Genomic DNA, 80,767 nt, shown 5'->3' with positions numbered 1-80,767 from the left:
CGATCTGAAGCGCTCCCGCCTGGGGCGGCAGAGGGCCGTCGACCAGGTGGCCGAACAGGAGCGCACAGGCCTGCCCGACGTCGTTCTCGAAGGCTGTGAGGCCGAACGCCAGCAGCGCTCCGATCATGGACAGGCCACCCGAGAGGGCGATCGCCTGCCACAGGGCCAGTGCGGTGCCGGGCGCGCGGGCGGGCCAGGCGGCCTTCGACAGGGCGATCGGAACGGGCCACGCCAGTGCGAGGGCGAGGACCGCGAGCCCTACCCAGGCTCCGGTCATCGTCAGTTGCCGGTGCCGCGGGATGCGAGCAGTCGGCGAAGGGTTTCGGCCTCGGTGGGAGACACGCCACCCACGAATCGGGCGAGGGCATCGTCTCGATCGGGTGCCAGCTGAAGCACCTCGTGCATGAGTTCGGCCGTGTGCTCCGACCGCGAGTTGACCGCATGGTAGCGGTGCGGTCGTGTGGCGCGGCTGCGCGACACGAAGCCCTTGCTCTCGAGGCGGGAGAGCACGGTCAGCAGCGTGGTCGTCGCGAGCTCGCGTCGCTTGGCGGGGGCCTCTGCTCTGACCAGTCGTTCGCCGAGTTCGGGGGCGGAGAGGCCGTCGGGAGACTCCCACAGGGCGTTCATCACCGAACGCTCGAGTACGCCGAGAGTGATCATGCGTTCCAGACTACCTTTTCGTTAGCGAATGTTCTACGCTCTGTAGAAGAAGAATTTCTACGTCGTGTAGAAGTCTACTTCCGAAGGAGAATCCTCCATGAACGAGTGGCTCGATCCACTGCTTCTGTCACGGTGGCAGTTCGGCCTCACCACCGTCTACCACTTTCTCTTCGTACCCATCACGATCGGTATGGCGCTCACCGTGGCACTGTTCCAGACCGCGTGGGTGCGCACGAACAGAGACAAGTACCTGCAGCTCACGAAGTTCTTCGGAAAACTCTTTCTCATCAACTTCGCCATGGGAGTCGTCACGGGAATCGTGCAGGAGTTCCAGTTCGGCATGAACTGGTCAGACTATTCGCGGTTCGTCGGAGACGTGTTCGGCGCCCCCCTCGCCATGGAAGGCCTCCTCGCGTTCTTCTTCGAGGCCACGTTCATCGGCCTGTGGATCTTCGGCTGGGACAAGCTGCCCCGGGGCCTGCACCTGGCCACCATCTGGGCCACGGCGGTCGGCAGCATCCTCTCGGCCTATTTCATCATCGCGGCCAACGCGTTCATGCAGAACCCCGTCGGCTACGACATCAACGAGGCGAAGGGTCGAGCCGAGCTCACCGATATCTGGGCGCTGCTCACCAACAAGGTGGCGCTCGCGGCGTTCCCGCACACGATCTTCGCGTGCTTCATGGTTGCGGCCGGCCTCATCGTCACCGTGGCCGCGTGGCATCTTTCGCGCAACCAGCACCTCGACACCATGCGGCCCGCTCTGAAGTTCGGGCTGTGGATGATGATCGTCGCCGGGGTCCTGACGGTCTTCACCGGAGACTCGCTCGGCCTCGCCATGGTTCAGACCCAGCCGATGAAGATGGCCGCGGCCGAAGCGCTCTACACGACGGCGACGGGCGCCGACGCATCCTTCTCGGTCTTCACCCTCGGCACGCCCGACGGCGTCAGCGAGCTGTTCTCCATCCGCGTTCCGTACCTGCTGTCGTTCCTGTCGACGCACACGTTCGACGGCACGGTCGAGGGCATCAACGACCTGCAGGCGCAGTACGTGCAGCTCTACGGTCCGGGCGACTACACGCCGACGATCTGGATCACCTACTGGGCGTTCCGCTGGATGATCGGCCTCGGCCTGGTGCACATCCTCGTGGCCTTCGTGGGCCTCGTCATCACACGTCGCAAGAACGCGTGGGGTGCCCGGCTGCTCGCGGGCCGCTGGGGCCGCTGGATCTGGAAGGCCGCCATCTGGACCTTCCCCCTCTCGCTCGGCGCCATGATCATGGGCTGGGTGTTCACCGAGATGGGTCGGCAGCCCTGGCTCGTCTTCGGCCTGCTCAAGACGGCCGACGGGGTCTCGCCGAATGTCACCGGCGTCGAGGTGCTGATCTCACTGGTCGCCATCACCCTCATCTACGGCACGCTCGCCGTCGTCGAGTTCAGGCTCATCAAGAAGGCCGCCCAGAAGGGGCCGGAGGAGCTGCCCGATCCCCATCCCGAAACCGGCGTCCGGCGCCAGGAAACCACGGTGTACTGATCATGGACCTCACGATTCTCTGGTTCGGAATCATCGCCTTCCTCTTCATCGGCTACTTCGTGCTCGACGGCTTCGACTTCGGCGTGGGCATGTCGATCCCGTTCCTCGGCAGAGACGATGTCGACCGCCGCGTCATCATCAACACCATCGGCCCGATCTGGGATCTGAACGAGACCTGGCTGATCGTCGCCGGGGCCTCGCTGTTCGCGGCCTTCCCCGAGTGGTACGCGACGCTGTTCTCCGGTTTCTACCTGCCGCTGCTCATGATCCTGCTCTCGCTCATTCTGCGAGGCGTGTCATTCGAGTACCGGCACCAGCGCCCCGAGGCGACGTGGAAGCGCCGCTTCGACGGGATGATCGTGATCGGTTCGGCCGTTCCCGCCCTGCTGTGGGGCGTCGCGTTCGGCAACATCGTGCGCGGTGTGCCCCTCGACGACGGGTTCAACTACACGGGCACGTTCGTCGACCTGCTGAACCCCTACGCACTGCTCGCCGGGGCCACGACGCTGCTTCTCTTCTTCACCCACGGCACCGTGTTCGTCTCGCTGAAGACAGACGGGGCGTTGCGCGAGCGCGCCCGCAGGCTGGCGACGAGGTCGGGAATCCTGACGATCGTCGTCGCCGCGTCTTTTCTTCTGTGGACGAGCCTGGCCTACGGCACCTTCTGGTCGGCCATGCTGTCGGCCGTTGCCGCGCTCACGCTGATCGTTGCGGTGCTCGCCAATGCCCGAGGGCGCGAGGGCTGGGCTTTCGCATCGATGGCCGCGACAGTCGCGTTCGCCGTTCTCAGCCTGTTCCTGTCGCTGTACCCCGCCGTGATGCCCGCCTCGAACAACCCGGCCAACAGCCTCACGATCGCGAACGCGTCGTCATCGCCCTACACCCTCCAGGTGATGACCTGGGTGGCCCTCGTCTCGCTTCCGTTGATCCTCGCCTACCAGGGCTGGACCTATTGGGTGTTCCGCAAACGGGTCACCCGTGCCCACATCGAAAGCGCACGGGCGGAACACTGATCGACATGAAGCCCCTCGATCCTCGGCTGCTCGGCTACGCCCGGGCGGCCCGGGCGTTTCTGGCGGCCGGCGCTCTGATCGGCCTGGCCCAGACCGCGTGCGTTCTCGCGTTCGCGTGGTTTCTCAGTCGGGTGATCGTGCGGGCGATCGACGGACAGGGCCTCTCTCAACTGGCGCCGACGATCGCCTCGCTCGCCGCGGTCGTGGCCGCTCGGGCCCTGCTTTTCTGGATCGCCGAGGTCGCGAGCACCCGCGGCGCGGCTCGCGTGAAAAGCCAGCTGCGCTCCCGAGTGCTGCGGGCCGTAGTCGACCTCGGCCCGGGGTGGATGGCCCGGCGCAACGCGACCTCGGTGGCCACGATCACCGGCCCCGGCCTCGATGCCCTCGACACCTACTTCTCCCGCTATCTACCCCAGCTCATCCTCACGGCCATCGCCACGCCGGTCATCGTGCTGGTCATCTTTCTGCAGGACTGGCCCAGCGCCCTGGGGGTCGTCCTCACCCTGCCGATCATCCCCGTGTTCATGATCCTCATCGGCTGGGCGACCCGGGCGGTGCAGACGAAGCAGTGGCAGCTGCTCACCAGCCTGTCGACGAGTTTCCTCGACGTCGTGGGCGGTCTCGCCACGCTGACGCTGTTCGGTCGCGCCGAGCGCCAGGCCGGGCGCATCCGCCGTGTCACCGAGCAGTACCGGGTGCAGACCATGACGGTGCTTCGGGTCTCGTTCCTCAGTGGGTTCGTGCTCGAACTCGTGTCGAGCCTCGCGGTCGCCGTCGTCGCCGTGTCGGTGGGAATCCGGCTGATCGACGGTTCGTTGGGCCTCTCCGTCGGCCTGTTCGTGCTGCTGCTCGCGCCCGAGGCCTTCCTTCCGCTTCGACAGGTCGGCGCCCAGTTTCACGCGGCCGCAGACGGCATCGCAGCGGCAGACGACGTGTTCGACATCCTCGATGCCGCGCCGACCGGGCCTTCTCAGGCGCCTTCGACGGCACACGACGGGCCGGTCGCCGCGCACGCGATAGACCCCGGCCCGACACAGCCTCTCGTGCTCTCGGGGTTCGGCGTCGACTATGACGGCGGGCCGGTGATCGGCCCGATCGATGCGGAGTTCGCCGCGGGCACCGTGACCGCCATCACGGGCCCGTCGGGCGTGGGCAAATCGACGCTCGTAGACGCGCTGCTCGGATTCGTCGACCACTCGGGAGTCGCGGCGCTCGGCGGGCGGGTGATCGAGCCAGGTGAGACGGGGCTCGACTGGATCTCCTGGTGCGGCCAGCGCCCCGGCCTCCTCGCCGGTTCGGTGCTCGAGAACGTGACGCTCGGCAGCCGCGCGCCCGATCGCGCCCGCGCCGCACACGCGTTGGCTGTCGCGGCAGCAGATGAGATCGATCTCGACCGGATGCTCGGGGTCGCCGGGGCGGGTCTGTCGGGCGGGCAGGCGCAGCGCGTCTCGATCGCACGCGCGGTCTACCGCGCGGGAGAGCGGAGGTCTTCTGTGCTCGCGCTCGACGAACCGTCTTCGGCGCTCGACGACGAGACCGAGGCGCGGCTCGTCGAGGGCCTCCGCGGCCTCGTCGAGAGCACGGGCATCGCCATTCTCATCGTGACGCACCGCGAGGCGGTCGCCCGGGCCGCCGACGGCATCCTGTCGCTCGAACCGGCCGCGCTGGCGGCCTGATGCGCACGATCGAGATTTTGCGTCTGGCGCAGCCGAGCCCGAGGCGGTTCGCCCCGGGGGCGCTGCTCGGACTCGTCAGCGCCCTGTGCGCCGTGGGCCTGATCGCCACCTCAGCCTTTTTGATCACGCGCGCGGCCGAGATGCCGCCGATCCTCTATCTCAACATGGCGATCGTCGGCGTACGGGCCTTCGCGCTCGGCCGGGCCGGATTCCGCTACGCCGAGCGTCTCGCCAGCCACGACGCCGCGTTCCGTACACTCGCGACGCTTCGGGTCGGTGTCTACGAGCGTCTCGTTCCGATTGCGCCCGACGGCCTCACGGGGACGCGTCGCGGCGACCTGCTGACCCGCCTCACGGCCGATGTCGACGAGCTGCAGAACCTGCCCCTGCGCGTGGTGCAGCCCCTCGCGATCTCGGGAGCCGTGGCCGCGACGAGTGTCGTGACCGTCTGGATCCTCCTCCCGCAGGCCGGCATCGCCCTCCTCGTGTCGCTCGTGCTCGCCACGCTCGTCGGCACGGCGGCCACCAGCCTGATCGCGGCGCGGTCAGAGCGCTCGATCGCCCCACTCCGAGGCGCATTCGCCGACGAGGTGCTCGACACCGTCGTGAACCTCGACGTGCTGACCGCGTTCGACGCCATCGACTCCCGTCTCGCAGCAGTCCGTCGCGCCGATGACCGGCTCACGCGCGCCGTGCTCGCGAGCGCGGCCGGCGCCGGCGTCGCCACGGGCGTCTTCTCTCTTCTGGCCGGGGCCGCGAGCGTCGCTGCACTCCTGGCGGGCGTCCCCGCGCTCGGCACCCCCGGCTTCAACGGGCCCGTGCTCGCGGTCGTCGCGCTCGTGCCGATCGCCGTGTTCGAGGTGGTCGCGAGCGTGCCGCTTGCGCTCGCCGCCCTGCGCCAGGTGCGCTCGAGCGCGGAACGCATCGCCTCCGTGGTGCCCGAGGTCGTGCCGCCCGAGATTCCCCTCGACACGCCCGCCGTCGACAGGCCCGCGGTTGACAGGCCCGGAGTCGACGATCACGCGGCCGATGCCGCGAACGCGGTGATCGAACTCCGTGGTGTATCGGCGTCCTGGCCGCACGCCGCATCGCCCGCGATTCGAAACGTCGACCTGACGGTCTCGCCAGGAGACCGGATTCTGGTCACCGGGGCCAGCGGGTCGGGCAAGACGACACTCGCCCACGTGCTCGTGCGCTTCCTCGAGTTCGGAGGCTCGTACCGTCTCGGCGGCGTCGACGTGCGCCGCCTGCCGCTCGCCACGGTGCGCCGGGTCATCGGGCTCAGTGAGCAGACCCCGTACCTCTTCGACGAGTCGATTCGGCAGAACCTGCTCTTCGCGCAGGAGGGCGCGTCGGACGACGAGCTGGTCGCCGTGCTCGCGCGGGTCGGCCTGGCCGAGTGGCTCGACCAACGAGGCGGCCTGGATGCCCGGGTCGGGGAACGCGGATCGCTGGTCTCGGGAGGGCAGGCTCAGCGCATCGCCCTGGCTCGAGCGCTTCTGGCCGACTTTCCGGTGCTCGTGCTCGATGAACCGACGGCCAACGTCGACGCCGACCGGGCCGACGCGCTGCTGCGCGACCTGCTGGCCGCATCCGCAGACCCCGACGGCCGCCGGGCTGTGGTGGTCATCAGCCACCGGCCGGTGCCGGCCGAACTGATCACGGGTCGTCTGCACCTCGGCTGAGCGGCGGGTCTCGACCTAGGGAAGCGGACGCACGAGGGCATCGAGGCGGCGCTGCCAGGCGGCGGCCCTGCCCGGGGTGCGACCGAGCCGCGGGCCGTTCCTCCACGAGGTGACGAGGCGGACGCCGTGGAGGGCGTTCACCACCCAGACCTCGCAGCCTGCGAGGTCTGCCGGCGTGGCGAACTCCTCGCCCGATTCGGTGCCGGTGGCCGCGGCCACAAGCCGCAGGGACTTCGCCGTGACGCTGTCGACGCGACGCAGGGAGGCCGACGGAGCGAGCAACCGGTCACCTCGCCACCACAGCACGGCGCTCGTTGCGCCGTCGACGACGTGGCCCGCTGCCGAGACGATCACGGGCTCGTCGACATCGTTTTGCGCCGCGTCGCCTTTCAGCGTGCCGAGCCGCTCGAGATCGGGACCCTTGATCGCTGGGACCGTCCTCGGGTCACCGCCGTCAAGGGACGCGACGCGCACCGCTGCGCCGAGGGCCGGCGCGGATCGCACGCGCAGCATGAGAATGGTGTCGTCGCCGGTCTGCAGCGCATCGACACGGGGAAACCAGTCGCCGGTGCGGGGAAGCTCCGCGACCGCCGCCTGCCAGAACTGCTCGGCAGAGTCTCGATCGATCGCGGTCTGCGACGCGACGGCGCCGAGGAACCTGTCGCGGTGCAGCCGCAGGGCGCGCACGCCACCGTCGGCGACCCGCCAGCTGTCGGCCACCCGCACGCCGTCGTGAGGGGGAACATCCGGTGTCTCGACCAACGTCCGACCCGTCCAGGTGAAGAAACGGGGCGCGATCACACGGCCTACGCTATTACAGTGTCCCGCCGAGTCCTCACCAGAGCACTGCAGCACTGGGTCGATCCCGAGCGGGTGTTCACCGAGGTCTACGGCCGCGCGCCGAACGCCTTCTGGCTCGACTCCGGCCACAACGCCGCGACGGGAACGAGCTACCTCGGAGCCGGCGATCCGGTGGCGAGCCCGGCCGACCTCCCCGAACTGATCGAGCATCTCCGCCGTGGGAGGGTCGCCATCGACGCCGTCCGCGGCATCGACGGTCCGTCTGCGGGGTTCGCACTGGGCTGGGTGGGCTGGCTGTCCTACGAATTCGGAGCGGCACAACACCGGGTCGAGACGGCACCCACCGCACTACCCGGCGCCGCCCTGCTATGGGTCACCCGCGCGATCGCGTTCGACCACGCGGCGGGCATCGTCACGCTCCTCGCGCTCGATGGCGAACCGGATGCCGCGGGCTGGCTCGAGAACACCTCGCGGCGCCTCGACGCCATCCGTCTCGACACCATCCGTCTCGGTCGGCGCCGGGCGCTCGAACCGTTCCCGCTTCCGGGAACCTCCCGCATCCGCCCGGGCGATGCGGCGCCCCGGGCCCGCTGGCGGCATGACCCCGCCGCCTATGTGCGACTCGTGCGCGAGTGCCAGGAGTCGATCCGCCGAGGCGACGCCTACCAGCTGTGCCTGACCAACGAGATCAGGGCAGACGTGCGACCCGATCCGCTCACCCTCTATCTCAGGGTGCGTGCGTCGAACGAGAGCCATCACGGCGGCTACCTGCGCATAGGAGATGTGGCACTCGTCAGCGCCAGCCCCGAGCGGTTTCTCCACATCGATTCCGGCGGCGGCGTCGAGACCCGGCCGATCAAGGGCACACGGCCCCGGGGGGCGAGTATCGACGACGACGAACGCCTGAAGCGCGAGATGCTCGCCAGCGACAAGGAGCGCGCCGAGAATCTCATGATCGTCGACCTGATGCGCAACGACCTCTCCCGGGTCGCCCGGCTCGGCTCGGTCGAGGTGACCGGTCTTCTCCAGGTCGAGAGCTACAGCTCTGTGCACCAGCTCGTCAGCACGGTCACCGCGCAGCTCGGGCACGGCGCCGATTCGCTCGATGCCGTCGCGGCACTCTTTCCGGCGGGATCGATGACGGGGGCGCCGAAGATCAGCGCCATGCGCATCCTGAACCGTCTCGAGGGCGGGCCGCGCGGAATCTACGCCGGAGCGTTCGGCTACCTCGGGCTCGACGGGGCACTCGACCTCGCCATGGTCATCCGCAGCGTCGTACTCACGGCTGACGGCGCATCCATCGGCACGGGTGGGGGCATAACGGCACTGTCGATCCCCGACGAGGAGGTCGAGGAGACCCGGCTCAAGGCCGCGCCGCTGTTGGATGCGCTCGGCCTGTAGCCCGCAGCACGATCAGAGCGCGCCCGGTTCGCCCGCCGCCAGGTGGCATCCCGCAGAGTGATCGTTGACGAGGCCCGCGAACTGCATCAGCGCGTACACCGTCGTCGGGCCGACGAACCGGAAGCCGAGCTTCTTCAAGGCGGCGCTCGCCGACGTCGACCCGGGAGTCGAGGCCGGAATGCTGGCGTACGACCCGGGAGCGACCGTGCGGCGCGGGGGTGCGAAGCCCCAGAGAACGGCGTCCAGGGCTCCCGGGTCATTCTCGACGAGGCGCTGGGTGGCCCGGGCATTCGAGATCGCGGCGGTGATCTTCGCGCGGTTGCGCCCGATCCGCGCATCGGCCAGCAACCGCTCGACGTCTCGGTCGTCGAACCCGGCGACCCTGTCGATGTCGAACGCAGTGAATGCCTCGCGGAACGCGTCCCTCTTGCGCAGGATCGTGATCCACGACAGGCCGGCCTGAAACCCCTCGAGGCAGAGCTTCTCGAACAGCGGCTGGTCGCCGTGCAACGGCCTGCCCCACTCGTCATCGTGGTGCGGCAGCAGCTCGGGTGCCGAATGGGCCCAGCCGCAGCGGCGAATCCCGTCGGCGCTCGTGATGGTCGCATCCACGCGCTCAACGATACGCGTCGACAGGTTTAGTACGATGGATTGCTGTCGCGCCCCCTGTGCCACCGAAGATGTCGTGCATCCACGGGATGTCTATCGCGGCGATCGTGGCCCCCCGCAGCCGAACCCAAGCAAGAATTGAGAGTCGCGTGACCATCGAAACGACGAGCGCCGAACAGTACGACCCCCGCAACGATCCGGCGCGCACCTACGACTTCACCGCCATCCAAGACAAGTGGCTGCCTCGGTGGGACGAGCTTCAGCCCTTCAAGACCGACCTCGACGGCGACAAGCGCCCGCGCAAGTACGTGCTCGACATGTTCCCCTACCCGTCGGGAGACCTGCACATGGGCCACGCCGAGGCCTACGCGCTCGGAGACGTGATCGCACGCTACTGGCGCCAGCAGGGCTTCACCGTGCTGCACCCCATCGGCTGGGACTCGTTCGGACTGCCCGCCGAGAACGCAGCGATCAAGCGCGGCCTCGACCCTCGCCAGTGGACCTACGACAATATCGAGCAGCAGAAGCGCAGCATGCGCCGCTACGCCGCCTCGTTCGACTGGGACCGTGTGCTGCACACGAGCGATCCCGAGTACTACAAGTGGAACCAGTGGCTGTTCTTGCAGATGTACAAGAAGGGTCTCGCCTACCGTAAGGCCAGTTGGGTCAACTGGGACCCGGTAGACCAGACCGTGCTCGCCAACGAGCAGGTCCTGCCCGACGGCACGTCGGAGCGCAGTGGCGCCGTGGTCGTGAAGAAGAAGCTGACCCAGTGGTACTTCAAGATCACCGACTACGCCGACCGGCTGCTCGACGACCTGAACCAGCTCGAGGGCAGCTGGCCGTCGAAGGTGCTGAGCATGCAGCGCAACTGGATCGGCCGCTCGATCGGGGCCGACGTCGACTTCGCCGTCGACGGCCGCGACGAGCCCGTCACCGTGTTCACGACGCGCCCCGACACCCTGTTCGGCGCGACGTTCATGGTCGTAGCCCCCGACTCCGACCTCGCGATCGAGCTCGCGGGTGCGTCGACTCCCGAGGTGCAGGCCGCCTTCACGCAGTACCTGACCGACGTGCAGAAGAGCACCGAGACCGAGCGCCAGGCCACCGACCGGCCGAAGACGGGCGTCTTCCTCGAGCGCTTCGCCGTGAACCCGGTCAACGGCGAGCGCATGCCCATCTGGGCGGCCGACTACGTGCTGGCCGACTACGGAACCGGCGCGGTCATGGCCGTTCCCGCGCACGACCAGCGCGACCTCGACTTCGCGCGTGCCTTCGACCTGCCGATCCGCATGGTCGTCGACGTCACCGCTCCCGCGACCGGTGCCATCCCGATCATCACCGACGAGATGTTGGATGATCCGAACTTCGGCAGCTACGACCCCGCCGTCACCGGTGTCGCGCTCGCGGGCGACGGTCGGCTCATGAACTCGGGCCCGCTGAATGGGCTGTCCAAGGTCAATGCGATCAAGAAGGCCATCGAGATCCTTCAGAAGCAGGGTGCCGGGCGACCGGCCAAGAACTACCGGCTGCGCGACTGGCTGATCTCGCGCCAGCGCTACTGGGGCACGCCCATCCCGATCATCCACGGCGAGAACGGCGAAGAGATTCCCGTTCCGGAGGATCAGCTGCCCGTGCTGCTGCCGCCGAGCGCCGGCCTCGACCTCAAGCCGCGCGGCAGCTCGCCCCTCGGCGCCGCCGAAGACTGGGTCAACGTTCCGAATCCGGTCGACGGCACGCCGGCGCTCCGCGACGCCGACACGATGGACACGTTCGTCGACAGCTCCTGGTACTTCCTGCGCTTCCTCAACCCGCACGACAGCGAGAAGGCCTTCGACCCGAAAGACGTCGACAAGTGGGCGCCCGTCGACCAGTACGTGGGCGGCGTCACGCACGCCATCCTGCACCTGCTCTACGCGCGCTTCATCACGAAGGTGCTGTTCGACCTCGGCCTCGTCTCGTTCACCGAGCCCTTCAGTGCACTGCTGAACCAGGGCATGGTGCTGATGGACGGCTCGGCGATGTCGAAGTCGAAGGGCAACATCGTGCAGCTGAGCGACCAGCTCGATGAGCACGGTGTCGACGCTGTGCGTCTCACGATGGCGTTCGCCGGTCCTCCCGAAGACGACATCGACTGGGCCGACGTCTCGCCGGCCGGATCATCGAAATTCTTGGCCCGCGCGTGGCGACTCGCCGGCGACGTCACCAGTCGCCCCGAGGTCAACTGGCGCGACGGCGACATCGCCCTGCGCCGGGTCACGCACCGGTTCCTGGCCGAGGCGCCAGGCCTCATCGAGGCGTTCAAGTTCAACGTGGTCGTCGCGCGCATCATGGAGCTCGTCAACGTGACCCGCAAGGCCGTCGATTCGGGCCCGGGAGGCGCCGACCCCGCCGTGCGCGAGGCCGTCGAGACCGTTGCGCTCGGCCTCAGCCTCTTCGCGCCCTACACGGCCGAAGACATGTGGGAGCGTTTGGGGTATCCGGCCACGATCTCGGCCTACGGCTGGCGCGGGGCCGACCGGGCTCTGCTCACCGAGGAGTCGGTGACCGCCGTCGTGCAGGTCGACGGGAAAGTGCGCGAGCGCCTGGAGGTCGCGCCCACGATCGCCGGCGGCGACCTCGAGGCGCTGGCCCGGGCATCCGCCGCGGTTCAGCGGGCGATCGGCGATCGGCAGATAGTGAACGTCGTCGTGCGTGCCCCGCGTGTCGTGAGCATCGCGACGAGGCCGGCCGAATTACCGAACGTCTGACACCTCGGCAGCCCGGCAGGGCTCGTCGCTCAGTCGTTCAGTGGCCGTCCGCCGGAGCCCCAGCATCATCGTGCACGGATTGCGCGCACGACACTCAGCCCTTACGAGCGAGGGCCGCGTCATCGGCGACGCCTGACGACCAGCTCCGTGCCGCGCGGGCCACGATGTCGCCGGGGGAAGCGTCGCCGATGGCGTGTCCTAGGCCACCCCCGATCGACAGCGTCGCGACGCCGTGAGCGAGCGCCCAGAGCTCAGCGGCCCGACTCGACAGCTGCTCGCGCTCGAGATGCGGTGCGAGCGCGAGCTCGAGTAGAGATTGCACATCGACGGTCTGTTCGAGGAGTTCAGGTTGCGTGGCCTTCTCTAGCCCCGGCGCAAACATAACCTCGAATCGAGGCGGATTCTCGAGGGCGAAGTCGACGTACAGCACCGCTAACTGCGCTGCACACGCCCCGAAGGTCTGCTCTACACCGAGCGTCGCGGCGAGATCTCGCAAGCGTGTCTCGAGTTCGGCGAACCCCGATTGCGCTGCCGCAGCGAGCATCGCGTCACGGTCCGCGAAATGCCGGTAGGGCGCAGAGATCGAGACGCCGGCTCGCCGAGCCGCCTCCGACACGCTGAATCCTCTGGCCCCCCGCTCTCCCACCAGCTCCATGGTCGCTGCGAGGAGCGCGTTGCGCAGATCGCCGTGATGGTACGAACGCGCAGTCACATTATCTCCTTGTCGATGTTGTAGTCTCCCACATTAAAACCCTATGCTTATGTGTGAGCCTCTCACATGAGGTAGTACCGCGCGAGCGATCGCCGGTCGAAATCAGCAGAAGGAGACCTTATGCACTACCGCGGCACCACGGCCCTCATCACCGGAGCGAGTTCGGGGATCGGCGCCGAATTCGCGCGAGCGTTTGCGAACAGGGGAGCCGATGTCGTCCTCGTCGCCCGGGCAACCGACGCCCTCGACGCGATTGCCACCAACATCCGGACTCGAACGGGCGTGACAGTGCATGTCGTTTCTGTGGACCTGTCTTTAGACCACAGCGGACGACGGCTGCGAGAGAGTGTCGACGCGCTCGGCGTGCAGGTGGACACGCTCGTGAACTGCGCAGGGGCGGGGCTTACCAAGCCGTTTGCCGAGTCGACCGAGGAGGAAATTCTTCGACAACTCCGACTCAACGTGGACGCGGTCGTCGATATCTCCCGCGCCTTTCTTCCCAGCCTGATCCAGTCGGGTCGGGGCGCCCTGATCAACGTCGGGAGCCTCACCGGATACATGCCCGTGCCCGGCATGGCGGTATACGCTGCCGCGAAAGCGTTCACAGTTCGCTTCACGGAAGCCATCGCACATGAACTCCGGCAAACAAAGCTGACCGTGATGGCGATCTCGCCTGGGCCGACCAGAACCGGTTTTTACTCGACATCGGGCACCGACGTGGGGGGAGTGCGTTTTCAGACTCCAGAACAGGTGGTGGATACAGCACTTCGTGCCGTGGATCGAAGGAAGCCGCCGGTCAGTGTGATCTCTGGAGGCATGAATCGCTGGACGAGTCGCATCGTCGCCCTGCTCCCCAGGCGCGTCGCGCTTCGACTGACCGAGTCGAAACCCGCCGCGACGGACTGACGTACGAAACTCGACACCAGGCACGCACGGTCAGCGAGCGATTTCGATCAGGAGAACCCAGGCATTGTAGACACATCCGGAAACGGCGAGCAACGCTGCGACCGCGATGCCATAGATGCCGTTGGGATCGTCGACGAGCAGGAAGATTCCGCCCACGAGGCTGGGAATGCAGCATGACAAGGTCGAGATGCTGCGGGTGAGGAGCCAACTGCTCGGCGCGTCGCGGTAGTTGCGGTGATGCCGGATCTGGCTGCGGGTCGTAGCGAAGAGTAGCAGCGTCGTGAGGACGACGACTTCCACGCCCAGCGCGACGGCCGACTGGGGGAGCAGTGCCAGTGAACCCGTGATAATCGCCAGAACCAGGGTTCCGAGCGTTTCTGCGGCACGAGCGGGAATAACGCCAGGACCTTGGAGGACGCGTTCGAGATTGATAGACACGCCGACGAACATGAGTCCGGTCAGCACGGCTGCGGCGCCGACGACGGCGAGGAGGAATGCTTCCCACTGCGGTAGTTCCAGCACTAGTGCCTTTCTTTCTGGGGCGGGTCGCCCATGTCTGGAATCCAACGAGTGTGCATGAACCACGCTGCGCTGGGTCGTCAGTCTGCCAGGCCGAGGAATCCGATTGGTGCAGCGCCGATGAGCTCAGTAGCGATGTGTAGGACGGACGTCGTACTCATCATGATGATACTAGTACGACCGTACTAAAGAAACGGTCGAGTCGTCGAACGATGAGCACGGGCGGTCGTATCTCGCACACGACCTCCGTCGGTCGCCGATCACCTCTCCTCACCAATGGCACTGGTTTGCGTGCCGTGCACAGCGCGGGGTCCGGGGCGATGGTCGTCTCCGGGCGCGGGCCTACCGTAGCCGTATGGATGCCGAAACGCCCCCGGCGCGGGCGCGGCTCGGCATCGGGGTGGGGGCGGGCATCGTGCTGGTTCTGGTCGTTCTGGTCGTGGCTGTGCTCGTGTCTGCGTTGGCTCCGCGCGGCAGCAGCGAGGTTCTGGTGACGAATCCGAACGCCGGCACGAGCGAGTCGCCCCCCGACGTCGTCGAGCACAGTCCGGATGCCAATGGCTCGGCAGGCGCGCCGGTCATCTTCGTGCACGTGCTCGGCTCGGTGGCGAAACCCGGGCTCTACGAGTTGCGCGACGGCGCCCGGGTCGTCGACGCCGTCGCCGCGGCGGGGGGCTACACGGCCCAGGCCGACCAGGCCCAGCTCAACCTGGCACGCCTCGTGTCCGATGGAGAGCAGTTGTATGCACCCGCGGTCGGCGAAGTTCCTCCGGTGCCCGTCGACGGCGCGGTGGCGACTCCCGGCGATTCGTCGTCGAGCACCGTCGACCTGAACACTGCAGACTCCGCCGCGCTCGAGACCCTTCCCCGCATCGGCCCTGAGACCGCCAAGAAGATCATCGACTACCGCGACGAACACGGCCCGTTCACCTCGATCGACCAGCTGCTCGAGGTTCCGGGCATCGGGCAGAAGACCCTCGACGGTCTCCGTGAGTCGGCGGTCGTATGACCTCGCCGCGGCCGCGGGAACAACGCTCGACGGCCACGCGTGGTGTCGACCGTGGTCGTGCCGATCGCCGCCAGACTGATCGCGGCCTCTCCTACCATCGTCTCGCCGATCATCGTCTCTCCATTCCGGCGGGCGTCGCCTGGATCGCGGCATTCGTGCTCGTCGCACGTCCGCACGATGCGGCGATGGCCCTCGTGGTCGGGGCGGCCCTCCTCGCCGTCTCGCTCGGACTGTGGCGGGGAATGACTGCGGCTACCGTGAATACACGAGCGGGTCGCGTCATCCGTCGCATGGGCCGAGTTCTTCCGATGGTGATGGTGTGCGCCGCGCTCGGGGCGAGCGTTGCGGCCGCGGTGCTCGTCATCCAGCCCTCCCGGGAGCCTCCGCTGCTTCTCGACTCGTCGCAGAGGGTACTGACCGCGCGGTTCACGGTCTCGGGAACGCCGTCGGAAACGGCGCATTCCGGCTTCGGCGGTGAGGCCGTGACCGGGGTGCGGTTCGAGGCGTCCCTGGAGCGCGTCGAAGACACAGGCGGTCGCCGTGATATCACGTCTACGAGGGTGCTGCTCTTCGTCGACGACCTCGCCACGGCCGACGTTCCGGCCATCGGTTCGACAATTCGACTCCAGGGTCGATTCCGCGCCACCGACGATGGCTCCCAGACCTCGTGGCTCGTATTCGCCGCGGGTCACCCCGAGACGGTTCGGCAGCCCGGTTGGCACCTCGCCTGGGCGGCCGGGCTGCGTGCCGAATTCACCGATGCTGCACGCGGTCTTCCCGGTGACGGGGCAGACCTGGTTCCCGGGCTCGCGCTCGGCGACGATTCGCTCGTCGACGCCTCGCTCGATACGGCGATGAAAGACAGCGGCCTCAGCCACCTCACCGCCGTGTCCGGCGCCAACTGCGCCATCGTCATCGCCGGCGCCTTTCTGCTCGCTGGCTTCGCTGGTCTTCGCCGAGGAGCGAGGCTGTGCGCGGCGGGGGCCGTGCTGGTGCTCTTCGTCATCCTCGTGACACCTCAGCCGAGCGTCATCCGGGCGGCGGCCATGGCCGCGATCGTTCTCGTGTCGATCGGTGCGTCGCGTTCCGCTCGCGGAATGCCCGTGCTCTGTCTCGCGGTCGTCAGCCTCATCATCACCGACCCGTGGCTCTCCCACAGCTTCGGATTCGCCCTGTCGGCCCTCGCCACGGCAGGCCTGCTGCTCTTCACCCGCCCCCTGACGTCGGCGCTGTCCCGCTGGATGCCTCCGTGGCTCGCCGCGGTCATCGCGGTTCCCCTCGCCGCGCAGCTCGCCTGTCAACCCGTGCTGGCCCTCCTTACTCCCACCATCGCGCCGTACAGCATGCCGGCCAATCTCCTCGCCGGTCCCGCCGCTCCGGTCGCCACGGTCGTCGGTCTTCTGGCGTGCTTGGTGGGAGCCGCAGTTCCGCCGCTCGCCGTGCCCGCAGCCTGGCTCTGCTGGCTGCCGGCAGCCTGGATCGGCGCGGTCGCGCGTTTCTTCGCCGGTGCGCCAGGCGCGCGACTGCCCTGGCTGCCCGGCGTCGCAGGCGCCCTTCTCGTGCTCGGACTGACGGCGCTGGCGCTCTGGGTCGTGCTGGCCTCTCGCGCGCCGCGGCTTCGCCGCATCGCGGGCGTCCTGCTGGTCACCGCGATGGTCGGTGTCTACGGGGGCATTCTCATCGGCGGCACCATCGCCCTGCGACTGTCGGTTCCCGCGAACTGGCGCATCGCGGCCTGCGACATCGGGCAGGGTGACGCGGTACTCGTCAGAAGCGGCGACGCGATCGCCCTCATCGACACCGGGCCCGAGCCGGAAGCTCTCCGACTGTGCCTTGAGAGAATGCAGATCGATCACGTCGACCTGCTGGTGCTCACCCACTTCGACCTCGACCACATCGGTGGGCTCGACGCGGCGGTCGGCCTCTCCGACACGGTGCTCGTCGGTCCGACCGATGGTGGTGCCGACGAGGGGGTCGTGCGCCGCCTCGTAGCCTCGGGGGCCATGGTTCATGAGGCGTCTAGAGGCGACACGGGCGAACTCGGAGCGCTCTCGTGGACGGTGCTCTGGCCGCTGGAGGACACGACGCTCCGCGGAAACGGCGCGAGTGTCACGCTGCAGTTCTCAGGAGATCTCGACGCGCTGTTTCTCGGAGACCTCGGAGAAGAAGACCAGGCGCAGTTGATGGCCGAGGGCCCGCTGAGCCCGGTCGACTTGGTCAAGGTGGCGCACCACGGATCCGGCGACCAGAGCGCAGATCTCTACGAACGCGTCGAGGCGCGGGCTGGACTCATCTCGGTGGGCGCCGACAACGACTACGGGCACCCCAACGATCGCATCCTCAAAATTCTTGCCGATGCCGGCACGCGGGTCTTCCGTACCGACCAGCTGGGGTTGGTCGTCGTCTCGATCGAGGGCGGCGAGACGGTCGTCTGGAGCGAGAGAACCGCGTCTGCCCGTGCCGTGCCAGTCGCGTCGGCCCTGCCGAGTAGGCTCGATGACGACCATCGACGTAAGTGAGGACACGTGGCGACTGCACGGGGCGCAAAACCATCGGCGAAGGCCGCTATTCCGCAGCTCTCGTGGGAGCAGGTGCGTCCGGCTCCCGTGGTCCTCGTGTCCGGCACGGAGTCCTTCCTCGCCGAGCGAAGCATCCGTCAACTTCGAGAGCTGCTGAAGCTCGAAGACCCCAGCCTCGAGGTCTCCGACATCGACGCGTCATCGTATGCGCCCGGAGAATTACTCACCGTCGCGAGCCCGTCGCTGTTCGGTGAACCGCGCATGATCCGGGTGTCGTCCGTCGAGAAATGCACGGACGACTTTCTGCTCGAGGCCATGTCCTACCTCGAGAATCCCGCCGACGACACCTACCTCGTGCTTCGGCACGGGGGCGGTGTGCGAGGCAAGAGACTGCTCGACGCGGTCCGCTCGGGTTCGGGGGGCGGCATCGAGATCGTCTGCGCCGAACTCAAAAAAGACACGGAACGCTACGAGTTCGCCGCCTCGGAGTTTCGGGCGGCCGGTCGTCGAGTCTCACCGGGCGCACTCAGGGCGCTGGTGGCCGCCTTCTCCGACGACCTGGCCGAACTCTCCAGCGCGTGTCAGCAGCTCGTCGCCGACGCGTCGGCAGAGATCACCGAGACCACTGTCGATCGGTACTACGGGGGCCGAGTCGAAGCCAGTGCGTTCGCCGTCGCCGACATGGCAATCGCCGGCCGGCACGGCGAGGCGCTTGCCCTGGCCCGGCACGCCCTCGCATCCGGTGCCGATCCTGTGCCGATGGTCGCCGCGTTCGCCATGAAGCTCCGCACTATGGCCAAGGTGCTCGGCACCCGCGGCGGATCCGGCCAGCTCGCCGGTCAGCTCGGTCTCGCACCCTGGCAGATCGATCGCGCTCGTCGCGACTTGGCCGGCTGGTCGGGAGCGGGCCTGGGGCGCAGCATCCAGATGCTCGCCGAGACCGACGAGAACATCAAGGGCGGCAGCCGCGACGCGGTCTACTCGCTCGAACGCATGATCGGCGTCATCGCTGAGCGGGGCGAGCCGTCACGCTGATTCATAAAGCGCACGAAAGAAGCCCCGCGACTGCGGGGCTTCTTTCGTGCGCGAATCTCGTCGAACAGAAGTGTCTGTTAGAGCGAGGCGACGGTCTTCGCGAGGGCCGACTTGCGGTTCGCGGCCTGGTTCTTGTGAATGACGCCCTTGGAGGCGGCCTTGTCGAGCTTCTTGCCCGCTGCGGTGAGCGCGGCGAGGGCCTTGTCTTTGTCGCCCGTGAGGACAGCGGTCTTGGTGGCACGGATAGCGGTCTTCAGGCCACTCTTGACGGCCTTGTTGCGCTCCTGGGCCTTCTTGTTGGTGCCGATGCGCTTGATCTGCGACTTGATGTTTGCCACGAAATAACCTCTTGTATGTGTTCGGATGAATGCAATGCGGCCGAGAAGCGACCGCGAGTTCGCTCCGTACTGTAAGACGGGAGCGTAAGCCAACAGGCAACGTTACCAGACCGGCGTCATCTCGACAATATTGGGCGCGCTCCGAGTAGCGTTAATGGTCTCATGCCACAGCTTGCGCCCCACATCCATTCCGTTCCCGAATCGGGGATCCGCCGTATCTTCGAAATGGCGTACGCGCTCGACGATGTGCTGATGCTCGCCGTGGGGGAGCCCGATGTCGAGGTTGCTCCCGAGATCCTCCGTGCGGGCTCCGACGCCTGGCTCGCCGATGAGACCGACTACTCGCCGAACGGCGGACTGCTCGTCCTCCGTGAGGCGCTCGTGCGCAAACTCGCCCGAGAGAACGACGTCGTGGTCGATACCGAGCAGGTCTGGGTCACCTGCGGAGGCATGCAGGCTCTCTACCTCGCGATGAGCCTCACGCTCGCGCCCGGTGACGAGGTGCTGATTCCAGACCCCGGGTACTCGACGTTCGCCATGAACGCGGCCATGATCTCGGCGCTTTCCGTGCCGTATCCGTTGAGGCGCGACAACGACTTCCTTCCCGACCTCGACGAATTGCGACGACTCGTCACCCCGCGCACCCGCATGATCATCATCAACTCGCCGTCGAACCCGCTCGGCGCGATCTTTCCAGAACAGACCCTGCGCGCCCTCGTCGAATTCGCGAGGGAGAACGATCTGTGGATACTCAGCGACGAGGTCTACGAGGCCTTCAGCTACGAGGCTCCGCATGTTTCGGTCGCGAGCCTCGATGCAGACGACAGGGTCTTCTCCGTCTTCTCGCTGTCGAAGACCTACGCACTCACCGGCGTCCGCGTGGGTTACCTGGTAACCCCGCCCGGTCTCACCTCCACGATGCGCACGGCGCAGGAGGCGATGATCAGTTGTGTGAACACGCCGGCCCAATTGGCCGCCCTGGTCGCGGTCGAGGGCGACCACAAGCACGTGGAAGCGGCGGCAGTGCACTACCGGCAGAATCTCGACGCGGCGACCGCACTCCTCGACGCGCGCGGCATTGAGTACCTCCGGCCGTCGGGCGCGTTCTACCTGTGGGTCGACGTCGGCTACGCGACCGGCGGTGACGTCGCAGAGTGGGCCGAACGCTTCCTCCTCGACAAGCGTGTCGCCGTTGCACCCGGCAGTGCGTTCGGGCGCGAGGGAGAGGGCTGGATCCGCATCTGCGTCGCCGCCGGCCTCGACGACCTGCTCGAGGGCATCCGTCGGCTCCCCGAGCCCGCTCGCGAGGTCTCCGACGCGCCGACGGCGCAACGGGTGGGGGTCACCGTGCGCCTGGCTCACCCCGACGAGCACGACGAGCTCGGGCGGCAGCGACTCGAGGCCTATCGACTCGAGTTCACGATCGGCGACGACTACGCCATGCAGATCCTCGACGTGCCCCATCACGCGACGGTCGGCGAGGTCTGGGTCGCCGTCGACGACGAGAGCGGACGCATCCTGGGTTCTGTCACGACGCCGCGACCCGGCGAGCTGCTGACCCCCCTCGGCCGCCCGGGCGAGTTCGATTTTCGTCTCCTCGCCGTCGATCCGGAGTCGCGCGGGCGTCGGGTGGGCAGCATACTGACCGATTTCGTGATCGACCTGGCGCGTCGGCGCGGCGCCGAGCGCGTCGTGATGAACAGCGGAACCGACATGACGACGGCGCACGGGCTCTACGAGCGGAGGGGGTTCTCTCGCATGCCGGATCGCGAGAACCCTCCCGGCATCGAGCCGTCGCGGGCCTACGGCCTCGACCTCTGATCTGCCGACATACCCGCGCGATCGAGCTAGCTCCTCGACGCGTACGAGCCGGTGCGCAGTTCGTCGAGGATGCTCGGACCGTTCGGCTCCCAGCCCAGGTCGATGCGCGCCGAGGTTCCCCGCGACTGCTGGTCGAGCAGCAGCGCATCGGCGAACGCTTCACCGAGACGCGCGCGCGACGTGTCGATCGTCTCTTCCTCGACGCGGGAGCCGAGGCCTTGGCCGAACGCCACCGCTTCGCCGATCTCGCGTACGGTGGGATTCTCTCCGCTGGCACCGATGTAGGTGGAGCCGGCCTCACCGAGGTCGAAGGCCAGGATGTAGAGCTCGGCCACGTCGTCGACGTGCACACTCGTCCAGTGCTGCGAGCCGTCGCCCACGAGTCGAACAAATTCGTCGCCCGCCCGCACATCCGTGAAGAGGGCGGGGATGCCCGCGCCGCGGCCGAAGACGACGGCCGGAGCGACCAGGGTGGTCGAAACGCCTTGGGCCTCGAGCACCCGCTTCTCGATCTCCCACCGCCATTCCGTGAGGGGCGGCGGGTTTCGAGGCGAATCCTCCGTGATGTCTTGGTTGTCGCCCCACACCCAGATGCCGCCCGTGTGCACGTAGCGCTTGTTGCTGCCCTCGAGTCCTGCGAGCACGGCCGTCACCAACGCATCGTCGACGTCACGGCTGGATGCGTCACCCGGCGACGCGAGGTGGATCACGCCGTCGCTCGCGATGGCCTGCTCCGTCAGCAGTTCCGTATCGGCGATGTCACCGATCACGGCCGTGGCGCCGAGCGCCTCGATCTTCGCCGCCTTCTCGGACGACCGCACGAGGGCGGTCACGTCACGCCCCTGAAGGCGGAGCTGGCGGAGAACTGCGGACCCGATGAAACCGGTGGCACCGGTGAGAAATATGCTCATGCCGCCATTCAACCCTGCCGAGCGTCCGCCGTCTCATCCCGGTGACGAAAAGTGTCGGCATCGAACTCCGTGAGAGAATGAGCGTCTATCCGTTGTACGACACAAGAGGAACGTGTGAGCCCGCTAGCTAAGAAGGCCCTGGAGCCGGCATCCACCGACCCCGCGTTCATTCGCAATTTCTGCATCATCGCGCACATCGACCACGGAAAATCGACGCTGGCCGACCGCATGCTGCAGATCACGGGTGTGGTGAGTGACCGCGACATGCGGGCCCAGTACCTCGATCGCATGGATATCGAGCGCGAGCGCGGCATCACCATCAAGAGCCAGGCCGTGCGCATGCCCTGGTCGCTCGACGACCAGACCTACGCGCTCAACATGATCGACACCCCGGGCCACGTCGACTTCACCTACGAGGTGTCCCGGTCGTTGGCCGCTTGCGAGGGAGCTCTGCTGCTCGTCGACGCCGCCCAGGGCATCGAGGCCCAGACGTTGGCGAACCTCTATCTCGCCCTCGACAACGACCTCACGATCATCCCGGTCCTCAACAAGATCGACCTGCCCGCGGCCGACCCAGACAAATACGCTCAGGAACTCGCGAGCCTCATCGGCGGAAGGCCCGAAGACGTGCTGCGGGTCTCTGGCAAGACGGGCGTCGGCGTTCCCGAACTCCTCGACCGTCTCACGGCGCTCGTCCCCGCGCCTCAAGGCGATCCGGATGCCGCGGCGCGCGCAATGATCTTCGACTCGGTCTACGACTCCTACCGCGGTGTCGTCACCTACGTGCGCATGATCGACGGCCAGCTGTCGCCGCGCGAGAAGATCCAGATGATGTCGACCCGTGCCACGCACGAAATTCTCGAGATCGGCGTCTCGTCGCCCGAACCGACCCCCAGCAAGGGGCTCGGTGTCGGCGAGGTGGGCTATCTCATCACGGGCGTGAAAGACGTTCGCCAGTCGAAGGTCGGCGACACGGTCACCACGCACGCCAAGCCGGCCACAGACGCCCTTCCGGGCTACACCGAGCCGCTGCCGATGGTGTTCTCGGGCCTGTACCCGATCGACGGCACCGATTACCCGGCGCTGCGCGAAGCCCTCGACAAGCTCAAACTCAGTGACGCGTCACTGGTCTACGAACCCGAGACCTCCGTGGCCCTCGGCTTCGGTTTCCGCTGCGGTTTCCTCGGCCTCCTGCACCTCGAGATCATCAACGAGCGGCTCGAGCGCGAGTTCGGCCTCGACCTCATCGCGACGGCGCCGTCGGTCATCTACGAGGTGACCACCGAAGACAAGAAGGCCGTCACGGTCACGAACCCCAGCGAGTTTCCCTCGGGCAAGATCACGAGTGTGCACGAGCCTGTCGTGAAGGCGGCCATCCTGGCGCCCAAAGACTACGTCGGCGTCATCATGGAACTCTGCCAGAGCCGTCGAGGCACCCTCCTGGGCATGGAGTTCCTCGGTGAGGACCGCGTCGAGATCAGGTATACGATGCCGCTGGCCGAGATCGTGTTCGACTTCTTCGACAGCCTCAAGTCGAAGACCGCCGGCTACGCCTCGCTCGACTACGAGCCCGTCGGCGACCAGGAGGCCGACCTCGTGAAGGTCGACATCCTCCTGCAGGGCGAGCAGGTCGACGCGTTCAGCGCGATCGTGCACCGCGACAAGGCGCAGGCCTATGGCGCCCTGATGACCGAGCGCCTCCGCAAACTCATTCCGCGTCAGCAGTTCGAGGTGCCCATCCAGGCCGCCATCGGCGCGCGCATCATCGCCCGCGAGTCGATCCGTGCCATGCGCAAAGACGTTCTCGCCAAGTGCTACGGCGGTGACATCAGCCGCAAGCGCAAGCTCCTCGAGAAGCAGAAAGAGGGCAAGAAGCGCATGAAGATGGTCGGTCGCGTCGAGGTGCCGCAGGGCGCATTCATCGCCGCGCTCTCGGGCGACACGGAGACGAAGAAAGACAAGAAGTAATCCGATGCCGCAGCGATCCACCCACACGGGTCAATCCCTGACCTACGCCGCAGTCGGTGCCTCGCAGGCCGCCGACCTGATGTTCTATCCGCCCAAGGGCTACAGGCCGGCAGAAGACAGCATCCGCATCGGTTCCGGGCGCGACCGCTTCGATGCCGCCGCGGCGACACTGCTGGCCTGGGGCGTGCAGAAGAACAGCGGCATCGTCGTGTCGAACATCGAGCTGCCCACACCGAGCGACACCGACTATGCCGGTCTCGTCTACGACGCCGACGGCACACCGCTCGCGGCGCGCGACGTCAATCCCGAACTCACGTATTCCGAAGACGGAACGCCGCAGATCTCGGCGGGGGTCACGGCCGACCTGCGCATCCGGGCCTACGGCCGCCAGGTCACGGCGCCGGTGCGGGTCGTGCTCGTCATCGATGAGCCGAACGAGGCCGGCTTCGCCTACGGAACGCTACCCGGGCATCCGGAGGAGGGCGAAGAAAGCTTCGTCGTCACCCACGAGCCCGACGATTCGGTCTGGTTCACAGTGCGGGCGTTCTCGCGCGGCAGCACGTTGTTCTACCGCGCCGTCTCGCCGCTGCTCCGCCGCCAGCAGCGCCTCATGACCAAGCGCTACCTTCGGGCGCTCCTTCCCGGGCGTGCGGCGTGAGCATCGACCGCTCGTTCGCCCAGCACTGATGGGTGCCGCGCTTCCCCTCGGCGATCCCGCACCCCTCGACGGAATGCTGCCCGGCGGCTCCGCGCGAGACGCCGCAACCCGCAACTTCGGCGTCTACCTGCACGTGCCGTTCTGCCGGGTACGCTGCGGCTACTGCGATTTCAACACCTACACGTCGACCGAGCTGCGGGGAGCGAAGCAGTCCGACTACGCCGCCCAGGCGGTGCTCGAGGTCGACCTCGCGCGCCGCGTGCTCGAGCAGTCGGGCGTGCCGTCGCGAGAGGTGTCGACGGTCTTCTTCGGCGGCGGAACCCCCACTCTGCTTCCGGCCGAGAACCTCGTGCGCATGCTGGCGTCGGTTCGCGAGACGTGGGGGCTCGAAGAGGGTGCCGAGGTCACGACCGAGGCGAATCCCGACAGCGTCGACGCCGACTACCTCAAGACCCTCGCCGACGCCGGTTTCACCCGGGTCAGCTTCGGCATGCAGTCCGCCGTGCCGCACGTGCTGCACACCCTCGACCGCACCCACGATCCCGAGCGCGTGCCGCTCGTGGTGCAGTGGGCGCGCGACGCCGGGCTTCAGGTGAGCCTCGACCTCATCTACGGAACGCCGGGGGAGTCGCTGGAGAACTGGCGCACCTCGCTCGAGAGCGCGCTTGCCTCGGCCCCGGATCACCTGTCGGCCTACGCGCTGATCGTCGAGCAGGGCACGAAGCTGGCACGCCAGATCAAGTCGGGTGAGGTGGCCGAGCCCGACGACGATCTCGAGGCCGACATGTACGAACTCGCCGACTCCATGCTGAGCGCCGCCGGGTACTCCTGGTACGAGGTCAGCAACTGGGCGGCCGACGAGAACTTCGTGTCGCGCCACAACCTCGCCTACTGGCAGGGTCACGACTGGTGGGGCGTCGGCCCCGGAGCGCACAGCTACGTCGGCGACACCCGGTGGTGGAACGTCAAGCATCCCGCCGCGTACGCCGAACGCATCGGCGCGGGCCATTCGCCGGCCGCGGGCCGCGAGACACTGGATGCGACGACGCGCGAAACCGAGAGGGTGCTGCTTCTCACGCGCATCCGCGAGGGCCTGCGCATCGACTCGCTGGCGGCGGAGCCGAGGCGCGAGGTGGCCGGACTGATCGCCGACGGGCTCGTCGACGGGCGCGCGGCCATCGCCGGAACCGTCGTGCTGACGCTGCGCGGCAGGCTCCTCGCCGACGCGGTGGTGCGCCGGCTCACCGACTAGCGATCCGGCGACCGCCTACTTGACGAGGCGAAGGATCAGCGGGTAGCGGTAGAACTCGCCCGCGTTCGACTTGACGGCGGCGATGATCATGAACACGATCGCCGCGATTCCCAGGGGCAGGGCCAGAATCGTTCCGATGAAGAACGTGGGAATGCCGATGAGCACGACCGCCGCCATATAGATGGCCAGGGAGATCTGAAAGTTCAGCTCTTCGAGCGTGTGCTCTCTGATGAATTCGCCCCGGCCTTTCAGCACGAGGTAGCCCACGAGGGCCGGTAGAAACCCGAAGAGGATTCCCCCGAGGTGGATGAGCGTCGCCCAGAGGCGTTGGTCTTGCGGCGTCATCGGCGGCTGGGGCTGGTATGCGGTCTCGAACGGAGGCGGGGCTGCAGTCATGTCGACCATTAAAGCAAAAGAAGCGCCGGCCGACACGGGGTGTCGACCGGCGCTGTCGTGCAAAATGGGCTACTTGATGAGTCGGATGGCGAACGGATAGCGGTAGGTGCCGCCGCCGTTCACTTTCACGCCGCCGATGATCGGGAAGATGATCTGGGCCGCCCAGATGGCCAGCGTGATGATGAGCGCGAGAATGCCCCCGATGAAGGGGATGAACGCCAGGATGGCGCCGACGATGAAGCTGGCGACCCACGCGATGGCGATGGTGATCTGATAGTTGAGCGATTCCTTGCCCTCCTGGTTCACCAGAGGACCGCGATCCTTGAAGACCAGCCAGATGATCAGAGGGGGAATGAAGCTCAATACCCCACCGAAGTGCGCGAGTGATGCCCAGAGCTTGTCGTCCGACTGGCTGAGCGGTGCACCCGGGGTCGCGGCGGGCTGAGGGGTGTACCCGGGAGGAGGAGTCTGGCCCGCGGATGGGGCGCCGTACTGCGGAGGCACAGAGGCGCCGGCCGGCGTTCCGAAGTCGGGTGGCACCTGGCCCGCCGGCTGTGTGTACGGAGGGGGCGTCGGGTCGCCTGCGCCCGCGTTGTTCTGCGGCGCTGCATTGGGATCGGACATGAGTCGCGGCCTTTCGTCGCTGATATGGGCTTTCAGCACAAGATACTGCGCAATCGACTGTGCGGGCAATGATCCCGTGACGCCCACGGCAAGATATAATTGGCACTCAGGATCTCGGAGTGCCAGTTGTTCGTGAACCCGTGCAGACGAGAGAGAGGTGACGCGACATGGTTTCCGACCGCAGCCTCGAGGTGCTCCGCGTCATCGTTCAAGACTACGTCGCCTCTCGCGAACCCGTCGGTTCGAAATCGATCGTCGATCGGCATTCGTTCGGCGTCTCGGCCGCGACGATTCGAAACGACATGGCCCTCCTCGAAGAAGAAGAGCTGATCACGGCACCGCACACCTCGTCGGGTCGCATTCCGACCGACAAGGGATACCGGCTGTTCGTCGATCACCTCGCCGATCTGAAACCCTTGACCTCGGCTCAGCGCCAGGCCATTGAGACCTTCCTCGGCGAGCCCGCCGACCTCGACGACGTTCTCGCACGCACCGTGCGCCTGCTCTCCCAGCTCACCCGGCAGGTCGCGATGGTGCAGTACCCCTCGTTGCAGCAGGCCCGTTTCCGGCATCTCGAGGTCGTCGCCCTCGCCCCTCAGAAGCTCCTGCTCGTCGTGATCACAGACTCGGGGCACGTCGACCAGCGCGTCGTCGATGTGCCCAGCGAGGTCGACGTCGATTTCATCGGCGAGATCCGTGCCAAGCTCAACACCGCGCTCGCGGGCGTGGGCGTCGTCGAGGCGGCCTCCCGGCTCGGCGATCTGCCGGGCCTGTTCGCGGCATCCCGGATGCCGGTGGTGCGGGTGCTCGTGGCGGCCATCGCCGAGCACGTGGCGGCCACGCGCCACGACAAACTGGTCATCGCGGGGGCATCCAACCTCGTGCGCACCGAAGAGGATTTCCACGGCAGCATCCTTCCCGTGCTCGAAGCGGTCGAGGAGCAGGTCGTCCTCCTGCGTCTGTTCAGCGAACTCGAGGCCGACCAACGCGGCGTGTCTGTGAGCATCGGTCGAGAGAACGATCCGTTCGGATTGGGCGAGACCTCCATTCTCGCGAGCGGCTACAGCGCTCAGGGCGGCTCCCTCGCCCACCTCGGAGTCCTCGGCCCGACACGCATGGACTACTCGAGCAACATCGCGGCCGTGCGCGCCGTCGCCCGCTACCTCTCCCGCACCCTCGGAGAGAGTTGACTTCATCTTCCCGCGCGCTGTTCTGGCGCTGGCTCGATACGACAGAACGCTGCCCTCCCGCGGCCAGCGCATCCCGACTGAGAAGGAGACGCCCTCGTGGCTGACCATTACGACGTGCTCGGCGTAGCCAAAAGCGCCACCCCCGAAGAGATCAAGAAGGCGTATCGGCGGCTGGCTCGAGAACTGCACCCCGACGTGAACTCGGCGCCCGACGCCGAAGACAAGTTCAAAGCGGTGACCCACGCCTACGACGTGCTGAGCGATCCGGGGCAGCGTCGCGACTACGACAGGGGTCCCCAGATGGGTTCCGCAGGCGGCGCGGGCGGGTTCGGAGGATTCGGCGACATCTTCGAGACGTTCTTCGGAGCACAAGGCGGATCCCGAGGCCCGAAGTCGCGAGAAGAGCGTGGGCAGGACGCCCTCCTGCGGGTCGAGATCGACCTGGGCGAGGTCATTTTCGGCACCCATCGCGACCTGGAGGTCGACACCGCGGTGGTCTGCGAGACCTGCAACGGCTCATGCTGCCAGCCCGGCACATCCCCCGTCACCTGCGACATCTGCGGAGGCAGCGGTCAGATCCAGCGCGCCGTGCGCTCGCTCCTCGGCAACGTCATGACGAGTGCACCCTGTGGAACCTGCCGTGGTTATGGCACGGTCATCCCGGCGCCCTGCGTCACGTGCCAGGGGCAGGGGCGCGTGCGCGCGCGCCGGTCGATCCCCGTCGACATCCCGGCCGGCGTCGACTCGGGCCTGAGGCTGCAGCTCATCGGCCAGGGAGAAGTCGGCCCGGCAGGCGGGCCGAACGGCGATCTGTACCTCGCGATGAAGGTGCGCCACCACGACGTCTTCAGCCGCAACGGCGACGACATCCTGTGCACGCTCGAGGTCTTCATGTGGGATGCGGTGCTCGGCACGACCTCGAGCGTCACGGCGCTCGACGGCGACATCGATGTCGAGATCAGGCCCGGCACCCAGAGCGCCGAGATCCTCACGATCAAGGGTCGAGGCATCACGCATCTTCGCGGACAGGGCCGAGGCGACCTGAAGATCGGAGTGCAGGTCACGACGCCGACGAAGCTCGACCACAAGCAGAAAGAACTCATGAAGCAGCTGGCTCAGGCGCACAAGTACCCGGCTCCGAACCTGGGTCACTTCCAGCAGGGTCTGTTCGCGAAGCTCCGCGACCGCTTCCTCAACGTCTGAGAATGAGCTCCCTGTTCCTGCGCTCCGACCTCGCGCGTGCGCCGCACGCCGTCGGCGACGCTGTGGCCCTGGCCGGTCCCGAGGCGCGGCACGCGGTGACCGTCAATCGTCTCCGCGTGGGCGAGGTCATCTCCATCGGGGATGGTTCTGGGCTCTCGGTTCGGGGACCCATCGTGACCGTCGAGGCGGCGGCCCTGGAGATCCGGGTCGAGTCGACGTCGTTCGACGAGGCGCCGGCTCCCGAGGTGTGGCTGGCCCAGGCGCTCGCGAAGGGCGATCGCGACGAACTCGCCGTGCAGGCTGCGACCGAGCTCGGGGCCTCGGGTGTCATCCCTTGGGCCGCCGAGCGGTCGGTCTCGAAGTGGACGGGCGCGAAGGTCGCCAAGGGCACGGAGCGCTGGGGCGCGATCGTGCGCGAAGCGGCGAAGCAGTCGATCCGATCGTGGGTGCCGGCAGTCGAGCAGCACATGAACACCAAGCAGCTCGCGCGGCTCGCGGCCGAGGCCACGGTACTCGTCCTCGACCCCACGGCCGAGGCTCGGCTCTCTCACGTCGACCTGCCACCGGATGCGCGCATCCTGATTCTCGTCGTCGGTCCCGAGGGCGGCATCGCGCCCCACGAACTCGACCTCTTCGAGCGCGAGGGCGCCATCCGTGTGCGTCTCGGCGACGAGATCCTGCGCACGTCGACGGCCGGCCCATCCGCCTTGTCGGTGCTGAACGTGCGCCTGGATCGCTGGTGACGGCAGCCGGCGCACACTGTGCCGAGAGCGAACGCGCCCCCAGCCGGCCACGGTGTTGCGGCCCGACGCTCTTAAGATAGATGCATGTCAACATCAGGTGACGCCCCCTCGGTCTTCTCGCGCATCGTCGCGCGTGAAATTCCCGCCACGATCATCGTCGAGACAGACACAGTGATCGCGTTCGAGGACATAGAGCCCAAGGCCCCGGTGCACGTACTCGTCGTGCCGAAGACAGAGAAGTACCGCGACGTCGTCGAGCTCGCCGAGGGCGACCCGGCCCTGCTCGCCGACGTCGTCGCGGTCGCGTCCCGCATCGCCGACGAGCGAGCGGGCGGAGAGTTCCGTCTGGTCTTCAATACCGGCGAGGCAGCGGGGCAGACGGTCTTCCACGTGCACGCGCACGTTCTCGCCGGGGGTCTCGGAGAGGATTCCCTTGCCGAGGGCTGAGAATTCGACGCCTGGTGAGGCGCGAATCCTCATCGACGGCATCGCCATGGTTCGCCTGCTCGGGCCCCAGGACAGGCTGCTGTCGACCATTGAAAAGCAGTATCCGGGTGTAGACGTGCATGTGCGCGGCAACGAGGTCACCCTGACGGGCGACGATACCGACGAGGTCGAGGCGGCAGAGCGTCTCGTCACCGAACTTCTCCTGATGATCGAGAACGGACACGATTTGACGTCGACCGAGGTGACCTCCAGTGCAGCGATCCTCGACGCCGACAAGACCGCCAGTCCGGTCGACCTGCTCGGGCAGGCCATCCTCTCGACGCGGGGCAAGAGCATTCGACCCAAGACCGCGGGGCAGAAGGCCTACGTCGACGCGATCGATGAGAACACCATCGTGTTCGGTATCGGCCCGGCCGGAACCGGCAAGACGTACCTTGCCATGGCCAAGGCCGTTCAGGCGCTGCAGCGCAAAGAGGTCAATCGCATCATCCTCACCCGTCCCGCCGTCGAAGCGGGCGAGCGCCTGGGCTATCTGCCCGGCAGCCTCACAGACAAGATCGACCCGTATCTGCGCCCGCTCTACGACGCACTCAACGAGATGCTCGATCCCGAGGTTGTTCCGAAACTTCTCGCGGCCGGCACGATCGAGGTCGCGCCGCTCGCCTACATGCGCGGGCGAACGCTGAACGACTCGTTCATCGTGCTCGACGAGGCGCAGAACACCACGCCCGAACAGATGAAGATGTTTCTCACACGCCTCGGCTTCGGCTCTCGCATGGTGATCACGGGCGACATCACCCAGGTCGACCTGCCCGTCGGAACGAGTGGATTGCAGCTCGTGACGCGCGTGCTCGGCGACATCGACGACATCCACTTCGCCACCATGACGAGCGCCGACGTCGTTCGTCACACCCTCGTGGGGCAGATCGTCGATGCGTACACGAAGTACGACCAGATCCAGATGGCGAAGAAGGCCGGCGACACGATCGGCTCCGCCGAGCGAGACCGAAGGTACCCGAAGACCCGATGAGCATCGAGATCAACAACGAATCCGCGATTCCGGTCGACGAGACGGCCATGCTGAGGCTCGCCACCTACGCGCTCGATCAATTGCACGTGCACCCCGACGCAGAGCTGGCGATCGTTCTGGTCGACGAGGCCGCCATGGAGCAACTCCACGTGCAGTGGATGGACGAGCCGGGGCCGACCGACGTGCTGAGCTTTCCGATGGACGAGCTTCGGCCGGGTACCGAGGACTCGCCCACGCCGCCCGGCCTGCTCGGCGACATCGTCCTGTGTCCGCAGGTGGCCGAGGTGCAGGCGGCGGGGGCGGGCCACACGACGCTCGACGAGTTGCAGCTTCTGACGGCACACGGCGTTCTGCACCTTCTCGGCTTCGATCATGCCGAGCCCGACGAGGAGAAAGAGATGTTCGGCCTGCAGCGCGACATCCTCACCGGCTTCGCGGCCATAGAGCGCCGCCGCCGTACATGATCACAGCACTCTTCCTGGTCGCCGCGTTCCTGCTCGTGGCCCTGGGCGGGCTGTTCGCCGCCACGGATGCGGCCCTCGTCGTGCTGTCCCGTGCCGACATCGCCGAGCTCGCCGACAGATACCGGCCCAAGCGGTCTCTGCGCGCGATCGCCGCAGACCCCACGCCGCACATGAACGTGGTCAACTTCGCCCGGGTCGTCTCCGAGACGACCGCCGCCGTGCTGGTCACGATCGTCTTGTCTGTCTGGATCGACGGACCCTGGCTCGTATTGCTGTTCGCCGCACTCATCATGACGGTCGTGTCGTTCGTTCTCGTGGGGTCGAGTCCGCGCAGCGTCGGCCGGGCGCATCCCGAGGCTGTCGTCGGTCTCACAGCACTCATGGTGCACGCGCTCCGCGTCGTACTCGGCCCGGTCGCCGGGGCGCTCGTCGCGTTCGGCAACCGCGTCACCCCGGGCCGCCCCCGTTCCGCCGCCTTCACGTCGGAGCAGCAGCTTCTCAGCATGGTCGACGAGGCCACCGAGCTCGATGTGCTCGAAGAAGAAGACCGCGAGCTCATCCACTCGATCATCGATTTCAGCGACACGGTGGTGCGCGAGGTCATGATTCCCCGCACCGACATGGTGACCGTCGACGACACCGCCACGGTCGGCCAGGGCATGGGGCTCTTCCTCAGCACGGGCGTCTCGCGCATGCCGGTCGTGGCCGATGACGTCGACGAGATCGTCGGCATCCTGTATCTACGCGACGTCGCGCGTCTCAGCCACGAGAGACCGACCGCGGTAGACAGGCAGACGGTTCGCGAATTGGCTCGTCCCGCCTTATTCGTTCCTGAGTCCAAGAAAGTTGACGACACGCTGCGCCAGATGCAACTCGACTCCAATCACCTCGCCATGGTTGTGGATGAGTATGGCGGAATCGCCGGCCTTGTGACCCTCGAAGACCTGATCGAGGAGCTGGTCGGAGACATCTCCGACGAATACGACCGAGAAGTAGTAGAGGTGGAGAACGTGTCCGACGGTGTCTATCGTGTGAGCGCGAGGCTGCCCGTCGACGAGCTCGGCGAACTCTTCGACCTCGAGCTCGACGACGACGACGTCGATTCCGTGGGCGGGCTCCTGTCGAAAGAGCTCGGCCGTCTGCCCTCCAGCGGATCCCGGGTGACGACGTCGGGCCTCGTGCTCACGGCGGAACGCACCGAAGGCCGCCGAAAACGAATCAGCACCATCCTGGTGCAGCGAGACCAGTCGGCCACGCCGCTGCTCGCAGAGAGAGGATCCGAGTGACCGAGTCCGGCACCGAACCGACGACGAGCAATTTCCGGGCGGGATTCGTCTCGTTCGTCGGGCGCCCCAACGTCGGAAAGTCGACCCTGACGAATGCTCTCGTCGGTGAGAAAGTGGCGATCACCTCGTCGAAACCGCAGACCACACGGCGGGCCATCCGCGGCATCGTGCATCGTACAGACGGGCAACTGATCCTCGTCGACACGCCGGGCATGCACCGTCCGCGCACGCTTCTGGGGGAGCGCCTGAATGCCATCGTGCAGACGACGTTGGGTGACGTCGACGTGATCGGATTCTGCATTCCGGCCAATGAGAAGCTCGGACCGGGCGATCGGTTCATCAACGAACAGCTCGACAGCTTTCCGAAGGCCAAGAAGGTCGCGATCGTCACCAAGATCGATGCGGCATCCAGGCCTGCAGTCGCAGAGCAGCTTCTCGCCGTCTCCGAGCTCCGGGCGTGGGAGGCCGTCGTTCCCGTGTCGGCGCAGAGCCATATCCAGCTCGACACGCTGTCGGCCGAGCTCATCCGGCTGCTGCCCGTCTCGCCGCAGTTGTACCCCACGGAGCAGGTGACAGACGAGGGTCTCGAGGCACGCATCTCCGAGTTCATCCGGGAGGCCGCGCTCGAGGGTGTGCACGACGAACTGCCGCACTCGCTCGCGGTCACCATCGACGACATCATCGAGCGAGATGATCGCGAACTGGTCGAGATCTACGCGAACGTGTTCGTCGAGCGAGACAGTCAGAAGGCGATCATCATCGGGAAGGGCGGGTCCAGGCTGGGTGCCGTGGGGGCCACCGCCCGAGAGCAGATCGAGCCGTTGATCGGCAAGCAGGTCTTTCTGAGCCTGCGCGTCAAGGTGGCGAAAGACTGGCAGCGAGACCCCAAGCAGCTCGGAAGGCTGGGATTCTGACTCATGGGGGTCTGCAACCGCTCCGGTGCGACCGGTAGCCTGTAACCCGTGATTACGAAAGAGAACCCGTTCGGGCAGGTCATTGTCGCGCTCGTCACGCCGTTCACCGCCGACGGCGAAGTCGACTGGCCGAGTGTCGAGAGGCATGTCGACAATGTCATCAGCCACGGCGCAGACGGTATCGTCGTCACAGGAACGACGGGCGAGACATCCACCCTGACCGACGCGGAGAAGATCACCCTCGTCGAGGTGGCGAAATCAGTCTCCGCGGGCAGGGCGAAGGTCATCACGGGCGGCGGCTCGAACGAGACGGCGCACGCCATGCAGCTCGCGCGGCAGAGCGAGAAGGCCGGCGCCGATGGCAACCTCGTCGTCACGCCCTACTACAACAAGCCCACGCAGGCGGGGCTCCTCACGCACTTCCGCATGATCGCCGACTCCACCGACCTGCCCGTTATCCTCTACGACATTCCGGGCCGCACCGGTGTGCCCATCACGTACGAGACGATCCTGCGTCTCGCAAAGCACCCGAACATCCTCGCCATCAAAGACGCCAAGGGTGACTTCAGCGAGGTCAGCCGGGTCATCAACCAGACCGATCTCATGTACTTCTCCGGCGACGACGCGAACGTGCTTCCGCACCTGTCGATCGGTGCCACGGGCCTCATCGGCGTGACGAACAACATCGCCTCCGGCCCGTACCGCATCATGGTCGACGCGGTCAACGCGGGCGACCTCGCTACGGCCACCGCGGCGCATCAGGCCCTCGAACCACTCGTGCGCGCCGTCATGACGCACGTTCCGGGCACCGTCGCCGCCAAATACATCCTGCACGGCCTCGGCCGTATCGGCAGTCCACGAGTTCGGTTGCCGCTCGTCGGCCCCGAAGAGTGGGAGGCCGCCCAGATCGAGAACGAGATCGACCTCGTCAAGGGAATCTCCTCGATCGACTTCACCAACTTCCGCCCCGACCGCAACGCCGCCGCCGGCGGTGCGCTGCCCAAGGTCGCGGGGACCACGCGCTAGCCCGTCCACGGGCTGCCAACAGCTAGGAGGGCACATGCCCAACATCGCATACGAACCGAACGCCCTCGCCCCAGACACCCTCCGGATCATTCCGGTCGGCGGACTCGGCGAGATCGGCCGCAACATGACCGTCTTCGAGATCAACGGCAAACTCCTGATCGTCGACTGCGGCGTGCTCTTTCCCGAAGAGCACCAGCCGGGCGTCGACCTCATCCTGCCCGACTTCTCCATCGTTCGCGATCGACTCGACGACGTGCTCGGTATCGTGCTCACCCACGGCCACGAAGATCACATCGGCGCCGTGCCGTATCTGCTGCGTCTCAAACGCGACATTCCCTTGATCGGCTCCGGCCTCACACTCGCCCTCATCGAGGCGAAGCTCAAAGAGCACCGCATCAAGCCGTACACGCTGACCGTCGCCGAGGGCCAGGTCGAGCAGTTCGGTCCGTTCGAGCTCGAGTTCGTCGCCGTCAATCACTCCATTCCCGACGCGTTGGCTGTCGCGATCAAGACGGTCGCCGGCACCGTCCTGCACACGGGCGACTTCAAGATGGACCAGCTTCCGCTCGACAACCGCCTCACCGACCTGCGCGCGTTCGCCCGCCTCGGCGAAGAGGGAGTCGACCTCTTCCTGGTCGACTCCACCAACGCCGACGTTCCCGGATTCACGGCACTCGAGCGCTCGATCGGTCCAGTCCTCGACGACGTCATCCGGCGCGCGCCGCGCCGTGTGGTGGTGGCGAGCTTCTCTTCTCACGTGCACCGCGTGCAACAGGTTCTGGATGCCGCGCACAACAACGGCCGCAGGGTCGCGCTTCTGGGGCGCTCGATGGTGCGCAACATGCAGATCGCAGCAGAGCTCGGATACCTGCGGGTGCCCGAGAACGTGCTCATCGACTTCAAGAAGGCTGGGGACATCCCCGACGACAAGATCGTCTACATGTCGACGGGGTCGCAGGGCGAGCCCATGGCCGTGCTCAGCCGCATGGCCAACGGCGAGCACCAGGTCGAGATCGGCGAGAACGACACGGTCATCCTCGCGTCGAGCCTGATCCCCGGCAACGAGAACGCGGTCTACCGCATCATCAACGGCCTGATGAAGCTCGGCGCCAATGTGGTGCACAAGGGCAACGCGAAGGTGCACGTCTCGGGTCACGCCGCCGCGGGCGAACTGCTCTATTGCTACAACATCCTGAAGCCCAAGAACGTGTTGCCCGTGCACGGCGAGCAGCGCCACCTCGTGGCCAACGCCAAGCTCGCGCAGCAGACCGGCATCCTTGAAGAGAACACGATCATCGCCGAAGACGGCACGGTCATCGACCTGAAAGACGGCGTCGCGTCCGTCGTGGGCCAGTACGACCTCGGTTTCGTCTACGTCGACGGATCGAGTGTCGGCGAGATCACGGACGCCGACCTCAAGGATCGTCGCATCCTGGGCGAGGAGGGCTTCATCTCGATCATCGTGGTGATCGAGGCGCAGACGGGCAGGGTCGTCGTCGGACCGGAGATCCACGCCAAGGGGTTCGCCGAAGACGAGTCTGTGTTCGACGATGTGAAGCCGAAGATCGTCGCGGCCCTGGCCGAGGCATCCAAGAACGGGATGCACGACCAGCACGCCATGCAGCAGGTTGTGCGCAGAACGGTGGGTCGGTGGGTCAACACGTCCTATCGCCGACGTCCGATGATCGTTCCGCTCGTCATCGAGGCCTAGCCGACCGAGACATCGACGCTCGAGACGCTTACGCGAATTCAGGAGGGCCCGGCGACTGTCGCCGGGCCCTCCGACGTGTGAGACGTGACCTCGGTCCGGTGCGTCGACGTGGCCGCGACGGCGAGCAGCGCGAGTCCGAGGGCGACCAGAAGCATGGCCAATGTCCCGAGCCCGGGGTAGATGTGCCCGGGCTGCACGAGGGCCGCGCCGATGACCGACAGCAGCCCGCCGGGAACGGCCAGGAGCCGAGCGCGGATGAGCGTAGCGGCCGTTGCCGCGAGGCAGGCCACGACGAGCGACGCGACGCCGACGAGGCCCAGGATGCGGGCGACCTCGTAGACGGGGGCTTTCGCGTCCGTGATTCCCGCGAGCTGCAGGGTTCCGGCGGCCACGCCAGCGAGCAGATCGAGCGACGTGTAGAAGACGGCGAAGCCGTATCCGCCGACGGCAGCGACCCGGCCCAGTGCCCGGCTCGAGCGGCGCGCGATCAGCCAAGGTCCGATCCCGACGAGGGGAAAGACGGGAATGAGCACGATGTGCATGACCTGCCAGCGTGCGGCCGTCTCGTCGGTCAGGTGGTGCGGGTGCAGCAGGCCGATGAGTGCACACGCCAGAGCGGGCACCGACACGAGCAGGAGGAGACGGATGCGAGGCGACATGGCACGAGAGTACGCCGGAAATCAGACACCCGGCACGCGTAACCGGTGATCGTCGGTGTCCCCGGGTAGCGTGACACCATGGCTACGAGTACCAAGTCGACCTCTCGCGCACGCGGCGCATCATCAGGTCGCTCGGGCGCCGCCCCTGGCGCCCGAAAGACCCCTGCTCGTGCGGCGGCCACCCAGAAGACCGTGCGCCTGAATCCGGCGTCGAGCGACGAACGCGGCCCGGGCCTCGTGAGCCGTGCCTGGCTCGCACTGGCCCACGTCGTGGGCGGGGCTTTCCGTGCCTTTTCACCCGCCGAACTCGACAGAGCCGAGCGGCGGGACGGCCTTCCGTTCCTGCTCGTGCTGCTGGCCATCGCCGGCGCGGTCATCGAGTGGTTCCTGGTCTCCAATGCCGTCGCCGTCACCATCGAGGCCTTCACCTTCGGGCTGCTCTTCGGTCGTGTGGCCTACGCGCTTCCCGTCGTACTTCTCCTGCTCGCCGCGTGGCTCTTCCGGCATCCGAGTTCGGTACACAACAACGGTCGCATCGGCATCGGACTCGGGCTGATGCTCGTCACGGTCTCGTCGCTCTGCCACATCTACGGGGGGCAGCCCAACCCTGCCGGCGGGGCATTGGCGACCGGGGGCGGCATCTTCGGCTGGGTTCTCGCGGCGCCGTTGGTCGCACTCATCACACCGATCGGCGCCACGATAGTGGTGTCGGCGCTCCTGGTGCTGAGCGTGTTCATCCTCACCAAAACACCGCCGAACAGAGTCGGATCGCGACTTCGCGAGTTGTACTCATACCTGTTCGGTGCGGCCTTCCCCGACGAGGCCGAGCATCGTGAGTCGAAGAATGCCGCGAAGGCCGACGGGGCATCGAAGGCGCAGGCCGAGTCCGACGTGCTGTCGACCGAGCAGATCGATCTTGCGGCCCGAGAGGTCGTATCAGAGGGGCTGCCGTGGTGGAGGCGCAACTCGTCTCAGCGCGAAGAAGATCCGGAGTTCGATGCGCCCGTGATGGCACCGCGTGTTGAAGATCGCACCCCGGCCGCCGACGAGCCCTACGCCAGCGCCGCCAGCGTGGCCGGTCCCGACGACGATGCGGCCATCGCCCAGGTGGGGCTTCTCAACGACATGAAGGCGGCCGAACGCGCGGTTCGGCGCTTCACCGGCGAGATCCGACCCGGTGCGGCGCCCCAGACGAGCCTCCTCGACGATGCGGCGGCCGAGTCGTCCTCCGCATATCCGCAATCGACCGTGCGTGCGGTGCAACCTGAGCTCGACCTGGCCGACGAGGCGGTCGAGACGACGATCGAGATCGATGCCCCCGCAGCGAACTACCGACTGCCGTCGGCAGCCAGCCTCAAGGCGGGCGGGCCCTCGCTCGCTCGCTCTGCGGCCAACGACGAAATCGTCGCCGCGATCACCGAAGTGTTGACGCAGTTCCAGGTCGACGCGACCGTCACCGGATTCTCCCGGGGGCCGACTGTCACGCGCTACGAGATCGAATTGGGCCCAGGCGTCAAAGTCGAGCGCGTCACAGCACTGTCGAAGAACCTGTCGTACGCGGTCGCCAGCAATGAGGTGCGCATCCTGTCGCCCATCCCGGGCAAAAGCGCCATCGGTGTCGAGATTCCCAATACAGACAGGGAGATCGTCTCACTCGGCGATGTGCTGCGCTCGTCCAAGGCGGCGTCCGACAACCACCCTATGACCATCGGCGTCGGAAAAGACGTCGAGGGCAAGTTCGTCATGGCGAACCTCGCCAAGATGCCTCACCTTCTGGTGGCCGGCTCCACCGGTTCCGGCAAGTCGAGTTTCGTCAACTCGATGGTCACGTCGATCCTCATGCGCGCGAAACCCAGCGAGGTGCGCATGGTGCTCATCGACCCGAAAAGGGTCGAGCTCACCGCCTACCAGGGCGTGCCGCACCTGATCACGCCGATCATCACGAACCCCAAGAAGGCGGCCGAAGCGCTGGCCTGGGTCGTCAAAGAGATGGACATGAGATATGACGACCTCGAGAGCTTCGGCTTCCGACACATCGACGACTTCAACAAGGCGGTCGTCAACAACGAGATCATACTTCCGGTGGGCAGCCTGCGGCAGCTGAAGCCCTACCCCTACCTGCTGATCGTCGTCGACGAACTGGCCGACCTCATGATGGTGGCTCCGCGAGACGTCGAAGACTCGATCGTGCGCATCACACAGCTCGCGCGCGCATCCGGCATTCACCTGGTGCTCGCCACGCAACGGCCGAGCGTCGACGTCGTCACCGGCCTGATCAAGGCGAACGTGCCGAGCCGACTCGCGTTCGCCGTGACGAGTGTCACCGATTCCCGGGTCATCCTCGACCAGCCAGGCGCGGACAAGCTGATCGGCCAGGGCGACGGCCTCTTCCTGCCTATGGGGTCGTCGAAGGCCATCAGGGTTCAGGGGGCGTGGGTGAGCGAAGCGGAGATCGCTACGGTCGTGCAGCACGTCACGCAGCAGGCTCGTCCCGAGTATCGGCACGATGTGGCAGTCGAGACCGTCAAGAAGAACATCGATGCCGACATCGGCGACGACCTCGAGATCCTTCTCGCTGCTGCCGAACTCGTCGTCAACACGCAGTTCGGGTCTACGTCGATGCTGCAGCGCAAACTCAAGGTCGGATTCGCGAAGGCGGGTCGCCTGATGGATCTGATGGAGTCGCGGGAGATCGTCGGACCGTCCGAGGGCTCGAAGGCGCGCGACGTGCTCGTGACAGCCGAGCAGCTTCCCGAGATCTTGGCCATGCTGCGGGGCGTGCCTGCATCCACGGCATCCGCCGGCGTGCAGCCCGGCGTATCTCTGAACACCGATGCGGCTGGCGACGACCCCTATGCCGACGACCCGGTGGCCAGGGGCCTGGAGCGGTACCCTGAAGAAGAGGGCGATTCAGACGAAGATGCCTGGGGCCTGACCGGCAGAGAGTAGAGCACCGTGACCGAGGCCGCTGCACGCGTCAGCAACTGGAATCTTCCGAATGTCATCACCGTTGTCCGTATTCTGCTCGCGCCGCTCTTCTTCTGGATGCTTCTCGCCGATGGCGGTTCGGACTCGCCGTTGAGGTACGCGGCAGCCGCGTTGTTCATCGTGGCGATCGCGACCGATGGCGTCGACGGCCACATCGCCCGGTCCCGCAATCTGGTCACAGACCTGGGCAAGCTACTCGATCCCATCGCTGACAAGGTACTGACTGGCGCCGCACTCGTCGGACTGTCGATTCTGGGCGAACTGCCGTGGTGGGTGACGGCGATCATTCTGGTTCGCGAGGTGGGCATAACGGTGTTTCGCTTCGCTGTGCTCAGCGATCGTGTCATCCCCGCGTCGCGCGGGGGGAAGCTCAAGACACTGGCGCAGTCGATCGCGATCTCGCTCGCGCTCGTCCCGTTCCCTGCCCTTCTCGGCAGCTGGTTCGACTGGGTGAACATCATCACCATGTCGATCGCATTCGTTTTGACAGTCGTCACGGGCATCGACTATCTGGTGCAGGCGAGGCGTCTCAGCAGGGCGGGCAGAGCCGCGCCGTGACGACGCCGAGCCCGCACGATTCGACCCATGCGGTGATCGAGCTGATGGCCAGTCGTGGTCTGACTATCGCGGTGGCTGAATCGTTGACCGGCGGGCTGCTCGTCGCCGAACTGATTCGGATACCGGGGGCGTCCCGCGTTGTGCGGGGGGGAGTGGTTGCGTACGCGACCGATCTCAAGAACTCGCTGCTCGGCGTCGATGACGATCTGTTGGCGACACGTGGGCCCGTTGATTCTGACGTTGCCCGGCTCATGGCCGAGGGAGTCCGACAGCGGCTCGGTCTCGGCACGGAGGCCGCGTCGTGGGGTCTCTCGACCACCGGCGTGGCCGGGCCCGGCCCGCAGGACGGGCATCCCGCGGGCACGGTGTTCATCGGTCTTGCGGCCGACGGTCGCATGTCCTCTCACAGACTGCACCTGCGCGGCGACCGTGACAGCGTACGGAGCCAGACCGTCGCGGCGGCCGTCCAGCTGCTGCTCGAGGCCATTACGGGCGAAGGTGGTCGACGGTGACTGAGCGGGTGGCGTCAATCCAATCCGAGGTGTCGACAGCGTCGAATATCGGGTGAGAGCGAGCACTGGGCATTCGTCGAACTCGGGAATGAACGGCATTTCCATCTCGTTACAACTGATGTCATTCACAGAAAAGACGGTTCAGTGTCGTTTAGAGTTTCAGGCAGTACCGAACGGGCAGTACCCGAGCGGCCACATCGTTTCGACGCAAGACAATCAGCAAGGAGGGGTCCAGTGATTTTAGTTCGCCAAGAGATCGGCGACGTGCTGCGAGATTTTCGTCTCCAGAAGGGTCGCACCCTTCGACAGGTCGCCAGTAAGGCGAGCGTCGCCCTCGGCTACCTGAGCGAGGTCGAGCGCGGTCAGAAAGAAGCGTCGAGTGAGATCCTCGCGTCGGTGGCTGACGCCCTCGACACTCCGATCTCCGTCATCATGCGCGAGGTCGGAGACCGACTCGCCGTGATCGAGGGAATCGACACGATTCCCGACACTGTCCCCGACGAATTCGTCGCGGGCTACGATTCCAAGCTTCTCACCCGGTAGTCCGACTCGGGAACGAGTCGATCAGTTCGGGGCCTCGTCACAGGTGAAGTGACGAGGCCCTCACTGTGTTCGCCGAGATCGCGGCACGAAGGAGTGGCATGAGACAGAGCGAGTTCCGACAGGCCGTCTCAGACGAGTTCGGCGTCGCGTATGGACGCGTGGTGACGGGGGATCTCGTCATTGCTGAATTGGCGGACCGCACCGCCGAGGTTGCACTCCGGGAGGGCGTCCCGGCGCGGCAGGTCTGGCTCGCACTCTGCAGGGCAAGCGGGGTTCCCGAATCGCGATGGCACGGAGTCGGCCTGCCCGCACCGCGGTCCTGATTCTTGTCGGCCGTGACTTCGTGGCGCATATCCGACACGCGCCGAATCCGCTCGAATATATGTTCTAGGGCTGTGTAGTCTCCTTCACAGCAGAACTGTTTGTCGTGTTGTCCACTGGTCGACGCCATTCCGACCCGGTGTCGGTGGTCGTGTCTACAGTCGGACTACACGCACAACACGATGCGAACGCCTTGTCGATAGCCGGCTTGCCGGCACGACAGCCTATAGGCGAACAACTCACGCGACGGATTCCGCGCACGACAGAAAGAGACAGCAATGCCATCAGACGCCACACGAGAAAAGGCACTCGAAACCGCACTTGCCCAGATCGACCGACAGTTCGGCAAGGGGTCTGTCATGCGCCTCGGAAGCGATGATCGCGCCCCGGTCGAGGTCATCTCTACAGGTTCGATCGCCCTCGATGTCGCACTCGGGGTCGGAGGCCTTCCCCGGGGCCGCATCGTCGAGATCTACGGACCGGAGTCCTCCGGCAAGACGACTCTCACGCTTCACGCAATCGCCAATGCGCAGAAAGCCGGAGGAATCGCGGCCTTCATCGACGCAGAGCACGCGCTCGATCCGGCCTATGCCCAGAAACTCGGCGTCGACATCGACGCGCTGCTGGTCTCCCAGCCCGACACCGGTGAGCAGGCACTTGAGATAGCCGACATGCTGGTGCGAAGCGGCTCGATCGACCTCATCGTGATCGACTCGGTGGCGGCCCTCGTGCCGCGAGCAGAGATCGAGGGCGAGATGGGTGACTCGCACGTCGGACTGCAGGCCCGTCTGATGTCGCAGGCGCTGCGCAAGCTCACGGGTGGCCTCAGCACCACCAACACCACCATGATCTTCATCAATCAGCTTCGAGAGAAGATCGGCGTCTTCTTCGGCAGCCCCGAGACCACGGCGGGTGGCAAGGCGCTCAAGTTCTACGCATCCGTTCGCCTCGACATCCGACGCATCGAGACCCTGAAAGAAGGCACCGATGCCGTCGGTAACCGCACGCGGGTGAAGGTCGTCAAGAACAAGATGGCACCACCGTTCAAGCAGGCGGAGTTCGACATCCTCTACGGCATAGGCATCTCCCGCGAGGGCAGCCTGATCGACTTCGGAGTCGAGCACGAGATCGTGCGCAAGTCCGGTGCCTGGTACACCTACGAGGGTGAGCAGCTGGGCCAGGGCAAAGAGAACTCGCGGCGATTCCTCACCGAGAATCCCGAAATCGCCGCCGAGATCGAAACGAAGATCCTCACCAAACTCGGAATCGGAGCCGACAAGACCCCGGCTGGCTCTGCCGCGTCGGCTGCGCCGGTCGCCCTGGCCACGAAGGCGCCGGCCCGCAAGGGCGCCTAGGGTTCCGAAGCTCACCGAATCGACACGACAGAAAGGCCACGATCATGGTCAGATTTACAGAGTCGCCCGATGACACAGACAACAACTCGGCGGCCGGCGCTCTTGACGAGTCGGTGGCGCCCGTGACCTTTCTGTTCGGTGAGCCCGACGCGCAACCGCAGGTTGCTCGCTATTATGCCGGGCCGATAGCCGTCCCGACTCTCGACACCTCCGGACTCACTCCGCAGCAGGTAGAAGATCAAGAATTGCAACTCGCAGACCTCGAAAGCCTCGTGGTGCGGGCGCTGGCCAGAAAAGACCTGTCAGAGTGGCAGGTCACTGAGATCCTCGCGGCGAACGGTGTCAATTCGTCGGCCTTCGAGGGCTTCCTGACGATCTACCGATCGAAGGGGTATGTCGACGATTACGCCTTTGCCGAGCGCGAGATCGAGCGCTTGCACCGGCGCAAGGGATTCGGCCGCAGCCAGATCCAGCGAGAACTCGGTGCCAAGCGAGTCAGTCAAGAGATCGTCTCCGATCTCTTGACAGCACTAGACGACGATGACGAGCTTGCGCGCGCTCTAGAACTCGCCGAGAAGAAGGCCCCCAGTCTGCTTCGCCTCGATCGCGCAACGGCCGAGCGTCGACTCAGTAGTTTTCTTCAACGCAAAGGGTATCCGTCCCAGGTGGTCCGAGATGCCGTGTCGAAGACACTAGCGACAGCGCCGAGCTCGGTGAGATTCCGCTGACTCGGCTCGGGCGCAGAAGTCGGCGCGTGGCGCGTGAGCGGCCGCGGGTCGGGCGCAGCCCATGTCGAACGTAAACTGGCCCTATGAGCAGCGTGACCGCACCACCCCGCATCCGCACCTACGAGGTGCGCACCTTCGGATGCCAGATGAACGTCCACGACTCCGAGCGCCTTTCGGGTTCACTCGAGGCCGCCGGCTACGTCAGGGCCGAGCCCGGAACCGAGGCCGACACGGTCGTGATCAACACGTGCGCAGTGCGGGAGAATGCAGACAACAAGCTCTACGGCAACCTGGGCTACCTCGCGAGCGTCAAGCGACGGCATGACGGCATGCAGATCGCCGTGGGCGGATGCCTCGCCCAGAAAGACAAGAACACGATTCTCACGAAGGCCCCGTGGGTCGACGTGGTCTTCGGCACTCACAACATGGGATCCCTGCCCAGCCTGCTCGAGCGCGCCAGGCACAATGGCGAGGCCCAGATCGAGATCCTCGATTCTCTCGAGACCTTTCCGTCGACACTGCCGACCAAACGCGACTCGACCTACAGCGGGTGGGTCTCTATCTCTGTAGGGTGCAACAACACCTGCACGTTCTGCATCGTGCCAGCTCTGCGAGGCAAAGAGAAAGACCGGCGTCCCGGTGATGTGCTGGCCGAGATCCGAGCACTCGTCGACGATGGTGCGATCGAAGTGACTCTCCTCGGGCAGAACGTCAACTCTTACGGTGTGGAGTTCGGCGATCGGCTCGCGTTCTCGAAGCTGCTCAGGGCTGCCGGCGCCATTCCCGGTCTTGAGCGCATCCGATTCACCAGCCCGCATCCCGCCGCGTTCACAGACGACGTCATCGACGCCATGGCCGAGACACCGGCTGTCATGCCGCAGCTGCACATGCCGCTGCAATCAGGATCAGATCGAGTGCTCAGGGCGATGAGGCGCTCCTACCGCTCGGCCAAGTTTCTGGGCATTCTCGAGCGGGTCCGTCGGCAGATACCGAACGCGGCGATCAGTACCGACATCATCGTGGGGTTCCCCGGCGAGACCGAAGAAGATTTCGCCGAGACATTGAGAGTGGTCGAAGAAGCCCGCTTCGCTACGGCCTTCACCTTTCAGTACTCGATCCGAGCCGGAACGCCGGCCGCGACGATGCCCGATCAGGTTCCGAAGGCGGTGGTGCAGGAACGCTACGAGCGACTGGCGGCTCTCCAAGACCGCATCTCCTGGCAAGAGAACCAGCGCATCATCGGGCGCGAGGTCAACGTCCTCGTCGCGAACGGCGAGGGGCGAAAAGACGCCGACACCCATCGCCTCAGCGGCAGGGCCGAAGACTCGCGTCTCGTACACTTCGAGGTCACGCCCGATTCCCCCGTTCCGCGACCGGGTGACGTCGTCACAGTCGTGGTCACCGAGGCTGCACCGTTCCACCTGATCGCCGATTCCGACGGACGGCCTCTCCGAGTTCGGCGAACCAGAGCCGGCGATGCGTGGGATCGCGCGGCTGCGGAGTCGTGCGCAGTACCGTCGCAACAGAACAGCGCGCCCGCGGGCGGGCCTCGGCCTGTCTCGCTCGGCCTCCCCACGCTCCGCGTCGGCACGGTGCCCATCTACGATCTCGCCGACGGTGAGCGCTAGTCGGCCCAGTGGCGACGCCACCGTCAGAGACGTGATCGTCGTCGTCGGTGCCACGGGCACCGGCAAATCGGGGCTTTCATTAGAACTCGCCGAGCGCCTGTCCAGTCGTGGACGGGTCGCCGAGATCGTCAACGCCGACGCGATGCAGCTGTACCGCGGAATGAACATCGGCACGGCCAAACTTGCTCTGGAGAATCGCCGTGGAGTGCCGCATCATCTCCTCGACGTTCTTGACGTCACCCAGGAGAATTCGGTCGCAGACTTCCAAGCGTCTGCGCGTACGGAGATCGACGCGATCCTGAGTCGGGGAAGCGTTCCGATTCTCGTGGGCGGTTCCGGCCTCTACGTGTCCAGCGTCATCTTCGATTTTCAGTTCCCCGGCACCGACGCAGACATTCGGCGGCGCCTCGAGGCCGAGCTGGTCTCAGAAGGTGCCGGGTCGTTATACAGGCAGCTCAAACAACGTGACCCCGCGTCGGCGGAGGCGATCGGGTCGCAGAACGGCCGTCGGCTCGTGCGCGCCCTCGAAGTCTTCGAGATGACCGGCAGCGCGCTGTCAGGAACGCTGCCGGGAGCGCCCCTCGGCTGGCGCCCGTCGACCATAATCGGTCTCGAGATGCCCAGGGCGCAGCTGGTGGCGCGCCTTGACGAGCGCGTGAACGCAATGTGGCGAGACGGGATCGTCGACGAGGCGGCGGCCCTGAAAGAAGACGGCCTCGATCCTGCCACGACCGCGGGCAAGGCCATCGGGTATGCCCAGGCGCTTGCCCAATTGGCTGGCGAACTCGGCCAAGACGAGGCGATCGAGTCGACGCAGGCGCTCACGCGGCGATACGCCCGTCGGCAAGTCGGCTGGTTTCGCCGGTATGCCTCGGCGGTGATTCTGGATGCGCGGGATCCGGCCGCGCCGGCCCGTGCCCTCGCGCACACCCTAGGCTTGCAGAATGGCGACTGAACTTCATTTCACCAAGGGTCACGGAACCGGCAACGATTTCGTCCTCTACACCGATGCCGAAGGCACCAACGATGTCACCCCGGAGCAGGTTGCCGCCATCTGCGACCGGCATTTCGGTGTCGGTGCCGATGGGGTGATCCGTGCGGTGAGGTCAGCGAATCTGCCCGAGGGCGCGGCCTCTCTCGCCGAGGATTCGGCCGCTGAGTGGTTCATGGACTACCGCAACGCCGACGGGTCGATCGCCGAGATGTGCGGCAACGGCATCCGCGTGTACGCGCGCTATCTCATCGACAACGGACTTATCGAGCTGAGCCCCGGCGACACGCTGGCGGTCGGCACGAGGGTGGGAGTCCGCGACGTGCAGCGCAGCACGACCGGTTTCCAGGTCGACCTGGGTCGCTGGCGTCTCGAGCAGGGCGATCCCCTGGTTCGTGCGCGCAATCTCGCCGTGGCCCGCCCCGGCCAGGGAATAGACATGGGCAATCCTCACATCGTCGTCGCTCTTGCCGATGCAGAGGAGCTCGCCTCTGCAGACCTGGGCTACATTCCGCACGTCGACCCCGAGCCGAGCCGGGGCGCGAACATCGAGTTCGTCGTTCCCCACGAGCCGCTCGTCGCCGATGGTGTCGGACGAATCACGATGAGGGTGCATGAGCGCGGCAGTGGCGAGACGCTCTCGTGCGGAACCGGTGCCGCCGCGGCCGCCCTGGCTACGCGACACTGGGCGGGTCGAGGGGCCCCGAGTACCTGGAGGGTCGACGTGCCCGGCGGCACGGTCGGCGTTCGCATGTTCGCGGCCGAAGACGGCGAGCACGTCTCCCTGTCAGGCCCGGCAGAGCTCGTGTTCGAGGGTGACCTCTCGCTGGCCTGACGACGCAGTCCTCAGACGGTAGAGCGGGCACGAAGCACACGGTAGCCCTTGTTCGTGGCGGCTCGTGTGGTCTGCAGGTCGTCGCCGAACTCGGCCTGGATCCAGCGCTGCAGCGAGTCCGAGCCGAGGTTGCGCTGAACGACGAGCCATGCATCCGAGCCCGGTTCGAGTCGTGGCAGCCAGGTCTTCATCATCGCGTGCAGCTCGGCCTTGCCGACCCGGATCGGCGGATTCGACCAGATGGTCATGAACGAGACATCGGCAGGCACCTCGGACGCCAGAACGGGTGTGAGGTTGCTGAGGCCGAGGCGTTCGGCGTTCCGTCGAACGAGGTCGAGTGCGCGCTCGTTGACGTCGACCGCCCACACCTGGGCCCGGGGTGACAGCAGCGCGAGCGTCAAGGCGATCGGCCCCCATCCGCAGCCGAGATCCATCAGGTTGCCGCCCGGCGGGGGAGCGGGGGTGTTGGCGAGCAGAACCTGGGTGCCCGCGTCGATGCGATCAGGGCTGAACACCCCGCCCGCGGTCACGAGGGAATAGTCGGTATCGGCAAGGCGCACCGAGATCTCTCGAGGAATGAGCGGACTCGCCGGGGTGGCCGAGAAATAGTGCTCATTCGTCATAGAGGGACAGTAGCAAACCTGTGGGGATATCCTTGAGTTCAGATGACCGATAAAACTGACGCAACAACAGGGGCTTACGACAGCGACGACGTGGTCGCGAGAGTGCTGGCAAGAGTAGAGACCCGGGCAGCCGGATACTCGCTGTTCACGAATTCGGCAGCGCAGGCACTGCAGCGGCACACGACTGGACGCGAATCCGGATTCGACGGCGACCAGAGCGAACGAGAAGATCGTCAGGCGCTGCGCCGCGTGGCCGGTCTCTCCACCGAACTCGACGACGTGACCGAGGTCGAGTATCGGCAGTTGCGCATCGAGAATGTCATTCTCATCGGTGTGTACACGCAGGGCAGCCTGACAGACGCCGAGAATTCGATGCACGAACTTGCCGCGCTCGCCGAGACCGCCGGCGCAATCGTGCTCGAAGGACTTCTGCAGCGTCGACCCACACCCGACCCCAGCACGTACTTCGGTAAGGGCAAGGCTCAGGAGCTGCGCGATCTGGTGCAGTCCCTCGGTGCCGACACCGTCATCGCCGATAGCGAGTTGGCGCCCAGCCAACGACGTGCGCTCGAAGACGTCGTCAAGGTGAAGGTGATCGACCGCACCGCCGTGATCCTCGACATCTTCAGCCAGCATGCCAAAAGTCGCGAGGGCAAGGCCCAGGTCGAACTGGCGCAGCTCGAGTACCTCCTCCCGAGGCTCCGCGGCTGGGGCGACTCGATGTCGCGCCAGGCCGGTGGCCAGGTCGGCGGCGCAGGTGCCGGAATGGGGTCCCGCGGCCCCGGTGAGACGAAGATCGAACTCGACCGCCGTCGCATCCACACCCGGATGGCACGGCTGCGTAAGCAGATCGTCGAGATGAAGCCCGCGCGCGACGCGAAACGGGCCAACCGCAAACGCAATGCGGTTTTCTCGGTTGCCATAGCGGGTTACACGAACGCCGGAAAATCATCGTTGCTCAACAGGGTGACCCGAGCCGGGGTCCTGGTCGAGAACGCGCTGTTCGCGACCCTGGATTCGACGGTGCGAAAGACCACCGCGAAAGACGGGCGGCAGTACACCTTCGCCGACACCGTCGGATTCGTGCGCAATCTTCCCCACCAGCTCGTCGAGGCGTTCCGCTCGACCCTCGAGGAGGTGGCCGACGCCGATGTCATCATCCACGTTGTCGACGGCGCGCATCCAGACCCCGCGAGCCAGCTCGCCACGGTAAGAGACGTGATCGGCGAAGTCGGCGCGCGGGGCATTCCCGAGATCGTCGCGTTCAACAAGAGCGACCTGATCTCGGAGAGCGACCGCATCGTGCTGCGCGGGCTCGAGCCCAGATCGGTCTTCGTCTCCGCGCGAACCGGCGAGGGCATCACCGAGCTGCTCGAAATGGTCGAGCAGACCCTTCCCCAGCCCACGATCACGGTCGACGTCCTCCTTCCCTACGAACGGGGCGACCTGGTCGCGCTTCTGCACGACCACAACACAGTGCTGAGCACAGACTACGAAGAGGGCGGTACCCGGGTTCGCGCGCTGGTGAACCCCGAGTACGAACACGCCCTCGAGGAGTTCGCGGTCGCACGCTGAGTTGGCGGCCTTCGTCACATTCGGTCATCTGCACCACGGCGTGAGGAAGCCCGCGCTAGTGTCGGTCTCATCGTTGGCCCGGTCGCACAATTGCGGGGCTGCAGAGCGACAGCCGAGCCCGGCAACCGCCCGCGATGCGTGACCGGAGAGTTCTGGACTTCGAGAGCGGACCGCGGCGCCCGACGGCTGCCGTGTTCTCCTCGTACCCTCCCTCTCCTCGGTCAGCTACTGATCGAGAGGAGGCAGTATGTCGAACCCCGCACCACAGCTCGCCGGCGATCGTGCGCGCGCCGCATCCACCGCGACGCCCTTCTCGTTCGAGCTGTATCCGCCACGAACCCCCGAGGCCGGTCTCGCCCTGCCCGACGTTATCACCAGGCTCGCCGCATCCGGGCCCGACTTCATCTCGGTGACCTACGGCGCGAACGGCTCGTCGCGCAGCTCGTCGCTGGCGCTTCTTCGACACATCAAAACGCACACGAACGTCGATCCGATGGCGCATCTGACGTGTGTCGGATCGTCGCACGCAGAAGCGAACCGGTTGATCCGGGAGTTTCTCGATGCCGGCATCACGAGCTTCCTCGCTCTGCGCGGCGACCCACCCGCGGGCGTCGATGAGCAGCAGGTCGCGCTCGGAGACCTCGCCAGCGCGGGTGAGCTGGTTCAACTCATCCATCGCGTGCAGGCGGAACGCGTTCCCTACACCGAGGTGGAGCTGCCCGGGCGACCGTGGGCGACGGCTGTCAAGAAGGGCCGTAACAAGGTCCGCGTGTCCGTAGCCGCGTTTCCCGGCGGTCACCCGCGCTCGAGGTCGTTCACGCAAGACGTCGATGCCCTCCTCGCCAAGGAGGCGGCCGGGGCCGACCTCGCAATAACCCAGCTCTTCTTCCGCGCTGACGACTACCTGTCGTTCGTGGACCGCGCCAGAACGGCCGGCGTCACGATGCCGATCCTCCCGGGGATCATGCCGGTGACGACCCCGTCGAGGCTTCACCGCACCATCGAGCTCTCGGGCGAACGGCTGCCCCTCGACCTGCTCGCTGCTCTCGAGACGGCCGACTCCCCGGCGCAGCGATTCGCGCGCGGCGTCGAGCATGCGAGCCGCCTCGCGGCCGCTGTCATCGACGGCGGCGCACCCGGCCTGCACCTCTACACCTTCAACAGATACGACGCAGTGCTTGCCGTCCTCGACGGCTGCGGACTGCTCACTTCACGTCCATCCCACCACCCCATCAAGGAGTCAGCATGACGACATCGACCCCCTTCCCCACAGGCACGATCCTCGGCTATCCGCGTATCGGCCGCCGTCGCGAACTCAAGCGTGCGGTCGAGGCCTTCTGGTCCGGCACCATCGGCGCCGACGAGCTCGAGCAGACGGCGGCGTCGCTGCGCGCTGCCACGCGCGATCGCCTGGTCGGCCTCGGTCTCGGTCGAGGCGATTCGTCGATACCCGAGAGTTTCTCGTACTACGACCAGGTTCTGGATGCCGCGGTCGCGGTCGGTGCCATCCCGACGCGTTTCGAGCGGCTCGTCGATACGAACGGGTTCCTCGACCTGGCGGGATACTTCACGATCGCTCGCGGCGAGGGCGACGACGCTCCGCTCGAGATGACCAAGTGGTTCGACTCGAACTACCACTATCTCGTTCCCGAGATCGGTGTCGATACTGCCTTCCGTCTCGCCAGTGACCGAATCGTACGCGAGTTCGTCGAGGCGAAGAACGCGGGCTACCTCACCCGCCCCGTCATTGTCGGCCCGGTCACCTTCCTTCTGCTCTCCAAGCCGGCGGAGGGGTCGGAGCAGAACTTCATCCCGTTCGATCGCCTCGATGACCTGCTGCCGGTCTACGCCGAACTGCTGTCCCGCCTCGCCGAGGCGGGGGCGGAGTGGGTGCAGCTCGACGAGTCGGGGCTGGTCTCTGAGAGTATCGAGGTGCCGCGCGATCGCGTTCTGCAGGGAGTCGCCGACGCCTATGCGCGACTCGCAGATGGACCGCGTCCGCAGCTGTTCGTCTCGGCCGCGTACAACAGCCTCGACGATGCACTGCCCGTGCTGGCCGCGAGCCCGGTCGAGGCCATCGGTCTCGACCTCGTTCGGGGAGCATTGCCGCACGCTGTGCCCGGACTCACCGACAAGATTCTCGTGGGCGGCGTGATCGACGGACACAACATCTGGCGGGGAGACCTCGAGGCCGCGTTCGACAAGCTGGAGGCACTGCGTCCGCTCGGGTTCTCCGTGTCTGTGTCGAGCTCGACATCGCTGTTCCACACGCCCCACGATGTTCACGACGAGACGAAGCTCAGCCCGTCGCTCGTGTCGTGGTTGGCGTTCGCCGACCAGAAGGTCGAACAGATCTCGGTACTCGCTCGCGGCCTGGTCGAGGGACGGGAGACGATCCGCCTAGAACTGGACGAGGCATCCGCGGCCCTTGCCGACCGGCTCGCCGCACCCGGAGTACGGGACGGCGCCGTGCGTGCGCGAGAGTCCGCACTGAAGCCCGCCGACTTCCGCCGCGAAAGCTACGCGAAACGTCAGGCCGCTCAGGAAGCCGCCCTCGGCCTCCCGTTTTTGCCCACGACCACGATCGGGTCCTTTCCACAGACCGGCGACATCCGACGTGCGCGCGCCCAGTTCACATCCGGCCGCCTCGGAGCCGACGAATACACAGAGGCCATGCGCTCGGAAATCCGTCGAGTCGTCGAGTTGCAGGAGTCGATCGGGCTCGACGTGCTTGTGCATGGCGAGCCCGAACGCAACGACATGGTGCAGTACTTCGCCGAGAACCTCGACGGCTTCGACGTCACGGAGAACGGGTGGGTGCAGTCGTATGGCAGCCGGTGCACGCGTCCGTCGATCCTGTGGGGCGATGTCGCGCGGCCCGCTCCGATCACTGTCGACTGGTCGACGTACACGCAGTCCCTGACCGAGAAGCCGGTGAAGGGCATGCTGACCGGACCGGTCACGATCCTGGCCTGGTCTTTCGTGCGGGACGACCAGCCCTTGGGCGAGACGGCGCGACAGGTGGCCCTGGCCCTGCGGGATGAGATCGTCGACCTCGAGGCCGCAGGCATCAAGATCGTGCAGGTCGACGAGCCCGCGCTGCGCGAACTGCTGCCCCTGAAGAAGGCGGATCACCCGGACTATCTCGACTGGTCGGTGGGATCCTTCACCCTGGCCACCGCGGGAGTGGCGATCGAGACGCAGATCCACACCCACCTCTGTTATTCGGAGTTCGGTGTGGTGATCGATGCGATCCGCAACCTCGATGCCGATGTGACCAGCATCGAAGCCGCTCGGTCGAAGATGGAGGTCGTGGAGGACATCGCGACGAGCGGATTCGACCACGGAGTCGGACCGGGGGTCTACGACATCCATTCGCCTCGGGTTCCCAGTGTCGCCGAAGTGACTGAGCTCATCGAGCTCGCCCTCGACGGCATTCCGGAGCGCCAGGTGTGGATCAACCCGGACTGCGGCCTCAAGACGCGCGGATACGACGAGACCGTCGCGTCGCTCGAGAACATCCTCGAAGCGACACGTGCTGTGCGGGCGCGGGTGGGCGCGTCCGCCTGATGTGAAACGCACGAGAAGGGCCCCGGAAGTAGGTCTTCCGGGGCCCTTCTGCTGTACCCTCAGCTCAGCGAACCGAGCGCAACACAGACACGACCTTGCCGAGCACCTGAGCGTGGTCCCCGACGATCGGTTCGAAGTTCGAGTTGCGAGGGAGGAGCCATGTGTGCCCGTCTCGCTGCCGGAACACCTTCACCGTCGCCTCGCCGTCGAGCATGGCCGCCACGATATCGCCGTTCTCGGCGGTCTGCTGAGACCGCACCACCACGAAGTCGCCGTCGCAGATCGCTGCGTCGATCATGGATTCTCCGACGACCTTCAGCATGAAGAGGTCGCCACCGCCGACGAGTTGGCGGGGAAGGGGGAAGACTTCTTCGACCTGCTGCTCGGCAGTGATCGGAATTCCCGCCGCGATTCGACCGACCAGAGGAACGAGGGCCGCGTCGCCCATGGGTGCCGACGTCTCCGACGTCTCGGTCGCCTCCGCCGATCCCTCGGGCGTCGGGATGTCGATTAAAATCTCCATGGCTCGGGGACGATTCGGGTCACGCCTCAGATAGCCGCTCAGCTCGAGCTGATTGAGCTGATGAGTGACGCTCGAAAGCGATGCCAGACCGACCGCGTCTCCGATCTCGCGCATGCTCGGCGGATAGCCGCGCTGACTCACAGACCTTTGGACGACCCCGAGGATGGCCAACTGCTTCTCCGAGAGACTCTTGCGTCGTCTCGTTCCACGTTCCGTGGTCATGTCTCCTGCTTTCCGGCTTCTGATTTTCGGCGATGGTCTCGAGCCGACGACGATCCGTTGTGGGTGGCTTGTAACGCACTGTCGGTGGCTGGTGATGCACTGTCGGTGGCTCGTGATGCACTTCATCCGACACTCGAAACTGTATCCAACTCACGATGCAAACAAAACACATGTTCGAGTGTGTCGCGACTTTTTGTCATACGTGAACTTGATCAATCGAAAATTCGAAGCTATATTCGGAACACAGCTTCGTATCCGGTGCTCCCGGCCGAGCGCCGGATACGAATTTCTCCTGGAGGTTGGCATGACCGCTCTACCCGCTCCCGCATCACACGCCGTCCGTTTGCGCATCACGCACCGCGGTCGTGTCGTCTTGGCATCCCTGGTGTCGCTTCCTCTGGTCGCGGGCGTGGTGGCGCTCGCCTTGTTCGGTGCAAACAGCGCGGTCGCGGGCGGTTCCGGGGCCTCCGCGGCTGTCGAGACGTTCGACTACGTCACGGTTCAGGCGGGCGAGACACTGTGGGGGTTGGCCGAAGAGATCGCTCCCTCAGCCGACCCGCGCGACGTCATCGCCGACATCGTCAACCTGAACCAGCTGCCCTCCGCCGATGTGCAGCCAGGCCAGAGGCTTGCCGTTCCCGGCCGATACTGACCCGCCTCCGGAGCTACGGGCTCACGCACTAAAATCGTCATGTGACTTCTCTCGACGACCTTCCCATCCGCGACGATCTCCGGGGCAAGTCTCCGTATGGCGCCCCGCAGAAGCATGTTCGCATCGAATTGAACGTCAACGAGAACACGCACGCGATTCCCGAGCCGGTTGCTCGCGACATCATCGAGTCGCTTGCGCGTGCGATCCTCACGATCAACCGCTACCCCGATCGTGAGTTCTCGACGCTCCGAGACAGCCTCGCGGGGTACCTCGGCCACGGATTGACCCGAGACAACCTGTGGGCAGCCAACGGATCGAACGAGATCCTGCAGCAGATCATGCAGGCGTTCGGCGGGCCCGGCCGGTCGATTCTCGGCTTTCCGCCGACCTACTCCATGCACTCCATCATCGCCTCAGGCACCGGCACCACCTGGGTCGCTGCGGAGCGTGACGCCGACTTCGAGATTTCGCCGCGCACAGCTGTCGAGGCGATTCGAGCACACGATCCCGATATCGTGATCTTCTGCTCGCCGAACAATCCGACCGGCACGCCATTGTCACTCGAGACCATCCAGGCCGCCTACGACGCCACCGACAAGATAGTGATCGTCGACGAGGCGTATGCCGAGTTCGCGCCGGCGGGCGCTTTATCGGCCCTCACTCTCCTTCCCGGGCGTTCACGCTTGATCGTCTCGCGAACGATGAGCAAGGCGTTCGCCTTCGCAGGAGCCCGGCTCGGCTACCTGGCCGCAGATCCATCCGTTGCCGATGCGCTTCGGCTCGTCCGGCTTCCGTATCACCTGTCGTCGCTCACGCAGGCCGCGGCCGTGGCGGCACTCGAACACTCCACGGCGATGCTCTCCATGGTCGATGACATCGCACAGCAGCGTGATCGCATCGTCGACCGGCTCACCGAGCTCGGCTATCACCCGTGGCCCACCTGGTCGAACTTCGTTCTCTTCGGCGGAGTCGACGATCCGGCGGCGGTGTTCGAAACGCTCCTCGAGCAGGGAATCATCATCCGCGACCTCGGCATACCCGGTCACCTGCGGGTGAGCGCGGGCACCCGGGCCGAGACCTCCGCGTTCCTCGACGCGATGTCCGCACTGACCTGACCCCGGGGTGTTCCACGGCCCAGACGCCGCACCCGTTGCCTCGGCATCGGTAAACTGGAGTCATGGACACCCCTTCCCGCACAGCCAGTCTTCAGCGTGCGACCAGCGAATCCAGCATCGACCTCACCCTCGACCTCGATGGCACGGGCGAGAGTTCCATCTCGACAGGGGTGCCGTTCTTCGATCACATGCTCACGGCCTTCTCCAAGCACTCGCTGACCGACCTGACTGTCACGGCGACCGGTGACGTCGAGATCGATGTGCATCACACCGTCGAAGACATCGGCATTGTTCTGGGCACGGCAATCAAGCAGGCACTCGGCGACAAGTCCGGCATCTCCCGGTTCGGCGACGCGCTGGTTCCACTCGACGAGGCGCTCGTCCAGGCTGTCGTCGACGTCTCCGGACGCCCGTTCCTGGTTCACGGGGGAGAGCCCGACGGCTTCGCGTTCCACCTCATCGGTGGGCACTTCACCGGCTCTCTGGTACGACACGTTTTTGAGGCGATCACGTTTCACTCGGGAATGACGGTGCACGTCACGGTGCTGGCGGGTCGCGACCCGCACCACATAGCCGAGGCGGAGTTCAAGGCGTTCGCCCGAGCATTCCGCCAGGCGAAGGCGATCGATCCTCTTGTTTCGGGCATTCCTTCGACCAAGGGTGCTCTGTGACGGCCAAATCGGTTGTCGTCCTCGACTACGGCAGTGGCAACATCCACTCGGCCGCCAAGGCGCTTGAGCGCGCCGGCGCCCGGGTCGAGCTGACGCGAGACCGAGCGCGGGTCATGGAAGCGGACGGGCTGTTTGTGCCCGGCGTCGGCGCGTTCTCTGCCGTGATGCAACAGCTTCGACGCGTGCGGGGTGACGAGTTGATCGACCGTCGATTGGCGGGCGGTCGCCCTGTTCTCGGCATCTGCGTCGGCATGCAGGTCATGTTCGACCGCGGCGTCGAGAGAGGCATCGACACCGAGGGCCTCGGCGAGTGGCCGGGCGCTGTGGAGCAGCTGCCGGCCGACATCCTTCCGCACATGGGATGGAATGTCGTCGACGCGCCCGACGAATCGGTGCTTTTCGACGGAGTTCGGGACGAGCGCTTCTACTTCGTGCACTCCAACGCCGCGCAGCAGTGGCTGCTGCCGCCCCAGTCGCCTCTGCCCGCGCCTCGGGTCACGTGGTCAGATCATGACGGCCCATTCATTGCCGCCGTCGAGAACGGCCCGCTGTCGGCAACGCAGTTTCACCCGGAGAAGTCGGGAGAGGCAGGCCTGCGCCTGCTTCGCAACTGGATCGCGTCGCTCTGACCCGACGACGATTTCGTCGGGCCGAGCACAATCGTTAAGATCGCACGGGGTGTCCGCACGTGCGCCCGACAGAATCCAGAAGGACGCCATGAGCGAGTTCAGTATCAAGACCCCCGCCCTCACGCTGCTGCCGGCTGTCGACGTCGCATCCGGCATGGCCGTCAGGCTCACACAGGGCAAGGAGGGAACCGAGACGAATCACGGCGACCCGGTCGATGCCGCGAACGACTGGATCAGCCAGGGCGCCGAGTGGATCCACCTCGTCGATCTCGACGCGGCCTTCGGTCGTGGCGACAACCTCCACGTCATCAAGCGTGTCATCCACGCCGCGCAGGGCGTCAACGTCGAGCTCTCCGGAGGCATTCGCGACGACCGCAGCCTCGAGACGGCCCTCTCCACCGGCGCGAAGCGCATCAATCTCGGCACGGCCGCGCTGGAGAACCCCGAATGGGCTGCCAGCGTCATCGCGAGCTACGGCGAGGCCATCGCTGTCGGACTCGACGTGCGAGGCACCACTCTCGCGGCCCGGGGATGGACCGAAGACGGCGGAGACCTCTGGGAGGTTCTCGCCCGGCTCGAGGATGCGGGCTGCGCGCGCTACGTCGTGACCGATGTCACGAAGGACGGCACCCTCAAGGGGCCGAATGTCGAACTGTTGAAGCAGGTCATGCAGCGAACCGAGCGCCCCGTCGTCGCATCCGGAGGCATCTCGAGCCTCGACGACATCGCAGAACTCCGTACCCTCGTTTCGCTGGGACTCGAGGGGGCCATCGTGGGTCGCGCTCTGTATGCAGGGGCGTTCACGCTCTCCGAGGCACTGGACGTGGCGTCTGACTGAGCATCCCGGCGGCCATTCGCAGCACGATCCTCGTGCGGCCGACTCTGCTGGCCGGCCGTGGGCGGATCGATCGTTCGACGCGAATATCTTCGCCGGTGACTCGGGTGAGGCCCCGGCGCGGCTCCTCGAAGCACTGCGCCGGTTCCGCGCCGCCGAGCTCGCGCAGGAGGACGTGCTCGATGCCGTGCGCGATGCGCGTCTGCTCGTGCCTCTCGTCGCGCACGCGGGTGAGACCGCGGTGGATGATCATGGTCGCCGATTCGACAAGACGCAGGAGCTGTCTCTGGTCACCGTGAGCGCGCCCGACGGGCGACGGGTGCTCCCGGTCTTCACCTCGACCGAGGCCATGGCGGCGTGGAATCCCGTGGCACGGCCGATACCGGCATCCGCTCGCCGTGCTGCTCTCGCCGCTGCGGGCGAGGACACCCCGCTCATGGTGCTCGATGCCACGAGCCTCACCGAGTTCGTGTTCCGTCGGCCGATGATCCGGGCGATCGCCGAGGGAGCGGGTTGGACCCATCCGTCGGCCGACCCCGAGATCGTCGCCGAATTCGATCGCTCGATCGCGCAACAGCGCACGATACGTGCGCTGCGGCTTGCCGACGGCGATCCGGATGCTCGGCTGTCGGGCCCACAGGTCGTCGTCGAGCTGGAACTCGTGCCCGACCTGACGCGCGTCGAACTCGACGATCTGCTCGCCGCACTACAACGGCGTTGGCAGCAGAACGAGGTCATCGCCGTCGGTGTCGACTCGCTGGCCGTGCGGCTGACCGAGGCCCACTGAGTCGACCGGGTCAGTTGACCGGGCCGGTGAGCTTCTCTCCGGGGCCCTGGCCGACGGCATCCGGAATCGACGACGCCTCGCGGAACGCGAGCTGCAAGGAACGCAGTCCGTCGCGAAGGCTGCGGGCGTGCTGGTCGCCGATCTCGGGCGAGGCGCTCGTGACCAGGCCGGCCAACGCGATGATGAGCTTGCGTGCCTCGTCGAGGTCGATCTGGTTCTCCGGATCGTCCGCCAGTCCGGTCTTGATCGCGGCTGCGCTCATCAGGTGCACAGCGGTCGTGGTGATCAGTTCGACCGCGGGCACCTCTGAGATGTCGCGTGTGGCAGAAGATGCCGAGTCGTCGTATGCAAAGCTCATGTGGCGAGTCTAAGTCGCGCGTGCCTCTCGACTATGCCGAAGCCCGAACCTCTGCTAGTATCTTCACGGCTCTGGGGACATGTCTGCCCCCAGTACGAAAAGTGGAGAATCTCCCACCCGCACACCGCTTCACCAGGTCACCGGGTAGATTGCACTCCGCTCCGAATCAGAACACCGATTCAGAGTAGGCAGGGTGTGGTGCGCAGAAACGGCTTCCGCCGAAGATCGCGCGCAGATTACTCATGGTTCGTGGCTGCGTGCTCACCTATGATCGCGCTGCCGAGCCCGGTGCCCAGACGTTCTGTCGTCTGTGAGCGCCGCACCAGCGATTGAAGGAGTAACGCATCAGCGATCCCCGTACCAACGACCGTATCCGGGTTCCCGAGGTCCGCCTCGTCGGACCGGCCGGTGAGCAGGTCGGCGTCGTCAGCATCGACGTCGCACTCAAGCTTGCCCAGGAGGCAGACCTCGATCTGGTTGAGGTGGCCCCGAACAGCAAGCCGCCCGTTGCCAAGATCATGGATTACGGCAAGTTCAAGTACGAAGCTGCGCAGAAGGCCAAGGAAGCCCGTCGCAACCAGGCGAACACGATTCTCAAAGAGGTTCGATTCCGCCTGAAGATCGACGTGCACGACTACGAGACCAAGCGCAAGCGCGCCGAAGGATTCCTGAAGGCGGGCGACAAGGTGAAGGCGATGATCCTGTTCCGTGGCCGTGAGCAGTCACGCCCCGATCAGGGTGTTCGACTCCTCCAGCGCTTCGCCGAAGACGTGTCCGAGTTCGGCACGGTCGAGTCGACCCCCACGATCGACGGCCGCAATATGGTCATGGTCATCGGGCCGCTGAAGAACAAGTCCGAGGCGAAGGCCGAAGCGAATGCCCAGCGGGCCGCATCGAAGTCCCGTCACGCTACGGGCGACGAGGCTCCCGAGGTTTCGTCGCCGGCGACACCCGACACCGTCACGGCAGACGCTGCCGAGACGAAGTAGCACCCCCACATACCGAGCACGTCCCAAGGAGATATCAATGCCCAAGATGAAGACCCATTCCGGGTCGAAGAAGCGTTTCAAGGTCACCGGCACCGGCAAGCTCATGAAGCAGCAGGCCGGAATGCGCCACAACCTCGAGGTCAAGTCGGCCAAGCGCAAGGCTCGCCTGAACCAGGACCAGGTGTTGGCTCCCGCCGACTCGAAGGTCATCAAGAAGCTTCTCGGCCTGTAGTCGCCGACTCCACACGGAATAAGGAATTTAGGAAATGGCAAGAGTAAAGAGGGCCGTCAACGCCCACAAGAAGCGTCGGGTCATCCTCGAGCGCGCCAGCGGCTACCGCGGACAGCGTTCGCGCCTCTACCGCAAGGCCAAAGAGCAGGTCACCCACTCGCTCGTCTACTCGTACCGCGACCGTCGTGCCCGCAAGGGTGACTTCCGTCGCCTGTGGATCCAGCGAATCAACGCCGCATCGCGCTCGAACGGCCTCACGTACAACCGTCTGATCCAAGGCCTGGGCCTTGCGGGCATCGAGGTCGATCGCCGCATCCTGGCAGACCTCGCCGTTCACGAGCCCGCCACCTTCGCGGCGCTCGTCGAGAGTGCTCGTGCCGCCCTCCCCGCCGACACGTCGGCACCGAGGACCGCAGCCTAATAAGCTGTCGGGAGCATCCACGTTCCCTGACCCGAAAGGGGTCGCATGTCCCTCCTGGACAACCCGCGGTCGCCGCGGGTTCGGGCAGTGGCAAAACTCGCCAAGAAAGGAGCCCGGTCTGAGACCGGGCTCTTTCTCTTGGAGGGGCCACAAGCCGTTTCCGAGGCGCTGACCTTCGCGCCCGACCTCGTCGTCGACCTGTTCGCGACGCCGTTCGCCCTCGATCGCTACGCAGATATCGCCGACGCCGCCGAACGGGCCGAAATCGAGGTCGAGTTCGTTACAGAGACGGTGCTTCAGGCCATGGCCGACACGGTCACCCCGCAGGGCTTCGTCGCCGTCTGTCGCCAGTTCCCCACGGCGTTGAAAGACATCTTCGGCTCATCGCCGCGGCTCATCGCCATCCTCGAGGAGGTGCGCGACCCGGGCAACGCGGGAACCATCATCCGCGCCGCAGATTCGGCCGGGGCCGATGCCGTGATCCTCACGGGTCGCAGCGTCGACCTGTACAACCCCAAGGTCGTGCGTTCGACCACCGGCTCCCTGTTCCACCTTCCCGTGGCCGTCGAAGCGAGCCTCGCCGACGTGCGCGCCCGCGCCACGGAAGCGGGCGTCCAGATTCTGGCGGCCGACATCAAGGGCGACGACATGCTGACCGCCCGCAACTCGGGGGTGCTCAACGCCCCGACGGCGTGGCTCTTCGGCAACGAGGCCCGGGGTCTGGCCGACGAAGACCTGGCCCTCGCCGACCACGCCATCTCGGTTCCCATCTACGGCCAGGCTGAGTCGATGAACCTTGCGACCGCCGCCTCGGTATGTCTCTACGAAAGCGCGTTCGCACAGCGCAGCGAGTGAATTCGACGCGCGAGTAGGCGGTCCCGACGCGATCACGGTTGGGTAACCGTCGGCCGTCCGACACACGCAGGTAACATGTTGTCCCCTACGGTGGGGGTCATGGACTCAACCAACACCGATGCCCCTGTCAACGACGCGGTGGCCGGTCCGGCGACGTCGAACATCTCGGTTCGCCGCGGCGAGCCCCTCGTTGTTCTCACCGATGTGAACAAGCACTATGGCGACCTGCACGTGCTCAACAACATCAACACGACCGTTAACCGCGGCGAAGTCGTCGTGGTCATCGGGCCGAGTGGATCGGGAAAATCCACCTTCTGCCGGGCGATCAACAGGCTCGAGACGGTCGACTCGGGAAGCATCACGATCGACGGCAAGGTCTTGCCCGAGGAGGGCAAGGCCCTGGCCGACCTCCGTGCCGACGTGGGCATGGTCTTCCAGTCCTTCAATCTCTTCGCCCACAAGACGATCCTCGAGAACGTCACGCTCGCGCCCATCAAAGTGCGCAAGCTGTCGAAGAAGGCGGCCGAGGCGCGTGGCATGGAGATGCTCGACCGCGTCGGCATCGCGAACCAGGCCAACAAGATGCCAGCCCAGCTCTCGGGCGGACAGCAGCAGCGCGTGGCCATCGCACGGTCTCTCACGATGCAGCCGAAGCTGATCCTCATGGACGAGCCGACGAGTGCGCTCGACCCCGAAATGATCAACGAGGTGCTCGACGTCATGGTCGGACTCGCCAAAGACGGAATGACCATGGTCGTCGTCACTCACGAGATGGGCTTCGCGCGCAAGGCGGCCGACCGGGTGCTGTTCATGGCGTCGGGAAAGATCGAAGAAGAGGCGACACCAGAGACTTTCTTCACGAATCCGCAGACCGAGCGGGCCAAAGACTTCCTGTCGAAGATCCTCGATCACTGAGTTCACAGAACCGGTAAGACGGGCTTCCGTCCCAGATCTCCATCACGGTCCACCAACCCTGGGCCAGTTCCACCGCAGTACCAATCAGCACAGTAGAGAGGCATCCACCCCTATGAAGCGCAAAACCCTATCCCTCGTGGCCCTTGCCGCGGCATCCATGATCGCCCTCGCCGGTTGCGCCGGTTCGAGCGACAGCGCCGACGCGGGCTCCACGCCCGAACCGGCCCCCACCTTCGCGGCGGGCTCGACCATGGAGAAGCTCGCCGAGGCCGGCACGATCACCATCGGCACGAAGTTCGACCAGCCGCTGTTCGGCCTTGTCGGCCCCGACGGATCGCCCGTCGGATTCGACGTCGAGATCGCGAAGATCATTGCGGCGAAGCTCGGAATCTCTGAAGACAAGATCGTCTGGAAAGAATCCGTTTCCGCCAACCGCGAGCCGTTCATCCAGAACGGCGAGGTCGATATCGTCGTCGCGACGTACACGATCAATGACAAGCGCAAAGAGGTAATTTCTTTCGCGGGCCCGTACTACATGGCCGGACAGTCCATCCTCGTGACGGCCGACAACGACGACATCAAATCCGAGGACGACCTCGTGGGCCAGCCGGTTTGCTCCGTGACGGGTTCGACGCCGGCGGCCAAGCTGGCGGAGCTCGGCGCTGAGCCCCTGCTGACTGACACGTACACGAATTGCCTCGAGCCGCTCAAGAGCGGCGCGGTTGTCGCCGTAAGCACAGACAATGTGATTCTCGCGGGCCTTGCCGCCCAGAATGAGGGCCAGTTCAAGGTTGTGGGCAAGCCGTTCACTGAGGAACCCTACGGAATTGGGCTCGCTCTCGACGACACGGAATTCCGCGACTGGATTAACGACGTGCTCGAGGAGTCCTACGAAGACGGTAGCTACGAGAAGGCTTGGGACGACACGGCCGGAACCGTGCTCGAGTTCGTCGAGCCGCCCGCCGTCGACCGCTACTAGGTCTTTTCAGAACCGCTTGACGGGCCTGGATGGCCCAGCTGGACGATCGGCTGAACCATCCAGGCCCGAAGGACGACCTCCACCAACACCAGTACCAAAACACAAGAAATGAGGTGAGCGATTTCGTGGATGCTGTGATCGACAACCTGCCCGCCTACTTCGGCGGGTTCGGGCTGACCCTGTCCCTTTTGCTGATCTCGGGAACCGCGGCGCTCATCATAGGAACGATCGTCGCCGCCATGCGCATCGCTCCGATACCCGCGCTCAACGGATTCGCCGCGTTCTACACCGAGATGCTGCGGAACACGCCACTCACTCTCGTGCTGTTCTTCTGCGCGATCATCCTCCCGTACCTCGGATCAACCCTTCCTTACTTCGTGGCCGCGTGCATCGGCCTCACCCTCTACACGTCGCCTTTCATCGCGGAGGCGCTCCGATCCGGAATCAACGGTGTTCCGGTCGGCCAGGCGGAGGCCGCCCGAAGCCTCGGCATGGGGTTCGGGCAGTCCGTCACGCTGGTGATCTTCCCGCAGGCATTCCGAATGGTGATCCCGCCATTGGTCAATGTGTTCGTGGCATTGAGCAAGAACACCTCCGTGGCCGGCGGATTCTTTGTCGCAGAACTCTTCACGGTGGGCAAGGGTCTCGCCAACGCAAATGGCAACGCCGTGATCGCGGTGCTTCTGGGCGTTGCGTTCTTCTACCTCGTCATCACGATTCCCCTCGGTATCCTTTCGGGACGCCTCGAAAAGAAGTGGGTGGTGGCTCGATGAGTGCATCTGTGCTGTTCGACACTCCTGGCCCGAAGACCCGTCGTCGGTCGCTCATCCTGTCGATAGTCGCTCTCGTGATTATCGCGGCCGGCCTCGCGTGGGTCGTCCTCACTCTTGCCGCACCGCGCCAGTCGTCGGGCCTCACTCTGCCCGGCTTCTTCGATCCGTCACGCTGGGACATCTTCATGGACGCCGATGTCTGGCAGTTCATCGGCAAGGGCGTTCTGGGTACCCTCCAGGCCGCAGCTGTCGCCGCCGTTCTTGCGGTGGCGATCGGAATCGTGTTCGCAACGCTCCGCACGTCGAACTCCGCATGGGTGCGGGTGCCGACTACCGTGGTGCTCGAATTCTTCCGGGGCATGCCCGTTCTGCTCCTGATGCTGTTCATCTTGCTCGCCTCCTCGTCCGGAACATATTGGGCCGTCGTGCTCGGTCTGGGTGTCTACAACGGCGCCATCATCGGAGAGGCGCTTCGAGCCGGACTGGCATCGCTTCCTCGGGGGCAGAAGGAAGCCGGGCTGAGCCTGGGAATGACTCTTCTACAGACGAAAACCTACATCGAGTTCCCTCAGGCGTTCCGTCAGATGCTTCCGGTCATCGTCGCTCAACTCGTCGTGCTTCTCAAGGACACCAGCCTTGGCTATATCGTCGGTTACAACGAGCTCATCAGAACGACGATGAACAATCTCGCCGCTTTCTATGGCAGCAAGTACCTCTTCTCGTTGTTCCTCGTCACGTTGGTGATCTACCTGGCGATCAACCTCTCGCTCAGCGCGTTGGCCCGACGACTTGCCCGCAGGCGCAGCCCGGGTACGCTCCTGCCGAAGGACCAGATCACCCCGACGGCGTCCATCGCAGTGTCGGCAACGCTGAACACCAACCCCGAGAACCGCACGACCGAGTAGCGCCGTCACGGGTCGCTAAACTTGTGACTCGTGTCTGACCCCATAGTGATATCCGACGAATCCGTCGCCGCAGCCGTCGAGGTCGCCCTGGCCGCCATCGCAGCTGCCGACGATTCGACCGCCCTGAAGGCCGCGCGCAGCGCGCACGTGGGGGAGGCGTCGGCCCTGTCGCGCCTGAACGCCACGCTCCGCGACGTGCCCAAAGAAGCCAAGGCCGCGGCCGGCAAGTTGATGGGGCAGGCCCGTGGCCGAGTCGCGCAGGCCCTCTCCGAGCGCGAGACGCAGATCGTGGCGCGAGAAGAAGAGGCCCGACTCGAGAGCGAATTCGTCGACGTGACGGCCCTGCCGACGCGCGCCCGTGTGGGCGCCCGGCATCCGCTTTCTCTTCTGCAGGAAAGCGTCGCCGACATCTTCGTGGGAATGGGATGGGAGGTCGCCGAGGGCCCCGAGCTCGAAAGCGAGTGGTTCAACTTCGACGCCCTCAACTTCGCCCCGGATCACCCCGCCCGCGCCATGCAGGACACCTTCTTCATCGAGCCCGTCGAGTCCCACCTGCTTCTGCGCACGCACACGTCACCGGTGCAGGTTCGATCGCTCCTGTCACGCGAGCTGCCCGTCTACGTCATCGCTCCGGGCCGGGTCTATCGCACCGACGAACTCGACGCCACGCACACGCCCGTCTTCATGCAGGTCGAGGGCATCGCGATCGACACGGGCCTGACGATGGCGCACCTGCGCGGAACCCTGGAGCACTTCGCGCGGGCGATGTTCGGCGAGGAAGCCAAGATCCGCCTTCGCCCCAATTACTTTCCGTTCACCGAGCCGAGCGCCGAGATGGATGTGTGGCAGCCCAACGCCAAGGGCGGAGCGCGGTGGGTCGAGTGGGGCGGATGCGGAATGGTCAACCCGAACGTGCTCCTGTCGGCCGGCATCGATCCCGAAAAGTACCAGGGCTTCGCCTTCGGCATGGGTATCGAGCGCACGCTTCAGTTCCGCAACGACCTCAATGACATGCGCGACATGGTCGAGGGCGATATCCGCTTCAGCCAGCAATTCGGAATGGTGGTCTAACCGATGCGAATCCCACTCGGATGGTTGGCGGAATTCGTCGACGTCACGCCCGGATCCACGGTCGCAGATGTGCACGCGGCCCTCGTCAAGGTCGGCCTCGAAGAAGAGGGGTCGCATGGTTTCGACCTCACCGGCCCCATCGTCGTCGGCGAAGTGCTCGAGTTCGTCGAAGAGCCGCATTCGAACGGCAAGACGATCCGCTGGTGCAGCGTGCGCGTTGCCCCCGAGGGCGAGACGGCACTGGATGGCGGGGCCGCCGTGCGCGGAATCGTCTGCGGTGCCCACAACTTCGTTCCGGGAGACAAGGTCGTCGTGACTCTTCCCGGCGCGGTGCTTCCCGGAAATTTCGCGATCGCCGCCCGCACAACCTACGGGCACGTCTCCGACGGCATGATCGCGTCATCACGAGAGCTGGGCCTGAACGACGAGCACGACGGCATTCTCCGCCTGGCGACCCTCGGACTCGATCCCATCGTCGGCACCGACGCTCTCTCGCTTCTCGGCCTCGACGACCAGGCCGTTGAAGTCAATGTCACACCCGATCGTGGTTACGCATTCTCGATTCGTGGCATCGCGCGCGAATACGCGCACGCCACGGGGGCTGCGTTCCGTGATCCGGCCCTGTCGACGGCCGCGGTCGAGGCCGAGGGCTTCGATGTCACGGTCGACGACGCCGCACCCATTCGCGGACGCATCGGCGCGACTGTCTTCGTCACCCGCCTGGTGCGCGACGTCGATCCGTCGAAGCCGACCCCGCCGTGGATGGCGACCAGGCTGAACCTTGCCGGCATCCGATCGATCTCGCTCATCGTCGACGTCACGAACTACGTGATGCTCGAACTCGGTCAGCCCGTGCACGGCTACGATTTCGACAAGCTGACCGGCGGCATCCGCATTCGCCGCGCCCGCTCGGGCGAGAAGCTCGTCACCCTCGACGGCCAGACGCGTCAGCTCGATGCTGAAGACCTGGTGATCGCCGACACATCGGGCGCGATCGGCCTTGCAGGAGTGATGGGCGGCGCGTCGACCGAGATCAGCGATTCATCGCGCAATGTCCTCGTCGAGGCCGCCAACTTCGATCCGGTGTCGATTGCGCGCTCTGCCCGCAGGCACAAGCTGCCGAGCGAGGCGTCGCGCCGATTCGAGCGGGGCGTCGATCCCGCGGTCGCGTCGGTCGCCGCGGCACGGGTCGTGCAACTGCTCGTCGACCTGGCCGGGGGCACGGCGGATGAGCTGGGCTCGTCGTACTCGCAGCACGACGCCCCGCCGGCCGTCGAGCTGCCCGACCGGTACATCGCGGGCCTCATCGGGGTCGAGTTCTCGCCCGAGGAGATTCGATCGTCGCTCGCCGAAATCGGCGGAGACATCGCGGAAATCGAGGGCGGCCTGGTGGTGACGCCGCCGACGTGGCGGCCCGACATCACGCACAAGTCCGCACTCGCCGAAGAGGTCGCCCGAATCGTGGGCTACGACCGCATCCCGAGTGTGCTGCCCGTCGCGCCCCCCGGGCGCGGGCTCACGAGGGAGCAACTCCTGCGGCGACAGGTCTCGCAGACACTCGCGTCGAGTGGACTGGTCGAGGTTCTGGCCTACCCGTTCCTCTCAGACGCCGCCACCCAGCTGTTCGGTTCGCCGCGGGGCGATACGGTCACGGCGGTTCGCGTGGCCAATCCGCTCGATGCCGAGGCGCCTTACCTCCGCACGACCTTGATTCCGGGACTGCTCGACATCGCACGGCGCAACCTGTCGCGGGGACTGCTCGATCTCGCGCTGTTCGAGACGGGTCTCGTCTTTCTGCCGGAGCCCGGCGTCGACTACGGCCAGACCGAACTCCCGCCTGGCGGTGCCCGTCCCAGCGATGAGGTGCTCGCCGGTCTCGACACGGCTCTGCCCGCGCAGCCGCGGCACGCGGCGCTCGTTTTCGTGGGCAACGCCTGGGAGAAGCAGCCGGGGCTCGACGCACGGCCGATCGGCCTGGCGGACGCCCTCGACTCGGTGCGCCAGCTCGGTATCGCGCTGGGGCTGGACATTCGTGCCCGTCAGGGCTCGCATACGGCCATGCATCCCGGTCGCACGGCGTCGCTCGTCGTCACCACGGCGGAGGGCGACACGATCGTCGGCGTGGCGGGCGAGTTGCTTCCTCGCATTGCTGAAGTGGCTCATCTGCCGCGCGTGGTCGCGGTGGCGGAGCTCGATCTCGACGCACTGATCGAGCTGTCCCCGACCGAGATCGCCGTTCGACCGATCTTCGCGTATCCGGCTGCGACCCAGGATTTGTCTGTCGTCGTCCGGCGAGAGATCCCCGCAGGCGATGTCTCCGACGCGGTATCCCGAGGCGCCGGCGCGCTGCTCGAAGACATCCGCCTCGTCGACGACTACCGGGGAACCGGCGTCGATGACGACACGAAGTCGCTCACGTTCGCACTCCGCTTTCGTGCCCCCGACCGCACGCTCACGGCGAGTGAGGCGTCCGATGCGAAGCTCGCGGGCCTCGCGCTGGCCGCAACCGAGTTCGGGGCCACCCTCCGCGAGTGAAATCACGTTCCCCGGGCTCTTCCTACGCGGTCGCGACGGATGAGCCCGGGGACGCGTAGATTTCGGCGGAGCGGCGTGCTACTTCTTGCCGCCGCCCAGCAGGCCACCGAGGATATCGCCGATGCCCCCGCCCGCGCCGGGTCCGCCGGAACCGCCGCCCAGGAGGCCACCGAGCAGGCCGCCGAGACCGCCCGAGGCCGTCGAGTGCGAACCACCGGATCCGCCTCCGAGGAGTCCGCCGAGCACATCGCCGATTCCTCCGCCGGAGGAGTTCCTGGATTCGGCGGAGTCTGCGCTCTCGGGCTTGGGGAAGAACTTCGACGCGAGCCACGCCAGAACGATCGGGGCGACGATCGGCAGAATCTTCTGGATGACGGACTGGGTGGTCGACGTCTCGGTCGACGCCAGCCGCGACACGACCTGGTCTCTGTTGCCGCCGAAGATGTTCGAGACGATCTTCTCGCCGTCATGCGTATCGACATCGTCGACGTTCACTCCGCCCTCGAGCAGAGACGTGCGGGAATGCTTCTGCAGTGCTTTTTCGAGCGACTTCTCGCCCTGGGGGCTCGCGCTGTTCGCGGCGAGCCCCGAAATCAGAGCGGGAAGCGCCTCGTCGACGGCATCCTTCGCCTCGGCCTCGCTGACGCCGAGCTTTTTCGCGATCTCGCCGATGGGAAGCTGCCTGGCCAGTTCGTCGAGTCCGTCCATGATGGAACCTTCTTTCAATTCACGCGGGCGCGTCGCGCCCGGGTCGTGCCTCCACAGTAGCGACGCGGCACCGTGCGGCGGCGGTGGATCGGGGTGGCCCGGCCGAAGCGACTACATTTAAGGCATGACTTTTTCCGTGGCTGTTGCCGGCGCGAGCGGATACGCGGGCGGCGAGGTGCTCCGACTGCTCGCCGACCATCCCGACTTCGAGGTGACGACCGTCACGGCGCACGCCAACGCGGGTCAGCGTCTGGTCGAGGTGCATCCGCATCTGCGCTCGCTCGCCCACCTCGAGCTGGTCGATACGACGGCCGAGAACCTGGCCGGCCACGACGTCGTCTTTCTCGGGCTTCCGCACGGCAAATCGGGCGAGCTGACCGCGCAGCTCGACGAATCGACGCTGGTCGTCGATTGCGGCGCAGACCACCGCCTCGTCGACGAACAAGACTGGGCCGACTTCTACGGCGGCGAGTTCTACGGATCCTGGCCCTACGGGCTGCCCGAACTCATGCGGCACGACGGCTCTCGGCAGCGTACCGCGCTCGAGGGAGTGAAACGGATCGCCGTTCCCGGTTGCAACGTCACGGCGATCTCGCTGGGGCTTGCGCCCGGACTCGCGGCGCACGTCATCGAGGGCGATGACATCGTCGCCGTGCTCGCCGTCGGCCCGTCGGGCGCGGGCAAGGCGCTGCGCACCGACCTGCTGGCATCCGAGATCCTCGGTTCGGCCAGTGTGTACGGTGTCGGCGGACGGCATCGTCACGTACCGGAGATCATCCAGAACCTGACCGGCGCATCCGGCGGACGCACGTCTGTGTCGTTCACCCCCATGCTCGTTCCCATGTCCCGCGGCATCCTGGCCACATCGACCGCGCGGCTGGCCCCGGGTGCAACGGCGTCGGATGTGCGCAGCGCCTGGGAGCTCGCCTACGCCGACGAACCGTTCGTGCATCTCCTTCCGGAGGGCCGATTTCCGCGCACCAGCGATGTCGTGGGCGCGAATGTGGCGCTCATCGGACTCGCCGTCGACGAGGCGGCCGGACGAGTCGTCACGGTGACCGCCCTCGACAATCTCGTGAAGGGCACGGCCGGCGCGGCCATCCAATCGGCAAATATCGCGCTTGGACTCGGCGAGACGACCGGCCTGCCGGTCAACGGAGTCGCCCCGTGAGTGTCACGGCAGCCCAGGGCTTCGTTGCCGCCGGCGTCGCTGCAGGCCTCAAAGGCTCGGGTGCGCTCGACCTCGCCCTCGTGCAGAACCTCGGACCCCGCACGTCTGCGGCGGCGGTGTTCACCAGCAATCGATGCACGGCGAACCCCATCATCTGGTCGCGCCAGGCCATCCTCGATGGCACGGTGGAGGCGATCGTCCTCAACTCCGGCGGCGCCAACTGCTACACCGGCGCGTTCGGCTTTCAGACGACCCACCAGACGGCGGAACAGGTCGCGGAGCGCTTGGGAGTGTCGGCCGGCGATGTGCTGGTCTGCTCCACGGGCCTGATCGGCACGGGTGATCAGAGCTTCCGCGATCGCCTGCTGGCGGGAGTAGACGCGGCCTCGCCGGCATTGACGGTCGACGGCGGGCCCGACGCGGCTCGCGCCATCATGACGACGGACTCGCATCCGAAGGAGGCCATCAGAACGTCTGCGTCGGGGTGGGTCATCGGAGGAATGGCCAAGGGCGCCGGCATGCTCGCGCCCGGATTGGCCACGATGCTCGTCGTCATTACGACGGATGCAGATCTGTCGAGTTCTGAACTCGACGCCGCCCTTCGCGCCGCGACCCGGGTCACGTTCGACCGGCTCGACTCAGACGGCTGCATGTCGACGAACGACCAGGTCACACTCCTGGCATCCGGCGCATCCGGAGTAGTGCCCGACGGCGCGGAATTCGCGGCGGCCCTGGAGGCGATCTGCGCCGATCTCGCCGAGCAGCTGCAGGGCGACGCCGAAGGCGCGAGCCACGACATCACCATCGAGACGATCCGGGCGGCGTCGGAGGATGACGCCGTCGACGTGGGCCGGGCCGTTTCGCGCAGCAACCTGTTCAAGGCTGCCGTCTTCGGCAACGACCCCAACTGGGGACGTGTGCTCGCCGCGGTCGGAACCACGCAGGCGCAGTTCGACCCGTTCGACATCGATGTGACGATCAACGGCGTGCGCGTGTGCTCGGCAGGCCAACCCGATCAGCCCAGCGACGCCGTCGACCTCACTCCCCGGGCCGTGCACGTGCTCATCGACCTCAAGGTCGGCGCATCGAGCGCGACCATCCTCACAAACGACCTCACTCACGACTACGTCCACGAGAACAGCGCATACGCCACCTGATGACTGATACTCCGAACTCGTTGCCCTCCGCCTCTGCCAAGGTCGCGACCCTGATCGAGTCCCTTCCCTGGCTCAAGAGATTCCACAACCAGATCATGGTCATCAAATTCGGTGGCAACGCGATGGTCGACGAGGCCCTGCAGAAGTCGTTCGCCGAAGACATCGTGTTTCTGCGCTACGCGGGCATCCGTCCTGTGGTCGTGCATGGCGGGGGCCCGCAGATCTCCGCGATGCTCGATCGTCTCGGCATCCGGAGCGAGTTCCGTGGAGGCTACCGTGTGACCAGCCCTGAGGCGATGGACGTGGTTCGCATGGTGCTCGCCGGGCAGATCAGCCGCGAGATCGTGGGGCACATCAACGAGCATGGTCCGCTGGCCGTGGCATTCTCGGGTGATGACGCCGGACTCTTCGCAGGCCGAAAACGCCTGATCGAGGTCGATGGCGAGCCCGTCGACATCGGCCAGGTCGGCGACATCGTGAGCGTCAACCCGGATGCCATCCGGCAGCGCCTCGACGCGGGTTATATTCCCGTCGTCTCCTCGATCGCGCCAGATTCCGACCATCCGGGCCAGTCGCTTAACGTGAACGCCGACGCCGCCGCGGCCGCCCTCGCCGTCGCGTTGCGAGCTGTGAAGCTGGTCATCCTCACTGATGTGGCGGGGCTGTACAGCGACTGGCCGAATCGGGACTCGCTGGTGAGCAGCATCGACGCCGAGTCACTTCGATCGCTTCTGCCCGGCCTCGAATCGGGCATGATCCCGAAGATGGCCGCCTGCCTCGAGGCCGTCGATGGCGGGGTTGCGAAGGCCGCGATCATCGACGGACGCACGCCTCATTCGATCTTGCTCGAGGTCTTCACGCAGAGCGGCATCGGCACCGAAGTCAGCCGGGAGGCACTGTGAGCACCGAGGCGGAATGGTCGGGTCGGTTCGGCGAGTCCTTGATGAAGTCGATGGGCACGCCTCAAGCACTGCTGACCCGGGGCGAGGGCTGCTACGTCTGGGACGCGTCCGGCAAGCAGTATCTCGACTTCCTCGCAGGCATCGCCGTGAACTCGCTGGGCCACGCGCATCCGGTCTTCGTCGACGCAGTCTCGCGCCAGGCGGCGGCACTGGCGCATGTGTCGAACTACTTCACGACGACACCCCAGCTCGAACTCGCCGAGCGCCTGAAGCGAATCACGGGCGCGGGTCCCGAGGGTCGGGTGTACTTCGGCAACTCGGGGGCCGAGGCCAACGAGGCGGCGTTCAAGCTCGCCCGGCTCAACCGTGCCGGAGGCGATCGTCACCGGATGCTGGCGCTGCACGATTCGTTCCACGGACGCACGATGGGCGCGCTCGCGCTGACGGGCAAGCCGAGCCTCCGCGACGCTTTCGAACCGATGCCGCCAGGCGTCGAGCACATCGATTCGACGATCGAGGCGCTCGAGCGGTCGATCGACAGCTCCGTCGCTGCGCTCATCCTCGAGCCGATCAAGGGGGAGGCCGGCGTTCTCGACCTGCCAGACGGATTCCTCGTTCGCGCACGCGAGCTCACGGAGGAGCACGGTGTGCTGCTCATCCTCGACGAGATCCAGACGGGGGCGGGCCGCACCGGCTCGTGGTTCGCATACGAACAGTTCGGAATTCGTCCCGACGCCGTGACGATGGCCAAGGGCATGGGCGGCGGGTTCCCCATCGGCGCCCTGGTTACGTTCGGCTGGGCATCCGAACTGTTTCAGCGCGGCATGCACGGTTCGACCTTCGGGGGAAATCCACTCGCGACGGCGACGGCCAACGCCGTTCTCGCCGAGATCGAGACGGCCGGTCTCGTGCAGAATGCTGCCGTTCGCGGAGCGCAGATCACGCAGATCATCCGCGACCTCGATTCGCCCCACGTCGCCGACGTGCGCGGCCGCGGTCTCCTGATCGGGGTCGGCTTGGCGAATCCGAACGCAGCGGCGATTGCCGCGGCCGCGCTCGACTCGGGACTCATCGTGAATGCCGCCAACGACTCGAGCATTCGCATCGCGCCGCCGCTTATCGTGGGCGACGACGAACTCCGCGTCTTCGGCGAGAGGTTCGGGGCCGCCCTCGGCGCGGTGCCGGTCGTCTGAGTCCTGCCGCCGCGCCCGCTAGTCTTTTCCTTTCCGACTCTGACCGAAAGCTCACCCGTGACCAGACATTTCCTGCGCGATGACGACCTCTCATCTGCCGAGCAGGCTGAGATCCTCGACCTGGCACTGGAGCTCAAGCGAGACCGATTCCAGACGCAGCCGCTGGCGGGCCCGCAGACCGTGGCGGTGATCTTCGACAAGTCGTCCACGCGCACGCGCGTCTCGTTCGCCGTGGGAATCGCCGACCTGGGGGGCAGCCCGCTCATCATCAGCATGGCGTCGAGCCAGCTGGGGGGCAAGGAGACCGCGTCAGACACCGCACGCGTGCTCGAGCGCCAGGTGGCGGCCATCGTGTGGCGAACTCACGCGCAAACCGGGCTCGAAGAGATGGCGAGAGGAACCGCCGTTCCCGTGGTGAACGCGCTTTCCGACGAATTCCACCCGTGCCAACTGCTTGCCGACCTCATGACCATCCGCGAGCACCGCGGCTCGCTTGCCGGCCAGACTGTTGCATTCCTCGGCGATGGCGCCAGCAACATGGCCCAGTCCTACCTGTTGGCCTGCGCGACGGCGGGCATGCACGTGCATATCGGCGCCCCTGCAGAGTTCGCACCGGATGCGGCGGTGGTCGCCGACGCGACGGCCCGGGCGACCGAGACCGGCGGCTCCGTGGCCGTGCACGTCGACCCGGCCGAAGCGGTTCGCGGTGCAGACATCGTTGTGACCGACACCTGGGTGTCGATGGGCAAAGAAGACGAGAAGGCCGCGCGAGTCGCCACCTTCGGAAAGTACCAGGTCGATCAGGCGCTCCTCGACCAGGCGAAGAGCAACGCCCTGTTCCTGCACTGCCTTCCTGCCGACCGTGGATACGAGGTCAGCGCCGATGTCATCGACGGCCCCCAGAGCGTCGTCTGGGACGAGGCCGAGAATCGGCTTCACGCGCAGAAGGCGCTTTTGGTCTGGCTTCTCCGCCAGCAGTCGGCTGCCATTGCGGGAGAGTGAAGACCCATGACTGATCGCGATGTGTCCAACCGTGCCGGCGAGGCCGGCGCTCTCTGGGGCGGCCGTTTCGCTGGCGGCCCCGCGCCCGAGCTCGTCGAACTGAGCCGGTCCACCCATTTCGATTGGCAGCTCGCCGCGTATGACATCGCAGGATCCCGGGCCCACGCACGGGCCTTGGCTACGGCCGGGTACCTGACCGCCGACGAACTGACGGGCATGGTGGCGGCCCTCGATGCTCTCGAGACCGATGTGGCGGATGGCACGTTCCGTCCTGAGGCGTCTGACGAAGACGTGCATTCGGCGCTGGAACGAGGACTTATCGACCGCGCGGGCGTCGAGCTCGGCGGCAAGCTCCGCGCGGGTCGCAGCCGCAACGACCAGATCGCCACGCTCGTGCGCATGCTCCTTCGAGATCACGCCGCGCGCATCCGGCATCTCGTCACCGACTTGATCGACGCCATCGCCGCCCAGGCGGACAGGCATTTCGGCGCCATTCTTCCCGGGCGCACACACTTGCAGCACGCGCAACCGGTGCTCCTGTCGCATCACCTTCTCGCCCACTGCTGGCCCCTTCTTCGCGACCTCGAGCGATTGGTCGACTGGGATCGCCGAGCGAACTGGTCGCCGTACGGCTCGGGGGCGCTGGCAGGGAACACCCTTGGCCTCGATGCTCAGGCCGTGGCCCTCGAGCTCGGCTTCGATCAGAGTTCCTGGAACTCCATCGACGGAACGGCGAGTCGCGATGTCGTCGCGGAGTTCGCGTTCATCACCGCCCAGATAGGCATCGACCTCTCACGTTTCGCAGAAGAGATCATCTTCTGGAACACCAAGGAATTCGGCTTCGTCACACTGTCGGACTCGTACTCCACGGGCTCGTCGATCATGCCCCAGAAGAAGAATCCCGACATTGCCGAATTGGCCCGGGGAAAATCCGGACGACTCATCGGCAACCTCACGGGGCTGCTGACCACGCTCAAGGGGCTGCCGCTCGCGTACAACCGCGATCTGCAGGAAGACAAGGAACCGGTCTTCGACTCCATCACCACGCTCGAGGTACTGCTGCCGGCGTTCACCGGCATGGTCGCCACGATGACGTTCCACATCGACCGGATGGCGGAATTGGCGCCCCAGGGCTTCTCGTTGGCCACCGACGTCGCGGAGTGGCTGGTCAAGCAGCACGTTTCCTTCCGCGACGCTCACGAGATCACGGGGGCGCTCGTTCGTTTCGCCGAAGAAAACGATCTCGAACTCGACGAACTCAGTGACGAGCAGTACGCATCGCTGTCACCGCATCTCGTGCCGGAGGTGCGGTCGGTACTTACGATCGAAGGCTCCGTCTCGAGCCGCGACGGTCGCGGTGGAACCGCACCCGACCGGGTCAGAGAACAGCTCGCCGCGCTCACCGAAAGCGTCCGCGCTCTCCAGTCGTCCGCCGCGAAAGAGATCGGAAGCCTGTGACCCTGCGCAACGAGAACAACAAGAAAAGGCGCGACCGGGCACCGATGTCGAAGCGTGCGACGTGGATCGTCGTGGCTGTCGCCGCAGCGGTTCTCGTCTTCGTGGTGATCGTGTCCGCGGTGTCGGGCAAGGGCATGTTCTAGTCCGATGTTCACTCAGGCGTCGAACAGCTCGGGTTTCTTCGACAGAACGAGCGTCGAGGTTGCACCCGAGCTGCTCGGGGCACGGCTGACCCGACGTTCGGACGAGGGCGACATCACGGTGCGCATCACGGAGGTGGAGGCATACCTCGGCGTGGGTGAAGACCCGGGATCACACAGCTTTCGCGGCAGAACCGCACGCAACGCGGTGATGTTCGGCCCTGCGCTTCATCTCTACACCTACTTCACGTATGGCATGCACGTGTGTGCGAACATCGTCTGCTCTCCCGAGGGCCAGGCGTCGGGGGTGCTGCTGCGGGCCGGCGAAATAGTCGCCGGAGTGGATCAGGCTCGGGCGAATAGGGGAGAGCGGATCGCCTTTCGCGACCTCGCTCGTGGCCCGGCACGACTGACCAAGGCGATGGGCATTCCGCTGTCTGACGGCGGCGCGAACTTGGCGGGCGCCGATTATTCGCTCGAACTGTGCGACGACGCTGCCGATGTCGGTACGAGCGTGCGCACCGGCGTCAGTGGACCGGGCGGGCTTGACGCATACCCCTGGAGGTTCTACATCCTGAACGATCCGACGGTGTCGCCCTACCGGGCGAGTGTGCCGCGCAAGCGCGCCTGACCGAGCGAATTCTGAGCCGTCATCGGTCGACCCGTGTCACCGAAGCACGAGTGCGCAGGCAGAAGCCCAGACGAAGCTCGCGAGCGTGCCGATGATGAATCGCTCTTTGGCCTCGGACGCCGCGAGCTCGCTGAAGCGGCCGACGCCCTTGATGGCGATCACCACCGCGACGGCTTCGGGGAAACCGGCGACGATGGCTCCCGCGATGGCGACACGTTCGAGGATTCCGATCGTGGTTCCGCCTCGGAGCACTTCGACCGCGGGTGACCCCATGGCCGGTTCGGCTGGATGCGTCGACAGCGGAGCGGGGGAGATGCGTGGTCTCTCAGACGGACGACGTCGGAAGAGGCCGCGCCGTGGCGTCGTCTCACGCGGAGGGGGGTCGGCCGCCTGCTGGTTCTCGGTGATGAGGATGCCGCCGTGTGCCCCTGCCCTGCTGGTGCCCCGAGCCGCGAGGCGCAGTGCCAGCACTGCGAACGGACCTCCGCCGATCGTTGCCAGCGCAAGAGCGAGGGCTGTCATGAGCACCCGGGCAAGCGGAGTCTCGGCATCTGCGCCGTGTGGATCGAACCCGGAGTAGGCGAGCGCCGCGATGAGGCTGCCGAATGCGAGGACGGTCATGGCGGACAGAACGGCGCTACCGGATCGTCTTGTGAGTGATGCGCCCGGGCGCCTGCCGTGAGCTCGGATGTCGAGAGTCAGTGCGACCGCGCTCGTCGCCAGGCCCGTGCCGAGAAGAACGAGGATTGTGGGGCTCACGGTGTTGCGTGTCCTTTCGTCGAGAGTTCGCTCGGTGATGCCAGCCGCGAGAGCATGCGACCGAGGGGAGCGTGGGCCTCGAGGTCGAGTCTGACCTGGGCCACCGACATCCGGTCGCTCACGGCCTGGGGCGTGATGCCCAAGGATTCGGCGGCCTCTCGTTGCGTTCGCTTCGCTGCAAGCAGGTCGTAGACCTGCCATCCTTGCTCGGTTCGGCGGTCTCGCACGGCGAGCAGAAGAAGCATCAGGGCTTCGAAGTCTGTCGTATCGACCGTGTTCGATGTGTGGCCGTGACGCACCGCGAATCGCTGAGGCGATCTTTTGGCCGATTCCACGGCGGCCCGGGCGGCGATGAAGGCAGGCCCCCTTGCCTCGCGTGTCGCGTGGGCAAGGGGGCGTTCGACGTCGCCGGTGCCGAGTCCGACGCTCCAGGTGCCCGTGCGTGTGAGCTCGAGGATCATGGAGACGGCGGTGTCGGAGTCCAGGATGAGGGCCTGCAACTCGTCTCCGGCGTTGCGGTCGACGGGAAGTGCGAGCCCTGCCCCGAATGCGCGGTCGAGATGACCGATCGTGTGCGACACAAGATCTCTGGTGTGTCGGCTGTCGACTTGGTCTGCCGTGATCACGAACATGAGAGCCTCTCCGGTCAAGGCCTAAGCCTTGATCTGTGATGGATCAAGCCTACAGACCTGACGCGGCCCGAATCAAGGCCTCAGCCCTGTTATACGACATCCGGTCGGCCATGAACTGCGCTGATACTGTGGTTCAGGTGTCGACGACCCCGAATGAACTTCTTTCCAGCCAGCACAACGATTCGACGTTCGACGACGTCTGGGACGAGATCGACTGGCGCGGCCTCGTGCATGTGTCCACGGATCGTGACGCATTGAAGAAGTTGCTCGCCGGTTCACCCATCACGTACTACTGCGGCTTCGACCCGACCGCGCCGAGCCTTCATCTCGGCAACCTGGTGCAGATCCTTCTGCTGCGTCGACTGCAGCTGGCAGGACATAGGCCCCTCGGTCTCGTCGGGGGCTCCACCGGGCTCATCGGTGATCCACGACCTACGGCAGAGCGCACGCTCAACACCAAGGACACTGTTGCCGAGTGGGTCGAGTACCTCCGCGGCCAGATCGAGCGGTTCCTCAGTTTCGACGGAGACAACGCGGCACGCATGGTCAACAACCTCGAGTGGACGCAGCCGCTCTCCGCGATCGACTTCCTCCGAGACGTGGGCAAGCACTACCGCGTCGGAACCATGCTCAAGAAAGACGCCGTGAGCGCGCGGCTCAACTCGGACGCCGGCATCAGCTACACAGAATTCAGCTACCAGATTCTGCAGGGGATGGACTTCCTCGAGCTGTACCGGAGCTTCGACTGCGTGCTCCAGACCGGCGGCAGCGATCAATGGGGCAACCTGACGAGCGGCACCGACCTCATCCATCGTGCCGAGCAGGGCAGCGCTCACGCGATCGGCACGCCTCTCATCACGAATTCCGATGGCACGAAATTCGGCAAGAGCGAGGGCAATGCCGTGTGGCTCGATCCCTCGCTGACCAGCCCGTACGCGTTCTACCAGTTCTGGCTCAACACACTTGATGCCGATGTCATAGCGCGGCTCAAGATCTTCACCTTCCTGCCGCGCGAAGAGATCGAACGGATCGCGGTCCTCGTCGACGAGGAGCCGTTCCGCCGCGAGGCGCAGAAGACCTTGGCTTACGAGGTGACCGCGCTGGTGCACGGCGTCACCGCAACGGAGTCGGCGATCGCCGCGGCCCACGCGTTGTTCGGGCAGGGAGACCTGGCCGATCTCGACACGCCCACTCTGATCTCGGCTCTCCGCGAGCTTCCCCGCACAACGTGCATGCCGGATGCGCCCATCACCCAGCTGCTCGTCGATACGGGTTTGACCAAAAGCGTGAGCGAAGCGCGCCGAGCGATCGCCCAGGGCGGGGTCTACGTCAACAACTCTGCAATCTCCGATGAGTCGGCAACGATCGACGGGCTGCTCCTGGGCGGTGGAGTGGCAGTGCTTCGACGGGGCAAGAAGACCCTCGCGGGAGTCTTCGTGGAGTGAACTTTCGCGGGACTGCGGGGCGACACGCCCGGGTTGCATCTTGGTTTTGACGGTCGCGCCATCTGCCCGTAATGTCTTCTCTTGTCGCCCCACAGGTGCGGATAGCCGAAGTGCTTCCGGCCTCAAGCGGGACCATCTCGTAGGTTCAGATCAGGGTCTATAAACGACTTTGTGTCTCCTTCTGGGATGTAAACCTCCTCCCTTTCGAACGTTGTTTTGTTCGATTCGTTGCGCCGGATTCTTGTTTGGTCGCTCGGGTCGCGCGATTTGACAGGTGTTTCGTTTGGGTCTAGGTTTGAGAAGTTGCCCCGTGTTGAGGCTGCGCCGGTTGGTGTGGTGGATGTTCGGGTGCGTCCGATCTTTGAGAACTCAACAGCGTGCACTAAGTCAAATGCCAAAAACCCC

General features: G+C 65.9%; 79 protein-coding genes and 1 pseudogene. 62 read left to right on the top strand and 18 right to left on the bottom strand.

Annotated features, from left to right (window positions below):
• Together ACE5CZ_RS12900 and ACE5CZ_RS12895 are read right to left on the bottom strand one after the other, a co-directional pair.
• A pseudogene (locus ACE5CZ_RS12900) lies at window positions 1–277 on the bottom strand (hypothetical protein); the annotation flags it as partial.
• 2 nt (window positions 278–279) lie between these two features.
• Window positions 280–660, bottom strand: coding sequence for a BlaI/MecI/CopY family transcriptional regulator (locus ACE5CZ_RS12895; protein WP_374947731.1), 381 nt, complete (start codon window positions 658–660; stop codon window positions 280–282).
• Window positions 661–757: 97 nt separating this feature from the next.
• Between ACE5CZ_RS12895 and ACE5CZ_RS12890 the strand changes: the two genes are divergently transcribed.
• The 4 genes from ACE5CZ_RS12890 to cydC are packed head-to-tail and all read left to right on the top strand — an operon-like array spanning window position 758 to window position 6,568.
• The gene (locus tag ACE5CZ_RS12890; protein ID WP_374947730.1) at window positions 758–2,194 is read left to right on the top strand and encodes a cytochrome ubiquinol oxidase subunit I; all 1,437 of its coding nucleotides are present in this window, start codon (window positions 758–760) and stop codon (window positions 2,192–2,194) included.
• Window positions 2,195–2,196: 2 nt separating this feature from the next.
• Window positions 2,197–3,207 (top strand): cytochrome d ubiquinol oxidase subunit II, encoded by a 1,011-nt coding sequence (gene cydB, locus ACE5CZ_RS12885; protein ID WP_374947729.1) that lies wholly within the window; start codon window positions 2,197–2,199, stop codon window positions 3,205–3,207.
• A gap of 5 nt (window positions 3,208–3,212) precedes the next feature.
• Complete coding sequence (cydD, locus tag ACE5CZ_RS12880; protein ID WP_374947728.1) at window positions 3,213–4,883, top strand: thiol reductant ABC exporter subunit CydD; 1,671 nt, start codon at window positions 3,213–3,215, stop codon at window positions 4,881–4,883.
• Window positions 4,883–6,568, top strand: a complete 1,686-nt coding sequence (gene cydC, locus ACE5CZ_RS12875; protein WP_374947727.1) for a thiol reductant ABC exporter subunit CydC — start codon at window positions 4,883–4,885, stop codon at window positions 6,566–6,568. Before cydD ends, cydC begins: the two co-directional genes overlap by 1 nt.
• A gap of 15 nt (window positions 6,569–6,583) precedes the next feature.
• On the opposite strand, the gene ACE5CZ_RS12870 is transcribed toward cydC, so the two are convergent.
• Window positions 6,584–7,369 carry an aminotransferase class IV gene (locus ACE5CZ_RS12870; RefSeq protein WP_374947726.1) on the bottom strand — a complete coding sequence of 262 codons (786 nt, stop codon included), beginning with the start codon at window positions 7,367–7,369 and terminating at the stop codon, window positions 6,584–6,586.
• Between the two features lie 18 nt (window positions 7,370–7,387).
• On the opposite strand from ACE5CZ_RS12870, the gene ACE5CZ_RS12865 reads away from it, so the two are divergent.
• A complete protein-coding gene (locus ACE5CZ_RS12865) occupies window positions 7,388–8,770 on the top strand; it encodes an anthranilate synthase component I family protein (RefSeq protein WP_374947725.1) in 1,383 nt (460 codons plus the stop codon).
• Window positions 8,771–8,782: 12 nt separating this feature from the next.
• Here the strand turns inward: ACE5CZ_RS12865 and ACE5CZ_RS12860 are convergent, their stop codons facing one another.
• Window positions 8,783–9,382 (bottom strand): DNA-3-methyladenine glycosylase I, encoded by a 600-nt coding sequence (locus ACE5CZ_RS12860; RefSeq protein ID WP_374947724.1) that lies wholly within the window; start codon window positions 9,380–9,382, stop codon window positions 8,783–8,785.
• A gap of 86 nt (window positions 9,383–9,468) precedes the next feature.
• Between ACE5CZ_RS12860 and leuS the strand changes: the two genes are divergently transcribed.
• On the top strand, window positions 9,469–12,129 hold the full coding sequence (leuS, locus tag ACE5CZ_RS12855; protein ID WP_374947723.1) for a leucine--tRNA ligase: 2,661 nt from the start codon (window positions 9,469–9,471) through the stop codon (window positions 12,127–12,129).
• A gap of 94 nt (window positions 12,130–12,223) precedes the next feature.
• On the opposite strand, the gene ACE5CZ_RS12850 is transcribed toward leuS, so the two are convergent.
• Window positions 12,224–12,841, bottom strand: coding sequence for a TetR/AcrR family transcriptional regulator (locus ACE5CZ_RS12850; RefSeq protein ID WP_374947722.1), 618 nt, complete (start codon window positions 12,839–12,841; stop codon window positions 12,224–12,226).
• A 120-nt stretch (window positions 12,842–12,961) separates the two neighbouring features.
• Between ACE5CZ_RS12850 and ACE5CZ_RS12845 the strand changes: the two genes are divergently transcribed.
• The gene (locus ACE5CZ_RS12845) at window positions 12,962–13,747 is read left to right on the top strand and encodes an SDR family NAD(P)-dependent oxidoreductase (protein WP_374947721.1); all 786 of its coding nucleotides are present in this window, start codon (window positions 12,962–12,964) and stop codon (window positions 13,745–13,747) included.
• Between the two features lie 30 nt (window positions 13,748–13,777).
• On the opposite strand, the gene ACE5CZ_RS12840 is transcribed toward ACE5CZ_RS12845, so the two are convergent.
• Window positions 13,778–14,269, bottom strand: a complete 492-nt coding sequence (locus tag ACE5CZ_RS12840) for a hypothetical protein (RefSeq protein WP_374947720.1) — start codon at window positions 14,267–14,269, stop codon at window positions 13,778–13,780.
• A 352-nt stretch (window positions 14,270–14,621) separates the two neighbouring features.
• On the opposite strand from ACE5CZ_RS12840, the gene ACE5CZ_RS12835 reads away from it, so the two are divergent.
• From ACE5CZ_RS12835 to holA, 3 genes are read left to right on the top strand one after another with little or no spacing between them, the layout of a single operon-like run.
• Window positions 14,622–15,275, top strand: coding sequence for a ComEA family DNA-binding protein (locus tag ACE5CZ_RS12835; protein ID WP_374947719.1), 654 nt, complete (start codon window positions 14,622–14,624; stop codon window positions 15,273–15,275).
• Window positions 15,272–17,794: a ComEC/Rec2 family competence protein gene (locus tag ACE5CZ_RS12830; protein WP_374947718.1), complete on the top strand. Its 2,523-nt coding sequence runs from the start codon at window positions 15,272–15,274 to the stop codon at window positions 17,792–17,794. The genes ACE5CZ_RS12835 and ACE5CZ_RS12830 overlap by 4 nt, the downstream gene beginning before the upstream one ends.
• 6 nt (window positions 17,795–17,800) lie before the next feature.
• A complete protein-coding gene (gene holA / locus ACE5CZ_RS12825) occupies window positions 17,801–18,829 on the top strand; it encodes a DNA polymerase III subunit delta (protein ID WP_374947717.1) in 1,029 nt (342 codons plus the stop codon).
• A gap of 77 nt (window positions 18,830–18,906) precedes the next feature.
• On the opposite strand, the gene rpsT is transcribed toward holA, so the two are convergent.
• Window positions 18,907–19,167: a 30S ribosomal protein S20 gene (gene rpsT / locus ACE5CZ_RS12820; protein ID WP_202566834.1), complete on the bottom strand. Its 261-nt coding sequence runs from the start codon at window positions 19,165–19,167 to the stop codon at window positions 18,907–18,909.
• A 162-nt stretch (window positions 19,168–19,329) separates the two neighbouring features.
• On the opposite strand from rpsT, the gene ACE5CZ_RS12815 reads away from it, so the two are divergent.
• Window positions 19,330–20,988, top strand: a complete 1,659-nt coding sequence (locus tag ACE5CZ_RS12815) for an aminotransferase class I/II-fold pyridoxal phosphate-dependent enzyme (RefSeq protein ID WP_374947716.1) — start codon at window positions 19,330–19,332, stop codon at window positions 20,986–20,988.
• Between the two features lie 26 nt (window positions 20,989–21,014).
• Here ACE5CZ_RS12815 and ACE5CZ_RS12810 read toward each other — a convergent pair whose 3' ends face one another.
• Window positions 21,015–21,899, bottom strand: a complete 885-nt coding sequence (locus ACE5CZ_RS12810) for an NAD-dependent epimerase/dehydratase family protein (RefSeq protein WP_374947715.1) — start codon at window positions 21,897–21,899, stop codon at window positions 21,015–21,017.
• 114 nt (window positions 21,900–22,013) lie between these two features.
• On the opposite strand from ACE5CZ_RS12810, the gene lepA reads away from it, so the two are divergent.
• The 3 genes from lepA to hemW are packed head-to-tail and all read left to right on the top strand — an operon-like array spanning window position 22,014 to window position 25,777.
• Window positions 22,014–23,867 carry a translation elongation factor 4 gene (gene lepA, locus ACE5CZ_RS12805; RefSeq protein WP_374947714.1) on the top strand — a complete coding sequence of 618 codons (1,854 nt, stop codon included), beginning with the start codon at window positions 22,014–22,016 and terminating at the stop codon, window positions 23,865–23,867.
• Between the two features lie 4 nt (window positions 23,868–23,871).
• Window positions 23,872–24,525, top strand: a complete 654-nt coding sequence (locus ACE5CZ_RS12800; protein WP_374947713.1) for a DUF1990 family protein — start codon at window positions 23,872–23,874, stop codon at window positions 24,523–24,525.
• Between the two features lie 28 nt (window positions 24,526–24,553).
• Window positions 24,554–25,777, top strand: coding sequence for a radical SAM family heme chaperone HemW (gene hemW / locus ACE5CZ_RS12795; RefSeq protein ID WP_374947712.1), 1,224 nt, complete (start codon window positions 24,554–24,556; stop codon window positions 25,775–25,777).
• Between the two features lie 15 nt (window positions 25,778–25,792).
• On the opposite strand, the gene ACE5CZ_RS12790 is transcribed toward hemW, so the two are convergent.
• A complete protein-coding gene (locus ACE5CZ_RS12790; RefSeq protein WP_374947711.1) occupies window positions 25,793–26,173 on the bottom strand; it encodes a DUF4870 domain-containing protein in 381 nt (126 codons plus the stop codon).
• 69 nt (window positions 26,174–26,242) lie between these two features.
• Complete coding sequence (locus ACE5CZ_RS12785; protein ID WP_374947710.1) at window positions 26,243–26,797, bottom strand: DUF4870 domain-containing protein; 555 nt, start codon at window positions 26,795–26,797, stop codon at window positions 26,243–26,245.
• 167 nt (window positions 26,798–26,964) lie between these two features.
• Between ACE5CZ_RS12785 and hrcA the strand changes: the two genes are divergently transcribed.
• From hrcA to ACE5CZ_RS12735, 10 genes are all read left to right on the top strand, one after another.
• Window positions 26,965–27,987, top strand: a complete 1,023-nt coding sequence (gene hrcA / locus ACE5CZ_RS12780) for a heat-inducible transcriptional repressor HrcA (protein ID WP_374947709.1) — start codon at window positions 26,965–26,967, stop codon at window positions 27,985–27,987.
• A 96-nt stretch (window positions 27,988–28,083) separates the two neighbouring features.
• Window positions 28,084–29,190 (top strand): molecular chaperone DnaJ, encoded by a 1,107-nt coding sequence (dnaJ, locus tag ACE5CZ_RS12775; protein WP_374947708.1) that lies wholly within the window; start codon window positions 28,084–28,086, stop codon window positions 29,188–29,190.
• Between the two features lie 2 nt (window positions 29,191–29,192).
• The gene (locus ACE5CZ_RS12770; RefSeq protein WP_374947707.1) at window positions 29,193–29,933 is read left to right on the top strand and encodes a 16S rRNA (uracil(1498)-N(3))-methyltransferase; all 741 of its coding nucleotides are present in this window, start codon (window positions 29,193–29,195) and stop codon (window positions 29,931–29,933) included.
• A gap of 84 nt (window positions 29,934–30,017) precedes the next feature.
• On the top strand, window positions 30,018–30,380 hold the full coding sequence (locus ACE5CZ_RS12765; RefSeq protein WP_374947706.1) for a histidine triad nucleotide-binding protein: 363 nt from the start codon (window positions 30,018–30,020) through the stop codon (window positions 30,378–30,380).
• 46 nt (window positions 30,381–30,426) lie between these two features.
• Window positions 30,427–31,410, top strand: a complete 984-nt coding sequence (locus ACE5CZ_RS12760; protein WP_374947734.1) for a PhoH family protein — start codon at window positions 30,427–30,429, stop codon at window positions 31,408–31,410.
• Window positions 31,407–31,874 carry an rRNA maturation RNase YbeY gene (gene ybeY / locus ACE5CZ_RS12755; RefSeq protein ID WP_374947705.1) on the top strand — a complete coding sequence of 156 codons (468 nt, stop codon included), beginning with the start codon at window positions 31,407–31,409 and terminating at the stop codon, window positions 31,872–31,874. The genes ACE5CZ_RS12760 and ybeY overlap by 4 nt, the downstream gene beginning before the upstream one ends.
• On the top strand, window positions 31,871–33,160 hold the full coding sequence (locus ACE5CZ_RS12750) for a hemolysin family protein (RefSeq protein ID WP_374947704.1): 1,290 nt from the start codon (window positions 31,871–31,873) through the stop codon (window positions 33,158–33,160). Before ybeY ends, ACE5CZ_RS12750 begins: the two co-directional genes overlap by 4 nt.
• Window positions 33,157–34,074 (top strand): GTPase Era, encoded by a 918-nt coding sequence (era, locus tag ACE5CZ_RS12745; RefSeq protein WP_374947703.1) that lies wholly within the window; start codon window positions 33,157–33,159, stop codon window positions 34,072–34,074. The genes ACE5CZ_RS12750 and era overlap by 4 nt, the downstream gene beginning before the upstream one ends.
• A gap of 48 nt (window positions 34,075–34,122) precedes the next feature.
• Window positions 34,123–35,100 (top strand): 4-hydroxy-tetrahydrodipicolinate synthase, encoded by a 978-nt coding sequence (dapA, locus tag ACE5CZ_RS12740; protein ID WP_374947702.1) that lies wholly within the window; start codon window positions 34,123–34,125, stop codon window positions 35,098–35,100.
• Window positions 35,101–35,134: 34 nt separating this feature from the next.
• A complete protein-coding gene (locus tag ACE5CZ_RS12735; protein ID WP_374947701.1) occupies window positions 35,135–36,811 on the top strand; it encodes a ribonuclease J in 1,677 nt (558 codons plus the stop codon).
• 38 nt (window positions 36,812–36,849) lie between these two features.
• On the opposite strand, the gene ACE5CZ_RS12730 is transcribed toward ACE5CZ_RS12735, so the two are convergent.
• Window positions 36,850–37,470: a hypothetical protein gene (locus ACE5CZ_RS12730; protein ID WP_374947700.1), complete on the bottom strand. Its 621-nt coding sequence runs from the start codon at window positions 37,468–37,470 to the stop codon at window positions 36,850–36,852.
• 78 nt (window positions 37,471–37,548) lie between these two features.
• Here ACE5CZ_RS12730 and ACE5CZ_RS12725 point away from each other — a divergent pair, with 78 nt between their 5' ends.
• From ACE5CZ_RS12725 to dapF, 10 genes are all read left to right on the top strand, one after another.
• A complete protein-coding gene (locus ACE5CZ_RS12725; RefSeq protein WP_374947699.1) occupies window positions 37,549–40,419 on the top strand; it encodes a DNA translocase FtsK in 2,871 nt (956 codons plus the stop codon).
• A 6-nt stretch (window positions 40,420–40,425) separates the two neighbouring features.
• On the top strand, window positions 40,426–41,016 hold the full coding sequence (gene pgsA / locus ACE5CZ_RS12720; RefSeq protein WP_374947698.1) for a CDP-diacylglycerol--glycerol-3-phosphate 3-phosphatidyltransferase: 591 nt from the start codon (window positions 40,426–40,428) through the stop codon (window positions 41,014–41,016).
• Window positions 41,013–41,528, top strand: coding sequence for a CinA family protein (locus tag ACE5CZ_RS12715; RefSeq protein ID WP_374947697.1), 516 nt, complete (start codon window positions 41,013–41,015; stop codon window positions 41,526–41,528). Before pgsA ends, ACE5CZ_RS12715 begins: the two co-directional genes overlap by 4 nt.
• Before the next feature lie 234 nt (window positions 41,529–41,762).
• Entirely contained in the window at window positions 41,763–42,071 is a 309-nt protein-coding gene (locus tag ACE5CZ_RS12710; protein WP_374947696.1) for a helix-turn-helix domain-containing protein, read from the top strand.
• Between the two features lie 98 nt (window positions 42,072–42,169).
• Window positions 42,170–42,394 (top strand): DUF3046 domain-containing protein, encoded by a 225-nt coding sequence (locus ACE5CZ_RS12705; RefSeq protein WP_374947695.1) that lies wholly within the window; start codon window positions 42,170–42,172, stop codon window positions 42,392–42,394.
• Between the two features lie 276 nt (window positions 42,395–42,670).
• Window positions 42,671–43,747, top strand: a complete 1,077-nt coding sequence (gene recA / locus ACE5CZ_RS12700; RefSeq protein WP_374947694.1) for a recombinase RecA — start codon at window positions 42,671–42,673, stop codon at window positions 43,745–43,747.
• A 44-nt stretch (window positions 43,748–43,791) separates the two neighbouring features.
• Entirely contained in the window at window positions 43,792–44,475 is a 684-nt protein-coding gene (locus tag ACE5CZ_RS12695; protein WP_374947693.1) for a regulatory protein RecX, read from the top strand.
• An 83-nt stretch (window positions 44,476–44,558) separates the two neighbouring features.
• Entirely contained in the window at window positions 44,559–46,103 is a 1,545-nt protein-coding gene (miaB, locus tag ACE5CZ_RS12690; protein WP_374947692.1) for a tRNA (N6-isopentenyl adenosine(37)-C2)-methylthiotransferase MiaB, read from the top strand.
• Entirely contained in the window at window positions 46,093–47,058 is a 966-nt protein-coding gene (gene miaA / locus ACE5CZ_RS12685; RefSeq protein WP_374947691.1) for a tRNA (adenosine(37)-N6)-dimethylallyltransferase MiaA, read from the top strand. Before miaB ends, miaA begins: the two co-directional genes overlap by 11 nt.
• On the top strand, window positions 47,048–47,929 hold the full coding sequence (gene dapF, locus ACE5CZ_RS12680; protein ID WP_374947690.1) for a diaminopimelate epimerase: 882 nt from the start codon (window positions 47,048–47,050) through the stop codon (window positions 47,927–47,929). Before miaA ends, dapF begins: the two co-directional genes overlap by 11 nt.
• An 11-nt stretch (window positions 47,930–47,940) precedes the next feature.
• On the opposite strand, the gene ACE5CZ_RS12675 is transcribed toward dapF, so the two are convergent.
• Window positions 47,941–48,552, bottom strand: a complete 612-nt coding sequence (locus tag ACE5CZ_RS12675) for a class I SAM-dependent methyltransferase (protein WP_374947689.1) — start codon at window positions 48,550–48,552, stop codon at window positions 47,941–47,943.
• Window positions 48,553–48,594: 42 nt separating this feature from the next.
• On the opposite strand from ACE5CZ_RS12675, the gene hflX reads away from it, so the two are divergent.
• The 3 genes from hflX (at window position 48,595) to metE (ending at window position 53,697) form a co-directional block, all read left to right on the top strand.
• The gene (gene hflX, locus ACE5CZ_RS12670; protein ID WP_374947688.1) at window positions 48,595–50,127 is read left to right on the top strand and encodes a GTPase HflX; all 1,533 of its coding nucleotides are present in this window, start codon (window positions 48,595–48,597) and stop codon (window positions 50,125–50,127) included.
• A 247-nt stretch (window positions 50,128–50,374) separates the two neighbouring features.
• Window positions 50,375–51,376, top strand: coding sequence for a methylenetetrahydrofolate reductase (locus ACE5CZ_RS12665; protein ID WP_374947687.1), 1,002 nt, complete (start codon window positions 50,375–50,377; stop codon window positions 51,374–51,376).
• The gene (metE, locus tag ACE5CZ_RS12660) at window positions 51,373–53,697 is read left to right on the top strand and encodes a 5-methyltetrahydropteroyltriglutamate--homocysteine S-methyltransferase (protein WP_374947686.1); all 2,325 of its coding nucleotides are present in this window, start codon (window positions 51,373–51,375) and stop codon (window positions 53,695–53,697) included. The genes ACE5CZ_RS12665 and metE overlap by 4 nt, the downstream gene beginning before the upstream one ends.
• Before the next feature lie 64 nt (window positions 53,698–53,761).
• Here the strand turns inward: metE and lexA are convergent, their stop codons facing one another.
• The gene (lexA, locus tag ACE5CZ_RS12655; RefSeq protein ID WP_374947685.1) at window positions 53,762–54,442 is read right to left on the bottom strand and encodes a transcriptional repressor LexA; all 681 of its coding nucleotides are present in this window, start codon (window positions 54,440–54,442) and stop codon (window positions 53,762–53,764) included.
• 304 nt (window positions 54,443–54,746) lie between these two features.
• Here lexA and ACE5CZ_RS12650 point away from each other — a divergent pair, with 304 nt between their 5' ends.
• The 6 genes from ACE5CZ_RS12650 (at window position 54,747) to ACE5CZ_RS12625 (ending at window position 59,131) form a co-directional block, all read left to right on the top strand.
• Window positions 54,747–55,094, top strand: coding sequence for a LysM peptidoglycan-binding domain-containing protein (locus tag ACE5CZ_RS12650; RefSeq protein ID WP_374947684.1), 348 nt, complete (start codon window positions 54,747–54,749; stop codon window positions 55,092–55,094).
• Window positions 55,095–55,135: 41 nt separating this feature from the next.
• Complete coding sequence (locus ACE5CZ_RS12645; protein ID WP_374947683.1) at window positions 55,136–56,209, top strand: histidinol-phosphate transaminase; 1,074 nt, start codon at window positions 55,136–55,138, stop codon at window positions 56,207–56,209.
• Between the two features lie 62 nt (window positions 56,210–56,271).
• Window positions 56,272–56,880 carry an imidazoleglycerol-phosphate dehydratase HisB gene (hisB, locus tag ACE5CZ_RS12640; protein ID WP_374947682.1) on the top strand — a complete coding sequence of 203 codons (609 nt, stop codon included), beginning with the start codon at window positions 56,272–56,274 and terminating at the stop codon, window positions 56,878–56,880.
• Complete coding sequence (gene hisH / locus ACE5CZ_RS12635; RefSeq protein ID WP_374947681.1) at window positions 56,877–57,509, top strand: imidazole glycerol phosphate synthase subunit HisH; 633 nt, start codon at window positions 56,877–56,879, stop codon at window positions 57,507–57,509. Before hisB ends, hisH begins: the two co-directional genes overlap by 4 nt.
• Window positions 57,510–57,597: 88 nt before the next feature.
• A complete protein-coding gene (gene priA, locus ACE5CZ_RS12630) occupies window positions 57,598–58,347 on the top strand; it encodes a bifunctional 1-(5-phosphoribosyl)-5-((5-phosphoribosylamino)methylideneamino)imidazole-4-carboxamide isomerase/phosphoribosylanthranilate isomerase PriA (RefSeq protein ID WP_374947680.1) in 750 nt (249 codons plus the stop codon).
• Window positions 58,298–59,131, top strand: a complete 834-nt coding sequence (locus tag ACE5CZ_RS12625; RefSeq protein ID WP_374947679.1) for an SseB family protein — start codon at window positions 58,298–58,300, stop codon at window positions 59,129–59,131. Before priA ends, ACE5CZ_RS12625 begins: the two co-directional genes overlap by 50 nt.
• A gap of 10 nt (window positions 59,132–59,141) precedes the next feature.
• Here ACE5CZ_RS12625 and ACE5CZ_RS12620 read toward each other — a convergent pair whose 3' ends face one another.
• The gene (locus tag ACE5CZ_RS12620) at window positions 59,142–59,489 is read right to left on the bottom strand and encodes a DUF1844 domain-containing protein (RefSeq protein ID WP_374947678.1); all 348 of its coding nucleotides are present in this window, start codon (window positions 59,487–59,489) and stop codon (window positions 59,142–59,144) included.
• Between the two features lie 344 nt (window positions 59,490–59,833).
• Here ACE5CZ_RS12620 and infC point away from each other — a divergent pair, with 344 nt between their 5' ends.
• The 10 genes from infC to pheT all read left to right on the top strand — a co-directional run bounded on the left by infC (window position 59,834) and on the right by pheT (window position 69,164).
• Entirely contained in the window at window positions 59,834–60,478 is a 645-nt protein-coding gene (gene infC, locus ACE5CZ_RS12615) for a translation initiation factor IF-3 (protein ID WP_374947733.1), read from the top strand.
• Window positions 60,479–60,515: 37 nt separating this feature from the next.
• Window positions 60,516–60,710, top strand: a complete 195-nt coding sequence (gene rpmI / locus ACE5CZ_RS12610) for a 50S ribosomal protein L35 (protein ID WP_044443028.1) — start codon at window positions 60,516–60,518, stop codon at window positions 60,708–60,710.
• 34 nt (window positions 60,711–60,744) lie between these two features.
• Complete coding sequence (rplT, locus tag ACE5CZ_RS12605) at window positions 60,745–61,131, top strand: 50S ribosomal protein L20 (protein ID WP_374947677.1); 387 nt, start codon at window positions 60,745–60,747, stop codon at window positions 61,129–61,131.
• A gap of 45 nt (window positions 61,132–61,176) precedes the next feature.
• Window positions 61,177–61,986: a TrmH family RNA methyltransferase gene (locus tag ACE5CZ_RS12600; protein ID WP_374947676.1), complete on the top strand. Its 810-nt coding sequence runs from the start codon at window positions 61,177–61,179 to the stop codon at window positions 61,984–61,986.
• 99 nt (window positions 61,987–62,085) lie between these two features.
• Window positions 62,086–62,901: an amino acid ABC transporter ATP-binding protein gene (locus ACE5CZ_RS12595; protein ID WP_374947675.1), complete on the top strand. Its 816-nt coding sequence runs from the start codon at window positions 62,086–62,088 to the stop codon at window positions 62,899–62,901.
• Between the two features lie 112 nt (window positions 62,902–63,013).
• A complete protein-coding gene (locus ACE5CZ_RS12590) occupies window positions 63,014–63,880 on the top strand; it encodes a transporter substrate-binding domain-containing protein (RefSeq protein WP_374947674.1) in 867 nt (288 codons plus the stop codon).
• A 125-nt stretch (window positions 63,881–64,005) separates the two neighbouring features.
• Entirely contained in the window at window positions 64,006–64,653 is a 648-nt protein-coding gene (locus ACE5CZ_RS12585) for an amino acid ABC transporter permease (protein WP_374947732.1), read from the top strand.
• Window positions 64,650–65,558: an amino acid ABC transporter permease gene (locus ACE5CZ_RS12580; RefSeq protein ID WP_374947673.1), complete on the top strand. Its 909-nt coding sequence runs from the start codon at window positions 64,650–64,652 to the stop codon at window positions 65,556–65,558. Before ACE5CZ_RS12585 ends, ACE5CZ_RS12580 begins: the two co-directional genes overlap by 4 nt.
• A 30-nt stretch (window positions 65,559–65,588) precedes the next feature.
• Window positions 65,589–66,629 (top strand): phenylalanine--tRNA ligase subunit alpha, encoded by a 1,041-nt coding sequence (gene pheS / locus ACE5CZ_RS12575; RefSeq protein WP_374947672.1) that lies wholly within the window; start codon window positions 65,589–65,591, stop codon window positions 66,627–66,629.
• A gap of 3 nt (window positions 66,630–66,632) precedes the next feature.
• On the top strand, window positions 66,633–69,164 hold the full coding sequence (gene pheT / locus ACE5CZ_RS12570; RefSeq protein ID WP_374947671.1) for a phenylalanine--tRNA ligase subunit beta: 2,532 nt from the start codon (window positions 66,633–66,635) through the stop codon (window positions 69,162–69,164).
• A 78-nt stretch (window positions 69,165–69,242) separates the two neighbouring features.
• Here the strand turns inward: pheT and ACE5CZ_RS12565 are convergent, their stop codons facing one another.
• Window positions 69,243–69,872 carry a DUF937 domain-containing protein gene (locus tag ACE5CZ_RS12565; RefSeq protein ID WP_374947670.1) on the bottom strand — a complete coding sequence of 210 codons (630 nt, stop codon included), beginning with the start codon at window positions 69,870–69,872 and terminating at the stop codon, window positions 69,243–69,245.
• A gap of 124 nt (window positions 69,873–69,996) precedes the next feature.
• Between ACE5CZ_RS12565 and argC the strand changes: the two genes are divergently transcribed.
• Genes argC through ACE5CZ_RS12525 form a run of 8 tightly spaced genes read left to right on the top strand, consistent with a single transcriptional unit; the run spans window position 69,997 to window position 77,526 of the window.
• A complete protein-coding gene (argC, locus tag ACE5CZ_RS12560; protein WP_374947669.1) occupies window positions 69,997–71,043 on the top strand; it encodes an N-acetyl-gamma-glutamyl-phosphate reductase in 1,047 nt (348 codons plus the stop codon).
• Entirely contained in the window at window positions 71,040–72,200 is a 1,161-nt protein-coding gene (gene argJ, locus ACE5CZ_RS12555) for a bifunctional glutamate N-acetyltransferase/amino-acid acetyltransferase ArgJ (RefSeq protein ID WP_374947668.1), read from the top strand. The genes argC and argJ overlap by 4 nt, the downstream gene beginning before the upstream one ends.
• Window positions 72,200–73,102 (top strand): acetylglutamate kinase, encoded by a 903-nt coding sequence (gene argB / locus ACE5CZ_RS12550; protein ID WP_374947667.1) that lies wholly within the window; start codon window positions 72,200–72,202, stop codon window positions 73,100–73,102. Before argJ ends, argB begins: the two co-directional genes overlap by 1 nt.
• Window positions 73,099–74,295: an acetylornithine transaminase gene (locus ACE5CZ_RS12545; RefSeq protein WP_374947666.1), complete on the top strand. Its 1,197-nt coding sequence runs from the start codon at window positions 73,099–73,101 to the stop codon at window positions 74,293–74,295. Before argB ends, ACE5CZ_RS12545 begins: the two co-directional genes overlap by 4 nt.
• A 57-nt stretch (window positions 74,296–74,352) precedes the next feature.
• The gene (gene argF / locus ACE5CZ_RS12540) at window positions 74,353–75,297 is read left to right on the top strand and encodes an ornithine carbamoyltransferase (protein WP_374947665.1); all 945 of its coding nucleotides are present in this window, start codon (window positions 74,353–74,355) and stop codon (window positions 75,295–75,297) included.
• Window positions 75,298–75,303: 6 nt separating this feature from the next.
• Entirely contained in the window at window positions 75,304–76,755 is a 1,452-nt protein-coding gene (argH, locus tag ACE5CZ_RS12535) for an argininosuccinate lyase (protein WP_374947664.1), read from the top strand.
• On the top strand, window positions 76,752–76,898 hold the full coding sequence (locus tag ACE5CZ_RS12530) for a hypothetical protein (RefSeq protein WP_374947663.1): 147 nt from the start codon (window positions 76,752–76,754) through the stop codon (window positions 76,896–76,898). Before argH ends, ACE5CZ_RS12530 begins: the two co-directional genes overlap by 4 nt.
• 4 nt (window positions 76,899–76,902) lie before the next feature.
• Entirely contained in the window at window positions 76,903–77,526 is a 624-nt protein-coding gene (locus tag ACE5CZ_RS12525) for a DNA-3-methyladenine glycosylase (RefSeq protein WP_374947662.1), read from the top strand.
• 36 nt (window positions 77,527–77,562) lie between these two features.
• Here the strand turns inward: ACE5CZ_RS12525 and ACE5CZ_RS12520 are convergent, their stop codons facing one another.
• Complete coding sequence (locus tag ACE5CZ_RS12520; RefSeq protein ID WP_374947661.1) at window positions 77,563–78,285, bottom strand: hypothetical protein; 723 nt, start codon at window positions 78,283–78,285, stop codon at window positions 77,563–77,565.
• Window positions 78,282–78,935, bottom strand: coding sequence for a DNA-binding protein (locus tag ACE5CZ_RS12515; protein WP_374947660.1), 654 nt, complete (start codon window positions 78,933–78,935; stop codon window positions 78,282–78,284). The genes ACE5CZ_RS12520 and ACE5CZ_RS12515 overlap by 4 nt, the downstream gene beginning before the upstream one ends.
• A gap of 92 nt (window positions 78,936–79,027) precedes the next feature.
• Between ACE5CZ_RS12515 and tyrS the strand changes: the two genes are divergently transcribed.
• Window positions 79,028–80,362, top strand: coding sequence for a tyrosine--tRNA ligase (gene tyrS / locus ACE5CZ_RS12510; RefSeq protein ID WP_374947659.1), 1,335 nt, complete (start codon window positions 79,028–79,030; stop codon window positions 80,360–80,362).
• A 122-nt stretch (window positions 80,363–80,484) separates the two neighbouring features.
• Here tyrS and ACE5CZ_RS12505 read toward each other — a convergent pair.
• The coding region (locus ACE5CZ_RS12505) for a hypothetical protein (RefSeq protein WP_374947658.1) at window positions 80,485–80,767 on the bottom strand (283 nt) is incomplete at its 5' end.

It is taken from the genome of Agreia sp., assembly GCF_964263775.1.
Taxonomy (GTDB): domain Bacteria; phylum Actinomycetota; class Actinomycetes; order Actinomycetales; family Microbacteriaceae; genus Agreia.
The sequence above is the reverse complement of the archived record's forward strand: the minus strand, read 5'-3'. Positions and strand labels throughout refer to the sequence as shown.

Coding starts and splice junctions, on each gene's coding strand:
- ACE5CZ_RS12790 (WP_374947711.1), bottom strand. CDS start 26,173: ATGACTGCAGCCCCGCCTCCGTTCGAGACCGCATACCAGCCCCAGCCG.
- ACE5CZ_RS12815 (WP_374947716.1), top strand. CDS start 19,330: ATGCCACAGCTTGCGCCCCACATCCATTCCGTTCCCGAATCGGGGATC.
- hflX (WP_374947688.1), top strand. CDS start 48,595: ATGACCGATAAAACTGACGCAACAACAGGGGCTTACGACAGCGACGAC.
- ACE5CZ_RS12620 (WP_374947678.1), bottom strand. CDS start 59,489: ATGAGCTTTGCATACGACGACTCGGCATCTTCTGCCACACGCGACATC.
- ACE5CZ_RS12845 (WP_374947721.1), top strand. CDS start 12,962: ATGCACTACCGCGGCACCACGGCCCTCATCACCGGAGCGAGTTCGGGG.
- hemW (WP_374947712.1), top strand. CDS start 24,554: ATGGGTGCCGCGCTTCCCCTCGGCGATCCCGCACCCCTCGACGGAATG.
- miaB (WP_374947692.1), top strand. CDS start 44,559: ATGAGCAGCGTGACCGCACCACCCCGCATCCGCACCTACGAGGTGCGC.
- ACE5CZ_RS12830 (WP_374947718.1), top strand. CDS start 15,272: ATGACCTCGCCGCGGCCGCGGGAACAACGCTCGACGGCCACGCGTGGT.
- hrcA (WP_374947709.1), top strand. CDS start 26,965: ATGGTTTCCGACCGCAGCCTCGAGGTGCTCCGCGTCATCGTTCAAGAC.
- dapF (WP_374947690.1), top strand. CDS start 47,048: ATGGCGACTGAACTTCATTTCACCAAGGGTCACGGAACCGGCAACGAT.
- pheT (WP_374947671.1), top strand. CDS start 66,633: ATGCGAATCCCACTCGGATGGTTGGCGGAATTCGTCGACGTCACGCCC.
- argC (WP_374947669.1), top strand. CDS start 69,997: ATGACTTTTTCCGTGGCTGTTGCCGGCGCGAGCGGATACGCGGGCGGC.
- cydD (WP_374947728.1), top strand. CDS start 3,213: ATGAAGCCCCTCGATCCTCGGCTGCTCGGCTACGCCCGGGCGGCCCGG.
- tyrS (WP_374947659.1), top strand. CDS start 79,028: ATGAACTGCGCTGATACTGTGGTTCAGGTGTCGACGACCCCGAATGAA.
- rpmI (WP_044443028.1), top strand. CDS start 60,516: ATGCCCAAGATGAAGACCCATTCCGGGTCGAAGAAGCGTTTCAAGGTC.
- ACE5CZ_RS12675 (WP_374947689.1), bottom strand. CDS start 48,552: ATGACGAATGAGCACTATTTCTCGGCCACCCCGGCGAGTCCGCTCATT.
- ACE5CZ_RS12810 (WP_374947715.1), bottom strand. CDS start 21,899: ATGAGCATATTTCTCACCGGTGCCACCGGTTTCATCGGGTCCGCAGTT.
- leuS (WP_374947723.1), top strand. CDS start 9,469: ATGTCTATCGCGGCGATCGTGGCCCCCCGCAGCCGAACCCAAGCAAGA.
- ACE5CZ_RS12565 (WP_374947670.1), bottom strand. CDS start 69,872: ATGGACGGACTCGACGAACTGGCCAGGCAGCTTCCCATCGGCGAGATC.
- lexA (WP_374947685.1), bottom strand. CDS start 54,442: ATGACCACGGAACGTGGAACGAGACGACGCAAGAGTCTCTCGGAGAAG.
- ACE5CZ_RS12800 (WP_374947713.1), top strand. CDS start 23,872: ATGCCGCAGCGATCCACCCACACGGGTCAATCCCTGACCTACGCCGCA.
- cydC (WP_374947727.1), top strand. CDS start 4,883: ATGCGCACGATCGAGATTTTGCGTCTGGCGCAGCCGAGCCCGAGGCGG.
- metE (WP_374947686.1), top strand. CDS start 51,373: ATGACGACATCGACCCCCTTCCCCACAGGCACGATCCTCGGCTATCCG.
- ACE5CZ_RS12625 (WP_374947679.1), top strand. CDS start 58,298: ATGCAGGGGCGTTCACGCTCTCCGAGGCACTGGACGTGGCGTCTGACT.
- ACE5CZ_RS12735 (WP_374947701.1), top strand. CDS start 35,135: ATGCCCAACATCGCATACGAACCGAACGCCCTCGCCCCAGACACCCTC.
- ACE5CZ_RS12595 (WP_374947675.1), top strand. CDS start 62,086: ATGGACTCAACCAACACCGATGCCCCTGTCAACGACGCGGTGGCCGGT.
- ACE5CZ_RS12725 (WP_374947699.1), top strand. CDS start 37,549: ATGGCTACGAGTACCAAGTCGACCTCTCGCGCACGCGGCGCATCATCA.
- argB (WP_374947667.1), top strand. CDS start 72,200: ATGACTGATACTCCGAACTCGTTGCCCTCCGCCTCTGCCAAGGTCGCG.
- ACE5CZ_RS12770 (WP_374947707.1), top strand. CDS start 29,193: ATGAGCTCCCTGTTCCTGCGCTCCGACCTCGCGCGTGCGCCGCACGCC.
- ACE5CZ_RS12590 (WP_374947674.1), top strand. CDS start 63,014: ATGAAGCGCAAAACCCTATCCCTCGTGGCCCTTGCCGCGGCATCCATG.
- cydB (WP_374947729.1), top strand. CDS start 2,197: ATGGACCTCACGATTCTCTGGTTCGGAATCATCGCCTTCCTCTTCATC.
- ACE5CZ_RS12835 (WP_374947719.1), top strand. CDS start 14,622: ATGGATGCCGAAACGCCCCCGGCGCGGGCGCGGCTCGGCATCGGGGTG.
- ACE5CZ_RS12525 (WP_374947662.1), top strand. CDS start 76,903: ATGTTCACTCAGGCGTCGAACAGCTCGGGTTTCTTCGACAGAACGAGC.
- ACE5CZ_RS12705 (WP_374947695.1), top strand. CDS start 42,170: ATGAGACAGAGCGAGTTCCGACAGGCCGTCTCAGACGAGTTCGGCGTC.
- ybeY (WP_374947705.1), top strand. CDS start 31,407: ATGAGCATCGAGATCAACAACGAATCCGCGATTCCGGTCGACGAGACG.
- ACE5CZ_RS12665 (WP_374947687.1), top strand. CDS start 50,375: ATGTCGAACCCCGCACCACAGCTCGCCGGCGATCGTGCGCGCGCCGCA.
- ACE5CZ_RS12765 (WP_374947706.1), top strand. CDS start 30,018: ATGTCAACATCAGGTGACGCCCCCTCGGTCTTCTCGCGCATCGTCGCG.
- ACE5CZ_RS12890 (WP_374947730.1), top strand. CDS start 758: ATGAACGAGTGGCTCGATCCACTGCTTCTGTCACGGTGGCAGTTCGGC.
- ACE5CZ_RS12895 (WP_374947731.1), bottom strand. CDS start 660: ATGATCACTCTCGGCGTACTCGAGCGTTCGGTGATGAACGCCCTGTGG.
- ACE5CZ_RS12750 (WP_374947704.1), top strand. CDS start 31,871: ATGATCACAGCACTCTTCCTGGTCGCCGCGTTCCTGCTCGTGGCCCTG.
- ACE5CZ_RS12695 (WP_374947693.1), top strand. CDS start 43,792: ATGGTCAGATTTACAGAGTCGCCCGATGACACAGACAACAACTCGGCG.
- ACE5CZ_RS12650 (WP_374947684.1), top strand. CDS start 54,747: ATGACCGCTCTACCCGCTCCCGCATCACACGCCGTCCGTTTGCGCATC.
- ACE5CZ_RS12760 (WP_374947734.1), top strand. CDS start 30,427: ATGGTTCGCCTGCTCGGGCCCCAGGACAGGCTGCTGTCGACCATTGAA.
- ACE5CZ_RS12580 (WP_374947673.1), top strand. CDS start 64,650: ATGAGTGCATCTGTGCTGTTCGACACTCCTGGCCCGAAGACCCGTCGT.
- priA (WP_374947680.1), top strand. CDS start 57,598: ATGAGCGAGTTCAGTATCAAGACCCCCGCCCTCACGCTGCTGCCGGCT.
- argH (WP_374947664.1), top strand. CDS start 75,304: ATGACTGATCGCGATGTGTCCAACCGTGCCGGCGAGGCCGGCGCTCTC.
- ACE5CZ_RS12600 (WP_374947676.1), top strand. CDS start 61,177: ATGTCCCTCCTGGACAACCCGCGGTCGCCGCGGGTTCGGGCAGTGGCA.
- ACE5CZ_RS12785 (WP_374947710.1), bottom strand. CDS start 26,797: ATGTCCGATCCCAATGCAGCGCCGCAGAACAACGCGGGCGCAGGCGAC.
- recA (WP_374947694.1), top strand. CDS start 42,671: ATGCCATCAGACGCCACACGAGAAAAGGCACTCGAAACCGCACTTGCC.
- ACE5CZ_RS12730 (WP_374947700.1), bottom strand. CDS start 37,470: ATGTCGCCTCGCATCCGTCTCCTCCTGCTCGTGTCGGTGCCCGCTCTG.
- rplT (WP_374947677.1), top strand. CDS start 60,745: ATGGCAAGAGTAAAGAGGGCCGTCAACGCCCACAAGAAGCGTCGGGTC.
- hisB (WP_374947682.1), top strand. CDS start 56,272: ATGGACACCCCTTCCCGCACAGCCAGTCTTCAGCGTGCGACCAGCGAA.